The following is a 114,894-nucleotide window of genomic DNA, read 5'->3' as shown; positions in this document are numbered from 1 at the left end:
ACCGGCGCCCGACGGTCCGGCCACCTTGATGTTGCGGCCCGAACAGCTGGTCGCCGTCGAGATCACCGATGCCGGAACGGAACTGGAGCCCGGGATCGGCACCGTGGTGGCCACCGAGTTCCTCGGCCACGATGTGCTGCTCACCATCGACGCCGGCGGTGACACCCCACCGATCACCGTGCGCCAGCACAGCATCTCACCACCCGGGGAATCCGCGAAGGTTCGCATCGAGATACTCGGTGGCGGTCTGGTGTTGCCATGAGACACCTCGTTGCGCACCTGCGGGCGCACGGCGACCGGCCCGCGGTGCACACCCGCGACCAGACGCTCAGTTACCGACAACTCGCCGACCGGGTTGACTGCGCCACAGCAGAATTCGCCGGTGGCCGCAAGCTGATCCTGCTGGAGACGCACAATGACATCGCCACCCTGACACGCTATCTCGGCGCCATGGCCGGCGGGCACGTGGTGCTGCCGGTGCCACCCGGCAGTGATCACGCCGACCTAATCGACACCTACCGCCCCGATGTCGTCATCGACGCCGGCGGCGTGCACCACCGCGGCGCCCAGCATCACGACCTGCACCCCGACCTGGCGCTGCTGCTGTCCACCTCGGGCAGCACCGGCTCACCCAAACTGGTCCGCTTGTCGGCGGCCAATCTGCTGGTCAACGCCGAATCCATCGCCGAATACCTCGAGATCCGCGATACCGACTGCGCGGCAACGACACTACCGATGTCCTACTGTTACGGGCTGTCGGTCATCCACAGCCACCTGCTGCGCGGCGCGGCGTTGATCCTCACCGATCTCTCGGTCATCGATGACGCGTTCTGGGAGCTGCTCATCCGCCACCAGGGCACCTCGTTCGCGGGTGTGCCCTACACCTTCGACCTGCTGGACCGGATCGGCTTCGACACCCTGCGTCTGCCGCACCTGCGCTACATCACCCAGGCCGGCGGGCGACTGGAAGCCGAGCGGGTGCGCCAATTCGCCGCGCTCGGGCAGCGTCGCGGCTGGCAGTTGTTCGTCATGTACGGCGCGACCGAGGCCACCGCCCGAATGGCTTATCTGCCGCCCGAACTCGCCGGGACACGGGCCGAGGCGATCGGCCGGGCCATCCCCGGCGGGCGACTGTGGATCGATGGTGGGGCGAGCGGAGCGACGGGGAATCAGCACAGTCCGGACGATGAGATCGGCGAACTCGTCTACCAGGGGCCCAATGTGATGATGGGCTACGCGCGCAACGCCGCCGATCTCTCCGCGCCCGCCGGCACCGATGAACTGCGCACCGGGGATCTGGCCCGACGCGGCGCGGACGGGCTCTTCGAAGTGGTGGGCCGCGCCAACCGGTTCGCCAAGCTGTTCGGCCTGCGCATCGACCTGCAACGGGTGGAATCCACTCTGCGCGAGCGCGGTATCTGCGCGCTGTGCACCACCGATGACGACGTCCTCGTCATCGCCGCAATACACGACGCGCAGGCGGTGCGCAGCGCCGCCACCGAGATCACCGGGCTGCCCGCCGGTGCGGTGCGGGCGGTCAGCGTCGACGAGCTACCGATGCTGCCGTCGGGCAAACCCGACTATCCTGCGGTACTTGCACTGCGTTCCGAAACGGCGGCATCGACCGCGCTGCGCGGGGTCTTCGCCGACGTGCTGCACCTGAATCCCGCAGACATCGACCCCGGTGCCAGCTTCGTGGACCTGGGCGGCAATTCGCTGAGCTACGTGACGATGTCGGTGCGCATCGAACGGGTGCTGCACGAACTCCCACCCGAGTGGCATCGGATGCCACTGCGCGAACTGGAGCAACTCAGCACCCGCAAGCGCCGCTGGACCTCGACGCTGGAGACCAGCGTGGCGCTGCGGGCGGTGGCGATCGTGCTCATCGTCGGATCCCATGCCGAACTGTTCGAGATGTGGGGTGGGGCGCACATCCTGCTCGGCGTCGCCGGCTACAACTTCGGCCGGTTCTGTCTGACCTCCGTACCACGCCCCGACCGGATCCGGCACCTGCGCAGCACGATCACCTGGATCGCGCTGCCCGCGATCGCCTGGGTGGCGGTCACCATGACCTTCAGCGATGACTATCAGTGGTCGAATCTGTTACTGGCCAACAAGATTCTCGGTCCGTTCGACAGTATGACCGCGGGCCGGCTGTGGTTCATCGAAGTGCTGGTCTGGATCCTGGTGCTGCTGACCCTGCTGCTGTGGGTACCCGGGGTGGACCGGCTGGAGCGCCGCCGACCGTTCGCGTTCGCGTTGGTGTTCCTGGCCGCGGGAGTGGCCCTGCGCTATGACGCCCCGGGACCGGACATGGGCGAGGATGCCTGGTTCAGCATGCTGGCGTTCTGGTTCTTCGCGGTCGGCTGGGCCGTGGCGAAGTCATCGACGGCCTGGCAGCGCGCCGCCATCACCGCGCTGTTGGCGGTCGGCCTGTACGGCTACTTCGGTGACCATATCCGGGAAGCGCTGGTGTTCGCCGGGATCGCGGTGATGATCTGGTTGCCGTCGATCCGCTGCCCGGTGCTGCTGACCGGCGTGGTGGCCGCACTGGCCGACGCCTCGCTGTACGTCTACCTGAGCCATTTCCAGATCTATCCGCTGTTCGGCGAACACCGTCTGCTGGGTGTGCTGGCGGCACTGGTGTTCGGTGTGGTGCTGGCCCAGGCGATGGCGCGGCTGCGCAGCCGGTTCCATCAGCGGTCGGCGATGATGCCTTCCTGGACCAGGGTTGCGGCGATCACGCCGTCGGCGCGCACGAGCGACGCCGACATCACGCCGCGCCCGCGGGCGGCCGCCGGAGACCGGGATTCCAGCAGATTCCATTGATCGGCCCGCAGCGGCTGATGAAACCAGATCGACGAATCGGTGGTCCCGCTGCGGTGCGTGCGGTCGGCCATCGAGAATCCGTGCACCTGCAGTATCGGGTCGACGCCGTAGAGGTCGGTGACGTACACCGCGACCAGGGTGTGGATCAGCGGGTCGTCGGGCAGCCCGACGGTGGTGCGCCACCACAGCCGCCGCACGAACTCGCCGCCGTCGTGCCCGTCCTGCACGCGGATGTCGAGTTCGTCCAGCGGAAGTGACGGTGCCGGGCCGGGCGGCCCGGTGCGGTCCAGGGTGTCCGGGTGCGGCGGCATCGACTGCCGGGTCCCGTGTTCGGGGCCGGGCAGCGGCGCGGAGAACGACACCGTTGCGATGTTGAGGAGCCGGTCGTGCTGGCGGGTCTGCACCCGGCGCGACGCCGCGGTCCGGCCGTCATAGACGCGTTCGACCTGGTAGTCCGAGTCGTCACCGGCCTCGCCGCCGCGCAGGAACTGCTGGTGCAGGTTGGTGGGCCGTTTCCCGGCGTCGACCGTGGCGCACGCCGCGGCCAGACTCTGCGCGGCGAACAGACCCCCGAAGGACCGCTTGCCCTGCGGGCCGGCCCCGGGTCCGCGCCACCGGTCCGCACCGTCCGGCGCCAGCGTCAGCAGGCGCAGCAACACACTCACGCGATGGTTCCCGCACCGGTGAGCTTCTCGATCTCCGCGGCACTGAGACCCAGGCGGCCCAGGACCTGCGCGGTGTGATCGCCCAGCGCCGGTGACGCGGTGGCGGGCGGGTAGCTGCCGTCGATGCAGATGGGCAGGCCCGGGGCCAGGTACTCCCCGATCCGCGGCTGGTCCAGGGTGGTGAACAGCGGGTTGGAGGTCACCCGTTCATCGGCGGCGATCTCGGCGAAGCTGCGGTAGCGCTCCCACAGCACCGAGGTCTGCGACAGCGCGGCGGCGACGTCCTGGGCGCTGCGTTCGGCGAACCACAGGGTGAACAGCCCGGTGAGCGCATCGCGGTGCCGGTACCGCTCCCCTTCGTCGGTGAAGTCCGCGCCGAGCGCCTCACCAAGTGCGGCAACGGCTTTGGTGGTACCGGTGAGTTCGGTCAGATCGCGGAAGTGCCGTCCGGTCAGCGCGACCAGCATGAACACCACGCCGTCGCTGCTGGTGAAGTTCTGGCCGTACTGGCCGTAGAGCGAGTTGCCGATCCGCCGGCGCTCGGTGCCGCCGACCATCACCTCGGTGAGGAAGCTGAGGTTGCCCGCGGTGGCCAGCGCGACGTTCTCCAGCGGGATGGCGACCTGCTGGCCGGCACCGCTGACCTCGCGGTGGCGCACCGCGGTGACCACCGCCAGCGCCGCATACAACCCGCACGCCACATCCCAGGCGGGCAGCACGTGGTTCACCGGCGTGGCCAGGTTGGCGGGGCCGGTCACCAGTGGGAAACCGACGGCGGCGTTCACGGTGTAGTCCACGCCGGTGGAACCATCACCGCGCCCGGAGATCTCGACGTGGATCAGATCCGGTCGCAGGGCCACCAGTTCGTCGTAGGAATGCCAGGCTCGTCCGGCCACGTTGGTGATCAACACGCCGGCGTCGGCGATCAGCTCGCGGATGAGCTGCTGACCCTCGGGTGCCCGCATGTCGACAGCCACCGACTGCTTGCCCTTGTTGAGCCCGGCCCAATAGATGCTGTCCCCGTCATCGGTCACCGGCCAGCGCCTGTAATCGGCGGCGCCGCCCACCGGGTCGACGCGGATCACCTCCGCGCCCAGTTGCGCCAGGGTCATCCCCGCCAGCGGGACCGCCACGAAGCTGGAAATCTCGATGATCCGTACCCCCGCCAGGGGCCCCTGCGCCGCACCAGTCACCCGGTCAAGCTATCAACCCTCGGTCAGCACGGCGCCGTCTCGGCTCGCGGTCACCAATGTGCCGCGACCACCGTCGATCAGCACACCGCGCAGATACCGCGAACTCGCCGTCGCGCCGTCGAAGATCTCGCTCTTGACCTCTTCGGCCAGCACCGACCGTCCGTTGTCGGTGAACAGGTAGCGGTATCGGGTCTCGGTGTGGCCCTGCCCCAGATCCTGGGACTCGATGTCGAGGTCCACATCGTCGGGTTTGGCGACGCCGAGTGCGGTGAGCACCGCGTCGGGTGAGAACTCCGCGAGGGCGATCTCCCGGGTGGTCTCCGGGCTCAGCCGGACCTCCTCGCTGACCTCAGCGGCGTCCAGGAAGCGCACGAGCCGCCAGGCGTCACCGACACCGCGCAGCACCACCCGCTCGCGGCCCGGCAGCAGCTCGGCGACCACCACCTCCTTGCTCAGGTACACAACGACGGCGCCGGTGATCTCGCCCAGCTCAGCGGCCCGGCGCCGCAACGCCGAGAGATCCCAGGGCCGGACCTTGGGGCCCAGGTTGTCCTCGTTGAGCGCCCGCACCGCGGCGGCGACGGCGGCCCGAATCGGCCCCTTGTTGCAGCGCAGCGGGATTTCACCCGCGTCACGCAGGGCCCACAGCGCGGTGATGACCTCGGGTGCCAGGTCGACGGATTCAGACACGACACGTCAGGTTACGGCCTCTCGGCTTGTGCCATTAGATTCGGTGGCATGTCCTCGATCGAGCTCGACACCCCCGCCGGCCCCATCGATGCGCTGGTCGACGTACCCGAGGGCCAGGGCCCCTGGCCCGGCGTGGTCGTGGTGCATGACGCCATCGGCTATCAGCCCGACAAGGAGGCGGTGTCCGCGCGTATCGCTGCCGCCGGGTATCTGAGTATCACCCCGAACCTGTACGCCCGCGGCGGCCGGGCCCGCTGTATCACCAAGGTGATGCGCGCCGCACTGACCAAGCAGGGCCCCGCCATCGAGGACCTGCTGGCCGCCCGCGACTATCTGCGGGACCGTCCCGACAGCACCGGCGTCGTCGGCATCGCCGGTTTCTGCATGGGCGGTCAGTTCGCGCTCATCTTGTCCCCCAAGGGTTTCAGCGCCTCGGCGCCGTTCTACGGGACACCGCTGCCGAAGAACCTGGAGGAGACACTCAGCGGCGCCTGCCCGATTGTGGCGAGCTTCGGAGCCCGCGACCCGATCGGCCGCGGAGCCCCGGCGAAGCTGAACAAGGCCGTGGCGGCCCAGGGCATCGCCGCCGACGTCAAGGTTTACCCGAACGCCGGGCACAGCTTCGCCAATCAGCTTCCCGCGCAGGCATTGTTGCGGGTGACCGGTTTCGGCTACAACGAGGCCGTCGCCGAGGATGCCTGGAGCCGGGTGTTCGACTTCTTCGAGACGCATCTGCGGGCCTGAGGGTGTTCACTGCGTGCCGTTGAGCGCAGCGGCGACGGCACCAACGACGGCACTGCGCCGCCGCGCGTCCATCCGGGTGCGATGGTTCATTTCCAGGTGCACGAAATCCAGATCGTGCCGCGCGGCGGCTCTACCCTGAGCGTTGCTTCTGCCTTCCAGACCGGCGCACCGCTCCCGCCAGGCGCGGCCGACGTCCAGGCCGAGATCGTCGAGTGCGTCGGCGAGGCGTTCGGCGCGCGCCCCGACCCGGGCCCTGCCGCTGGAGATCACCACATCCTTGCCGGGCAGGCTGGCATCGGCGAACCCGTGCAACTGAACCTGGAGCGCACCTTGGCGGCCCAGTTCCACGGCGAGCGCGTGGAACAGCGAATCTGATTGGTGCGCAACATCTGCCGCTCCGTCGGCGGCGCGCCGGTGCGCACCGGCCAGGAGCAGTCCCGAGCGGGGCAGCGCACGGAACATGGCCAGACCGATGCGCTCGGTGTCCAGATCCGCCCGTGGATGCGGCACCTCGACGAGGACGTCGGGACGGTCGGCGTCGGCAGCCACGACGAGCGTCCCCCAGGTCCGGTGGCCATGGCTCTCGCCGGCGGCGACCAGACAATCGCGTTGTGCGGCAGCGTCGTGGAGAGAGTCGACGGTGAACCCCAATGCGGTGAGACCGGCTCGCCCGGCGTCCAGTTCAGCGGCGGTCAATTGCTCGACGGCCTCGACGGCCCGGCGTGCCTCGGCATCCGAGGGCGGGCGGTACTGCTGGCGGGGATTGAGCCGCTCGGTGAGGTCGTCGATCTGGCGGTCCAGTCCGGGCGGCGCATGCGCCTCGGGCCGCATCCCGCAAGCGGCGAGCAGCCCGACCGATGCGCAGCCGGTCAGCCCGCGCAGCACCTGGCGGCGATCGAGATGCCCGGGCACAGAGGTCACAGCCGCTTCACACTGCGGAATGCCGACGGGTATTCGCCCTGGCCGTCGAGGATCGACGCGCCACCGGCATCGCCCATGGTGGGACCGTCGGCGGACTGGCGGCTGGCGATGAATCGCAAGTGACCGGCCTCGTCGCGGCCCATGCAGATGCCCACCAGATCGGCCCGGCGATCCGGATCGGTGTCGAAGAAGACGAGATCGCCTGCCTGAATGGCGCCGAAATCGGTGACCCTGGACTGCCGGTCTGGCACGATCACCGCGCCCGGTCCGTCCACCGCGATGTCGTCGGTGCTGCGCGGGATGGCCCCTTTCTGCTCGTCACCATCGGTACGGACCGGCATACCCGACCGGTACCCGAACACCAGCCGCACGAATCCGGATGCGTCCACCGAACCGCTCTGGGCGGGGTCGGGTTGTTCCACCCTGCCGTCCTCATAGGTCCACGGCTGCCCGAGATAGTCAAAGAAATCCGAGTGGTCGCCGCGCCCGTCGCCATCGGTATCGAACACACCGAAGCGCGCGTCGTCGCCGGCGCCGGGCAGGTGTTGCGCCGCCACCGCCAGCACATCGGGCCCGCGATCGCGCAGCGCCGCGTCCAACCATGGCCGGAACCACGGTTCGCGTTCTGCGCCTGCCGACCACGGGCCGGGCAACATCCGCACCCAGGTCTGCGAGGTGACTCCCACGCCAGTGCCTGCGGGCTCGCTGAACCGCCGGCTCGGCCCGAGCAGGTTGACGGTGCGTGCCGCGTCGGTGAGAGTCGCGACCACCCGCCCGGCACCGTCGGTCACCACGGTGCGCGGCGGATCGGCCAGTCTGCGGAAGTCGAATTCACCTGTGACGGGTCGTGATTCGGTGACCGGTGCGGCGGCGGGAACAGGCGCTGCCGGCGCCGGCTCACGCACGCTCCCGACCACGATGCCGACGACGCCGATCAACACTCCGGCGGCCGTGAACGCGATCTGCCTGACGGTCCGGTGGTGCAGTTCTCGTACACCCATTGCAACGTCTCCTCGCTGTCGAGTCAGCCGGTGGGCACCAGGTTGAGCAGTATCCCGCTGGCCAGTACTCCGTAGGTGGCCAGACTGACCGCGGTGGTGCCGGCGATGGTCGCCAGCCGCGGCTGCCGCACCAGCTGGTAGGCGATCAGACCCGGGATGATGAACCCGAGAGTCTGATGCACGAAGAGCAGCGGATAGTCGTTGTACACCAACAGGAAAAGCCCGGTGGAGAACAAGACGCTCACCATGATGACCGCGGCGAAAAGCCGTTTGCCGTAGAGGATCACACCGCGCTGCAGCAGCAGAGTCGACAGGTAGGTCAACACGGTGACACCGGCGATGACGATCACCTTGCGTGGATCTTCGGTCACCGTCACGGCCAACCAGCCGGGCGTGATCATGCCACCCGGAGACAAGTTGGTGACCAGGTAGCACACGAAGGCGAACATCAATCCGATCGCCAGCGCGATCGTCGCGACCTCGGGCCCGAGAGTTCCGTTCAGCATGCATCCTCCATGGCTCGTGGGAGCTTCCGGACATGCTCGAGCAACACCTCGCCCTGACCGTGGATGTTGCCGATGGTGATGACAGATCCACTGCCGTTCTCGGTCAGCACATCGCCCAACAGGTCGTCGTAGTCCGGCCGACTCCCGAAATCCCTGATCTTGTCCGTCAATTCGGGTGGAACGGTGACACGAGCCGAGCGCGTCGGCTCGCCGATCAGGATGATTCTGTCGGGTTCCAGCGCCCCGGTGAGCGCCCCCATCTGACCGTTGCGCTCGACCCGGTCCGGCCGGCAGTTGATCACGATGTTGAGCGGACGATCGATGAGGCCGCGGTCGGTGAGTTGCTCGATGTTCATCAGGGTCGATGACGGGTCGTTCGCGGCGAACAGGTTCGCGAACGACAGCCGCCGACCGTCCACCTCGTAGTCGTCCACGGCGACGGTGCCCGGGTCAGGTGGCGAGGTGATCATGCCCTGCAGGGCCGATTCCCGCTCTATGCCGCACATTCCTGCCACCGCGAGCGCGATCGCGATGTTCTCCTTGAACGTGATGAAGGGGAACATGGCGACCGTCTCGTCGTCGATCTCGTCGGCGTCGACCTGGATCAGTTCGCACTTCCGCCGTCGCGCCTCCTCGCGCAGCACCGCGATCTGCTCCTTCTCCGCGGTGACGCACACCCCGCCGGTCGGCATCGACCGCGACAACGAACGCGCGATATCCGGCAACGTCGGCCCCATCTCGGCCAGATGATCCTCCCGCACATTGCAGATGACGCAGATCGTCGAGTGAATCAGCTTGCGCTCGTTGATCTCCTGCAGGTCCGGCAGCACCGCCATGCATTCGATGACGAGCGCTTCGGGCCGGAAAGCCGCCGCACGGCGCACGATCGCCACCTGTTCGATCACATTGGCCAGGTTGAATTTGCGGTAGATGGGTTCGTCGACACCGTCGGGCCCGATGAAACGTGCTGCGGTGCCGGTGGTCTTGGCGACCGTGGTGACCCCGCCGCCGCGCAGCGCACCGGCACACAGCCGGGTGATCGAACTCTTGCCGCGGATCCCGTTGATCACGATCCGATGCGGGATGCTGTGCAGGCTCTTGTGATGCGCGCGTTGTTCGGCGAGGCCGGCGACCAGCATGGCAAGGCAGCCGGTCAGGTAGAAGCTGAAGAGAAAGGTCATCGTCGATCACCCCGATTCATGCAGTGGTTGAGCCCGGCCATCACCGCACCGACCTCGTCGAGGCGTCGCGGCGGCGGCCCGGCGGCGGGACGGTCCTTCGGTGAGGCCACGATTCCGGTGAGCCAGTGGTGCACCCGTCCGAGCGGCCCGACGATCGCGTTGTGACTCCACAGCAGCAGCCCCACCGCCACCAGTGCGGTGGCGCCGATAACAACGGTCGCGGCGCGTCCGACGGGATCGACAGTGTAGCGCGCGGCGGTGACCTCGCGGTGCTGCAGCACGGTCCATCCGAGCGCAGCGGTCGCCTCGGACCGGCCGATGCGCTGACCGGCGACCAGTTGTTCGGCACCGGCGACGTCCTGCACGGCGGCATGCGCCGCCACGCCTGCCTCGGAAGCGTTGCGCCGCAACACCGGGTCATCGAGTGGGCTGAACGAGATGTAGCCGTCGGAGCCCAGCACCGTACGGGACCCGTCGTCGTACACCTCGGTCGGGCTGTCGGCGCTGCGCAGCACATTGTTCAGGGCCCGCGCGTCGTACTCGGCGACCACCGTGAAGCGCCCGTCGTGGGTGCGTTCGGCCGCGGTGAGGATCGGCTCCGGCCCCGAGGTGTTGAGTTGCGCCAATGGTGCCGACGGCGCGGCATCGGCCTGTGGTGCCTCACCGGCGACTGCCACGATGTGCTGCGCCGCGTCCCGCACGTACACCGAGCGGAAGATCGGACGGGTGGCATGCAACTCGGTGACCACATGGGCCCAGTCGGAATCGACCTCACCGATTTTCGGCACCGCAGCGGCCTGCACCGCAGCCAGCCCCTCGGTGAGGGTGCCCTCCAGGGCGCCCGCGGTCTTCTCCAGCATGGTTCTGCTGCGTTCGGTGAGCGCATCGGTGCGGGCCGATTCGTGCGCGCCGATCGATGCGAAACCCAGTCCCAGCGCAGCGATGAAAAGCGTGCCCACCAGGACGTGGAGGGCGGTGCCGGGAATCGCGAGCCGGCGTTTGGGGATGTGTTTGTCGACGGTCAGCGGTAGCTGCGCCGCGGACCGGGCGATGCGATCGACCTGACGCAGCCTCGATCGGCGGATGCCGGCGGTGGGCTCGCGGGCGGCGTCGACATCGGCGACCACCCGATCGACATCGCGGCGCAACCGCCGGACCGGCCGGACGAGCAACAGCTGCAGCAGGATGAACGCGAGGACACCCCCCGAGGCGACCGCGATGGCCGCGACGCGTCCCGGACTCGTCATCGCGCTGGAGGTGACCGGTACGTTCCGTGCGATGAGCGCCGACAGGCCGCTGCGCTCGGCAACGCCGTGCAGCGGCACCCCACCGACGACCGCCACCGGATCCGGCAACGCCTGCGCCCTGCCCGGAACGGCGAGGATCCCCCCGCTGGATGATTCCGCGAGACGGGAATCATCCACGGAGAAACCGGATTCACCACGGGCGGTGGTGCCGGCGACCGATTGGACCAGTGCGGGCGGCACGACGGGACGACCGGTGGACTCGGCGAGCATCGCACCGTCGCTGCCGGTGATGAGGACACGTTGCCCCGGCGGCGCGCCGGGCAGCCGCGGTGGCCGTGCCGACAGCGAGCCGATCAGGGTCCGGTCCGTCGAGACCGGGATCGCCACCACCAGATCGTCATCGATGATGCTCACTGCCGGGCCGTCCTGCGGTGCGGGCAGCACCGCGGGAACCGACATGGAGTCGCCCCGCTTGGTCAGCACCTTGCCCGTCGCCCGGTCGATCAGGGCCAGGCCGTCGACGTCGGGGTTGGCACGGGAAAGCCGCAGCAGCGCCCCGCGTTTCTTGGACGCGATCGCCAGGTGATCGGTCGCGGCGGTACTGGCCAGCTGGTCCGCCGGCGCGAGGTAGGCGGTTGCCACACGGTTGGCCTCGGCCCGGAGCTCTCCGGGCAGGGTATCGGGAACCTGCGGTGCGACCGGCGCCCGCAACAACAACAGCGTCGCGGCCGACAACAGTGACACCAACAGCAAAAAGGTCGGCATCGCGCCGACCCCGCTCAGTAATCGTGTTCTCGGAAATCGATGGATATGTGGATCCGGTTCCGGACCCGGCGTCTGCTCGTGCGCTTGCCGGGCCGGGATCGCCACGCTCACCAATGCATACCTGCTTTCACACCGTGTCGGCGTGGCCGCAGCACCCGGAACGACGCTGTCCCCTGCATTGCACCTGGTCGAGATACAGAAAAGTGCACAGTGCTTCACCTCCAGAACGGCGAAATCGATTGATACGGGCCGAATTCGTTGGTGTTACGCCACGATAAACACAGAAGCGCAAAGGTTTTCAAGCACTGTGCGTCAGCTCACGTTGTCGGTCATACGTGACGACGCGATCGCAAATGTTGCGAACCAGGCTGTGGGCAAACACTTTTCGGCAGCGCTCGGGCATCGCCGGGTACGGCCCATATATGGCGCAACCACGCCAAGAATGGCGCCGGGTAGCGAAAACACCGGCACCGGATGGGCAATGAATCAGCTCATTGCCCGTGACCCGTCAGTCGGGCAGCCGCAGTTCGGGCTTCTCGACCTCTTCGATGTTGACGTCCTTGAAGGTGATGACCCGGACCTGTTTGACGAAGCGGGCCGGGCGGTACATGTCCCACACCCAGGCGTCGGCGAGACGCAGCTCGAAGTAGACCTCACCGTCCGCGTTGCGGGGCACCATCTCGACGCTGTTGGCCAGATAGAACCGGCGTTCGGTCTCCACCACGTAGCTGAACTGTCCGACGATGTCCTTGTACTCGCGGTACAGCGAGAGCTCCATCTCGGTTTCGTACTTTTCGAGATCCTCGGCACTCATCTGCTCTGCTGTCCTTCGTCTAGGTTGGTCTCCATCATTCCCCACACCGCTGCGCCACGTTGCACCGATCCCGCAACCCGTCGCACATTCGCAAAGGAATAGCGGTGCTCGCTGCACGGGCCCCGCTCCTCCAGCGCGGCCATGTGCACCGGCGTGCTGTAGCCCTTGTGCTCGGCGAAGCCGTATCCGGGATGTTCGGTCTCCATCGCGACCATCAGCCGGTCCCTGCTCACCTTGGCCAGCACGCTGGCCGCCGCGATACAGGCCGCCGCCGCGTCGCCGCCGATCACCGGTAGCGACGGCATCGGCAGCCCCGGTACCCGGAAGCCGTCGGAGAGCACGTACCCGGGCCGCAGCGGCAGTCCCGCCACCGCCCGGCGCATCCCTTCGATGTTCGCGTGATGCACACCGCGGCGGTCCACCTCGACCGACGGGATGAACACCACGTGGTAGGCCAGCGCGTACCGGCGGATCAGCGGGAACAGCCGTTCCCGCTCGGCTTCGTTGAGCTTCTTCGAATCGTCCAGCGCGGCAAGGCTGGTCAGGCGGTTGGGGCCCAGTACGCAGGATGCCACCACCAGCGGCCCGGCGCAGGCGCCGCGGCCGACCTCATCGACACCGGCCACCGGGCCGAGGCCGTTGCGGTACAGCGCGGACTCCAGGGTCCGCAGGCCGGACCTGCGGATCACTGTTCTGGGGGGCCAACTCGCCGGCAACGCCGGAACTCCTAATCGGCCGATGCCGTCTGGGGGTTGGTGCTGCTCACGCCACCCCAGCGCGACGGCGGCCAGGCGATGAAACGGGCCTTGCCGATCACGTTGTCGACGGGCACGGTGCCGGCCTCCGGGTCACCGGTGCACAGCAGCCCGCGCTGGGCGTCGCCGGGCAGGTTGGTGCAACGCGACCGCGAGTCGGCCGAGTGGGTGCGGTTGTCGCCCATCACCCACAGCTTGTCCTCGGGCACCTTGACCGGGCCGAACTCATTGCCCAGGCACGGATAGACCTCGGTGTCGGCGTTCATGGTGACCGAGTCCAGATACGGTTCGACGAGCTTCTTGCCGTCGACGGTCAGGCCGGTGTCGGCACGGCACTGCACGGTCTGTCCACCGACCGCGATGACCCGCTTGACGAGGTCGTTCTCGTCGGGCGGCACGAATCCGACGAAGGACAGCGCGTCCTGCACCAGTTTGATGGCGGGGTTGTCGGAACGGATCGACTTGTAGCCGACGTTCCAGGCCGGCGGGCCCTTGAACACGACGACGTCGCCGGGCTCGGGCTCGGTGAACCGGTAGGTGAGCTTGTCCACCATGATCCGGTCACCGACGCAGCCGGGGCAGCCGTGCAGCGTGGGTTCCATCGATTCCGAGGGAATCAGATACGGACGCGCCACGAAGGTGAGCATCACGTAGTAGAGGACCAGCGCGATGGTGACCAGGATGGCGCCTTCGCGCAGCGCGCCACGCTTCTTCTGCGGCTCCTGCTCCGCTGCTGTGTCCGATCCGGTGGCGGGTTCGGCGGTTTCAGCGGGAGCGGAGTCCTCGGCGTCGTCGGTCACGGCATCAGGGTAGCCAGCGAGGCTGGGGACCAGCCTGACAGCCTGAGCGAGCGTGTCGTGGTGCGAGCACCTGACACGATCAGCGTCAGCGCTTCTCCTTGATCTTCGCCTTCTTGCCACGCAGATCGCGCAGGTAGTACAGCTTGGCGCGACGCACGTCACCGCGGGTCACGACGTCGATGTGGTCGATGTTGGGCGAGTGCACCGGGAAGGTCCGCTCGACGCCGACGCCGTAGCTCTCCTTGCGGACGGTGAAGGTCTCGCTGATCCCACCGTTCTGGCGGCGCAGCACGACACCCTTGAAGACCTGGATGCGCTCCTTGGAACCCTCGATCACCTTGACGTGCACGTTGACGGTGTCGCCGGGGCCGAATGCCGGGATGTCGTCGCGCAGCGACGCCTTGTCGACGAAGTCAAGCGTGTTCATCGGTGACTCTTCCTTGCTGTTGGCGGCTCTTCATGGGCTGCGCGGTGACGCGCTGCCGAACCGACGTATTCGGGCGGATCTGACTGTGTTCGTCAGGCAGCAGGGGTGAACCTGCGCAGACAACTGCTCAATTGTGCCAGACGCGGCGCATGAGGCGAAATCGTCGCCCTGAGCACCGGTCGACCGCGAAACGCCGCCCCCAGCCGGGGCGCGCGCGGGTGGTCGACGGTGGTTACCCTACTGGTATCAGGGGTAGACGTTCCGACATCGTGGCCGGGACCCCCCGCCCCCATGACCCCTGGAGGAACGCATGCCGCGGCCGTCGAAGTTTCTGACGGTGGCCGTGGCGGCTGTGTGTACGGCTGCCACGATCTCCGGGTGCGAGGCGAAGGTGTACGGCAGCCCGCCGCCACCGCCCGACGCGCCCCAACTGACCGTCGTCGCGCCGCTGGGCTCCGCCGCTCCCCTGCCCGAAGCGCCGCCCGAGCGCCCGTCCGGGACGTTCGAGGGGCTGAAGGCCCGCGAGGTGCAGGCCACCGCCGAGGCCGCCGACGCCGGTGCCGACATCACGGTGGCGGTGCTGGACCGCAACACCGGCGAGCTCGTCACCAACGGCCGCAACAACACCATCGCGATCGCCTCGGTGGTCAAGCTCTTCATCGCCGACGACCTGCTGCTGCAGGAGGCCAACGGACAGACCTCGCTGAGCCCCGAGGATCGCAGCATGCTCGACGTGATGCTGCGGTCCTCCGATGACAGTGCCGCCGAGGTGTTCTGGAACCGCAGCGGCGGCAGCGCGATCATCAACCGGGTCGTCGACCGCTACGGACTCGGCTCGACGCGCGCCCCGAACAACGGCCGCTGGTTCAACACCATCAGCACGGTGACCGATCTGGTGCGCTACTACGACATGCTGCTGGCCGGTACCGGCGGGCTGCCGTCCGAGCGCGCCAGCATCATCGTGTCCAACCTGGCGCAGTCGACGCCGACCGCACCCGACGGCATGGTGCCCGGCGGTGTCTACCCGCAGCGGTTCGGCATCCCGGAGGGGCTGTTCGCCGAGCCGGTCGCGGTCAAGCAGGGCTGGATGTGCTGTATCGGCTCGGACTGGATGCATCTGTCCACCGGTGTGGTGGGCCCGGAGCGGCGCTATGTGATGGCCATCAGCTCGATGCAGCCGGCCGGCGCCGAGGTTGCACGCCAGACCATCACCGACGCGGTGCAGACGATCTTCCCCGGCGGGAGTATCTAGAGCAGATCCGGGCGGCGCTCGCGGGTCCGCTGCAAAGACTGTTCGTGGCGCCAGGCATCGATCTTGGCGTGGTCCCCGGACAGCAGCACCGGTGGCACCTCCAGCTCGCGCCACACCGGCGGCCTGGTGTAACTGGGGCCCTCCAGCAGACCGTTGGAATGCGAATCGTCTTGGTGCGACGCCGGATTGCCGAGCACCTCGGGTAACAGACGCACCACGGCCTCGACCATCACCAGGACCGCCGACTCACCACCGGCCAGCACGTAATCGCCGATGGACACCTCTTCGACCCGCATCCGCCGGGCCGCATCGTCGGCGACCCGCTGATCGATGCCCTCGTAGCGTCCGCACGCGAACACCAGATGGGCCTCGGCGCTCCAGCGTTGCGCGGTGGCCTGGGTGAACGGCCGGCCCGCCGGCGTCGGCACCACCAGAAGGGTGTCCGGCGAACAGATGTCATCGAGCGCAGCACCCCACACCGGGGCTTTCATGACCATGCCGGGCCCACCGCCGTAGGGCGAATCGTCCACCGACCGGTGCACGTCATGGGTCCACTCACGCAGATCGTGCACGCCGAGTTCGACGATGCCGGACTGAATCGCCTTGCCCGGCAACGCCTGCTGCAGCGCGTCCAGATAGGCCGGGAAGATCGTGACGACGTCGATCCGCATGCGGCGCCTACAGGTCTTCGAGGTTGAGCAGACCGTCGGGCGGATCGATGTCGATGGTGCCCTCGGCCAGCGACACCGCGGTGACGATGGCACTGACGAACGGCACCAGCAGTTCGGCGCCGTCGGGCCGCTTGATCGACAGCAGTTCGCCGGCCGCGGTGTGCAGCACCTCGGTCACCGTGCCGAGGGCCTCGCCGGCGACGGTGCGCACGGCCAGGCCCTCGAGCTGGTGATCGTAGAACTCGTCGGGATCCTCGATGGGGGGCAGATCCCCGGATTCGACCAGGAAAAGGGTGCCACGGAGTTCGTTGGCGGCATTGCGGTCGCCGACGCCGTTGAGACGCACCAGCAGTCGGCCACCGTGCTCGCGGACGGTGTCGATGACGAAGTTGCGCTCCGGTCCCCCGCGGGGTTTGCGCCCGCGGAGCACCGATCCGGCGGCGAATCGCCCCGCCGGATCATCGGTGCGGACGTCGACGACGACCTCGCCGGTGACACCGTGTGCCTTGGCGACCCGCCCGATGACCAGCTCCATTACCACTGGTCCATTACTACTGGTCGGTGTCCACCACGTCGACGCGGATCCCACGGCCACCGATACCGGCGACCAATGTGCGCAGCGCAGTCGCGGTACGTCCGCCGCGGCCGATGACCTTGCCCAGGTCATCGGGATGTACGTGCACCTCGACGGTGCGTCCACGCCGGTTGGTCACCAGGTCGACACGCACGTCGTCGGGGTTGTCGACGATCCCGCGAACGAGGTGCTCGACGGCGTCGACGACGACGGTGCTCATTCTGCGGCGGGCTCTGCGGCGGGAGCCTCGGCCTCGGCGGCCTCGGTGGTCTCGGTGGTCTCAGCCTCGTCGGCCTTCTTGGCCGGGGCCTTCTTCTTCTTGAGCTGGGTGGCCTCACCGGTGGGCGCGTTGTCGGCAGCGGCCAGCGCGGCGTTGAACAGGTCCAGCTTGGAGGGCTTGGGCTCCTTGACCCGCAAGGTGCCCTCGGCGCCGGGCAGGCCCTTGAACTTCTGCCAGTCACCGGTGATCTTGAGCAGCGCCAGGACGGGCTCGGTGGGCTGTGCGCCGACGCTCAGCCAGTACTGCACGCGCTCCGAATCGACCTCGATCAGGCTGGGCTCTTCTTTCGGCTGGTACTTGCCGATGACCTCGATGGCGCGACCGTCGCGACGGTTGCGCGCGTCGGCGACCGAGATGCGGTACTGGGGGTTGCGGATCTTGCCGAAGCGGGCGAGTTTGATCTTGACAGCCATGGTGAAGCGTTCTCCTGTGATTGCCACGCTTGCAATTCAGCGACTCGGGCGGGTTGCCCGGTCCGGTTTTGCCTCTGCGTGTGTGACCGGCGTGCGGCGCATCTAACGTGTCGCGCGCGGGACAGCGGCCTATTCTGCCAGAGCGGGCGCTACCGGCCCAAATCCTCTGCGGCGGCCACGGGCGGCTGCGTCAGACGACCCGGTCGAAGCACTTCTCCTCGACGCGCTTGGTCATCCGCCAGCCCTCCCCGGTGCGCACGAACTCGTCGTCATACCAGAGCCCGCAGAACAGCACCTGCTGCTCATCGCCGCCCAGCACCATCGGGTTGAAGCACAGCGTCCGGGAGGTCGCGGTGTCACCGTCGATCTTCACGTCGAAGTTACCGAGCATGTGGGCGTAGGCCGGGAAGTTCGGCAGCACCTGGGCCAGCCAGGCCTTCACCTCCGGGTAGCGCCCGTCCACCCCGCCCATGGCGCGGTAGTCGATATAGGCGTCCGCGGTGAACACCCGGTCCAGGTCGTCGAAGCGGCGCGCGTCGATGGCGGTGGAGTAGTCGACCAGCAGCTGCTGGATTTCCAGACGGTCGGAGATCTCTTCGATGCTCAGCACGCCTTGATTGAACCACCGCCACCGCTCGCGCAGGTCAGGCTTGCGGACCTTCCGAGGGCGGCCAGTGCTCCCCCGACCATTCGCCGGGCTCGGCGTGCTCGCCGCGGGCGAGCGGCACCCACTGCTCGGTGGGGGCCGGCTGCTTCGACGACGGGAAGTCGCGGAGTTCGCCCTCGGCGTGCGCGTCCCACTTGGCGAAGGTCAGCGGTGTCCGCAGCCACGCATGCAGCAGGTTGTAGACCGCCTCCAGCGATTCGATGTGGGTGCGTTCCCAACCGTGACTGCCGTCCAGCCCGAAGCCGACGAGCGCCGCACGGGTGGCCGCACCGGCTTCGATGGCCGCCGCCGCGTCCGAGCGGTAGTAGCGGAACACGTCCCGCGCGTACGGGATGCCGCGTTCCTCGGCCAGCCTGCACAGTTTGCGGGTCAGGTGATAGTCGAACGGCCCGTGCAGATCCGCCATCGGGATGGTCGCACCGTCTTCGATGGAGTGCTGACCCGGCGCGCACACCGCGTTGTCGACCGAGACCAGTTCGGCGACGTCGGGCGGCAGGCCGTGGCTCGCGCCGTGGCCGACCTCCTCGGTGATGGTCACCATGATGGTGGTCCGGTGCGCCAGCCTGGTGCGCTGCGCCATCACGTCGCGGGCCAGGGCCAGCGCCACGGCGACACCGGCCTTGCCGTCGAGGTGCCGGGAGACGATGAATCCGTCCTCGGTGAGTTCGGGACTGGCGATCAGCGCGACGAAGTCCCCGACCTGGAATCCGAGCCGCTCCAGGTCCGCAGCCGTGGACACCTTGCGGTCGATCCGGACCTCGACGTCCTCCCACTGGGTGGGCTGGGTGTCGATCTCGTCGCCGAACGCGTGCCCGGACGCCTTCAGCGGCATCACGGTGCCGGTGAAGAACTCGTCGGGATCGTCGGTGAAGATGCGCACCCGCGCTCCGGTGGCGAACCGCGCGGAGAACGTGCCCACCGGGATCAGCTCGAGTCGGCCGTTGTCCTTGAGGCGGCGCACCATGCAGCCGATGGTGTCGGCGTGCACGACGACAGCCCGTTCGACGGTGTCGGAATCGCCGGGAAGTTCGGCGTTGAGGGCGCCGCGGCGGGTCAGGGTGAACGGCACGCCGAGATCGGTGAAGATCTCGCCGATGAGTTGCATGACGGCGTCGGTGCGCCCGGACGGACTCGGCGTCTGGAGCAACGACAACAAGGTGTCGACCATCCAGTCGCGGTCAGCATCCGGCATCCGTGGCGCAGGCGTCTGTTCGGTTGTTCCGGAACTCACTGAGGCGGCTCCACTGGGTCGGGGTGCCACGCCCAGGGCGTGGCAGCGGTGCGGGGAAAGAGAAGGTCCACGAAAGCCTGTGCGGTGGGCCGTGGTTCGTGATTGGCCAGACCCGGACGCTCGTTGGCTTCGATGAAAACATACTCTTCGCCCTTCACCGAGGGCACCATCAGGTCGATACCGGTCACCGGGATGCCGATGGCATCCGCGGCATCCACCGCGACCTTGGCCAGCGTCGGGTTCAGGTCGTCGGTCACATCGACGATCGTGCCCCCGGTGTGCAGATTGGCGGTGTGGCGCACCACCAGATGCTCGTTGGCCGGCAGCACATCGTCGAGTTCCCAGCCGGCGTCGCGCACGGTGTCCTCGGTGACCGAGTCCATCGGGATCTTCGACTCACCGTGGGTGGCGCCCGCGCGGCGGCGGCTCTGCGCCTCGATGAGCTGGGCGATGGTGTGCTTGCCGCTGCCGATGATCTCGGGCGGTCGGCGCACGGCGGCCGCGATCACCTTGCCGTTGATCACGACGATGCGCAGATCCTCACCCTCGCAGCGCTCTTCGATCAATACGTCGGGGCAGTGTTTGCTCGCGACTTCCAGTGCGCGGTCGAGCTCGTCGTGGCGGGTGACACCGACGGTGATGCCGGCGCCCTGCTCACCGCGGGCGGGCTTGACCACGACGGAACCGACCTTCGCCAGGAACCGCTTGTCGTCCTCACCGAAGGTCGCGGTGACGCCGCGGGGCACCCGCACCCCCGCTTCGGCCACCACCTTGCGGGCGATCCGCTTGTCATCGCAGCGGCTCATCGCGACGGCGTTGGTGAGTTCGGACAGGGATTCCCGGGTGGTGATCGAGGTGCCGCCGTGGGTGAGCTGCATGAACCCGGCCTGGGCGTCGAGGATGCGCACCGCGATACCGCGCAGCATGGCCTCGTCGGCGATGATCCGCGCGTACGGGTTGAGCTGGGCGAGTTCCTCCTCGGCTTGGGCCGGGGCGAACAGGCGCTCGTTGATCGCGTTCTTGCGTTTGACGCCGAGTTCCGGGACGCGATCGAAACCCATTCGCTCATACAGCGCGATCGCCGCCGCATTGTCGTGAAGCACAGACAGATCCATCTGGGCGCGGCCGCGGCGGATGAACTCCTCGACCAGCGAGCGCACCAGCAGGCCACCGGCCCCGGGCCGGCACAGGGTCGGGCTGACCGCCAGGCACCACAGCGACGAGCCGTTCTCCGGGTCGTCGAACAGCTGCTGGTGATCGATGCCGGTCACGGTGCCGACCACCGTGTCGGTGTCGTCCTCCACTGCCACCAGGTAGATCATGTGCGGCTCGGACTGGCTGTTGTGCCACATCAGGTCGATATCGGCGGGCACCATCCGGCACTGCAGGTAGATCTCGTTGATGGCGGCGCAGTCGGCGATGCTCTGCACCGGCCGCACCGTGACCCCGGGCAACTCCGGCGGCAGATAGGCCAGGGGTTCGGTGAGGTTCAGTCGGTAGGTGAAGCTCGGGTCGATGAAGAAGTCCTGCGGATTGAGCGCCACGAAGACGTGCGGGGCCTCCAGGTACATGCCGATATCGCGGCGACCGCTGGCTTCGGCGCGTAGCGCCGTGCCCAGCTCGCCGGGATCATCGAATGTCTGCCCAAAGACCAGCCGACCCCAACCGAGGTCCTGGATGACCTCTTTGGACTCGGTGCCCTTCTCCGGGGTCATCTCGTTGTTACCCCATCCACATGATGCGCCAGCCACAGTTCCAACAGACCGAGTTGCCACAGCGGGTTACCCCGAAGCGGGGTCAGGGAACCATTCGGTTCTGCCAGCAGGCGATCCACTTCGGTCGGGTTGAACAGTCCGCGGGCGCGGGCCCCGTCACTGTGCAGGGCGTCGCGCACCAGGTCCAGGTACGGCCCGGCCAGATGCTTGAGCGCGGGCACCGGGAAGTAACCCTTCGGCCGGTCGATCACCTCGTGCGGGATGACCTTGCGGGCGGCCTCTTTCAACACGCCCTTTCCGTCGTAGGCGGTCTTCAGCGACGGCGGACAGGTGGCCGCGAGTTCGACGAGTTCGTGGTCCAGGAACGGCACCCGGCCTTCCAGGCCCCAGGCCATCGTCATGTTGTCCACCCGCTTGACCGGGTCGTCGACCAGCATCACGGTGGTGTCCAGGCGCAGCGCCCGGTCGGTCGCGGTGGCCGCGCCGGGATGGGCGAAGTGGTCGAGCACGTAGTCGCCTGCGATGTCGGCGTCCAGGCGCCAGGCCGGCCCCACCAGGTTGTTCAGCGCCACGTGATCGCGGTCGAAGAATGCCTTGCGGTAGCTGGCGAGCGCGGCGCGCGGGTCGTCATCGGCGGCGTGCGCCATCGGCGGATACCAGTGGTACCCGGCGAAGATCTCGTCGGCGCCCTGCCCGGACTGCACCACCTTGACGTGCTTGCTGACCTCCTGGGACAGCAGGTAGAACGCGACACAGTCGTGGCTCATCATCGGCTCGCTCATGGCGCCGATCGCCCCGGACAGTGCGGGCAGCATGCGGGCGGTGTCGATCCGGATCTGGTGGTGGTCGGTGCCGTAGTGACGGGCGATGACATCGGAGTACTTGAACTCGTCGCCCTCTTCCCCACCGGCGGCCTCGAACCCGATCGAGAAGGTCGCCAGGCCGTGCTGGCCGGCCTCGGCCAGGAGCCCGACGATCAGGCTGGAGTCCAGACCACCGGAGAGCAGGCAGCCCACCGGCACGTCGGCGACCAGTCGCCGCTCCACCGCGGTGCGCAGCGAGGCGAGGATCGCCTCTTCCCATTCGTTCTCCGACCAGTCGGCACGTTCGGCCGAGCGCTCGAAAATGGGCTCCCAGTAGGTGTGCTGGGTGCGGCTGCCGTCGGGCTCGATGCGCATCAGGGTGCCCGGCGGCAGCTTATGCACGCCGCGCAGGATGGTGTGTGGCGGCGGCACCACCGAGTGGAAACTCAGATAGTGGTGCAGCGCAACGGGATCGATTTCGGTGTCCACCCCGCCCGCGGCCACCAGCGCCGGCAGCGAGGAGGCGAACCGCAGCGCGTCGGAGACCTCGGTCCAGTACAGCGGTTTGATGCCGAGCCGGTCGCGGGCCAGCAGCACCCGGCCGGAGTCGACCTCGGTGATCGCGAAGGCGAACATGCCGAACAGGTGCTCGACGACACGTTCGCCCCACTCGCGGTACCCCTTGAGCACGACTTCGGTATCGCTGTGCGAGAAGAACCGGTAGCCCTTGCCGATGAGCTCCTGGCGGAGCTGCGGGTAGTTGTAGATGCAGCCGTTGAAGGCGACGGTGAGCCCGAGATCGGGGTCGTGCATGGGCTGCTGCCCGTGACTGGACAGGTCGATTATCGCCAACCGGCGATGCCCGAAGGCGATTCCGTCCTGGGCCCAGAAGCCGCCACTGTCCGGGCCTCGCGGCACCATCGAGTCGGCCATCTTGGCGATGGCCCCTAGGTCTGCCGACCGGCCGCGAGCAACCTCGCCGGCGATGCCGCACATTCTTTTCGTCCCCCTCGATGGTGTTCGGCCACTCTGGTTCGCGCTGGTCTTACGTTACCGGTGGGCGGTCTCGCCAAACGTCGGGCGGTGAAAGGTAGTTAGGCTCACATCCCATGCGAAGGCTCCTTGCCGGTCTGATTTCCGTGATCCTGCTCTGCTGCGTCGGCACCGGCACCGCCGTCGCCGAGTTGGGCGTCGACCAACCCTTGGGTTCGGTGCCGATACCGGACGGACCTGCACAGGCGTGGGTGGTCGCGGACATGGACAGCGGCGCGGTACTGGCCTCCAAGGACGGCTACGGGCGGTACGCCCCGGCCAGCACCATCAAGGTGCTGCTGGCCATGGTGGTGCTCGACGAATTACCCCTGGATGCGACGGTGGTCGCCAACGAGGACGACACCCGGGTGGAGTGCAATTGCGCCGGGGTCGCGGCCGGGCAGACCTATTCGGTGCGCCAACTGTTGGAGGGTCTGCTGCTGGTGTCGGGCAATGACGCCGCAAACACCTTGGCGACCATGCTCGGCGGCCGGCCGGCTGCGGTGGCGAAGATGAACGCCAAGGCCGCGGCGCTGGGGGCGCACGCCACGGTGGCCGGCAGCCCGTCGGGGATCGACGGTCCCGGGATCGACATGTGGTCCTCCCCGCACGATCTGGCGGTCCTCTTCCGGGCGGCGATGGCCAACCCGGTGTTCGCGCAGATCACCGCGCAACCGACGGCGGTGTTCCCGGGGAAAGCGGGCGACCGGGTGCTGGTCAATCAGGACGAACTGCTGGGCCGCTATCCCGGCATGCTGGGCGGTAAGACCGGATTCACCGACCTGGCCCGCAAGACCTTCGTCGGCGCCGCCCAACGCGACGGCCGGCGCCTGGTGGTCGCGTTGATGTTCGGGTTGATCCACGAGGGCGGCCCGACCTATTGGGATCAGGCGTCGGCGTTGCTGGACTGGGGGTTCGCCCAGGACCGCGCGGCCACCGTCGGGGCGCTCTAGTCGAGACCCGACGGAGACCGTCCCGCGCACGTTTCGCGTCCTGCCGACCGTAGCCTTCGCACGTGCGACATCTGCTCGCGGCGACCGCGCTCGCCCTCAGCACGGTCATCGCGGCGCCCGCACAGGCGGCGCCCGCCGTGGAACCCATTGGCGCGCAATCGTTCACCAACGGCCCGGCCCAGGCGTATCTGGTCGCCGACCTGGACACCGGCGCCGTTCTCGCCGCCAAGGATCCGGGCGGTTCCTACGCTCCGGCCAGCACCATCAAGGTGCTGCTGGCGATGGTGGTGCTCGACAATCTGCGGCCCGACAACTTCGCGCGCGCCAACGCCTCGCACACCAAGGTCGAATGTTCCTGTGTGGGCTTGAAACCGGGCCAGCCCTACACGGTGACGCAGTTGCTCAGCGCGCTGCTCATGGTGTCGGGCAATGACGCGGCGAACATGCTTGCCGACATGTTGGGCGGCCAGCGGGCGGCGGTCGCCGCGATGAACCGCAAGGCCGTCGGCGTCGGCGCGCGCGGCACGAAGGCGTCGTCGCCGTCCGGTCTGGACGGCCCCGGCTGGGAGTCGATCACCACCCCGCACGATCTGGCCGTCATCTTCCGCGCCGCGCTGCGCTACCCGCTGATCGCGCAGATCATGCGGTCGGAGTCCGCACCGTTCCCGGGTAAGGCGCTGTCGAACCAGAACGAGCTGCTGACGCGGTACCCGGGCGACCTGGGTGGCAAGACGGGGTTCACCAACCGGGCCCGCAAGACCTACGTCGGGGCAGCTCAACGCGGGAACCGCCGACTGGTTGTGGTACAGATGTACGGAACCGGTGACCTGTATGGCCAGGCGATCAGCCTGTTGGACTGGGGATTCAGCCAACCCTGAGGGGGAGCTCCCCACAACCGCCCCCCAACCAAGTAAGGTCACCCTAATTTGAACGCCGGACATCCGTCCAGGCGCGTAAAACAAGGGGGACGACGTGTCCGGCCAGGCTGATCTCTCACTCATCGTCGCCTTCGGCACCGATATGGGGAATTCCGAAGACGCCGCGATGACGTTCGCCGAGGCTGTCGGCGACATCGGCATCGAGGTCGAAGCGGTGGAACTCAACCAGGTCGAGGTCTCCGAGCTGCAGAACACCACCCACTTCATCACGGTGGTGTCCACCTTCGGCGAGGGCGAGTTCCCCGATTCGGCGACGCTGTTCTGGGAGGCACTCAGCGCCGACACCGACCGCCTCGAGCACCTCAACTTCGCGGTCCTGGCGCTCGGCGACAGCTCCTACGAATTGTTCTGCAATGCCGGCCTGCTGCTCGATCAGCGCCTGGAGGAATTGGGCGCCAAGCGGATGACCGACCGCGTCGATGTGGACGGCTTCTACGAGGAGCCGGCCAAGGCGTGGACCGCCGAACTGGTCAAGCTGCTGACCGCGGAGCAGGGCGAGGGAAGCGCGGAGGACTCCGCGGCAGCACCCGTCCCCGTCCCCGAACGTGCCGAACCCCGCGAACGCAACGTTCCCGTCGTCGCGCGCCTCGCGGTCAACCGGTGGCTCAATGCGACCGAGTCCGACAAGGAGGTCCGGCACTTCGAGGTGGACCTCACCGGGACCGGGATCACCTATCAGGCAGGCGATTCCATCGCGGTGCACGCCACCAACGATCCGGCTCTGGTCGAGGCGCTGCTGGCCGGACTCGGCGTCGGTGCGGATTACGCGGTCAACGGTCATGACAAGCCGCTGGGCACCCTGCTCACCGAACACTTCGAGATCCGCACGCCGTCACGCGCGCTACTCAGCCTGGCCGCCTCGCGCACCCCCGATGAGACGGTCGCCGAGACCCTGCGGTCCGGGGACACCCACGGCGGCACCGAGGGTTCCTGGCTGTACGGCAAGGACGTCCTGGACATCATCGGGTTGGCCGACGTGAAGGTCGACGAGGTCATCGACACGCTGCGTCCACTGCAGTTCCGCGACTACTCGATCGCCAGTAGCCCGCTGGCTCACCCCGACAGCGTCCACCTGACCGTGGCCAGCGTGCGCTACGACGTCCAGGGCCGTCGGCACGGCGGTGTCGCCTCCACCTTCCTGGCCGACCGCTGCAAGGACGTGCTGGTGCACCTGCGGCCCAACAACCATTTCCGGCTGCCCGCCGGTGATGTGCCGATCATCATGATCGGCCCCGGCACCGGCATAGCACCCTTCCGCGCGTTCTTGCAGGAGCGCAAGGCCAGTTCCGCGACGGGCCGGTCATGGCTGTTCTTCGGTGACCGCCGCCGCGCGACCGACTACCTGTACGGCGAAGAACTCGAGGAGTTCGTCGCCTCCGGTGTGCTGACCCGGCTGGACCTGGCTTTCTCGCGCGATCAGGACGCCAAGGTGTATGTGCAGCAACGTATTCAGGAGAATGCCGAGGAGTTCTACGGCTGGCTGCAGGACGGTGCACACGTGTACGTGTGCGGGGATGCCGACCGGATGGCCAAGGATGTGGACGCCGCCCTACACGATGTGATCGCCCGGGTCGGCGGGCTGGATGCCGCGGCCGCGCACAGCTACGTCAACGACATGATCAAGAGCCACCGCTACGTGCGCGACGTGTACTGAGCTACTTCCAGACCCGGCCGCGCAGGATCACCAGATCCGGGTTGCCCACCCCGACCTCGCGGGGGTCCTCGGCGAAGCACAGCAGGTCCGCGGATGCGCCGTGTTCCAAGGCCGGTCGCCCCAGCCAGGCCCGCGCGTCCCAGCTCGCCGCACCCAGTGCCTGCGTCGGGCTCATCCCGACGCCCTTGAGCGCGTCGATCTCATCACCGATGCGGCCGTGCTTGACCATGCCGCCGGCATCGGTGCCCGCGTAGATCGGCACCCCGGCGTCGTGGGCGGCGCCCACGCGCTGCTTGCAGGACGCGTAGAGGTCGCGCATGTGCTTGGCGTAGGTCGGGTACTTTCCGGCGGCATCGGCGATCCCGGGGAAGTTGTCGATGTTGATCAGCGTGGGCACCAGCGCGGTGCCGTGCTCCAGCATCAGCTCGATGGTGTCCTCGGTGATGCCGGTACCGTGCTCGATGCAATCGATGCCGGCGTTGATCAGCCCGGGCAGCGCATCCTCACCGAACACGTGCGCGGTGACGCGCGCCCCGTTGGCGTGCGCGGCCGCGATCGCCTCGACCAGCACGTCATCGGACCACAGCGGCGCCAGGTCGCCCACTCCCCTGTCGATCCAGTCGCCGACCAGCTTCACCCAGCCGTCGCCCCAGCGTGCCTGCTCGGCGACATAGGCCGGCAGCTGCGTCTCGTCCTCGATATCGATCGGCAGGCCGGGCATGTAGCGCTTGGGCCGGGCCAGGTGCCTGCCGGCGCGGATGATGCGCGGCAGGTCTTCGCGGTCATCGAGGCTGCGGGTGTCCACCGGGGAACCGGCGTCACGCAGCAGCAGGGCGCCGGCGCCGCGTTCGGTCTCGGCCTGTTCGATCGCTTCGTCGAAAGTGGTCGCGCCGCCGGGCCCGAGCCCGACATGGCAGTGCGCATCAACCAGACCGGGGATGATCCAGCCGCCGTCAAAGACGGTGTCGGCGTTGGCGATCGACTCGGCCGACAGCGTGCCCCGGTGAATCCACCACTGCACCTCCTCGCCATCGGGTAGGCCCCGGCCGCGAAGATGCAGCGGCTGCATATCTAGTTCTGCCCCGGGAATTTCAGCTTGGACAGATCGATGTTGGCCAGACCCGGCGGCAACTCGTCCAGGCCCTTGGGCATCCCGGTCAGGTCCGGGAACCCGGCGGGCAGACCCGCGCCCATCGGATTCTTCGGCGGCGTCGGCCCGCGGCCCTTCTTCTTGCCGGCCTGCTTGTTCTTGCCCTTGCCGGCCTTGCGCGGGGAGCTCTTGCGCCCGAACGGCATTCCCATCTGGCCTGCCATCTGGGACATCATCTTGCGGGCCTCGAAGAAACGGTCGACGAGCTGGTTGACCTCGCCCACCGAGACACCGGATCCGTTGGCGATGCGCAGCCGGCGCGAGCCGTTGATGATCTTCGGGTCGGCCCGCTCGGCGGGCGTCATGCCACGGATGATGGCCTGCACGCGGTCGAGCTGGCTGTCGTCGACGGCGGCCAGCGCGTCCTTCATCTGGCCGGCGCCGGGCAGCATGCCGAGCAGGTTGCCGATCGGGCCCATCTTGCGGATCGTGAGCATCTGCTCGAGGAAGTCCTCCAGCGTCAGCTCACCCGAGCCGATCTTGGCCGCCGCGGCTTCGGCCTGTTCGGCGTCGAAGTGCTGTTCGGCCTGCTCGATGAGCGACAGCACGTCGCCCATGCCAAGGATGCGGCTGGCCATTCGGTCGGGGTGGAAGACGTCGAAGTCTTCGAGCTTCTCACCGCTGGAGGCGAAGAGGATCGGCACGCCGGTGATCTCGCGGACCGACAGCGCAGCACCACCGCGGGCGTCACCGTCGAGCTTGGTCAGCACGACGCCGGTGAATCCGACGCCGGATCCGAAGGCCTCGGCGGTGGTGACGGCGTCCTGGCCGATCATCGCGTCGAGCACGAACAGCGTCTCGTCGGGCGTGACGGCGTCGCGGATGGCCGCGGCCTGGCTCATCAGCTCCTCGTCGATACCGAGACGGCCCGCGGTGTCGACGATGACGACGTCGTAGTGCTTGGACTTGGCTTCGGCCAGGCCGGCGGTGGCCACCGAGACCGGATCGCCGGTGGTCATCTGGTCGATGGTCACGCCGTCGGGTGAGACCCCCGGGTGCGGTGCGAACACCGCGACACCGGCGCGCTCGCCGACGATCTGCAGCTGGCGCACCGCGCCGGGGCGCTGCAGGTCACAGGCCACCAGCAGCGGGGTGTGCCCCTGCGCCTTGAGCCATTTGGCGAGCTTTCCGGCCAGCGTCGTCTTACCGGAACCCTGCAGACCGGCGAGCATGATCACCGTCGGTGGGTTCCTGGCGAACGCGAGCTGCCGGGTCTCCCCGCCGAGGATGCCGACGAGCTCCTCGTTGACGATCTTGACGACCTGCTGGGCCGGGTTCAGCGCGGCCGAGACCTCCGCGCCCTTGGAGCGGTCCTTGATGCGGCCGACGAAGGCGCGCACCACGGGCAGCGACACGTCGGCTTCGAGCAGGGCCAGCCGGATCTCCCGCGCGGTGGCGTCGATATCGGCTTCAGTCAGCCGACCTCGGGCGCGCAGGCCCTGCAGTGCACCGGTCAACCGGTCAGAGAGCGATTCAAACACCTGATAAGCCTAACGGTCGGAGTTCTGGCCCGAGGCGGCCCGCTGACGCTAATCTGTCAACGCACGATGACAGATTTGGCCGGAGGCCCCCATGACAGCGATCGACGTCCCCCTCCCCGAGGTGCGCAGCAACCTCGACGAGCCGACGAGCGTGACGCACATCAGCCAGTGCACGCTGTGTGAGGCGCACTGCGGAATCCACGTGACGGTCACCGATGACCAGGTCAGCAGAATCGCCGGCAACCCCGACGATGTGTTCTCCAAGGGCTACATCTGCCCCAAGGCGACCGCGATGGGCGGCCTGCACCACGACCCCGACCGGCTGCGCACGCCGATGCGACGGGTCGGGGACTCCTTCGAACCGGTCAGCTGGGCCGAGGCCTTCACCGAGATCGGCGCCCGGCTGCGGCGTGTCCGCCGCCGGCACGGCGTGCGCGCGCTGGGCATGTACCTGGGCAACCCCGCCGCGCACAGTTCGGGCGCCATGTACGGGCTTGCGCTGCGCATCGCGCTGCTCACCCCGAACTTCTATTCGGCGTCGTCCATCGACCAGATGCCGCACGAGTACGCCGCGTGGCGGGTGTTCGGGTCCAACGTGCTGGTGCCGATCACCGATATCGACCGCACCCAGCGGCTGGTGATCCTGGGCGCCAACCCGGCGGTGTCCAACGGCTCGCTGTCGATCATGCCCGGCGCCAGACGGCGTATCAAAGCGGTGCGGCACCGCGGCGGCAAGGTGGTGGTCATCGATCCCCGCCGCACCGAGACCACCCGGCTGGCCGATCAGCACGTCGCGGTGCGCCCGGGCGGTGACCTCTACCTGCTGCTGGGCATGCTCCATGTACTGATCAACGAAAACCTCTGCGACACAGCGGCCCTCGACACGATCACGACGGGCCGACAGGACCTCGCCGACCTGGTCGAGCACGCCACCCCGGAAGCCATGGCCGCTCGCGCCGGTGTCGAGGCCGACGAGATCCGGACCCTGGCCCGCGAGCACGCCGCCGCCGAATCGGCGGCCATCTACGCCCGTATCGGCATCTGCCAGCAGGAAACCGGGACGCTGGTGAGTTGGCTGGTCATGGTGATCAACACCGTCACCGGCAACCTGGACCGGCCGGGCGGCACCATGTTCTCCACCCCGATCGTCGATGTGCCGCGGCTGGCCAAGTTCATCCCCGTCGGGCACGGCCTGTGGACCGACCGCTCCGGCCGGTACAAGGCATTCCGCGCCGAACTGCCCGCGGTGGCGATGGCCGACGAGATCCTCACCGAGGGCGCGGGGAAGATCCGGGCGATGATCACCTACGCCGGGAATCCGGTGTCCTCGATCCCGCAGAAGGGCCGTCTCGCCGAGGGCCTGGCGCAGCTGGATCTTTATGTGGCCGTGGACATGTACATCACCGAGACGACCCGGCACGCCGACTTCATCCTGCCGCCGGTGTCCCCGCTGGAACGCGAGGATGTCGGGCTGCTCACCACGGTGTTCAGTGTGCGCAACAACATTCGCTATCAGCACCGCAGTTTCGAACCGGCGGTCGGCGCCCTGGAGGACTGGGAGATCCTGAGCCGGTTGACCTTCGAATTACTCCCGGCCCCGCTGCGCCAGCTCGCCGCGCCGCTGCGCGAGAAGTTCATCGCCTTCGCCAATCCGCTCCGGGTCACCGCCGCCGCGCTGGCCACCGGTCCGTACGGCCGGCTGCGGCGCGGCCGCAAGGGCGTCACCATGAAGGCGCTGCGCAACAGTGCCGGCGGTATCGATCTCGGCCCGCTGCAACCCCGACTGGACAAGGTGCTGGCCACCTCGGACCGCCGGGTGCATCTGGCACCCGCGGAGTTCATCACCGACGCCGCCGCCCGGCTGGCCACCCCGGACGAGGAGCCCAGGGACGGCCGGTTGCAGCTGATCGGCCGACGCAACCTGCGCAGCAACAACTCCTGGCTGCACAACGTGCCGTCGATGACGGGCGGCAACAACACGTGCACGGTGCTGATGCATCCCGATGACGCGGCGACGCGTGGACTGGCCCAGGGCGACACCGTGCGCATCACCTCGGAAACCGGGCACATCGACATTCCGCTGGACATCAGCGACGAGATGCGGGCGGGCGCGGTCGCCGTGCCGCACGGTTGGGGACACCGCGACACCGGCTGGCAGCACGCGAACACGTTGGGTGGCGCCAACGTCAACGATCTGCACGACCCCGATCAGGTGGACACCTTCACCGGGACGGCGGCGGTGAACAACACCTGGGTCACGGTCGCCCCGGCCTAGCTGGCTTCGGGCACTTTTTTCGGCGGTGGTGCGGGCAGCATCGCGTACAGATCGCGTTCCAGATCGGCACGCGCCTCGGCGATCTTGGCGGCGTCCTCACCGGCGGTCAGGGCGGGCACCGTGATGCTGAAGACGTCGATCACCACCGAGCCCAGGGTCGTGACCTTGGCCCAGTTGATGTCCAGGTCGTCGCGTTCGATGACGGCGGTGAGCCGGGCCAGCAGACCGGGCCGGTCGGAGGCGCGGACCTGGACGAAGAACTCACCGGGTGCGCCGCCGTCGGTCCACAGGATGCGCGGCGGGGCGATGGTGTGGTTGACCGGCACCGAGGCCGGGGTCTCCCCCGCCCGGTGCGGAGCAGCCGCCGCACTTTCCAGGTCCCGCCGCTCAAGGGTCTCGATGACGTCGAGCTGACCGTCCAGGGCCAGGATGAACTGCTGGCGCAGCAGTTCGGCGGCCGGTGGCGTACCGAAGTGCGGTGAGACCGCGAAGGTGTTGATGGCCACCCCGTCGCGGCTGTTCACCGACGCCGAGTGCACCCGAAGGGCGTGCAGCGCCAACACACCGGCGGCCTTGGACAGCAGACCGCGGCGGTCCGGGGCGATCATCGTGACGTTGTGGATGTGCGGGCCTTCACCGGCCACCATCTCGACATGGACCACCCCGTCGGCGGCCAGTTCCAGGTAGCGGGGGTCGACGGGATCCGGTGTGGGCAGCGGTTCGCCGGCCATCACCAGCCGGCACCGGCGCACCAGATCACCGATGAGCGAGGACTTCCAGTCCCCCCACACCCCGGGTCCGGTAGCCAACGAGTCCGCCTCGGCCAGCACGTGCAGCAGTTCCAGTAGTTGGTAGTCGCCGCCGAGCGCGTCGACGACGGTAGCAATGGTCTTGGGGTCCTGCAGGTCTCGGCGGGTGGCGGTGTCGGGCAGCAGCAGGTGGTAGCGCACGATCTTGGACAGCACCTCGACATCGGAGGGCCACAGGCCCAGTCGGGTGCCGATCTGGGTGGCCAGTTCGGCTCCGATGACGCTGTGGTCGCCGCCGCGTCCCTTGCCGATGTCGTGTACCAACGCACCGAGCACCAGCAGGTCCGGGCGGGACACCCGGGTGGTGAATGCACTTGCCCGGGAAACGGTTTCGACCAGGTGCCGGTCGACGGTCCAGATGTGCACGACATCGCGTGGCGGCAGGTCGCGCACCGCACCCCATTCGGGGAACAGCCGTCCCCACAGGCCGGTGCGGTCCAGCGCTTCGATGGTGTTCACCGCGGCGGGCCCCGCGGACAGCAGCACCAGCAGGTCCTTGAGCGCCTCGCGCGGCCACGGGGTGCGCAGTTCGGGTGCGGCACCGGCGAGCCGGCTGAGCGTCGATGCGGCGATCGGCAGCGCGGTGGTGGCCGAGGCGGCGGCCACCCGCAGGATCAGGCCGGGGTCGCGTTCGGGCTTGGCGTCGCGGGCCAGGATCACCTCGCCGGCGAACTCGATGACTCCCTCGTCGAGCGGTCGGCGAGCCGGGCGGCGCAGCGCGGCGAATCCGCGGCGCGGCAATGCGTTTCCCGCGGTGCGGATACCGGCATCGACGTAGTAGCTGATGGTGCGGGCCGCATCCGAGATGGTGCGGGCCAGGTCGAACCGGTCCCCGATGCGCAGGGCGGCGCCGATCTCATCGGCGTACTGGGCCAGTACCTGTTCGCGGCCGCGCTTGGAGACGCGGTGCAGTTCGGTGCGGACGTTGAGCAGCGCGAGGTGAGCCTCGCCGAGGGTGCCGGTGGGTGAGGCCAGCAGCCGGCTCGGGTAGACATCGGCGAGTTGGGCGATGGCCAGGCCGTTGAGCAGCTGCACATCACGCAGGCCTCCGCGGCCGTTCTTCAGGTCCGGCTCGGCGCGATGCGCGATCTGTCCGCTGCGTTCCCAGCGGGCGCGGGTGTGCTCGACGAGTTCCTCGTAGCGCGGGGCGATTCCGATGCGCCACTGGCGGCGGGCGCCGCCGGTGAGCAGCGCGGACAGTTCGGCGTCACCGGCGATGTGGCGGGCGTCGAGCATGGCCATCCCGGCGGAGATGTCCTCGCCGGCCACCTGCAGCGCCTCGGGCACGGTGCGCACGCTGTGGTCGATGTGAATGTTGGCGTCCCACAGCGGGTACCAGAGCAGTTCGGCGACCTGGGAGACGATATCGGCCGGCATGTTGTCGTGCAGCAGCATGAGGTCGAGGTCGGAGTATGGCAGCAGTTCGCCACGTCCCAGGCCACCGGTGGCCACGATGGCGAACCCGCTGGTGGGGGTGATGCCGATCTCGGCGGCCTTGGTGGACAACCAGAATTCGTTGAGGTCGAGCAGTGCGTCGCGCAGTGCGGCTGAATCCAGTTGCTTGCCACCGATGTCGAGCAGTTGTTTCGATGCCTTGGCCAGATCATTGGCCGGACGCGGCGATCCCGCTGCCGGAGCCTCCCATCGGGAAGCTCCAGCAGCGGGATCTGGTGTCTGATCAGTCATTTCGGTCCTCCCCCGGCCCTACGTTCGAACGGTCACATATTTGGCCGGGAAACGACCCTCCAGCTGATTAGAGTGCGTCGACTCCCCGCTCACCGGTGCGCACACGCACAACGGTGTCCACGGGGCTCACCCACACCTTGCCGTCACCGATCTTTCCGGTGCGGGCCGCCTGCACGATGACGTCCACCACCTTGTCCACGGCGGAGTCGTCGACGACGACCTCGACGCGCACCTTCGGCACGAAGTCCACCGAATACTCGGCGCCACGGTAAACCTCGGTGTGGCCCTTCTGGCGTCCGTAGCCCTGCACCTCGCTGACGGTCATTCCGAGAATGCCCGTCTGCTCCAGGCCCGTCTTGACGTCTTCAAGAGTGAACGGTTTGACGATCGCAGTGATCAGTTTCATTTAGTCGATTCCTTCCAGGACTCAGTCAATTGTTCCCGATCATGCGAGTTCATAAGCGGTTTCTGCGTGCTCGGTCTCATCGATACCGGTGTCTTCGTCTTCCTTGGTGACTCGCCAGCCTAGTGGCTTGACCACGAAGGCGATGATCGTCGTCAGCACGGCGGTGAACAGCAGTGCCACTCCGGCGATCACGATCTGGACGACCAGCTGCTTGTAGTCGCCGCCCACGAACAGGCCGGCGTCGGTGGCGAAGAAGCCCAGCGCGACGGTGCCCCACAGGCCGGAGACGAGGTGCACGCCGACGACGTCGAGCGAATCGTCGTAGCCGAACTTGTACTTCAGACCGATTGCCAAGGCCGACAACACACCGGCGATGGCACCGACGACCAGCGACCAGACCGGGGTCAGGTTGCCACAGGCCGGGGTGATGGCGACCAGACCGGCGACCACACCCGAGGCGGCACCCACACTGGTGGCGTGGCCGTCACGCAGACGCTCCACGATCAACCAGCCGAGCATAGCGGCGGCGGTGGCGGCGGTGGTGTTGACCCAAACCAGACCGGCCAGCATGTCGGCGCCGCCCTCGGAACCGACGTTGAAGCCGAACCAGCCGAACCACAGGATGGCGGCGCCGAGCATCACGAACGGGATGTTGTGCGGACGGAACGCGGTCTTGCCGAAGCCGGCCCGCTTGCCCAGCAGCACCGCGAGAACCAACGCGGCCATACCGGCGTTGATGTGAACGACTGTGCCACCGGCGAAGTCGATGGGTGCGACGTTGGCCGCGCCTTCCTCGTCGACACCGAACAGCTTGGCCGCCAGACCCTGCTCGTTGGCCGACAGCAGACCGCCGCCCCAGACCATGTGCGACAGCGGGAAGTACACGAAGGTGACCCAGAGGCCGCCGAAGACCAGCCAGGTGCCGAACTTCATGCGCTCGGCGACCGCGCCGCTGATGAGCGCGACGGTGATGACCGCGAAGGTGAGCTGGAAGGCGACCCACACAATGGCCGGCACGGTGCCGAAGCCGCCGTAGACGAAGCTCTCGACGCCGTTGATCTCGCGGACCTCGGCGAGCTGGTTCACGCCGAACAGCGAGAACGGGCTGTCGAAGAACAGGCCGGGCTGGTCACCGGTGTGTCCCGCGGAGAAGGACATCGAGTAGCCCCACAGCACGTAGATGACACTGACCAGGCCCAGCGAGCCGAACGACATCATCATCATGTTCAGGACGGACTTCTGCCGGGACAGACCACCGTAGAAGAACGCGAGGCCGGGCGTCATGAACAACACCAGGGCTGCCGAGATGAGGACCCACGCGGTGTTACCGGTGTCCAATCCATCCGGGCCGAACGGCAGGAAACTATCGTCCGGCAAAGCCGTGACGACGTCGCTTAAGGCAAAGACCACTTTGTGTGAACCTCCTCGGGATTTCGCCGACGAATCGGCCTCCCGAAGAGACTCTTTTGCCCGCGTTTCATCCGTGGTTCACAGATGTTTCGCTGGGGTGAACGGATTGGCCTTGTCTGTTACACGTGTGTTTCTGGGTTGCGAAACGGCTATCCGAGGAGGGCGTCGACGAACGCGGCGGGCTCGAACGGCGCCAAATCGTCGGGTCCTTCGCCCAATCCGACGAGCTTGACGGGCACGCCGAGTTCCTGCTGAACGCGGAAAACGATGCCGCCCTTGGCCGTGCCGTCGAGCTTTGTCAGCACCACCCCGGTGATGGCGACGACCTCGGCGAAAACCTTGGCCTGCGGCAGGCTGTTCTGTCCGATGGTGGCGTCCAGCACCAGCAGCACCTCGTCGACCTTGGCGCGCTTCTCGACCACGCGTTTGACCTTGCCGAGCTCGTCCATCAACCCGGTCTTGGTGTGCAGGCGTCCGGCGGTGTCGATGACGACGACGTCGGCGCCGTTCTGGATTCCCTTGTCGACGGCGTCGAACGCGACCGAGGCCGGGTCGGCGCCCTCGGGTCCGCGCACGGTATCGGCGCCGACCCGGGAACCCCAGCTCTGCAGCTGATCGGCGGCGGCGGCGCGGAAGGTGTCCGCGGCGCCGAGCACCACGCGGCGCCCGTCGGCGACCAGGACGCGGGCCAGCTTGCCGACGGTGGTCGTCTTGCCGGTGCCGTTGACGCCGACGACGAGCAGCACCGACGGCTTGTCCTCATGCGGCAGTGCGCGGATGGAGCGGTCCAGATCGGGGCGCAGTTCGGAGATCAGCACCTCCTTGAGCACGGCGCGGGCGTCGGCCTCGGTGCGCACCGAGGCGCTGGCCATCTTGGTGCGCAGCGCGGCGATGACGTTCTGGGTGACCACGGGGCCGAGGTCGGCGATCAGCAGGGTGTCCTCGATCTCCTCCCAGGATTCCTCGTCGAGGTCGCCGCCGCCGAGCAGGCCGAGCACGCCGCGGCCCAGGGTGCTCTGCGATTTGGCCAGCCGCCCGCGCAGGCGTTCCAGCCGGCCCTCCGCCGGGGCGATGTCCTCGATCTCGGTGGCCGCGGGCGGTGCGGGCTCGGGTGTCGGCTCGGGGGCGGGCGTCGGCTCGGGGGCGGGCGTCGGTTCCGGCTTCGGTTCCGGTTTCGGCTCGGGCTTCGGTTCGGGTTCGAGGACCGGCTTCGGCGGCTCGGCGACTGGAGGCTCGGGCAGCTTGACTTCGGCGATGGTGCGCTTCGGGGCGTCGCGCGGCACGGCGGCGTCGTCACCGACGCCGGGCAGTCCGGTGGGATCGACCTTCTCGACCGGCGGCGCGGTGCTCGGCCCGCTGAACGTGATGCCTGATGAGGCCTTATAGCCGCCCGACTTGTCGATCTGGGTGGTGGTGTCCGGCGCGGACAGGGTGATCCGCCGCTTGCGGTAACGCACCAGCCCGACGACCAGTGCAGTGACAAGCAGGACTGCTACGACCGCGACGGCGATCCATAAGGCATCTGACACCGGGCCATTGTCTCAGGCCACACTGGCTGCCATGTTCGAGCACCTGATCGCAGAAGGCGCGGCCGCCGACGTCACCGGCTGGGATTTCTCCTGGCTCGACGGTCGGGCCACCGAGGAACGCCCATCGTGGGGTTATGCCCGGCTGCTGTCGTCGCGGCTGGGCGGCGTCGCCGCGGCATTGGACGTGCAGACCGGCGGTGGTGAGGCGTTCCACGAAGCGCTGACTGCAGCCGAGGCACGCCCGAGCGTGCTGGCGGCCACCGAGGCGTGGCCGCCGAACGTCGCCGCGGCGGCGCGGCTGCTGGACGGGGTGACCGTGTCGGCCGCCCCGGAGTCCGAGCTGCCGTTCCCGGATGCGTCCTTCGAGCTGGTCTCCAGCCGTCATCCCGCCACCATCGCGTGGCGCGAGATTGCCCGCGTGCTGCGGCCGGGCGGGTCCTATCTGGCTCAGCACGTGGGTCCGGCAAGCGCGTTCGAGCTGATCGAGTTCTTCACTGGGCCGCAGCCCGATGCGCGCCGGCGCCGCGATCCCGACGTCGAGGCGGCCGAGGCTCGCGCCGCCGGTTTGGAGGTCGTCGACCTGCGGGTGGCCCGAACACGGATCGAGGTCTTCGATGTGGCCGCGGTGGTCTACCTGCTACGCAAGGTGATCTGGTGGGTGCCCGACTTCACCGTCGAGCGCTACCGGGACAAGCTCGCCGAGCTGCACGCACGCATCGAGACCGGCGGACCGTTCGTGGCGCATTCCACCCGGCATCTCATCGAGGCGCGCCGTCCCGATGTGGCAGTCTCGGGCAGGTGACCATCGGCCCCGGCTTCGATGACCGCATCCAGGTGCGTAAGCGGCGTCATATCGACGTCTGCCTATCCGAGGCCGTTCAGTATCAGACCGTCACCACCGGCTTGGAGCGCTACCGGCTGCCCTATAACGCGCTGACACAGACCGACCTGGCCGGCATCGAGTTGGGCACTGAGTTCCTCGGGGTGCCCCTGCGGGCGCCGGTGCTGATCGGTTCTATGACCGGCGGGTCGGAGCTCTCGGGCACCATCAACCGCAATCTGGCCACCGCGGCGCAGGCGCTGGGCGTGGGCATGATGCTGGGCTCCCAGCGGGTGATGCTCGGCGAGGAATCGGTGCCCAGCTTCCAGGTGCGCGAGGTCGCGCCCGATGTGTTGTTGGTCGGCAATATCGGGTTGGCCCAGCTGAACCGTGACATGGTGCCGGAGTTGCGCCGCGTCTTGGTCGGCGTGGGCGCCAATGCTCTTGCGGTGCACACCAATCCGTTGCAGGAGGCGGTGCAGCGCGGCGGCGATACCGATTTCACCGGGTCGCTGGCCCGGCTGCGCGAGGTGGTCGAGACCATCGGGTATCCGGTGCTGCTGAAAGAGGTCGGGCACGGGATCGGGGCGGCTGCGGCGGCGTCGTTGACCGATATCGGGGTGGCCGCGGTCGACGTGGCCGGTGCCGGCGGGACGTCGTGGGCGCGGGTGGAGCAGTTCGTGCGCTACGGCGGGATCAATGATCTGGGCCTGGCCGAGTGGGGCCTGCCGACGGCGCAGGCGCTGGTCGAGGTGCGTTCGGTGCTGCCCCGGGTGCCGCTGGTCGCCTCCGGCGGGATCCGCACCGGGATGGACGCGGCGAAGGCGATCGCCTTGGGCGCCGATGTGGTGGCGGTGGCGCATCCACTGCTGGTGCCGGCCATCGAGTCGGCGGCGGCGGTGCAGGAATGGTTGGAGCGCTTCATCGCTGAGCTACGCATCTGCCTGCACGGGTGCGGGGCGGCTGATCTTGCGGCGTTGCGAGCCGTAGGCGTCGACCCGGTCTAGAGCACCCTAGAAGGGCGGGTCGCTGTTGTTCTCGGCGAGTTCTGCTGCGTTGCGGGCGCGTTCGGCTTTGATGCGTTGCGCCCGGTCTTGTGCGCGGGTGCGTTGTCGGGTGGGCATCTTCGCGTTGCGGTCGGTGTCGTTAATCAGCCGGATGGCGCGCTTCCGCGGGATGGGTGTCTCGATGTTCCAATGCGGGAACATGATTGCTGCCCCGGGCGCCTTGGTGTAGGTGTGCCCGGTCGGTGCTGACCATTGGATGCGGCCGTCGGGTTTCGGGTTTCGCTGCCGGTTCCCAACCACAGAACGTCTTGATCAAATGGTGCAGACGGCACAGTGGTGCCAGGTTGCCGGGATGGGTGGCCCCGGCGGGCCACGGGATCAGGTGGTCGAGGTCGCAGCGGTGCGCGGGCCGGTTGCAGCCGGGGAAGCTGCACGTCATGGCGCGCATCCGGACGAACGCGGTCAGTGCGGCCGAGGGCCGGTATTGGCGTTCGGCCGGCAGGTCGGCGATCTCGGATATTGGTTTGATTTTGGCGCCGGTGGCGACGAGATCGGCCAGCATGTTGGCCGGGATGATGGCGCCGTCGAGCATGACGCCGGGGCTGGGGTTGCAGGCCGCGGGTTTGGTGTTGGCCGCGGGCTCATCGCGGGCCGCAGGTTCGGCGGGCTCAGCGGGTTCGGATTCTGCTGCCGGAGTCTGCGGCTCACTCTCCGGTGCGGCCGGCCCGGATTCCGGGGTGCCCGTGGTGCCCGGCGTGGTGTGCCGCGGAGACTCTTCGCCGGCGGCCGGTATCTGGTCGGTGAGCACGTAGATGGTGACTGCGCCCGAGCGCGGATCTTTCCCGCTGCCCTCACAACCAGCACCCCCACACGCGCACGCCAGCCGCTCCAGTTGCGGACCCACCGCACCCAACGCGGCCAACGCGGCCGCACGCAGCTCGCCCCGTGCGCGGGGGTCATTCGGGCACACGGTGTCGGCCAGGTCGTTGAGGCGTTGTTCGAGGATCTTTTTGTCGGTGACGCGCAGCCTGCCCCAGAACGAGGACACGCCGTTGGGGTCGTCCTTGTCGTCGAACTCGACGTAGAGGTCTTTGGCGTTGCGTTTGGAGCGCACGACGGCTTCGGGGTCGAATTTCTCCACCCACAGATCGATGGCGCCGATCAGCTGTTTCTCGGAGTGTGCGCCGTACTCGCCCGCTTCCCCGGCGATGGCGGTATCGATCAGCACGAGCGCGTCATCGTCGACGACCTGATGGGTGCGCCAGGTGATCGCATCGATCACCGTCGCCGAGATGGCACCCTTGGCGAACAGGGCGGCGGTGCGGGGCAGCCGGTCGCGTAGGGCTTGGGCGATGCGCATCTGTTTGGACGCGGCGTGGGTGTTCAGATTGCAGGCCGCGGCCACCGCGGCCTGCGCCCACGCCCAACCGTCGATGACCTGATGGGCGATCGCATCGTCCTCGTCATCGCACTGGCGGGCCACCACCTCACCGATCAACGCCAACCGGTAAGCCGCCACCGACGCCTCGTTTCGGGTCGTCGCCGTCACCGCAGAGATGAGCGCCTCATCGCTCAACTCCGCAATCGCGGCCCGATCCAAGACTTCGAACATACGTGCGATTCTACCGGTGGGGTCGGACATGCAGCGTGAGTGTTTCCTCGAGCTGTTCGAGGCATCTGATCCAGGTTCACAGCCAGAGGTAAAGCGCAGACAGCAGCGCCCACATCCCGAGGCAATACGCCTCGAACGCGGCGCGCAACGGGATCGGGGCGTGCCGCAGCTCCATGAAGTCCAGGCCGACCAGGCGCACTTTGATTGCGGCAATGCCCAGGACCAGGACGGCAACCAGGGAGCCGGTGCCGTGTTCGGCGCCGACGGCCCAGGACACGATCGTCGCGGCGACGAGGAACAGCCAGCTGGCTCCGGCGCGGTTCTTCAGCAGGTTGAGGGCGGTCATCAGCTCACCAGGTAAAGCAGAGCGAACAGGAAGATCCACAGCAGGTCGACGAGGTGCCAGAAGCAGGCGGCCCCTTCGACGACGGCGGTGCGGGTGTCGCTGAGTTCGGGGCGTCGGGTTTGGGTGAGGACGAAGGACAGCGCGCCGAGGCCGAGGCAGACGTGGAACAGGTGCAGACCGGTGAGGATGAAGTAATACAGGTAGAAGTCGTTGGCGCCCGGTCCGTGGCCGGCGGTGCCCAGTGAGACGTACTCGTAGACCTTGAGTGCGATGAACGTGACGCCGAAGGCCATCGCCGCGGCGGTGGCTTTCGTGGCGATCTGCCCGTGGCCCACGCGCATCGCGTTGAGGGCGAGCACGACGCATAGCGAACTGGTCAGCAGCACAAGAGTATTGATGACACCGACGCCGATGTGCAGGGTGGTGCGGGCGGCGTCGAAGATCTCGGGTTCCTTGGCGCGCTCGACGAGGAACGTCACGAAGAAGGCGCCGAAAACGAGCATGTCGCCGAACAGGAAAACCCAGGTGCCGCTCTCCCCGGGGATCCGTTTCTGGTGTAGCAGTGCTGCTGCTGTCACTGTCACGCGGGCTGCAGGGCCTGTTGTTCGGCCTTGATCGACTTGAGCATCACCGCGGTAGTGGAGAGCAGCCAGACCACCAGGACCAGGCCCGGAATGTAGAAGGCGAAGATGCCGTCCCATGCCAGCGGTCCGTCGTTGAAGACGACCACGACGCAGCCCGGCAAGGACAGCGTCGCGACCCACAGGTTGAGGTAGCCGTACCAGCGCGGAAAGGTCGGCGGGTCGGTCTTGTCGATGAACGCCGCGGCGGCCAGCGTGAGGTTCTGAATGATGATGGTGCCGACGATCCCGATGAACCACAGCCAGAAGACATCGTTGAGGGCCTGGGTGAGTTCCGCGGAGCGTTCCTCGGGGCGGTAGGCGGCAACGCCGAGAAAGAACTGCGGGAAGAGCAATGCCGGCACGAAAACGGTGGCGGCCATCAGCTGGGTCATCGAGAGCATGCCCCAGTGACCCTCGACGCGGCGGATGCGCAGGATGATCGCAGCCAGGAACGGCAGCGCGAGGACGGCGCTGAGGAGCGCGCCCGAGACACCGAAGCGGATCCAGAGCTTGTGCTCGACGAAGAATGCGGCGATCTCGTCGGGCGAGGATGCCGGCGAGAGCGGCGGGAAGAGCTGGGCGATACCGGAAAAGCTGGTGCCGTACAGAACGATCATGACTGTTCCGCACCAGGCGCCGATGCGCTGCAGGGTCAGCTCCACGGGTAGGACGTTACCGTTTGCGGTGATGCGTTTTGTCATTTTTGACATAACTTCCGGCGGTGCTGCAGTGAAAGAAGTGCATTAACCGCGCTGCGGGCTCACTTAAACTGACATTCGGGCCATGTGGCTAGCATCGACTGAGGGAAGTTCGACGGCAACGGGGGTGGATCGGTGACGGCGCGCGATTATCAGGGGTGGCGCCAGTGACGAATCCACCGCCGCCGGGCAATTGGGGTCCACCGCAGCCGCCCTATGGCCAGGGACAGCCGCCGTACGGGCCCGGGCAATGGGCGCCGCAGCAGGGTTGGGGTCCGCCACCACAGCCGCCAAAGAACAACAATCTGAAGTGGCTGTTGATCGGCGTCGCAGTGCTACTGGTGATCGCCATATCCGTGGGCGCCACACTGCTTTTCACGCGGGACGGTGGCGGCGGCACCACGCAGACGGCCACCGGGAACCCGCCGGCAGCGGGTGAGATTGCGAGTGCGAACGACACTGGGCCGGTTGGGATAATTACTGAGGATCCGACCTGTGACCCGTGGCGACCGATTAATGACTCGCTGGTCGACCAGCAGCGAAAAGGATGGGGAGAACGCGATTACTCATTGCCCGCATCGTCTTGGTCGCCGGAACAACGGACACTCCACGACGAAATTGCAACTGCGATGCGCCGCGCCGCAGACCAGACGGTACAACTTGCCAAAATGACGCCAAATCGTGTTATGCGAGAATTATATGAGCAGTCGATTGCATACTGGCGCGCTTACGCAGACAGCATCCCCACATACACCGTTGGAGACAATTCTCTCGCCGTGACCGCTAGCGATACCTCCGGCGCCGTTGTAACGATATGTGCGACAATCGACTATCGTTCTGCGGCCACCCGAGGCCCCCTTGTAACTGCTGGTGAAGCTCCAACCAAACTTGCTCCGATTGGAGATCCGGCTAGCCCCGCTATGTTTTTACCGACCTCCGGAAACACGGTGTGCGCGGAGTGGACTTCGGCCTCCGACAAGTTTGACGACGACACCAAATCCTGGCGCGAGAGTGACGGCGGTACTCCAGCCACCGAATGGACGCCAGAGCGCCGAGCAGTCATGGAAGACGCTGCATCGAAGATGCTTGCTTATGCGGATACCATCCAAGCGCTTGGCGCACGCAGCGGGAATCCCATTCTGATGGATTTCGCAACTCTGTCAGCTCAGTATTTCCGTGCCTATACCGAATCGATCCCTAGCTACACTTCGGCCGACAGCTACCTTTCCGCAACCGCCTCGTATGCAAACTTCATCGTTTTCAACGCCTGCGCGGCCACAGGAAAATAGAGTCAGCAATGGGCTTCGCAAAACCGCCAGGCGAGTATGCCGAGCAGATGCTCAGCCCCGATGGATGGCCTGAAGTCGACGAACAAGCATTTTTACAGCGCGGACAGGCACTCACCGATTTGCTCCGAAATTTATCGCAGCAACATGAGGCATGGCTGCACGAGAAAGCAGAGATTACCTCGGGCGCAATTTGGGCTGGAAGCGGCGCAGCGGCGGGCGGAAATGCGGTCGCTGCGCAATCAACACTTATGGCTGAACAACAACGCGCGCTTGTTACTGCAATTTCATGGCTGAACACGCAGTTCGGCAATATACTTTCGACAAAAATCGAGATCTTCGAGCGAGTAGTAACCGCCGAAAGCGAAATTGCAAAGTTAGAAGCAACCAGCATCAAGCCCGAAGTTCGACAACAACAAATCGATCAAATTGTAACGAAGGCACACGAGCAGAATGTTGCCGATGTCGCAGCCGCAGCAACTACCGCGCGGTTCGCGGACTGGCGTGTCTCGGATGAGCAATTTCAACGCGGCCTGGATCAGTTGCTGAAACCCGAGTCGATTCCACCAAACCCATCTCTACCTATTTCAAACCCTCCTACCCGGTCGAATGCCGTCGGAAATCGGAGCCCCGTCACCAATTCGGCACCGCCAGCAGCGATAAGCCAGACAGGCGATATCAAATCAGGAATTGCACCTGGTTCGGCCCCGAATGACACACCAGAAGCATCGCCTCCACCGCCGGCCAACTCGCCTGATGGAGACAGCAAGACTGGCCTGGGATCTAACACGCCTCCGGCTGATGCGCCCGGCGCGTCACCAGCGCCGCCGCCCGCCCCCTCGTCACAAGGCGATAATCAGTCCGGATTAGGAACCTACGGCCCTCCACCAGCCGCGCCGCTAGGTTCCCCAACGCCGACCCCCGGATCTCCGCCGAGGCCTATTGCGCCGTCAACTGGCCAACCGGCCACGCCGGTCTCCACGGGAGGCGGCAAGGGCGGCACCGGAGGCGGCCCCGGCCCAAGCATCGGGGGCACTCAAGGTCCCAGCGGCGGACCCGGCGGCGGAGGCCCCCAAGCACCCGCGGCTACGGCGGGCCCAGGCCAGGGCTCTGGCCCGGCCCCGGTCAGCACTCCGCAGCAGGACTTCCAGAAGGGCTTCACTGACGCCACCAAGGCCGCGAACGCCAACCCGATGCCGCTGAATCAAACTCCGCTCAGTCCTTCAGCGCCGCCGCCCCAACCGGCTGCACCCGTCTACCAACAACCGGACACTTCCAGCGCCACATCACCCGCCGCGGCCACCAACCACAGCGCACCGGCGACCAGTGCCCCTGCTCCGACAGCACCACCGGCGCCCGCCGCACCGACCGGTGCCCCACCCATGCCGCTGGGCAACCCGTCCACCCCGGCACCCGCCGCACCCGTGCCACCCGGCGCTGGACCCGTCGGCCCCGCCGTCGCCCCCGCTTCTACCAGCCAGGGCGCTGCCGGTGGAGCTGCTGCGCCAGTGCCGATCTCGGCCGCCCGCGCAGAACGCGATGCCATCGCTGCCGCCGCCACCGCGGGCGCGATGCGACGCAAGGGACCCAACCCCCGCCAACTCGCCCGCCACATCGCCGCCGCCCTCAACGTCGACATCACCGACCCCAGCCTGTTCTGGATCACCGCCGTCACCTCCGACGGACAGATCCTGACCGCCAACAACTACGGCCTGGCCTACATCCCCGAACACGTACACCTGCCCGAACAGGTCCGCATGGTCACGGCGGACGAGTCGATTCCCGCCCAGACCCGCGGCACCTGGGCCACCTATCCCCTACTGGCAGTCCAGGAATGGGCGCGCCACCACAATGTCACCCTGCAGGCCGTGGCCGGCACCGAGGAGAATCTCAAAGGTTTCGATCTCGGCGCCGCGCGGGACATCATTACACCCGACGATATGCCTGACAGTGGAAAGATGCAGGGCCGCAGCCGGTTAGAGGTCATCGCACCCGAAGTCGCGAGCAAGCTCGCCGGTATCAATGCCACCGGTCTGACCGAACTGCTGCCGCCGGCACCCGCGAACAACACGCCACCGGCCGACAACAGGATCAACCTGCTGCTGGAGGTCTGCAAGCCGCTGATGAGCGCCAATCCGGATCGCGCCGGCGCACATCTGAAGGCGATGGTTGCCTACGCCGATCACCTGCAGAATGTGGCACTGTTCCGCGCCCACAACGCGCAAGACGCCGAACTACAGCGGGCCGCGATCGCGGAATGGATTTACTGGCAACACATCAGTGTGCTCAGCGCCGATGCGCTCGCCGCGATGGTGAGCTGACCCAGCCAGTACTACAAGTTGATCGTCGGATCCGCTTGAGTGGCCGGCTTCGGCGAAGGTGAAGCGGGCGCCGCCGGCTCGCGCTCGCCGTCGGCCTGTCCCGGTGCGGCACCGGCAGCTTGCTCCTCGGCGCGGTGCTTCCCGCCGGGCTCAGCCGCTTCGTCCTTCTCGCCGGGCTCTTTATCGCTGAACTGCTCGACAATCTGTTTGACCTGATCACCCACCTGCTGCGCACCCTGCATCGCAGACTGCGGTAACGACCCGGCCATGCCGCCGATCTGCTGCGGGATCTGGCCGGCTTGCTGGGCCATCTGCATGGGCATGCCCATCATCCCGCCCATGGCTCCCATGCCGCCGCCGGCGTTGCCTACGCCTCCGGCCGCAGAAGCTCCCGCTGCGGCAGCAGCCGCACCGGCCGCAGCGCCACCGCCGGAACCCATTGCCGGGGAGGCGAATCCACCGCCACCGGCCGATGAACCACCTCCGGCGGGCTGATTCATGGTCTCTTCGATCTTGCTCTTGAGGTGCGAATCGGCGCTCAGATACCGTCGGGCCGCTTCCACGACGGACTCCGCGGTCCCGATGGCGGACTGCTTCAACGGCGGCAGACCCTCGATGATCGGGGCCTCGGCCTTGGGCACATCGGTCGACAACGCCTGCGACAACGCATCCGATCCATACGCGGGGGTGAACGCCTCGGGCGCATCGGGCAGGCCCTGGGCCGCCGTCAACAGCCGCTGCCCCGCCGCGCCGAGCATCTCGGCGTCCACCTTCAACGGTTCCAGTGTCATGAAGCCCCCTCCCGCGACACACTCCTCGCCGAAAACCCTACCGGAGCCTCACACCCCTGCGGGCACCAAAATCAGCCGGTGGTCGCGAGGTCCTGCCCGCGCATGCGCTGCGAAATCACCTGCGTGATGCCGTCGCCCTGCATGGTGACGCCGTACAGCGCGTCGGCGATCTCCATCGTCGGCTTCTGGTGGGTGATGACGATGAGCTGCGACTTCTCCCGCAGCTGCTCGAACAACCCCAGCAGTCGACGCAGGTTCACATCGTCCAGGGCCGCCTCGACCTCGTCCATGATGTAGAACGGTGAAGGCCGTGCCCGGAAGATCGCCACCAGCATCGCCACCGCGGTCAGCGACTTCTCGCCACCGGACAGCAGCGAGAGCCGCTTGACCTTCTTGCCCGGCGGCCGCGCCTCGACCTCGATACCGGTGGTCAGCATGTCGTCGGGGTTCGTCAGCAGCAGCCGGCCTTCACCACCGGGGAACAGCGATGCGAACACCTGGGTGAACTCTCGCTCCACATCGGCGTAGGCCTCGGTGAACACAGTGAGGATGCGGGCATCGACGTCCTCGATGACATCCATCAGGTCCTTGCGGGCGCCCTTCACGTCCTCCAGCTGGGTGGACAGGAAGTTGTAGCGCTCCTCCAGCGCCGCGAACTCCTCCAACGCCAGCGGATTGACCCGGCCCAGCTCATTGAGCTCACGCTCGGCCTTCTTCGCGCGCCGCTCCTGGGTGGGCCGGTCGAACGGCATCGGCGCCGGCGCGGTGACCTGCTCGCCTCGCTCTTTGGCCTGCTCGTACTCGGCCATCTCCAGCTCGGTCGGCGGCAGCGGATTATCGGGGCCGTATTCGGCGATCAGATCGGCCGCGGCCAACCCGAACTGCTCCAGCGCCTGCTGCTCCAGCTGCTCGATGCGCAGTGCCGCTTGAGCTTTGGCGACCTCATCGCGATGCAGCGAATCGGTGAGCGCATTGATCCGGGCACCCAGCTCGTTGACCTCGGTGCGCGCCCGGTTCAGCGCCTCGGTGCGCTGCGCGCGCTCGGCGGACACCTGGTCGCGGGTCCGCGATGCCAGTGCGACCGCGGCCGCCAACCGTCCCGCGACGAGCCGTCCCGACTCGGCCACCGCGATCGCCACCGTCGCGGCATGCTCGCGGGCCTCCCGGACCCGGGCCGCACGCAACCGTGACTCCCGCTCGGCCGCGGCCGACCGTCGCAGCGAATCAGCCCGTCCCCGAACCGCATTCGCACGTTCCTCGGCGGTACGCACCGCCAGGCGGGCCTCCACCTCGGTGGCTCGCGCCGTCTCAGCAGCCAGCGTGAATTCCTGGCGGTCCTCGGTGTCGTCGACCTCGAACATCGGCGACTGCTGCGCATTGTGCAGCCGGGTCTCCAGCTCGGTGAGCTCCTCGACCGCCCTGGTCCGGCCCGCCTCCAGCTCGTCGCGTTGCTTCATCAGCCGCTGCCATTCGGCGTCGGCGTTTCGCGATTCCTGGCCGAGCCGGCCCAGCTGCTCGTAGATCGACGAGATCGCGGCATCGGATTCGTTCAGCGCGGCCAGCGCCTGCTCGGCCGCATCCTGGCGGGCCGTCTGTTCCTCTTTGGCACCGGCCAGCGCCGCGGTCAGCTCCCCGGCCTGACGCTCCACATGGGCGAGTTCTGTTCGGGCCTTCTCGATTTCGGACGCGATCTCCAATGTCGAGACCTTGCGGTCGGAGCCGCCGCTGACCCAGCCGGCACCGACCAGGTCGCCGTCGGCGGTCGCGACCCGCAGGTGCGGCCGCTCGGCCACCAGGCTCAGCGCTGCCGACAGATCGTCCACCACCGCCACCCCGGACAGCAGCGCGCTGATCGCGCCCCGCAGCCGGTCGGGAGCCTCGACCAGATCGATCGCCCACTGTCCGCCGGCGGGCAGCGCCTCGCCGTTGTGGGCGGACTGCACGGGCCAGTCGCCGAGCAGGATCGATGCCCGCCCACCGTCGGATTCCTTCAACGCGGCGACGGCCGCGCGAGCGGCGCCGACGTTCTCGGCGGCCAGCGCGTCAGCGGCGGGACCGAGCACCGTCGCCACCGCCACCTCGTAGCCCGGGCGCACCCGGACCAGCTTGGCGACGGATCCGAAAAGGCCTGTGCCACCGTGGTTCTCCGACAGCCAGGCGGCGCCGTCCTTGCGCGCAAGACCCATCGACAGCGCGTCGATACGCGCGTGCAGCGAGGCGGCCTGCCGCTCGGCGGCCCGCTCGGCGGACTGCAGCTCGGCGACGCGTTCGTCGGCGGTGCGCAGCGCGGTGACCGAGCGGTCGTGCTGATCGTCGAGGCCGACCTCGCCCTCGTCGAGTTCACCGACGCGCGCCTGCACGTTCTCGAAGTCGGCCTGGGCCTGCTGAACGCGGGTCGCGGCTTCCTCGATGCGGGCCGTGAGCCGGGCTACCTCGTCATCGGTGGATTCCACCCGGGTGCGCATGGTGTCGACCTGCCCGGACAGCCGCGCCAGGCCTTCGCGGCGGTCGGCCTCGGCGCGCGCCGCCGCGCGGTGCGCCTGCTCGGCGTCCGCGGCGATGCGTTCGCGTTCGGCGAGTTCGGCGCGGGCGTATTCCAGGGTCTCCCGCGAGGCCTCCAGCTCCGCGAGCAGCTCCTGTTCGAGGGCGGCGACCTCGTCGGCCTCGGCCTCCAGGGCATCGGGGTCGCGACCGGAGTCGGTGTCGGGTTCGGCATCGAGCAGCTGGGTGCGGTCATTGGCGATCCGCACCGTCGCACTGACCCGCTCGGCCAGCGCGGAGAGCCGGAACCAGGTCTGCTGGGCGGCCTCGGCGCGTTCGGTCAGCTCCGTCACGGCGGTTTCGTGGGCGGCCAGCTCGGCGGTGGCGACCTCCAGCCGCGTCGTCACGTCATCGTGCTCGCGGCGCAGCGTGGTCTCGGCCTGGTTGGTGTCGTTGAACTCGGTCTGGCGCACCAGCAGGTCATGGGCGGCCAACCGCAGCCGGGCATCACGCAGATCGGCCTGGATGGTCTGCGCACGGCGCGCCATCTCGGCCTGGCGGCCCAGGGGTTTGAGCTGGCGGCGCAGCTCGGTGGTCAGATCGGTGAGCCGGGCCAGGTTGGCCTGCATCGAGTCGAGCTTGCGGACGGCCTTCTCGCGACGCTTGCGGTGCTTGAGCACCCCGGCGGCTTCCTCGATGTAGGCGCGGCGGTCCTCGGGGCGCGATTCCAGGATTTCGGAGAGCTTGCCCTGCCCGACGATGACGTGCATTTCCCGACCGATGCCGGAGTCGCTGAGCAGTTCCTGCACGTCCATCAGGCGGCAGCTGCTGCCGTTGATCTCGTACTCCCCGGCGCCGTCGCGGAACATCCGGCGGGTGATCGACACCTCGTTGTACTCGATGGGCAGCGCGTTGTCGGAGTTGTCGATGGTCAGCGTCACCTCGGCGCGGCCCAGCGGTGCGCGCGAGGAGGTGCCGGCAAAGATGACGTCTTCCATCTTGCCGCCGCGCAGCGTTTTGGCGCCCTGCTCGCCCATCACCCAGGTCAGGGCGTCGACGACATTGGATTTACCCGACCCGTTGGGCCCGACCACGCAGGTGATGCCCGGCTCGAAGCGCAGAGTCGTCGGCGCGGCGAAGGACTTGAAGCCCTTCAGCGTCAGACTCTTGAGATGCACGAGGTGAAACCCTACCGTCGCGGCGGTTAACGTTCGCTGAAGCCGTCAATCGGGTCGCCCGGCGCGGACCAATCGGCCATCACAGCGTCCACCGTTCCCGGCGATTGGCCGGATTTCAGGTGGTCCAGCAGCCGCTCACAGTCCGCCCGGGGGCCCTGTGCCACGACGTGCACCCGCCCGTCGGGCCGGTTGGACGCATACCCGGTCAGCCCGATTTCCAGCGCCCGGGCGCGCGTCCACCAGCGGAAACCCACGCCCTGCACGTGCCCGTGCACATAGGCGCTGAGCCGGACCTCGCCGTCAGCCAATGTTCTTGACCTCAAAGGTGACCTCGGTGCCCGCTTTGAGGGTGCGCCCGACGGTGCAGACCTGGTCGACGGCCCGCTCGACGACGAGCAGCAGCCGCTTCACCTCGTCCTCGGACATGCCGGACAGATCGATCTCCAGGGTTTCGGCCAGCAGCGGGTAGCGCTCCTGGTCACGATCGGCCGCCCCGGACACCCGGATGGTGGTGGCGTACTCGTCGCCGAGGCGGCGCCGCAGCGGGGCGTCGCTGCTCATCCCGCTGCACGCGGCGAGCGCGATCTTCATCAGCTCACCGGGGGTGAAGACGCCCTCGACGTCCTCGGACCCCACCAGTACCTCTGCGCCACGCGTGCTGCGCCCGGTGTAGCGGCGCACGCCGGTGCGCTCGACCCACAGTTCTGTCATTCCGGCGAGTCTACGGAGGGGCGAGTTAGTGTTGAACTACACCAGCTGAGGAGCTATCGCCGTGACGTACTACCCCCCGCAGCAACCGGGGCCGCAGGGACCATGGGGTCCACAACAGCAGGGCTCGTGGGATCCCCAGCAGCAGCAACCGCCGCAGGCCTACGAGTACCCGGCCTATGACGTGCCGCCACCGCCGCCGTACGGCCAGCAGCTCTACGGATACGGCACTCCTCCGGGTTATCCCTACGGCTATCCCCCGCAGCCTCCGCGGCCCCCGAAGAAGAGCAACGGCACCTGGTGGATTCTCGGCGGAGTGGCCAGCGTGCTGATCGTGGCGGCCCTGGTGGTCGGCGGCGTGTTCCTGTTCCGCTCCGGTGATCAGATCCTGGTGTCCACCGACGAAGCCCAGATCCAGCAGCTCGTCGAGGAATTCGGCGCCGCGGGCAACACCGGGAAGTTCTCCGATCTCGGTCAGTACTTCTGCGCCGCGGAGGCCGGGATGTTCGGCGCCCTCGGCGAACTCGGCGACATCCTGGAAGGCATGGACGTTCCGCAGAGCACGCAGACCAGCGAGGTGACCGCCACCGACATCAAGGTCAAGGGCGATGTGGCGTCGGCCAAGATGAATGCCGGCGGCCCGTTCGACACCGCCTACTTCCGCAAGGAGTCCGGCGAGTGGAAAGTCTGTATGTCCGCCGCGGTGGAGTTCAGCCAGCGCTAGGTCTGCGCCGAATCCGAGGCGGCGGTTGACATTTCGGGCAGTAGTACGACGACCGGTTCATGAACTTGTCACGCTGCATCACCGCGCCGCATCGCCGGCACGCCTGATCGACACGCCCGTAGGCCTCCAGTGAGCGCTCGAAGTACCCGGATTCGCCGTTCACGTTGACATAGAGCGAATCGAACGACGTGCCGCCCTGACTCAGCGCGCCGGTCATCACCTCGGCGGCGGCATCCAGCAGTTCGGCGAGTTGGCGTCTGGTCAGCGACGACGCCAACCGGGCCCCGTTGATCTTGGCCCGCCAAAGCGCCTCGTCGGCGTAGATGTTGCCGATCCCGGAGACCACCGTCTGGTCCAGCAGTTGGCGTTTGATCTCGGAATGCTTGCGCCGCAACACCGTGACCACACCGTCGCGGTTGAATTCGGGGTCCAGCGGGTCCCGGGCGATATGCGCGACGGGTTCGGGCACCTCGGTGCCGTCGATAGTCACCAGGTCGGTGAGCATCCAGCCCCCGAAGGTGCGTTGGTCGACGAAGTTCAGCGTGACACCGTTGTCCAAGGTGGCGGCGATCCGCAGGTGCGACGGGTTCGGCACGTCACCGAGCAGCATCTGCCCGCTCATCCCGAGGTGCACGACGAGTGCGTCGCCGCTGGCGAGGGTGAGCCACAGGTATTTTCCGCGCCGGCCGGTGCCGGTGATGGTGTTGCCCTGCAGGCGCGCGGCCAGGTCGATGGAGCCGGCGACGTGCCTGCGCGAGGCCCGCGGGTGCAGCACCTGCACGTCGGTGATGGTGCGGTCCAGGATGTGCGCGGCCAACCCCCGCCGCACCACCTCGACCTCAGGGAGTTCCGGCATCCCCGGTCTCGTCGTCGGCCGAGGCGTCGATGGCACTCCACGCTGCGGCGGCGGCCTTGAGTTCGGCCTCTTTCTTGGTGCGCCCGATCCCGCGGCCGTACTGGCGTTCGGCAATCACCACGATCGCGGTGAATTCCTTGTCGTGATCGGGACCTTGGGCACTGACGGTGTACGCCGGTGGGCCGAGCCCGCGTGCGACGGACAGCTCCTGCAGGCTGCTCTTCCAATCCAGCCCGGCGCCGAGCGTCGGTGCGGTATCGAGCAGTTCGCTGAACAGCCGCAGGATCGCTTCGCGCGCAACCACATTGCCCTGGTCCAGATAGATTGCACCCAAAAGGGATTCGACCCCGTCGGCGAGGATGCTGGACTTGTCGGCGCCGCCGGAACTGTCCTCCCCCTTGCCGAGCAGCAGATGGTTGCCGAGGCCGAGTTTGCGTCCGACATCGGCGAGGGCCTGGGTGTTGACGATGCTGGCCCGCAGCTTGGCCAGATCACCCTCGGGGCGGTCCGGGTGGCGGTAGTAGAGCTCCTCGGTGATGGTCAGGCCCAGCACGGCGTCGCCGAGGAACTCCAGGCGCTCGTTGGTGGGCAGCCCGCCGTTCTCGTAGGAGTAGCTGCGATGGGTCAGGGCGATCGTGAGCAGGTCCTCGGGCAGCCGCACGCCCAGGCCTTCGATCAACGACTCATGCTCAGCCGTCACTGGCATCTCCGGCTTGGTCCTTCAGCGCGGCCAGCTTGGCCCAGCGGGGATCGATCTTGTCGTGCCCATGGTCCGGCTCGGCGTCGGCGAGCGCCACACCGCAGTCCGGGCACAGCCCGGCGCAGTCCTCGCGGCACACCGGCGAGAACGGCAGCACCAGCCCGACCGCGTCCACGACGGTCTGCTCGATGTCGACGCGATCATCGACGACGTGGCCGACCTCGTCTTCCTCGGTGGTCGCCTCGGTGGTGCTGCCCGGGTAGGCGAACAGTTCCATGATGTCGATGGACACCTCGTCGCTGACCGGTTCCAGGCAGCGCACGCATTCGCCGGTGGTGGGCCCGGAGACCGTTCCGGTGACCAGGGCGCCCTCGGAGACCGATTCGATGCGCAGGTCCAGCTCCAGCGGGGCGCCCTGCTCGATGCGGACCAGGTCCAGACCGATGCGCGACGGTGACGGCACCGTCTCGTGCACCTCGATCATCGAGCCCGGCCGACGACCCAGCCGCGAGATGTCGATCGCGAGGGGATTTTTGCCAGCCATGACGCCGATCTTACTTCGGTGCCGACAGCGCTCCGCCGCACCCGACACTCGATCACCGAGATTTTAAATCGCCGACGGCGCTGTGGCCGGTGAGGTCGGTGGCGCAATGGCCCAAACGGCGGACCGGGCGGTGTCGACCGCCGCGGAAGCCGATACTCGTGGTCACGAAGACGACTTGCTGCGTAAAGGACGTATCTGTGACCGTGAAGTTGCACTGGTTTCTGCCCACCTACGGCGACAGCCGGCTGATCGTCGGAGGTGGACACGGCACTCCGGCCGGTGCCGCGGGGGGTGACCGCGAAGCGTCCATCGACTATCTGGCGTCGATCGTGCGGGCCGCCGAGCGGTTCGGCTTCACCGGCGCGCTCATCCCGACCGGGGCCTGGTGCGAGGATGCCTTCGTGACCGCCGCGCTGCTGGCGCGGGAAACGACATCGCTGGCGTTCCTGGTGGCGTTCCGCCCCGGGCTGGTCAGCCCGACGCTGTCGGCTCAGATGGCCGCCACGTTCGCCCGCCATGCCCCGGGACGCATCCTGCTCAACGTCGTCGTCGGCGGTGAGGCACACGAGCAGCGCTCATTCGGCGACCACCTGGACAAGGACGCCCGGTACGCCCGCGCCGACGAATTCCTCGAAGTCGTGCGCCGTCTCTTCGCCGGGGAAACGGTCAGCCTGAACGGCGAGTACGTCAACGTCGAGGAGGCCGCCCTGGCGGTGCCGCCCAGCCCGGTGCCGCCGCTGTACTTCGGTGGCAGTTCAAAGGCCGCCGGCCCGGTCGCGGCGCGCCATTCCGATGTCTACCTCACCTGGGGTGAGCCGCCGGCCGCGGTGGCCGAGAAGATCGCCTGGATCCGCAAGGAAGCCGAGGCCGCGGGTCGGACGCTGCGCTTCGGCATCCGGCTGCACACCATCTCCCGCGACACCGCCGACGAGGCGTGGGCGCAGGCCGACAAGCTGATCGGCGCGCTCGACGAGGAGACCGTGCAGGCCGCCCAGGCCGGGCTGGCGCGCAGCCAGTCCGAGGGCCAGAAGCGGATGCTGGCGTTGCACGAGGCCAACCGGACCAACGGAACCTGGAGCGACGCACGCAGTTTGGAGATCGCGCCGAACCTGTGGTCCGGTGTCGGGCTGGTGCGCGGCGGGGCGGGGACCGCTCTGGTCGGTAGCCACACCGAGGTGGCCGACCGGATCGCCGAATACGCCGAGATCGGCATCGACGAGTTCATCTTCTCCGGTTACCCGCATCTGGAGGAGCTGTACTGGTTCGGCGAGGGCGTGGTGCCGGTACTGCGTGAACGCGGCCTCTTCAACCTTGGATCCGGGCAGCATTCGCCGATAGCGCCGAGCGTCTCGATCCCGTTCGTCGGGTCGACGCGCTAACGACACAGGCACGTCGGCGTAATCTCGCCGAAATCCACGCGTGGTTTCCTCGCATCAGACGCTGTTTCATGTGAGAGATCACGATGGAGGTTCTGTGACGAGTACGGCCGCGCCCATCTTTCAGGTGACTTCTGGTTTCTGGGAATCACTTCCGCAGATGCCCCTGGAGCAGTACCCGGGCACCGAGGGGTTCATCGACGACGTCTACGCCAACCCCGACGGCGTGCCGATGTGCTCGGGGTACTTCGAACTGCGCAATACCGATGCGCCGCTGGACTATTACTACGCCTACGACGAGATGAAGGTCGTCCTCGAAGGTGAGTTCCGGCTGGAGAACCCGGACACCGGACAGGTGCAGATCGCGCGGGCCAAGGACGCGATCTTCTTCCCGAAGGGCTCGCGGATCCTGTTCTCCACCCCCGACCATGCGCTGGCGTTCTACGTCGGCTACCGGTCGTTCGCCCCCTGATCCCGCTGCCGGACTCCCATGATCGAACGTTTCCGGGTGGCACCCGGGTCGGTCACTGCTCTGTCGGTCACGGGCGGGGACCGCTTCGAGGTCATCGACCGGTACGGGCGCCAGCCCGTGGAACTGACGGTGCTCGCCACCGACCCCCGTGCAGTCAGCGGATCGGCGCCCGACTCCCCTGCCACGGTCTTGCGCAGCTTGGTGGCCGGCCCCGACGAGAACGGCTACGCGGCCGGTCGGATCCTGGGACTGCTCTCCCGCCACGTCGATCAGGACCAGGCCAGGGCCACCCGGCTGTTCGGCGGTGACTCCGCGGCCGGAGCCCGGCTCGCCTTCGCCGTCGACGCGGACGCCGTCGTCCTCATCGCCGCGCCCGCCGCGCCGATGAACCTGGCCCTCGCCGAACCGAATCCGCCCTCCGAGGTACTCATCGAGGTGCGCCGGGCCACCCCGGTGCCTGCGCAGGAGCGCGAACTCCCTGTGCCGCTGGCCGAACCGTTGTGGGATATGCGTATCGATGCGTCGACCGCGTCGTCCTATGAAATCCGGGCCGGGCAGTTCATCCAGATCATCGATGTCCAGGGCCGGCAGTGCTCGGACTTTCTGGCCTTCGATGCCCGCGGGCTCGACGGCGGAAACGAGTACAGCCTGGACGCCACCACCACCCGCACCATCGGTGGCGGCGCGTATCCGCAGCCCGGCCTGTTCGGCAAGTTCTTCGACGGCCGGGCCCAGCCCCTCGTGGAGGTGGTGCGGGACACGGTGGGACGGCACGACACCTTCGCGCTGGCCTGCACCGCCAAGTACTACGCCGATTTCGGCTACCCCGGCCACGTCAACTGCACCGATAATTTCAACGCGTCGCTGGCACGGTTCGGGGTGGCGGCCCGCGCCGGGTGGCCGGCGCTGAACCTGTTCTACAACACCGCATTCGACGCGGCGCACCAGCTGACCTCCGATGAGCCCTGGTCACGCCCGGGTGACTACGTGATGCTGCGGGCCTGCACCGACCTGGTGTGCGCGTCATCGGCCTGCCCGGACGACATCGATCCGGCGAACGGCTGGACGCCCACCGACATCCACGTCCGCGTCTACGACTCCACCAGGAGGTTCTCTGTGGCGGTGGGACACCGGCTGACCCCGGACTCCGAACCGGTGCTGACCAAACCCACCGCGTTCGCCTCCAGGACCGGCGCGCTGACCTCGAATTTCACCGAGTATCAGGGCTATTGGCTGCCCAACAGCTTCGACGGCCACGGACCGCAGCAGGAGTACTGGGCGTGCCGGGAACGCGTCGCGGTGATGGATCTGTCGGCGTTGCGCAAGTTCGAGGTCCTCGGCCCCGACGCGGAGGCCCTGCTGCAGGCCACGCTCACCCGCGACATCCGTCGGCTGTCGCGCGGGCAGGTGGTGTACTCGGCGATGTGCACCGAGTCCGGCGGTGTCGTCGACGACTGCACCGTGTTGCGATTGAGCGACACCAACTTCCGCTTCATCGGCGGTGACCCGCACGACGGGATGTGGCTGCGCACCCAGGCCGAGAAGTTGGGGCTGCAGCAGGTGTGGATCAAGGACTCCACCGATCAGATGCACAATATCGCCGTGCAGGGCCCGGCCAGCCGCGACCTGCTCGCCGGGCTGATCTGGACGCCACCGACCCAGCCCGCACTGCGCGACCTCGGGTGGTTCCGGTTCCTGATCGGCCGGCTCGGCGGGCCGGACGGGATCCCGCTGCTGGTGTCGCGGACCGGATACTCCGGCGAGCTCGGCTACGAACTGTGGGTGCATCCTGGCGACGCCGAAACCCTCTGGGACGCCGTGTGGCTGGCCGGTGAACCGCACGGTCTGACACCGCTGGGCCTGGAGGCACTGGAGATGTTGCGCGTCGAGTCCGGCCTGATCGCGGCGGGTCACGAATTCGACGATCAGACCGACCCGTTCGAGGCCGGTATCGGGTTCGCCGTGCCTCTGAAATCCAAGACCGACGATTTCATCGGCCGGGACGCGCTGCTCGACCGCAAGGCACATCCGCAACGCACACTGGTCGGGCTGCGCCTGGACGGCAACGAGACCGCCACCCACGGGGACTGTGTGCACCTCGGGCGCGCCCAGGTCGGCGTGATCACCAGCGGTGTGCGCTCACCGATTCTGGGCGCCAGCATCGCGTTGTGCCGTATGGCCGTTCAGCACAGCGAGCCCGGCACCCGGGTGGAGGTCGGCAAGCTCGACGGACACCGTAAACGCATCCCGGCCACCGTGACCACCTTTCCGTTCTACGACCCCGACAAGACCCGACCCCGCTCATGACGCCCCTGAGGAGAACCCGATGACCAGAACCGCCGTGATCGGCGCCGGCCCCTGCGGACTGGCCCAGCTGCATGCGTTCGAGCAGGCGCGCCAGGACGGCGTCGACGTCGGCGAGGTGGTGTGCTTCGAGAAGCAGAGCGACTGGGGTGGACTGTGGAACTACACCTGGCGCACCGGTCTGGACTCCCACGGAGACCCGGTGCACGGCAGCATGTACCGCTACCTATGGTCCAACGGGCCCAAGGAATGCCTGGAGTTCGCCGACTACAGTTTCGACGAGCACTTCGGTGGCCCGATCCCGTCGTTCCCGCCGCGTGAGGTGCTCTACGACTACATCGTCGGGCGGGCCAAGAAGAGCAATGTGCGCCAGTTCATCCAGTTCGACACCGCGGTTCGCGATATCACCTTCGACGGGGACACGTTCGCCGTCACCGTCGAATCATGGGAGACCGGCCCCGGCGTGTTGCGCACCGAGACCTTCGACCACGTCATCGTCGCGACGGGGCACTTCTCCACCCCCTACGTGCCGGAATACCCGGGCTTCGAGTGCTTTCCGGGCCGCATCCTGCATTCGCACGACTTCCGGGATGCCGTCGAGTTCGCCGGGAAGAACCTGCTGATTCTGGGCAGCAGCTATTCGGCCGAGGACATCGCGCTGCAGTCCCTCAAGTACGGGGCCGCATCCATCACCGTCGCCTACCGCAATGCCCCGATGGGATTCGGCTGGCCCGATGGCATCACCGAAGTCCCTGCGCTACAACACCTCGACGGTCGCACCGCGCATTTCGCCGACGGCACCAGCCGCGACGTCGACGCCATCATCCTGTGCACCGGATACCAGCACCACTTCCCGTTCATCGACCCCGAGCTGAGGCTGACGACCGCGAACAACCTCTATCCCGCCGGGTTGTACAAGGGTGTGGTGTGGACGGCCAACCCGAAGCTGCTCTACCTGGGCATGCAGGACCAGTACTACACCTTCAACATGTTCGACGCGCAGGCGTTCGTGGCCCGCGATGTGGTGCTGGGCCGGTTTCCGCTGCCCACCGCGGAGGCGATGGCCGACGATGTCGACGCCTGGCTGGCCATGTACGCCGCGGTGGACAGCGTGATGGAACAGATCGACTTCCAGACCGCTTACGTCCGGGATCTGATGGCGCTGACCGATTACCAGACGTTCGATCTGGAACTGGTGCGCCGACATTTCGTCACCTGGGAACACGACAAGGACGAGAGCATCACCGGGTACCGGGACAAATCGTTCTCCTCCCCGTGCACCGGCACGGTCGGGCCCGTTCCCAGTTCCACCTGGTGGGAGGAACTCGACGACAGCCTGGCCCGGTTCCTGCAGCGCTGAGCACTCAGAATCTCGCTGAGTCCAACGGGTGACCGGTCCGCTGCCGGCGGGCACGCTCTGCGAAGTGTCCCCTCCGCGCGTTCCGCGCCTGCATTCCGTGACCACCGGCACGTCGGGTAAGGCCACCAGGATCGCCGACGTCGATCAGGCTCTGGCCGTCGCGGCCGAGTTGTCCGCTGCGTTCGCCGCCGACGCCGGTGCCCGCGACGCCGACCGGGCGCTGCCGCACGATCAGGTGCAGGCGCTCAAGGACTCCGGCCTGCTCGCGCTGTCGGTGCCGGTCGAGCACGGCGGGATCGCCGCACCCGCGACAGTGATCGCCGAGGTGTTCCGGTTGTTCGCCCACGGTGATCCCTCGCTGGCCCAGATCCCGCATTCGCACTACACGTTCCTGGAGGCCGTGCGGCTGCAGGGCACCGATGCACAGCAGGCGTTCTTCTTCGAGAAGGTCTTGGATGGCGCGCTTTTCGCCAACGCGCAATCCGAGCGCGGCCCGCACCCCATCGATGTGGACGCCACCACACTGGTCCGTGACAATGACGACTATGTGCTGGAGGGCCGCAAGTTCTACTCCACCGGTGCGCTGTTCGCCGACTGGGTGATCGTGCGGGCCTCGCTGCCGGAGCACCCCGGGGACACCCCGACATCGTCCACACCGAAGGCGCTGGCCTTCGTGCCCGCCGACACCGAGGGCCTGCAGGTGGTCGACGACTGGGACGGGATGGGTCAGCGCACCACCGCCTCGGGCACCGTCACCCTCGACGCCGTGCGGGTGCCGGCCGAGCAGGTGGTGGCATTCACCCCGATCTTCAAGGCGCCCAGTGTGTACGGGGCACGCGCCCAGTTGTTCCACGCCGCACTCGATGTCGGGATCGCCACCGCAGCACTGGCCGAAGGGGTCCGGCAGTCTGCGAAGGCCCGCCCACATTTCGAGGCCGGGGTGGATACCGCCGCCGATGATCCGACGGTGGTCCATCTGGCCGGCGAATTGACCGTCACGGTGCGAGGCGCACAGGCGCTGCTGGCCGAGGCAGGTCGCGCCGTCGACGCCGCGGCCGCCGATCTCGATTCCGACAGTGCCGCAGTGGCTTCGGTGGCAGTTGCGGTGGCCAAGGTGGCCGCCACCCGGGCGTCGTTGGAGGCGTCGAGCACGCTGTTCGAACTGGGCGGCACCCGCAGCGCTTCCGGGACGGCGAACCTGTCGCGGTACTGGCGTGATGCCCGCACCCACACGTTGCACGACGCGACCCGCTGGAAGCTGCAGCACATCGGCCGCTACGCCCTGTCGGGCACCAAACCGCCGCGGCACGGACAGCTTTAGCGCCAACGACAACATGGTCGCCACCCCGGGTCAGGGTGGCGACCATGTTGTCGTCGTTCGGGTTGGTTACCGGGTGGCGTAGTCGTGCGTGCCCGCGGCGGTGCGCAGCTGGTGACGGCCCCGGCTCACCGAGCGCAGGGTGCCGTTGAGGTAGTCCTCGAACTCGGCCAGCTTGCTGTCGACGTAGATATCGCATTCGCCGCGCAACCGGTCGGCCTCGGCGTGCGCGGTGTCGACCAGGCGGGTGGCCTCGCTGGTCGCGGTCTGCACGATCTCGGTCTGCGACACCAGGCGCTGCTGCTCCTTGATGCCTTCCTGGACGGCCTTCTCGTAGGAGATGTTGCCGTTCTCGATGAGACGGTCGGCCTCGGCCTTGGCGCGACCGGTGGCGGCCTCGTACTCACGCTTGGCGGTCGAGGCGATACGGCCGGCTTCCTCGCGGGCCTCGCCGACCATCCGCTCGCTGTGCGCACGTGCCTCGGCGACCATCCGGTCGGCCTGGGACTTGGCGTCGGCGAGGAGGCGATCTGCCTCGCCGCGGGCGTGGTTGACCATCGAGTCGGCCTCGGCGGACGCCGTGGCCACCATGGACTGGGAGTGGTCCTTGGCCTCGTTGAGCATCGCGTCCCGGGCGTCCAGTACATCCTGGGCGTCGTCGAGTTCACCGGGGATGGCGTCCTTGATGTCGTCGAGCAGCTCCAGGACGTCGCCGCGCGGCACCATGCACCCGGCCGTCATCGGCACGCCACGGGCTTCTTCGACGATTGCGCTGAGTTCGTCAAGCGCCTCAAACACTCGATACACGGCAACACCCTCCAGGCGTAGTTGTTAGTGACCAGTGTGCCTGGTGTTACGCCTGTGACTCGGCTTTACCGGCCGGTGTGTCGCCCTCGGATACCGCCAATCAATCGAGCGATCAGCCCTTGAGCTTCTCGCGCAACCGCGCGTTCACCGGCTCGGGCAGCAGATCGGCGACATCGCCGCCGAGCTGGGCGACCTCCTTGGCCAGTGAGGACGACACGAACGAGTACTGCGGCGTGGTGGCCACGAAGAAGGTGTCGACGCCGGCGACGTGCTTGTTCATCTGCGCCATCTGTAACTCGTACTCGAAATCGGTGCCGGTGCGCAGGCCCTTGACGATGGCGGTCAGACCCCGTTGCTTGACGAAGTCGACCACCAGACCGGAGCCGGACTCGACGCGCAGATTCGAGAGATGCGTCGTCGACTCGCGGATCAGTTCGATGCGCTCCTCGGCGCTGAACATCCCCTTCTTGTTCGGGTTCACCAGCACGGCCACCACGACCTCGTCGAACTGGGCGGCCGCCCGCTCGAAGACATCGAGATGACCGAGGGTGACGGGGTCGAATGATCCGGGACATACAGCGCCACTCATGGTGCAAGACGCTACGCGATGACGCCGAACTCCAGTCGGGTGTCGCCGTAGCGGCGTTCCTCCTCGGCCTCCCAGCCGTCCGGCCACACGATCGCGGGCCCTCCCGCCGCGCGCTCGATCACCGCGAGCGCACCCGGGCGCACCCAGCCGTTCGCGAGCAGCGCGACCAGGACACGCTCGATGGCGCGGGCATCCACCTCGTACGGCGGGTCGGCGAACACCAGATCGACCGGCCTGCCGGTGGATTGGACGACCTTGTCGACCGGGCTGCGGCGCAGCACCGCTCCCCTGGCCCCGAGCGCGGCGATATTGGACTCGATCACCGCGGCGGCGCGACGATCGGACTCGACCAGCAGCGCCGAGGATGCGCCGCGGGACAACGCCTCCAGACCCAGCGCGCCGGAGCCGGCGTACAGATCGAGCACCGCGATACCGTCGAGATCCATCCGCGCCTGCAGCACGTTGAACAACGACTCCCGCACCCTGTCGGTGGTCGGACGAGTTCCGCTGGCGGGCACCGAGATTCGGCGTCCCTTGAACTGTCCGGCGACGATCCGGGTCAGGTGACGACCGCCAGGAGGTCTCCGCCCTCGAGCCGGCCTTGGGTGCGGTGATGGCGGCTTCCATCTTCATGGCCTCGATGGTGGCGATGGTCTGCCCGGCATCGACCTTCTCCCCGGTCGCCACGCCGATGGTGACCACTCCGGCGAACGGTGCGGCGACGTGGTCGGGGTTCGACCTGTCGGCCTTCTCGGCCGCGGCGACCTCACTGGCGATGCTGCGGTCACGCACCAGCACCGGGCGCAGCTGCCCGTTGAGGATGCACATGACGGTGCGCATGCCGCGTTCGTCAGGTTCGGAAATGGCTTCCAGCCCGACGATCAGCTCGACACCCTTGTCCAGCTGTATGCGGTGTTCATCACCGTGGCGCAGGCCGTAGAAGAATTGATTGGCCGACAATCGCGAGGTGTCGCCGTACAGAACACGATGCTCCTCGAATTCCCTTGAGGGACCTGGGAACAGCAGCCGGTTCAAGGTCGTCTGCCGAGTCCGTCCGGGCTCACCCAGCAGCTTCTCGTCGGCTGCGTCGAGAGCAACGATCGGCTTGGCTTCGGCGCGACCCTGCAACGCCTTGGTACGCAACGGCTCCGGCCAGCCACCTGCGGGATCACCGAGTTCACCCCGCAGGAAACCGATCACGCTGTCGGGGATGTCGTATTTGTCGGGATCGGCGGCGAACTCCGCGGCATCCGCGCCCGCCCCCACCAGGGCCAGCGCGAGATCGCCGACCACCTTGGACGACGGGGTCACCTTGATNGTCGGGATCGGCGGCGAACTCCGCGGCATCCGCGCCCGCCCCCACCAGGGCCAGCGCGAGATCGCCGACCACCTTGGACGACGGGGTCACCTTGATCAGGCGACCCAGCACCCGATCGGCACCGGCGTAGGCGTTCTCGACATCCTCGAACCGGTCCCCGAGCCCCAGCGCGACGGCCTGGGTCCGCAGGTTGGAGAGTTGTCCGCCCGGGATCTCGTGGGTGTAGACCCGACCGGTCGGGGCCGGCAGCCCGGCCTCGAACGGCTCGTAGACCTTGCGCAGCGCCTCCCAATACGGTTCNCGCCCGGGATCTCGTGGGTGTAGACCCGACCGGTCGGGGCCGGCAGCCCGGCCTCGAACGGCTCGTAGACCTTGCGCAGCGCCTCCCAATACGGTTCCAGGTCACACACCGCGGCCAGGTCCAGGCCGGTGTCGAACTCGGTGTGCGCGGTCGCGGCCACGATCGCCGAGAGCGCGGGCTGACTCGTGGTGCCCGCCAACGGCGACGACGCCCCGTCGACCGCCGACGCCCCGGCGGTCCAGGCCGCCAGGTAGGTGGCCAGCTGCCCGCCCGGGGTGTCATGGGTGTGCACGTGGATCGGCAGATCGAACCGTTCCCGCAGCGCCGAGACGAGTTTGGTGGCCGCTTGCGGGCGCAGCAGCCCGGCCATGTCCTTGATGGCCAGCACATGCGCCCCGGCATCCACGATCTGATCGGCCAGGCGCAGGTAGTAATCCAGGGTGTACAGGTCCTCGGCCGGATTGGAGAGGTCCCCGGTGTAGGACATCGCGACCTCGGCGACCGCAGTGCCGGTCTCGCGCACCGCATCGATGGCCGGGCGCATCGAGTCCACGTTGTTCAGCGCATCGAAGATCCGGAAGATATCGATCCCGGTCGCGGTGGCCTCATCGACGAAGGCCTGGGTCACCAGCTCCGGGTACGGGGTGTAGCCCACGGTGTTACGGCCGCGCAGCAGCATCTGCAGACAGATGTTGGGCATCGCCTCCCGCAGCGCCGCCAACCGCTCCCATGGGTCTTCCTTCAAAAAGCGCAGCGCCACATCATAAGTCGCCCCGCCCCAGCACTCCACCGACAACAACTGCGGGGTCAACCGCGCAATATAGGGCGCCACCGCGAGCAGACCCGACGAGCGCACCCGAGTCGCCAACAGCGACTGGTGCGCATCACGGAACGTGGTGTCGGTGACACCGAGAGCCGGAGAATCCTTGAGCCACTTGGCAAAACCCTCGGGGCCGAGTTCGACCAGCTTGTTCTTCGAGCCCGCCGGCGGCTCCACCGAAAGATCACACGTGGGCAGCTTGTCCTGCGGATACACCCTGATCCGGTCCCGGTGAGGCGAGTTCACCGTCACATCCGCCAGATAGTTGAGCATTTTACTGCCCCGGTCGGCCGGGATGTGTGCGGTCAGCAACTGCGGGCGCTCGTCGATGAACGAGGTCGTCACCCGGCCCGCCCGGAAATCCGGATCATCGAACACCGCGAGCAGGAACGGGATGTTCGTGGACACACCACGAACCCGGAACTCCGCCAACGCACGCCGCGCACGCGTCGCGGCCATCGCGAAATCCCTACCACGGCACGTCAACTTCACCAGCATCGAATCGAAGTGCGCGCTGATCTCCGCACCCGTGTGGGTACCACCGTCCAGGCGGATACCCGCACCACCCGGGGACCGGTACCCGGTGATCCGCCCGGTATCGGGGCGGAAACCATTCGCCGGATCCTCGGTGGTGATGCGGCACTGCATCGCCGCGCCACGGATCTGGATCGAATCCTGGCTCAACCCCAGATCATCCAGCGTCTCCCCCGCCGCGATCCGCAACTGCGAGGCCACCAGATCCACATCGGTGATCTCCTCGGTCACCGTGTGCTCCACCTGGATGCGCGGGTTGCACTCGATGAACACATGATGGCCACGCTCATCGAGCAGGAACTCGATGGTGCCCGCGCAGAAATAGTTGATGTGCCGCGCCAGCGCCACCGCATCGGCGCAGATTCTCTCCCGCACCGCCGGGTCCAGATTCGGTGCCGGCGCGAGCTCGATGACCTTCTGATGGCGGCGCTGCAGACTGCAGTCGCGCTCGAACAGATGGATCACCTTGCCCGCACCGTCGGCCAGGATCTGCACCTCGATATGGCGCGGATTGATGACCGCCTGCTCCAGATACACCATCGGATCACCGAACGCCGATTCCGCCTCACGGCTGGCAGCCTCGATCGCCTCGGCCAGATCCGATGCCTCCGCCACCCGGCGCATCCCGCGCCCCCCACCACCGGAGACCGCCTTCACGAACAGCGGGAACGCCATCGACTCCGCCACCGACACCAACTCATCCACCGACGCCGAAGGCTCCGAGGACGCCAGCACCGGCAACCCGGCCTCCCGCGCCGCCGCGATCGCCCGTGCCTTGTTGCCGGTCAGCTCCAACACATCCGAGCCCGGACCCACAAACGTGATGCCCTCGGCCGCGCACGCCGAGGCCAACTCCGGGTTCTCCGACAAAAAGCCATACCCGGGATAGACCGCGTCCGCGCCGGCATGCTTGGCCACCCGGATGATCTCGTCGACCGACAGATACGCCCGCACCGGATGACCCTCATCACCGATCTGATAGGACTCGTCGGCCTTGAGCCGGTGCAACGAGTTGCGGTCCTCGAACGGATACACCGCGACCGTCGAGATATTCATCTCGGTCGCCGCACGGAACGCGCGAATGGCGATCTCACCGCGGTTGGCCACCAGGAGTTTGGTAATCACGGCGCTACCCTAACTTCGCTGTTGTTACCTGGATGTAACACCGGCGTCGCCGCCAGAAATCACACCAGAGTCGACCAGTAATTCCAGAAACGAACCAGGATCATCAGCAGCACCGCGGTGAACCACAGCGCCACCAGCGACCAGCGCCATTGGTAGACCGCGCCCAGCACCCCGGTGCCGGTGTCGGCACGCAGGGCGATCGACGTGACGATCACCAGCAGCGGGACGGTCACCGCCCAGACCACCATGCAGTAGGGGCACAGCGCCCCGATCCGATAAAGGCTCTGGAAGATCAGCCAGTGCACGAAAACCACGCCCAGGCCGGTGCCGATGGCCAGACCCGCCCAGTACCAGCGCGGCAGATCGATCCGCGCGACGGCCAGCACGCCGGTCACCAGCACGACGGTGAAGGCGATGATGCCGATCAGCGAATTGGGGAACCCGAAGACCGAGGCCTGCGGTGTCGTCATCACCGACCCGCAGGACAACACCGGGTTCAGGCTGCACGACGGGATGTAGCTGGGATCGATCAGGATCTCGATCTTCTCGACGGTCAGCGTCGCGGCCGCGGCGAGCCCCAGCACGCCGGCGATGAGCACACCGATCGCGCTGGACCTGCGCACCCCGCTCTGCTCGGCCGGAACCTCGGCCGACTCGAGAGGCGCTTCTACCGTCACGGCATCCCCGGCACGTTGCCGACGATCTCCTTGACCTTCGCGACCAGGGCCTCGGGGGTGCTGTATTGGTAGTCCTCGCCGTTCACGCGGACGGTCGGGGTGGCATTGATCTCCGTGGCGGCGGCCATGCCGGAAGCCATGTCGACGTAGCGGCCCTTGTCGATGCACTCGGGCACCTTGCCCGCGGCGCCGGCCTGGCGCGCGGTCTCGATGAGTTGCGCGTCGGTCGGGTAGGCGCCGCCGGTCTCGCTGGGCTGCTGGGCGTAGAGGGCGCCGTGGAATCGGCGGAACGCCTCGGTCGACTCATCGGCGACGCAGTAGGCGGCGCCGCTGGCCCGCGACGAGTAGTTCTGGTTGCCGGCGCTGTTCAGGATGCCGACCATGTAGTAGTCGACCGCGATCGCGCCGCCGTCGATGAGCTTGTTGATGGTGGGCCCGAAGGCCTTCTCGAAGGCGCCGCAGTGCGGGCACAGCGGATCCTCGTAGACCGACAGCACGAGCTTGGGCTCGATCCCGTCGTCCTTCTTGACCACATTGCTCGACTCGATGCGGACCGAGCGGGCCTCGCCGGATTCGGGCTTGGTCTCGCCCGACAGCACGATCCAGAGCACCAACGCGACTGCGAAGAGCACCACGACCGAGGTGAGCCCGATCTGGACGAAAAGGTTGCGCTTGCGGTCGGCGGCCTTCAAGTCGTAGCTGGCCTGCTTCTTCGGTTTGTTCGCCACGGGATGCAGCCTACCGGCTCAGATGTGCCCGCAGTGCCGAGGTCAGGTCGGTGAGCGCCACCTCACTGCCGCCGCCGAGGGGGAAGAAGTTGGCGAAGCCGTGCGTCAGCGATCCGTACTCACGCAGGTCCACCGGTACACCCGCAGCCGCGAGCGCCGCGGCGTAGGCGGCACCCTCGTCGCGCAACGGATCGAACCCCGCGGTCAGCACCAACGCCGGCGACAGCCCTGACAGATCGGTGGCCCGCAACGGGGCCACCCGGATATCGGTCGGCGAGAGACCGGAGCCGTCGATGTAGTGCGTGTTGAACCAGTCGATATCTGCCTTGGTCAGGAAATAGCCGTCGGCGAACAGCGTCCGGGACACGGTCTCGCCTCCCGGGTCGACCATCGGGTAGATGAGCATCTGCAGAACCGGCAGCGCCACCCCGGTGTCACGGGCGGCCTGGGTGACCACCGCGGCCAGGTTCCCGCCCGCGCTGTCCCCGCCGACCGCCACCCGTCGAACATCGGCGCCGAGCTCGTCGGCGTGCTCCACCGCCCAGCGGTAGGCCGCGATGCAGTCCTCACCGGCGGCGGGCGCCTTGTGCTCGGGGGCCAACCGGTAATCGACCGACAGGACGTGCACCCCGGCGTCATGGCAGAGGCGCCGGCACAAACCGTCGTGGGTGCCCAGGCTGCCGACCACAAATCCGCCACCGTGAAGGAAAACCAGCAGCGGCGCTCCGGGCTCGGCGGCGTAGTGCCGAACGGTCAGCTCACCGGCCGGGCCCGGGATGGTGAAATCCCGCGCCGGGACGACAACCGGGGTGCTCAGCGCGGAGGCGACGCTGTCGAGCTGATTTCTGGCGACGACGACATCGTCGCTGGCAACGAGGCCGCCGACCCCGGAGAGCTGCTGCGCGTTGAGCATCAACTGCAGGGTGGTGTCCAACGTGTTGCCCTCGATGGTGATCGAACGTCGGCCCAGCAGGACCCGTTTGACGGGGTCCGGAGTTCGCGCCATGACCGGCAACGACAGCCGGCTGGCGACCTCGGCGAACTTCAACCGGAACGGGCTCGGGTTCTGCCGTGCTGGCAGACTCTGTGACATGACTGGCCTTTCGCATCCCACGCTGTTGCTGAACGACGGTAATTCCATCCCCACGGTCGGGTTGGGAGTTTGGCAGACCCCGGCCGAGGAGACCCGGCAGGCGGTCGAGGCCGCCCTGACGACGGGTTACCGGCACGTCGACACCGCGGCGGCCTACAAGAACGAACCCGAGGTGGGCCAGGCCCTGAAGGCCGCCGCCGACAAGGGCGTGGCGCGCGAGGATGTGTTCCTCGTCACCAAACTGTGGAACGCCGAGCACGGATATGACAAGGCGCTCAAGGCCTTCGACGCGAGCGCCAAGCGCCTCGACGTCGACTACGTGGATCTGTATCTGATTCATTGGCCGATGCCCGAGGTCAATCAGTTCGTCGACACGTTCAAGGCGTTGGCCGCACTGCGTGACGAGGGCCGGGTCCGCTCCATCGGCGTGAGCAATTTCGCGCCCGAGCATCTGCGGACCCTGGTGGACGGTACCGGCATCGTGCCCGCGGTGAACCAGGTGGAACTGCACCCCAGATTCCCCCAGCAGGAGTTGCGGGAAGTGCACGCCGAGCTCGGTATCGCCACCGAGGCGTGGAGCCCGCTCGGGCAGGGTGCGTTGCTGAGTGACCCCACCGTGGTCGGTGTGGCCGAAGCGCACGGGAAAACCCCAGCCCAGGTGCTGATCAGATGGCATCTGCAGCTGGGTAATATCGTCATCCCGAAGTCGGTGAACCCCGACCGGATAGCGAGTAACTTCGACGTGTTCGATTTCGAGCTGACCGCGCAGGACATCGAGTCCATCGCGACACTCGACGACGGCACCCGACTGGGACCGGATCCGCGGACTTTCAACTGGACAGGCTAGGTAGACATGACATCGGCAGCTGCGGCGCCAAACATCGGTTTGAGCGATGAGAACACCATCCCGGCCCTCGGCATCGGAGTGGGTGGTCTCTCCGACACCGAGGCCGAGCAGGCGGTCGCGGCCGCACTGGAAATCGGTGTCCGCCTTATCGATACCGCAGCCGCCTACGGCAACGAAGAGGGTGTCGGCCGGGCCATCGCGGCCTCCGGCGTGCCGCGCGCCGAGATCTTCCTCACCACCAAACTGGACATCGCGGACCTGGGATTCCAGGCCTCCCAGGATGCCGCGAGGGCCAGCGTGGAGCGCCTGGGTCAGGAGTACGTCGACCTCTACCTCATCCACTGGCCCGGCGGTGAGGGCGGAAAGTACGTGGACACCTGGGGTGGACTCATGCGCGTCCAGAGCGACGGGCTCGCCAAGTCGATCGGTGTCGCCAACTTCACCCCGGAGCATCTGTCGACGATCATCGATCTGACCTATGTGGTGCCGACCGTCAACCAGGTGGAACTGCACCCGCAACTGGTCCAGACCGAGCTGCGCGCGGCGCATGCCGAGCACGGCATCGTCACGCAGGCCTACAGCCCGCTGGGCGTGGGCAAGCTGCTGGAGAACCCGACGGTCACCTCGGTCGCCGGTGAGTACGGCAAGACGCCCGCCCAGGTGCTGATCCGCTGGAATCTGCAATTGAGCAATGCGGTCGTTTTCCGTTCGACCTCGGCGGAACGCATCGCGCAGAACTTCGACGTGTTCGACTTCGAGCTGGCCGAGGAGCACCTGGCGGCGCTGACCGGCCTGGACGACGGCACCCGGTTCCGCCCGGATCCCACCACCTACACCGGCGAGTAGCCCACTTCTCGGCGCGAGCTCACGACACCGGCGCGGGCACCTTCTGGGTCTGGGCCGCCGAGACCGTCAGCGCGGCAAAGGTACTCAGGCCGGCGATGACGAAACACAGTGCGGTGTACCAGAGACTGCCCACTGGGTCCCCGTTGTCGGTGACGCCGTCGACGGACCCGAAATACGCGGGCAGCGCGGTCACCCACAGCACGGCCATGACCGCCAGGTAGCCGACGCCGAAGCGCACCATCAACGGGTTCGCATACCGCGCCTCGGTGGCACCGGCCGGCGTGTTGCGCAGCCGCTGCCACTGTTTGACCATCACCGGGATCGCGACGACGGCGATCACCACGAGTTCCAGCGCGTACACCACACCCATCACCGTGACGTTGGTGAACGATCCGATGACCGTCGCGGGTGCGGGCAGCAGCACGGTGCCGATCGAGGCCAACAGGCCGATGACGACGGTGCGCCACACGATCTGTAGACCGGTGAACCGCCGGCCCCGGTCGGCGTGGCGCCCGACGAAGAACTGCACGCAGAAGGCCAGCGACATCGGCCAGAGCGCGGCGAACACCACGACGCTGGGCAACGGCACCGAGTCCAGGAACGGCTGGTTCATCGGGTGATCCAGCGTCCACTCCCACCAACGCAGTTGCGGGCCCAGGTGATCGAATATCTCGTAGAAGGCGTGGTGCACGAAGCCGACGCACACCGCGCCGACCAGGGTGCCGTAACGACGAAAGACCCCAAGGGTTCTCACGATCTCGAAGGCGATGGTGGCCATCATCGGGTAGATCGCGACGATGTAGAGCGGCAGCCGGCCCCACAGGAAGTCCACGGTGAACACGTTGTGCGCGAACATCGTGTCGACGTACTCGGAGATTCCGAACTGCGCCGGGAAGTACAGCGGCGGTTCGATGATCAGCAGATAGGCGATGGCGCCGAACCACAGCGCGATATTGGTCGCGTCTCCGTGCCGGCGGAGTCGGGTGACCGCGTACACCAGGGCCAGGATCGCGCCGGCGATCACCGTGAGTTCCAGCACCGGCAGTGTCCAGTTCTCAAGACCGAACGGGCTGCGAAGTTCCACCAGGCCGCCGGCCTCCGCGCAGGAGAATCCCAGGCGTTCGGCCAGTTGCTCGAACGTCGGTGCGCACAGGTCAGACATCGGCTGCCTCCTTGTTGTCGGCCGTGTACCACTTGGTGACGTCGTATCCGGCGTCGAACCGATCGAACCATTGCGCGGCCAGCGCGGGCAGCTTTTCGTGTTCCGGATTGTGGCCGGGGATCTGGCTGCGCACGATGCCGGCCATCGCGGTGGCCATCTCGCGCTTGGGCAGGTGGGCGAACGCGTTCGCCAGCGGCCCGTAGTTGGGGCGGCGCCCGATGCGGGTGAGGAACTGGTTCTTGCGCCGCTCCAAGGCGAAGGTGGAGACCGCGTCGACCTTGCGCACCTCCAGCGGAATGTGTTTGTTGAACCCGTCGCAGGCCAACCGGACCACGTCGAGGACGTGCTTGAAGATCGAGGGCGCCACCCGCATCCGGTACCAGGGGTCGTCGACGAGTCCGTCGTAGATGATCAGCGCGGAACTACGGTGCTCGACCTCTTCGACGAAGTGCCAGAGGAACAGTGAGGCCACCCGGTCATCGCCGGGAGCGAACAGCGTGTCGTCGTGATCGAGCATCAGTTTGAAGACGGGCGTGAACGTGGCTTCGAGATCGGCGGTGTACGCGAGCCGGTACTTCAGCGGCTTGGTGTCCACGAGGTCGTCGAAGGCCGCGATCACCTCATCGAGGGTTTCCTTGAGTGCCGGGTAGGCCTTGATCAGACCGCGGGCGTGCTGGCGGTGGGCCATCGAGTGCTGGCCCTCCTGGCGTGTGAAGGCGTCGGCCTCCTCGGCGATGGCCGGGTCGGTGAGCAGCGGCTTCGCCTCGGCCATCGTGGTGACGATCATCTTCTCGAACGCGATGGCCAGAAATGACACCGCATTGGCCATCGCGGAGAACGCCGGGTTGGTCTCATTCCAGAGGAACGGCACGTCGTGGTCGGCGAAGCCGAACCGCATCTTGCGCACTTGGAGGTTGGTCATGCCCGCAAACTATCACACGATCATACGACTCTACGTCTAACTGTATGATGACATGTGCGTGCTACCGTCGCGTACCGCCGAGAGGGAGTTGGTCATGGCACGCAGGCGCGGGTGGGGCGGCAACCCACCCCAGACCGATGAAGAGGCCACCCAGCGCATCATCACGGCCGCCGTCGATCTGATCAGCGCCACCGGATCGGCCGTCTCCCTCGCCGAGGTCGCCAACTCACTGGGCATCATCCGCCAGACCGTCTACCGCTACTTCCCCACCTCCGATGCCCTGATGCACGCGGTGGCCATGGGTTCGGTCGATGCCTTTCTGGACCGTCTCGCCGACAGCGTGCGCGGTCTGCACGACCCGGCCGACGCGCTCACCCAAGGCACCCTGTTCACCCTCGACGAGGTCAGCCGCACCCCGCACCTGGGCATCCTGCTCTCAGAGTCCTACCCGCACAACCACACCGAGGATCTGACCTCCGAGGAGGCCCGCGCCATCGGCATGCGCATGGTCGACCGTTTCGACGTGGACTGGGCCGCCCACGGCTATGACGAAGCCAGCCTTCAGGAGTTGGTGGAGTTCACGCTGCGGATCATGCTGTCCTTCTTCGTCGCGCCCAACGACGCCCACCGGCCACCGGCCGAGCTACGAAAATTCCTGCGGCGCTGGCTCGGTGGCGCGGTGGCCGCCCAGCGGGATCACATCGCGCACGCCGCCACCGGCAGCATCACACAGGTGTTCCCGCCGTGACCACCACCGACGAACCCCGCCGCGCGTTGCGCAAGGACGCCGAACGCAATCGGCAACGCGTCCTCGATGCCGCGCGGGACCTGTTCGCGCAGCGAGGCCTGGAAGCCACCCTCAACGACGTCGCCCACCATGCCAATGTCGGTGTCGGAACCGTATATCGGCGTTTCGCCACGAAACAGGAACTGCTCGACGCGATCTTCGAGAACGCCATCGAGCAGATCGTGGCGCTCGCCGAATCGGCCATGCAGCGCCAGAACTCGTGGGACGGCTTCGTGTGGTTCGTCGAACATCTCTGTGAGCTGACCGCAACCGATCGCGGTCTGCGCGAGATGGTCTACAGCACCGCCTATGGCGGATACCCGGTCGAATGCGCGCGGCTTCGGCTGGTGCCCCCGATCTCGCGACTCGTCGACCGCGCCCGCGCCGATGGTTATCTGCGTGCCGATGCCGACCACACCGATATGCCGATCCTCAGCATGCTGGCCGGCACCGTGAGTGAGTGGGCCGGCCATGTCGAGCCCGACCTCTGGCGCCGCTACGTCGCGTTGCTGCTCGACGGTCTGCGGCACCGCGACGGACAGGCCCGGCTGCCGGTGAACGCACTCGACGACGATCAGATGGACACCGCGATGAACGGCTGGCAGCCGGCGGGCTGAACCCTACGGTCCCAGCAGAATTCGGGACAGCTCGGTCGTCGTTTGCACCCCGTCGTCGTATCCGCCGTCGCCACCGAGACCGTTCATGATGGCCAGGGTGTAGCGCTGGCCCGGGCCGGCGAATCCGACAGAATTGACCACCCACCCACCCTGCTCCTGCGACCAGCCGTTCTTGTTGCCCGGCGTCATCGCCGCACCGGCACCCCAGACACCCCACTGCTGCGAGCTGTCCACCCGCTGCATCTCGGCGACCACCGCTGCCGCGTTGGCCGGCGTGAGCCCGGTGAGCACATAGTTCATCAAGGCGTCGAAATCGTCGGCGGTGCCCTTCTGAAAGCCCCAGTACGGATAGACGTCACCGAAACCGGATTGGGGCCGCACGCTTTTCATCCCGAACCGAGCGAAGTTCGTATTGAACACGTTGTCGGTGCCGCCGTGGCGCGACCACAGTGAGTCGGCGGCCTCGTTGTCGGAACTGCGCAGCATTGCGGCCATCTGATCCCGGTCTGCCGCGGTGAGACGCAACGTCCCGGCCTGTTCGCGGGTGAGCAGGTCGGCCACCATCGCCAGTTTGATCGTCGACGCGGTCCAGATCGGTGTCCCCGCCGCGGCGTTGCGGTACCGCGCGCCGGTGACCCGGTCACGCAGCACGAACCCGACCGTTCCCGGTCGGGTCGCGACGTACTTCTCGGCGGTCGCGACGCGCTGTTGCAGCACACATTGCGGGTCCGAGGTATCGCAGTTCGCCGAGGCCACCGGAGCGGCGATGAGGCCCGCGCACAGCATCCAGACCGCCACCAGGGCACGTGCGGGTGTCACCCCAGCGCGCTGTCGATGGCGTTGCGCAGGTCTTCTGATCTCTGTACGGGAATCTGCTCGCCGTTGACGAAGAAGGTGGGTGTACCCATCACACCGAGCGCTTCGCCGTCACGCTGGTCGACCCGGATGCGTTCCAGGGTGGCCGGGTCGTTGTAGGCGGCGTCGAAGGCCGCCAGGTCCAGGCCGAGATCGCCGGCGAAACCGCGGAAGACGTCATCGGCGGGCGTGCGCTGCTCGCCCCATTCGGCCTGGGTGTCGAACATCTTTCGGTACATCGCTTCAAGCCGGCCCTGCTGCGCTGCGGCTTCCACGGCACGCGCGGCGCGTTCGCCGTTGAAGTGACCCGACAAGGGGAAGTACCGCAGCACGAACTCGACGCGGTCACCGTAGTCGGTGCGCAGCTGTTCGACGATCGGATAGGCGGCCCGGCAGCCCTCGCATTCGAAGTCCAGGAATTCGACGAATGTCACGGTCGCGTCCTGCGGAGCGTTCAGGCGGTGGCTGCTGTCGCGCACCACCTGCACCGCGCCGGTGTCCGATGCCTGCGCGTCGCGATCGTCCTCGCCGCGGGTGGCCAGTAGCACGACACCCACCGCAAGGATCACCAGGACGGCGAATGCGGTCACCCAGGCGCGGCCGGCGCGGGTCTTCAACACGGTTTCTCTTCCCCGATGCACCGCTCGCGTCGCCCCGCACACGCGTTGACGTGCATCTACGTAGTTACTACGTAGGATGTTAGCGCAAGGGCACTTCGACGGACGGCAGGAACACTGTGATGAGGCGGGCGACATCGGCAACCGCGGCTCTGGCTCTGCTGACCGTCGTGGCGGTCGTGTTGGGGTTGAGTGCCTGCACCTCGGCACCGGCCCCGCCGCAAGCACAGACGGTGACGGACAAGGGCACGCCGTACGGGGACTTGTTGGTACCGACATTGCAGGCCTCGGTCACCGACGGCGACATCGGCGTGTCGGTGGAGGAACCGGTGACCGTCAGCGTCGAGGCCGGTGTGCTCGGCGAGGTGACACTGGTGAATGCCCAGGGCCGGGTCGTCGACGGCGAACTGAGCGCCGACGGCGTCTCCTGGCGTTCCGCCGAACCACTGGGCTACAACAAGGAATACACGCTCGACGCCGACGCCTTCGGATTGGGCGGGGTGACCCACACCAGCGCGACCTTCGAGACACACTCCCCGCAGAATCTGGCGATGCCCTACGTCATGCCCGATGACGGCGCGGTGGTCGGTGTGGGCCAGCCCATTTCGGTGACCTTCGATGAGGTCATCCCCAATCGGGTGGCCGCGCAACGCGCCATCACCGTGACCACCACCCCGGAGGTCGAGGGGGCGTTCTACTGGCTCAGCGGCCGCGAGGTCCGCTGGCGGCCCGCGCAATACTGGAAACCCGGCACCATCGTCGAGGTGCAGGTGAAGACCTACGGCGTGGATCTCGGCGATGGCCTGTTCGGCCAGGACGATGCCACCACCCGATTCACCATCGGCGACGAGGTCATCGCCACCGCCGATGACGCCACCAAGACGCTGACCGTGCGCGTCAACGGCGAAGTGGCCAAGACGATGCCGATCTCGATGGGCAAGGACAAGACACCCACCGACCACGGCACCTACATCGTGGCCGAACGCCTGGCGGACATGGTGATGGATTCGTCGACCTACGGCGTGGCGGTGAACTCACCCGACGGGTATCGCACCGAGGTCAAGTGGGCCACCCGGATGTCCTACAGCGGGATCTTCGTGCACGCCGCTCCCTGGTCGGTGGGCAGTCAGGGCCGGGCCAACGTCAGCCACGGCTGCCTCAACGCCAGCACCGAGAACGCGAAGTGGTTCTACGACAACACCAAACGCGGGGATATCGTCGAGGTGGTGAACACCGTCGGGCCGACGCTGCCGGGTACCGACGGTCTCGGTGACTGGAACATCCCGTGGGAGCAGTGGAAAGCGGGCAACGCCGCCGCCTGACCAGCCGTCTCACCTGGTTATCAGTGATGACAGATCAGGTTGATGACGACGGGTGCGCCGGCCGTCACGGCGATGGTCGCCCACGCCAGCAACCGGTGACGCTGCAGACTCCCCCGGCCCGCCGGCACGAGTAGCCGATTGGCACGCACGGCGATCGCGCTTGCGCCGACCGCCAGACCTGCCGGCTGCACCGGTCCGGCCAGTTCGAGCATTCCCGCGACCAGCGCCCGGCTGCCGTGCCGTCGAGCGGCGGCGTCATCGGCGCACATTTCCAGCAGGTCACCCACCGCCGCGGCACCGCGCGGGAAGAGCGGCAGACGCGGCAGTGTTGCGGCCAAGGCCCGCAAGAACATCAGTACCTGGTGGTGACGGCCTGCGATGTGCGCGTCTTCGTGGGCCAGCACCGCATTCAGCTGCGATGGGGTAAGGCGCTGCACGGCTGCGGTGGTCACCACGATCGCGTTCGGGCGCCCGACCACGCAATATGCGGCGGGCCGTTCGGCATTGAGCAGAAAGACATCCGGACGATCGGTGGGCAGACCTACCAGCCGGGCGGCGTGCGCGTGATCATGGCTGCGATCGCGGGACCCCCGCACCGCGCGTCCCACCTTCATGCTCACCGCTGCGGTCAGGACCACACCGGCGGCGATCACCAGCAACAGGCCCGGCAACCCCGGGGTGGCGACCTGTTCGGGGATCCCGAGCAGTTCCAGGCAGACGACCAGCACCGGTGAATCCGGTAGTCCGCGTAACCCGTTGACCACGATGAGCGATATCGCCACCGCCCATGCCGCCAGTACACCGACGATGGCCGTCAGCCAGGCCGCCACTCCCAGTTGCGGGTTCAGCCCGCGGCGGGTGAGCCTGGCCAACAGTGGCGGCGCCAGCCAGGTCACCAGCGCCCCGTAGGCCAGCAGGTAGACCGCGGCGGTCATCGGCGGCGCTTCTGGGTACCGGACGACCGCAGCGCCGCCTTCAGTTGCGCGGATTCGTCGGCCGACATCTGTTCGACGAAGAACGCCAGCACCGCCTCGGGCTTGCCGCCGGACTCGAACGCGGCGCGCATCAGGTTGGCCGAGCGCTCCTCACGGGTCATCGTCGCCCAGTACCGGTAGGCCTTGCCTTCGCGTACACGCCGCACCCAGCCCTTGCGATGCAGATTGTCCAGGGTGGACAGCACCGTGGTGTAGGCGATCTGGCGTGCGTCGGTGAGTTCCTCGAAGACCTCACGCACGGTGACGCCGTCCTCGCGGCCCCACACCCGGTCCATCACGGTCGCCTCGAGGTCACCGAACCCGCGCTGCTGCATGCGCACCTCCGTTCCCGAACGGCCAATCTACGCCTCTGCTACGTAGATCGCGCCTCAGCCCGTCGGGCACGTCCCGGCCGCCTCCCGCAGCACCCGTGCCGAGGGCGCATCCACCGGCAGCCCGTACCCGCGCAGCACCGCGGCGAACTGCACCGCGTACTGGCACCAGAACGCCCGGTTGGGCGGCATCCACACCGCCGGCTCGTTGTCACCCTTGTTCTGATTCGTCGGCCCGTCGACGGCGAGCAGATTGGCCGGGTCATTGGCGAACCGCAGCCGCATTTCGCCGGTCCAGGTGCGGGCGCCGAGATCCCAGGCCAGCGAGAGCGGAACGATGTGGTCGATCTGCACCGACGCCCCGATCTGGTTGCCGCGCACGAAGGCGATGGTGGTGTTGGTGTACGGATCGATCAGCGTGCCGGTGGCAACCGCGGTCGGGCACCGCTTGATCGATACGTACGACTTCTCGACGAGATCGCGGTCCAGGATGTCGTTTCTGGTGTCGCAGCCGTTGCGCCCGCCGGGGGCATCGTTGTCATCGTCCCAGGACTCCCCGAACGCGTCACGGCGGTAGTCGTAACCGGGCATCCGGACCGGGATCTCGATCACCCCGGCCAGCACGTCGACGCCGGGCGCGACGGTCGGGATATCGGCCTCGGCCACATATCGCGCCGAACCCGCACCGGGTTCGGTGCTGACCTGCACGGCGACCAGCACCGCCAGCGCGACGCCGGCCCCGAGCAGACCGATCCGCTTCACGACTTGTCCAGGTACTGAACCCGATCCGAGTCGGCGAACGGCGCGGCCAGCACGTCCAGCCCGGGTTGGTACTGATTGTCCAGATACGCGGACTCGCAGAAACTGCGGGCGTCCTGAATGATGCCCAGATGATCTGCCAATGACAGGAAGCGCAGCGTGGTGAGACGTCCGGACTGGTTGTAGCCCAGCACATCTCCCTCCTGACGCTCCTGGAGGTCGAGGTCGGCCAACGCGAAACCGTCCAGGGTGCCCGCCACCGCGCGCAACCGTTCACCGGCCTTGGAACTCTCCGGCATCCGTGTCACCAACAGGCACAGGCTCGGATGCTGCCCGCGGCCGATACGCCCCCGCAGCTGGTGCAACTGGCTGATGCCGAACCGGTCGGCATCCATCACCACCATCATGGTGGCGTTGGGCACGTCGACGCCGACCTCGATGACGGTGGTACAGATCAGCACGTCGATCTCGCCGGCCCGGAATGCCGACATCACCGCGTCCTTCTCCTCGGGCGCCAGCCGCCCGTGCATCAGCCCGAGCCGTAACCCGGCCAACGGCCCGGTGCTCAGCCGTTCCAGCACCTGCAGCACGGTGACCGGCGGCGGGCCGTGCTCGTAGGCGTTCTTCTTGTCGGGCTCCTCATCGATACGCGAGGCCACCACGTAGGCCTGCCGCCCGGCGGCCACCTCCTCGATGATGCGCGCCCACGCCCGGTCCAGCCAGGACGGCTTGTCCTTGGTGAACACCACATTGCTGGTGATGGGCTGGCGTCCACGGGGCAGCTCTCGCAGCGTGGAGGTCTCCAGGTCGCCGAACACGGTCAGGGCGATGGTGCGCGGGATAGGCGTCGCCGTCATCACCAGCAGGTGCGGGGTGATCCCCCCGGTGGCCTTGGCGCGCAACCGGTCCCGTTGCTCGACGCCGAACCGGTGCTGTTCGTCCACCACCACCATGCCGAGCCGGCCGAACTCCACCGACTCCTGGATGATGGCGTGCGTTCCCACCACGATTCCTGCTGTGCCGGAATAGATCTCATCACGGGCCTGGCGCTTCTGCTGTGGTGACATCGAACCGGTGAGCAGGGTGATGGCGGTGGCCCCGTCGGCGGCCCCGAGTTCACCGGCCATCGCCAGCGGCCCCAGTACCTGGCGGATGGAACGGTAGTGCTGCGCGGCGAGTACCTCGGTGGGCGCCAGCAGCGCGCACTGCATGCCGGCGTCGACCATCTGCAGCATCGCCAGTACCGACACGATGGTCTTGCCGGAGCCCACCTCACCCTGCAGCATCCGGTTCATCGGCCGGGTCTTGGCGAGCTCACCGGAGATGACGTCGAGCACCTCACGCTGACCGCCGGTCAACTCGAACGGCAACTGCTTCATCAGGGCGGCCGCCAGACCGTCGCTGCGCAGCGGGGCCGCCGGCCCGGTCTCACCGAGCGCGCCGTAGCGCCGCGACACCAGCGCCCACTGCAGGCCGATCGCCTCGTCGTAGGTCAGTCGTTCCTGCGCGGCCTCCCGCTCGACGGCGTTCTCCGAGACGTGCACGCGGCGCAGGGCGGTGTCTTCCGAGATCAGATTCCATTGCCGCAGAAAGGCATCCGGCAGCAGCTCGGGGATCGGGTCGAGCACCGCCAGCACCTGACAGATGCAGGCGTAGATGTCCCAGCTCTGCAGCTTCTTGGTCGCCGGATAGATCGGGAAGAACTCTCTTTCGAAGGCGGCCAGGACGTCCGAGCCGGACTCCCCCGACGCGTCGGCGATCTTCGCGAACGACCTTGTCCCGATGGTCCGTTCGCCCGGGGCGCCGATGATCAGGAACGCCGGATGCGACAGCTGCATCGTCTGCCGGAAGTAGCCGATCTCACCGGAGAGCATCACCCTGGTGCCCCGGGTGAGGCTGTTGACGAGGTAATCGGCGTTGAAGAAGGTGGCGGTGATCGCGGGGTTGCGCTCACCGAGGGTGACCTTGAGCATCTTGCGTGGTCGCTTGCCCGGCTGGGGTTTCATCTGCCGGACATCGGTGGCGGTGATGACGTCGACGAAGGTCACATGGGTGCCCTCCTCGAGTTCGATCTCCTCGCCCTCTTCGCGGACGGTCATCCCGTCGCTGTACTTGCGCGGGTAATGGCGCAGCAGGTCGTTGACCGTACGGATGCCGAAGGCTTCCTCCAGCTTGTCGGCGGCCTTGGCGCCGATGATGGGTGAGAGCAGGTCGTTGAGCGCAACCACGGGTCACTCCACCCCGATCAGCAGCGCGTCACCGTCGTGATCGGTGCGGTAACTGACCAGTTCGGCACCCAGATGCTGCTGGCGCACGTGATCGCGCAACCGCTCCCCCACTCCCTCGTCGACACCGCTGCCGATCAGCACGGTGATCAGCTCGCCACCGGCGGCGAGCAACAGATCGATCAGACCGGCCCCGGCCGAGGCCACATCGCGCCCGACGATCAGCACTTCATCACCTGAGATGCCCAGTCCGTCACCGGGTTTGCAGTGCCCCGCCCAGGTCAGCGCGTCATCGGTGGCCACCCGCACCGAACCGTGCCGCGCGCCGGCGGCGGCGCGCGCCATGGTGTATCCGTCGTCCACACCCTGGCGGGCCCCGTCGTGTACGGCCAGGGCCGCCAGCCCCTGCACCATCGAGGCGGTCGGCACCGGCACCACATCGATACCCCACCCGGTCGCGGCCGTGCAGCCGGCCACCAGTTCCTCGGCGGCGATGAAACCGTTGGGCAGCAACATGATCTGCGCGGCATCGGCGTCGACCAGCGCGCGCAGCAGCTGCTGCGCGCTGATCGGCACGCCATCGTGCGGGCGCAGCACCCGGGCACCTTCGCCGGCGAACAGAGTCGCCGCGCCGTCGCCGTCGACCACGGCGAGCACCGCGCGGTCGCGCCCGGCGGTGTGCACCGGACGGGCGCCGGTGAGCACGGTGATCTGGATACTGCTGGGACTACCTACCGCGAGCCCGGCCTCCACCGCGGCGCCGGCATCGTCGGTGTGCACGTGCACCGACTGGGTTCCGCTGCGGCCGGCGGTGATGGCCACCGAGTCGCCGAGCGCGGCCAGCGTGGCGCGCAACCCCTCCACGGACTCGGCCCGGCAGCCGTCGAGCAGGTACATGACCTCGAACTGCGGGGGCGCGGCCGAGCCGACGGCCGGTTCGGGGGCGCCGGCGGCCGGTTCGTAAGCGTGCCGCCGGGGTGCGTTTCCGACGAGGGTCGCGGTCAGCGCGTCGAGGAGCACCAGCAGACCTCGCCCGCCGGCGTCGACCACCCCGGCCTCGGCCAGCACGTCGAGTTGGTCGGTGGTGCGCTCCAAGGCGGCGACCGCCGCGGTGGCGGCCGTTTCGACGACGGTGCTGACATCGGCACCCGCGGCGGCGCGTTCTTCGGCGGTGTCGGCTGCCGAGCCGAGTACCGAGACGATGGTGCCGGGGACCGCCTCACCCATCGAGGCCACCACCAGTCCCTCGGCGCGGCGCAGGGCGGCGGCGAAGGCCTCACCGCCGATCTCGGAGAGGTGCCGTTCGGCGGTGACATCGGAGAGGCCGCGCAGAATCTGGGACAGAATCACCCCGGAGTTGCCGCGGGCACCGCGCAAGGCGCCGTCGGCCAGGCAGCCGGTGACCGCCATCAGGTCGAGATCCTCGCGCCCCTCCAGCCCGGCCACCGCCGACCGCATGGTGAACAGCATGTTGGTGCCGGTGTCGGAATCCGCGACGGGGAAGACGTTGAGCCGGTTGATCTCGTCGGTGTGGGTGATCAGGTGCCCGACGGCGGTGTGGGCCCAACGTCGCATCGCCGATGCGTCGAGCCGCGCAGCCGACATCTACACCTCCTGAGCGTCGCACCAGCCGTGCGGGCCAGAATAGCCATCGCCGCCGACAGCGGGGCCGCAGCCGCACAGGTTGTGGACAGCTCGGGTGAACGCGGCGAGCGGATCAGCGGGACGTTTTGGAGATCCGTTCACCGGGCCGGTATCCTGGTCCAGTTGTCGGGTCACCCGCTTGCGGTCGCTGGCCCCCAGTACTGATTACAAGGAGTTCTAGACATGGCTGCCGTGTGCGACATCTGCGCTAAGGGCCCCGGCTTCGGCAAGTCGGTGTCGCATTCCCATCGCCGGACCAACCGTCGCTGGAACCCGAACATCCAGACCGTCAACGCCGTGACCCGCCCCGGCGGTAACAAGCAGCGTCTGAACGTCTGCACCTCCTGCCTGAAGGCCGGCAAGGTCGCACGCGGCTGATTCCGCCTCGCGCGGTCCACAGCTGAAATCTGCACCACATCGACGGTCACCCTCGCGGGTGCCGTCGTTTTGGTGACTCCAGGTACTGCTACGGCAGTCGCCAGTCGATCGGATCGGCGCCCAGCTTCGTCAGCAGTTCATTGGTACGGCTGAACGGCTTCGATCCGAAGAATCCTCGCGACGCGGACAGCGGCGACGGGTGCACCGATTCGATGACACCGCAGCCGCCCTCGATCAGCATCGGTTTCAGCGTCTGCGCGTCGCGTCCCCAGAGCACTGCCACCAGCGGCTGCGGGCGCGCGACCAGTGCCCGGATCGCGCATTCGGTGACGGCCTCCCACCCCTTGCGGCGATGTGAGGCCGGCGCACCGGGCCGCACGGTGAGCACCCTGTTCAACAGCATCACACCCTGCGCGGCCCACGGACTCAGATCGCCGTTGGCGGGCACCGGGTAGCCGAGGTCGGCACCGTACTCGGTGAAGATGTTGACCAGGCTGCGCGGCACCGGGCGAACGTCCGGGGCCACCGAGAAACTCAGTCCCACGGCATGTCCCGGAGTCGGGTACGGATCCTGGCCGACGATCAGTACGCGGACCGCCTCGAACGGAAACGTGAACGCCCGCAGGACGTTCTCTCCGGCCGGCAGGTATTGGTGTCCGGCGGCCAGTTCGGCGCGCAGGAACTCGCCCAACTCGGTCACCTGCGGGGCCACCGGCTCGAGCGCACGCGCCCAACCGGGTTCGACGAGATCTGTCAGCGGGCGTGGTGTCACGAGGCCCAAAACTAGCGTGCCGCCGGTTCAGTAGGACTGCCAGCCCGCGTTTCCCTGCCAGGCCTGTCCGTCGACGAGCACTGCGGGCGCACCGTCGCGCACCCGGCCGATGACCCGCCACCCGGCCGGAACCGCACCGGGAAAGGTGGCTACCAGCGCATGGTCCTCTCCCCCGCCGAACACCCAGTTCCAGGCGTCGGATCCGGTGGCCGCTGCGGCATCGGCCAAGGCATCGTGATCGCTGCCCAGCGCTTCCCTGAACACCTCGATGACGACCCCGGACGCGGTGGCGATATGGCCCAGGTCGGCCAGCAGCCCATCGGACACATCGGTCATCGAGGTGGCCCCGGCAGCGGCGGCGACGCGGCCCTGACCGTAGGGCGGTTTCGGCACCAGATGCTGTTCGCGCAGCGCGGCCGGTTCGCCGATGCCGTTGAGCCACAACGCATATCCGGCACCCGAACGGCCCAGGTCACCCGCGACGGCGACGATGTCACCGGGGCGCGCGGTGTCCCGTCGCACCGGAGCGTGGCCGCCGAGATCGCCGAGCACCGTCACCGACACCACCCACTGCGGCGCGCTGACCAGATCACCGCCGGCGATCCCCGCCCCACAGCGCTGCGCCTCATCCCACAAACCGTCCGACAAGGCCTGCGCCGCGGACGCCGCGGTGTCCGGCGGTGCACCGAAGGCGACCACGAACGCCGTCGGCGTCGCACCCATCGCCTCGATATCGGCGGCGTTCTGGGCGATGGCCTTGCGGCCGATGTCGTGCGGCGTGGACCAATCCAGCCGGAAATGCCTGTCCTGCACCAGCATGTCCGTCGACACCACGGTGCGCCCGTCGGCCGCGGTGACCACCGCGGCATCATCCCCGGGACCCAGCACCACGGCCGCGGGCTGGTGACGCCCCGCGTTGATCCGGTCGATGACGCCGAACTCCCCGACCTGTGCCAACGTCGGCTCGCTGTCGCTCATCTCACCGTCCTGGGTAGGGGTTCCCGGCCTGAACACTGCCGCGACCTGCGGTACGTTTGGTCCCTGCGGCGACGAGTCTATGCAGCGGAAACGGAGGGCACACCCAGTGGTAGAGGCATTCATGCTGATTCAGACCGAGGTGGGCCGCGCCGAGGTCGTCGCCAAACAGCTGGCCGGACTGCCCGGGGTGCACTCGGCGGAGTATGTGACCGGACCGTACGACGTGGTGGCCCGGGTCGGCGCCGACACGCTGGACGGATTGCAGCGCGATGTCGTGGACAAGGTGCAGCAGGTGGCCGGAATCACGCGGACCCTGACCTGCCCGATCGCCGAGACGCAGCATCCCTAGAGTTACCCATGTGACGCAGCCCGATGAGCAGGACGGCCCGCCGCGGTCGCTGATCATCGCGGCGGTCGGAGTAGCCGTGGCCGCGGTGATCGTGGTGCTCACCTTCGCCGCGACCCGCCAAGCCGCGCCGCCGGACACACCGGTGGCCATCGCCGCCGCTCCCGCCCCGCAGGCCGACAGCCCGCAGTGCGCGGCGCTGCTGGAAGCGCTGCCCGAACAGCTGGGTGATTACCGGCGCGCGCAGGCCGTAGAACCGGTACCCGCCGGCGCCGCCGCCTGGCAGGCCGATCCCGATGCCGACGCGGTCATCCTGCGCTGCGGCCTGGACCGCCCGGCCGACTTCGTGGTGGGCACCCCACTGCAGGTCGTCGACGAGGTGCAGTGGTTCGAGGTGAACGCCTACGGGATCAGCACCTGGTTCGCCGTGGACCGGGGCACCTATGTGGCGCTCACGCTGCCGTCGGGGTCCGGTCCGACGCCGATCCAGCTGATATCCAAGGCGATCGCGCGGACCATGCCGGCCCAGCCGCTGGATCCCGGGCCGCCGCGCTGACCGAGCATCACCGCAGGCCGGTACCCCTGGCCACCGCGGTGTCGACCATCGTCGCCAGCAGCGTCGGGTAGTCCACCCCACTGGCCGCCCACATCCGCGGGTACATGGAGATGGTGGTGAAGCCGGGCATCGTGTTGATCTCGTTGATCACCGGACCGTCCTCGGTGAGGAAGAAGTCGACCCGGGCCAGGCCCTGGCAGTCGATGGCGCGGAACGCCTTGATGGCCAGCGCACGGAGCTCGCCGGCGATCTCGTCGTCGACCTTGGCCGGCACATCGAGCTCGGCGGCGTCATCGAGGTATTTGGTGGCGAAGTCATAGAAGGTGTCCTCGCGGTCGCGCACCCCGGCCACCCGGATCTCCCCGATCTCGCTGGCCTCCACGCGTCCGTCCGGGAACTCCAGCACGCCGCACTCGAGTTCGCGGCCGATGATGGCCGCCTCGACGATGACCTTCGGGTCGTGCCGGCGGGCGTCGGCGATCGCGGCGGCCAGCTGATCCCAGGCCGTCACCCGGCTGACGCCGATCGAGGAGCCGCCGCGGGCGGGTTTGACGAACACCGGCAGGCCGAGGCGTTCCCGGTCGTCGAGTGCGACGGTGTCCTGCTGGGCACGCAGCACCACATGATCGCCGATCGGCAGACCGTCGGCGACCAGCAGTTTCTTGGTGAATTCCTTGTCCATACCGGTGGCGCTGGCCAGCACCCCGGCCCCGACATAAGGAACGCCGGCCAGTTCCAGCAGGCCCTGGATGGTGCCGTCCTCGCCGTAGGGGCCGTGCAGCACCGGGAACACCACGTCGACGGCGGCCAGCACCTCACCGGCGCCCTCGCCCAGCGAGAGCAGTTCGCCCCTGCGCACCGGGTCGGCGGCCAGCGCCAGCGCGGTGCCGCCGGCCACATTCGGCAGCTCACCGGCGGTGATCGCCAAGGTCTCGGGCTTACCGTCGGTCAGCACCCAGGAGCCGTCCGGGGTGATCCCGACGGCAACCACGTCGAAGCGCTGCGGGTCGAGATTGCGCAGGATGCTTCCTGCGGAAACACAGGAAATCCCGTGCTCAGAACTGCGTCCGCCATAGATGACGGCGACACGGGTACGGGCACTCACAACCTGCAGAGGCTACCGGCTTCGGGCACCGGCCGGATTCTCAGGGATTGGCTCAGGCCAGCGCGCGCTCGATATCGGCGACGATGTCGTCGGTGTCCTCGATACCCAGCGAGATCCTGGCGAAGCCCTCGGGCACCGGGTCTCCCCACCGTGCCCGACGGTCCACACAGGTGTGGATACCGCCGAAACTGGTGGCCGCCACCAGCAGCGCGCTGCGCTCCACCAGCTTGTGCACGGCGTCGGCATCGGCGAGCTCGACGGACACCAGGCCACCGAAACGCCGCATCTGCTCGACGGCGATCGGGTGGGACGGGTCCTGCGGCAGGCCCGGGTAGCGCACCGAACGCACCGCCGGATGATCGCGCAACATCAGCGCCAATGCCTGCGCGTTGCGGCACTGCCGGTCGATGCGCAGCCCGGCGCTGCCCAGACTGCGCAGCACCAGCCAGGCCTCGAACGTGCCGAGCACCGGCCCGGCCAGCAGCCGGTCGCGTTCCACCGCGGCCATCAGTTCGGGGTGGCAGCCCGCCACGTAGCCGGCCAGCAGATCGCTGTGCCCGGACAGTGCCTTGGTGGCGCTGGCGACCACGAGGTCGGCACCCAGCGACAGCGGCTGCAGGCCCAGTGGGGTGGCGGCGGTGTTGTCGACCAGCAGGGTCGCGCCGCGGGAACGACAACTGGTGGCCAGTCGGTGCAGGTCCACCACGTCCAGCGTCGGGTTCACCGGCGTCTCGGCGAGTACGACGTCGGCGTGCTCGGCCGCCGCGCACATCTGCGCGGCGGACGCCTCGACGACGGTGACGCCCAGCGGTGCCAGGTATTCGGCGGCGTACCGGCGCACCTGGTAGTAGCCGTCGGCGGGCACGACCAGTGTCTTGCCCGGTTTCGCCAGCACCCGCAGTGCCGCGCTGATGGCGCCCATACCGGAACCGAAGGTCAGCGCCGAGGAGGCGCCCTCCAGCTCGGCCAGTGCCGATTCCAGCTGGCGCCACGTCGGATTCGAGGCCCGACCGTAGGTGTCCAGCGGTGCGGACTCGTCCGGCGACAGGTGGTACGCCGACGCCGGAACCGGCACCGGCGCGATGGGTGAACCTGGAACTCCGTGTGCTCCAACAGCATTCACGCTGCGGGTGGAATCACCATAACCATCCATGCTTATCTCCCGTCGCTCCGGGTGGCGCTCATTCCGGTTTGGTGCTGCGTCCCAGCAGCAACATGACGGCCTGCTCGACGGACAGACCACGATGGCAGACCTGGTGGACCGCGTCGGTGAGCGGCATCTCGACGTCGTAACTCGACGCCAGCGCCAGCACCGACTGACATGACGTGGCGCCCTCGGCGACGTGCCCCTGAGCGGCACGCAGCGCGGACTCCATCGAACCGCCCTGCCCGAGCCGCGCCCCGAAGGTCCGGTTGCGTGACTGCGGCGAGGTGCAGGTGGCCACCAGATCACCGACTCCGGCCAGGCCGGCCAGCGTTGCGCCCTTGGCGCCCAACGCTATTCCCAGCCGCATGATCTCGGCGAGACCGCGGGTGATGATCGCCGCCGAGGTGTTCTCGCCGAGGCCGACACCGGCGGCCATGCCGCAGGCCAGCGCGATCACGTTCTTGCAGGCGCCCCCGATCTCGGCACCGATCACATCGGCGTTGGTATAGGGACGGAAGTAGGCGGTGGACAGCGCCCGTTGTATGGTTACCGCCCGACCCGAGTCGGTGCACGCGACCACCGTGGCGGCGGGTTGTTCATCGGCCACCTCTTTGGCCAGGTTCGGTCCGGTCACCACCGCGACCCGCGCCTGATCGGCACCGGTGACCTGAGAGATCACCTGACTCATCCGCATCAGGGTGTCCAGTTCGATGCCTTTGGCCAGGCTGACCAGCGTGGCGTCCTGTCCGATCAGGTGTTTCCAGGACTCCAGGTTGGGCCGCAGGGTCTGGGACGGCACGCCGAGCAGGACGGTGCAGGCTCCCTGAAGCGCCTCGGCAGCATCACCGGTGGCCCGGATGCCGGCGGGCAGCGGAGTGTCCCCGAGGTAGTCGGGGTTGCGGTGCGTCGCGTTGATCTCGTCGGCCAGTTCGGGCCGACGTGTCCACAGCGTCACGTTGTTACCGGCGTCGGCAAGCACCTTGGCCAGCGCTGTTCCCCACGCACCGGCTCCCATCACAGCGGCTTCGACCACGGCTCAACCCTAGCTGCCCCGCGGAGACTGGCAGGATGGCGGATATGAAGGGCAGCAACGCGCAGCCGGAGGTCGGTGTGCTGATCGCGGTGAAGCGGCTGACCGCAGCCAAGACCCGGTTGGCGCCGGTGCTCTCGGCCTCGGCACGGGAGAGTCTGGTGCTGGCCATGTTGGTGGACACCGTCACCGCAGCCGCGGCCGTGCCCGCCGTGAGTTCGATCACCGTGGTCACTCCGGATCCGGATGCGGCTGCGGCCGCCCGCGAGCTCGGCGCCCACGCATTGATGGACCCGACCCCCGACGGGCACCCCGACCCGTTGAACAACGCTCTCGGCGTCGCCGAAGCGGCGGCACTCGTCCCCAACATCGTTGTCCTCCAGGGTGACCTGCCGGCGCTGCGAACCGAGGAGCTGGCCGAGGCGCTCGCCGCCGCACGCCGGCACCCGCGCAGCTTCGTCGGCGACCGGCACGGCACCGGGACGTCGGCGCTGTTCGCGTTCGGCGTCCCGCTCGACCCTCGGTTCGGGGTGGAATCCACACGCCGCCATGCTGATTCGGGCGCGACCGAATTGACCGGCAGCTGGCCGGGACTGCGTTGCGATATCGACACCCCCGATGATCTCGCCGCGGCACTGCACCTCGGCCTCGGTCCGGCGACACACCGCGTGGTCGGCGCGCTGCCGTCCACCGGCAGCGACGGTTGATCACGATGCGCACTGGAATGCACGGTGGGGATAGGCAATGATCGACACATGACCGACGCCGATACAACGACTACTGACACCGAGTGGACGCCGGCCGAGGCCGTGGACGGCTCACCCGACGCTCCCCCCGCGGAGACCACCGCCGCCATCGAGGACGCGCTGCCCGAGGACCGCTACCTCAATCGTGAACTGAGCTGGCTGGACTTCAATGCCCGGGTGCTGGCGCTGGCCGCCGACACTTCGCTGCCGCTGCTGGAGCGGGCCAAGTTCCTGGCCATCTTCTCTTCCAATCTCGACGAGTTCTACATGGTGCGCGTCGCCGGCCTGAAACGTCGTGACGAGATGGGACTGTCGGTGCGCTCCGCCGACGGGCTGTCCCCGCGGGAACAGTTGCGCCGCATCGGTGAGCGCACCCAGCAGATCTCCAGCCGCCACGCCCAGGTGTTCCTGGAATCGGTGCGACCCGCGTTGGCCGAGAAGGGCATCCTGATCGTCAGCTGGGCCGATCTGGACGAGGACGAACACGCCACGCTGTCCACCTACTTCCACGAGCAGGTGTTCCCGGTGCTGACGCCGCTGGCTGTCGACCCGGCGCACCCGTTCCCGTTCGTCAGCGGCCTGAGCCTGAACCTGGCGATCACGGTGCGCCAGCCCGATGACCGCACCCAGCACTTCGCCCGAATCAAGGTGCCCGACAACGTCGACCGGTTCGTCGAGCTGCCCCGCCGCGAAGGTGAGGACGGCACGCCGGGTCCGGTGCGCTTCCTGCCCCTGGAGGAGCTGATCGGCGCCTTCCTGTCGGTACTGTTCCCGGGCCTGGAGATCGTCGAGCAGCACGCGTTCCGGATCACCCGTAATGCCGACTTCGAGGTCGCCGAGGATCGCGACGAAGATCTGCTGCAGGCGCTGGAGCGGGAACTGGCCCGGCGCCGGTTCGGATCGCCGGTGCGTCTCGAGGTCGCCGACGACATGACCGAGAACATGCTCGAGCTGTTGTTGCGGGAACTCGACGTGCATCCCGGTGATGTCATCGAGGTGCCAGGGCTCCTCGACCTTTCGTCACTGTGGCAGATCTACGGGGTGGACCGGCCCGATCTCAAGGACCGTCCGTTCGTGCCCGCCACGCCCGCCGCGTTCGGCGAGCGCGAGACGCCGAAGAGCATCTTCTCGACGCTGCGTGACGGTGATGTGCTGGTGCATCATCCCTATGACTCGTTCTCGACGACGGTGCAGCGCTTCATCGAACAGGCCGCGGCCGACCCGAACGTGCTGGCCATCAAGCAGACGCTGTACCGCACATCCGGTGACTCGCCGATCGTCAACGCGCTGATCGACGCCGCGGAGGCCGGCAAGCAGGTGGTGGCGCTCGTGGAAATCAAGGCGCGGTTCGACGAGCAGGCCAACATCAAATGGGCACGTGCCCTCGAACAAGCCGGTGTGCACGTGGTTTACGGGCTCATCGGGCTGAAGACGCACTGCAAGACCTGCCTGGTGGTCCGGCGTGAGGGCTCGACGATACGGCGGTACTGCCATATCGGCACCGGCAACTACAACCCGAAAACCGCCCGGCTGTATGAGGATGTCGGCCTGCTGACCGCCTCCCCCGACATCGGCGCCGACCTGACCGACCTGTTCAACTCGTTGACGGGGTACTCCCGCAAGGTGTCCTACCGCAACCTGCTGGTGGCGCCGCACAGTGTGCGCAAGGGCATCATCGGGCGGATCGAGCAGGAGACCGCTGCACATCTGGAGACCGGGCAGGGCCGAATCCGGCTGAAGGCCAACGCCCTGGTCGACGAACAGGTGATCGACGCGTTGTACCGGGCCTCGCAGGCCGGTGTCCGGGTCGAGGTGGTGGTCCGCGGAATCTGTGCGTTACGTCCCGGCCATGAGGGTCTGTCCGAGAACATCGTGGTGCGCTCGATTCTCGGCCGTTTCCTGGAACACTCCCGAATTATTCACTTCCGCGCCATCGATGAGTTCTGGATCGGCAGTGCCGACATGATGCATCGTAATCTGGACCGCCGGGTGGAAGTCATGGCACAGGTCAAGGATCAGCGGCTGACGGCCCAATTGGACGAGATGTTCGAGTCCACCATGGATCCGGCGACCAGGTGCTGGGAGCTCCAGGCCGACGGTCGATGGAATGCGCTGCCGCTCCCCGGCCAGACGGTGCGCGACCACCAAGTCGCCCTGATGGCGAGACATCGCTCACCCTGACCCCCGGACTGTCGGCCACTGACAACACCTAGGAGTTGATGTGTCGGACAGCTCGACCCGCAAGAAGGTGAAGACCGTCCATGCCGCCGGTGCGGTGCTGTGGCGGGAGCATGCGGGACGCACCGAGGTCGCGGTCGTGCACCGCCCGCGCTACGACGACTGGTCTCTTCCCAAGGGCAAGGTCGACCCCGGCGAGAGCCACCCCGCCACCGCGGTCCGGGAGATCCGTGAGGAGACCGGATTTCAGAGCCGACTCGGGCGCAGGCTGGCCGTCATCAGTTATCCGGTGGACGGTGCGGTCAAGCGGGTCGTGTACTGGGCGGCCGGCGTGGGTGACGGCGCGTTCAGCGCCAACGACGAGGTGGACGAACTGCTCTGGCTGCCGCCGAAAGACGCAATGAAGCGGCTGCAGTACCAGCAGGACCGTAAGGTGCTGCGACGCTTCGCCAAAGCACCCGCCGACACCGCGACGACGATCATCGTGCGGCATGCGCGGGCCGGTTCGCGGTCCAAGTACAAGGGCGAGGATTCCAAACGACCGCTGGACAAGCTCGGTCGCGCACAGGCCGAATCGCTGGTGAGTCAACTACTTGCCTTTGGTGCCACCGAGCTTCACGCCGCCCCGCGGGTGCGATGCCGGCAGACGCTGGAGCCACTGGCTCAGGAAATCGGTGTGCCCATCGACACAGAGGCCGCCCTCACCGATGAGGCCTACTCCGATGACAAGAAGACCGCCCGCGCCCGGGTTCTGGAGATCGCCTCCGGTTCAGCCGATGCGACGCCGGTGATCTGCACCCAGGGCAAGGTGATTCCCGATCTCATCGCGTGGTGGTGCGAGCGCGACGGTGTGCGGCCCGACAAGTCACGAAACCGCAAGGGCAGCACCTGGGTGCTGTCGTCGGTGGGTGGCCGCCTGATCGCCGCCGACCATATCGGCAGCCCACTGGCCGTCCTGGAATAGGCACACACAAAAGCACCCCAGAACCACTGTTCTGGGGTGCTTTTGTGGGTAAGAGCCGGAACTACTTGCGGCCGCGCTTGACCGGAGCCGCCTTCTTGGCCGGAGCCTTCTTGGCGGGAGCCTTCGCGGCGGCCTTCTTTGCCGGTGCAGCGGCCTTCTTGGCCGGTGCAGCCTTCTTGGCGGCCGGAGCCTTCTTAGCCGGTGCGGCCTTCTTGGCGGCCGGAGCCTTCTTGGCCGGTGCAGCCTTCTTAGCCGGTGCAGCGGCCTTCTTGGCCGGTGCAGCCTTCTTGGCGGCCGGAGCCTTCTTGGCCGGTGCAGCCTTCTTGGCCGGTGCAGCCTTCTTCACTGCCGCCTTCTTGGCCGGAGCGGCCTTCTTGGCGGCGGTGCGCTTGGCCGGAGCCGCTGCCACACCACGCTTGACGGCGGGGCCGTCTGCCGGGAGACGCTGCGCGCCAGAGACAACCGCCTTGAACTGCGCGCCCGGGCGGAATGCCGGAACCGACGTCGGCTTGACCTTGACGGTCTCACCGGTACGCGGGTTACGAGCCACACGGGCGGCACGGCGACGCTGCTCGAAAACGCCGAAGCCGGTGATGGTGACGCTCTCGCCCTTGTGCACGGCACGCACGATCGTGTCAACGATGTTCTCAACCGCGGCAGTAGCCTGTCGACGATCGGTGCCCAACTTGGTTGTGAGTGCGTCGATGAGCTCTGCTTTGTTCATGCAAACCCTCCGAAGTCCAGTGGTCCACCTTGGACCGACTAGAGGACACGGTAAACCCATTGGGCGCATATTTCCAAGAGCCACGCGCAGTTTCATACGTAGCTGATGAATATTCGGCAATCCGATTGGCCCACTTGGACAGTGGTACCGGCGTCCGAGAATGTGGTTGCCGGGCCATATTTGGGGCCCCGGAAACCCCGAATTCAGACCGGAAGTGTGCGCGGTTTGAAGCTCGGTCGACGCTGCTCGTAGGCTTCGATTTCGTCCTGTTTCCGCAGCGTAAGGCCTATATCGTCGAGTCCCTCGAGCAGCCGCCATGCGGTGTAGTCATCAATGTTGAACGGCAGCAGGACCGTTCCAGCGGAGATGGTCCGATCTTGAAGATTCACAGTGATTTCCAAGCCCGGATTCTGCTCGATCAGCTTCCAGAGAAGTTCGACATCATCATGTGACACTTCGGCCGCCAAAAGACCCGCTTTGCCGGCGTTGCCCCGAAAAATATCGGCGAATCGCGGTGAGATGACGACTCGGAAGCCGTAGTCCATGAGCGCCCAGACGGCGTGTTCGCGCGACGATCCGGTGCCGAAATCGGGGCCGGCCACCAAAACCGACCCCTTGTCGAAGGGCGCCAGATTCAAAATGAACGACGGGTCGTTACGCCATGCGGCGAACAAACCGTCCTCGAAACCCGTTCGGGTGACCCGCTTCAAATAGACGGCCGGGATGATCTGGTCGGTATCGACATTGGTACGGCGCAGCGGCACGCCGATTCCGGTATGAGTGGTGAAAGCCTGCATGTCCTGGTACTCCTTGCGGTTCGAAGACCTAGTGGGTGGCGGCGGCTGGTTCGAGATCGGCCGGGGAAGACAGCGTGCCGCGCACTGCGGTGGCTGCTGCCACCGCAGGCGACACCAGATGGGTGCGCCCGCCCTTGCCCTGTCGGCCTTCGAAATTGCGGTTGGAGGTCGAGGCGCAACGCTCGCCGGGGGCAAGCTGATCCGGGTTCATCCCCAGACACATCGAACAGCCGGCCTGGCGCCATTCCGCCCCGGCGGCGGTGAAGATTGCTCCCAGACCCTCGGATTCGGCTTGTGCGCGCACTCGCATCGAGCCGGGGACCACCAGCATCCGCACCCCGTCCGCCACCGTGCGGCCGTCCAGAACCTCGGCGACCACCCGCAGATCCTCGATGCGTCCGTTCGTGCACGATCCGACGAAGACGGTGTCCACCGGGATTTCACGCATCGGGGTGCCGGCGCGAAGGTCCATATAGGTCAACGCTTTCTCAGCCGCCTGCTTGGCGTCGTCATCGAGCATCATCTCGGGATCGGGCACCGTCGCCGAGAGCGGCACACCCTGCCCGGGGTTGGTCCCCCAGGTGACGAACGGGCTCAGCGTCGCGGCGTCGATGTAGACCTGGGTGTCGAATTCAGCGCCCTCATCGGTGTGCAACTCGGTCCAGGCCTGCACCGCGGCATCCCAATCGGCGCCCTTCGGCGCGTGCGGACGGCCCTTGAGGAATTCGAATGTGGTGGCATCGGGCGCCACCATGCCTGCCCGGGCGCCGGCCTCGATGCTCATATTGCAGATCGTCATCCGGCCCTCCATCGACAAGGATTCGATGGCGCTGCCCCGGTATTCGATGACGTGACCCTGCCCGCCACCGGTGCCGATCTTGGCGATGACCGCCAGAATGATGTCCTTGGCGCTCACTCCCTCGGGCAGCTCGCCGTCGACGTTGACCGCCATGGTCTTGAAAGGCTTGAGCGGAAGCGTCTGGGTGGCCATCACATGCTCGACCTCAGATGTGCCGATACCCATGGCGATCGAGCCGAACGCGCCGTGGGTCGAGGTGTGGCTGTCGCCACACACCACCGTCATACCCGGCTGTGTCAGACCCAGTTGCGGTCCGATGATGTGCACGATGCCCTGCTCGGCGTCGCCCATCGGATGCAGCCGGATACCGAACTCCTCGCAGTTGCGCCGCAGGGTGTCCACCTGGGTGCGCGACACCGGATCGGCGATCGGCTTGTCGATATCCACCGTCGGCACGTTGTGATCCTCGGTGGCGATGGTGAGATCGGGGCGCCGCACCGGGCGCCCGGCCAACCGCAGACCGTCGAAGGCCTGCGGGCTGGTGACCTCGTGCACGAGGTGCAGATCGATGTAGATCAGGTCGGGTTCACCGGCGCCGCGGGCCACGACGTGGTCATCCCACACCTTCTCGGCCAGGGTTCGGGGCCGCGGACTGGACTGTGTCTGCTCCATGGGTATCTCTATTCGACTCGGGCGTCCTGCCGTGACGGGCTGGCTATCTCACGATGCGGGACGCTAGTATCTCCCTGTGAGACAGGATAGCGGTATCGGCGTCCTCGACAAAGCGGTGGGCGTACTGCACACGGTGGCCGAGTCACCCTGCGGTCTGGCCGAACTGTGCGAACGCACCGGCCTGCCGCGGGCCACCGCGCACCGGCTGGCCGCCGGACTGGAAGTGCACCGCCTGCTCGCCCGGGACACCGAGGGTCGATGGCGGCTGGGACCGGCGCTGACCGAACTGGCCGGGCAGGTCAACGATCCGCTGCTGGCCGCCGGTGCCGCCGTCCTGCCCCGGCTGCGCGAACTCACCGGCGAGAGCGTCCAGCTCTATCGCCGGGAGGGCAGCTCCCGGGTGTGCGTGGCCTCCCTGGAGCCACCGGTCGGTCTGCGTGACACCGTCCCCGTCGGCACCCGGCTGCCCATGACGGCGGGGTCCGGGGCCAAAGTGCTACTGGCCTACAGCGATAGCGCCACCCAGCAGTCGGTGCTCACGACCGCGAAATTCACCGAACGCACGCTCGCCGAGGTCCGCAAGAGGGGCTGGGCGCAAAGCGCCGCCGAACGCGAATCCGGGGTCGCCAGCGTGTCCGCGCCGGTGCGCGACGGACGCGGCGCGGTGATCGCCGCCATCTCGGTGTCCGGGCCCATCGACCGGATGGGGCGCCGGCCGGGCGCCCGCTGGGCCGCCGATCTGCTGGCCGCGTCGGAAGCCCTGACCCGCCGGCTCTAGCAAACTTCGCGCGCGGGCCCTATTGTCGACACCACGAGCGCAGCTGCGCTGGCCGGAGGAGCAGATCACGGGTTCGCAATCGCCGCAATGGCTGGCCACCGCACGAATGATGCGGCGGTCCGGTTTCGGTGCGACCGGGCGCGAAATCGACGCGGTGGTGAATCGCGAGTGGCGGGCATACCTCGACGAGGTGCTCGATCTTGACCCCGCCGCCGACCCGGGTGCCATCGCGACGCCGATGGCGTCCTACTCGACCCCAGCACTGCCCGCCAGCGAAGCCACCACGGCGCCCTTCGTGAGCAGCATGCTGGCGCAGATGCAGGATCTGTCCGGTTGGTGGATACGTCGTATGGTCGCCGTGCGTCAACCGATCCACGAAAAGCTGACGTTCGTCTGGCACAACCACTTCGCCACCTCGGCGGAAAAGGTGGTGGCCGCGGAATTCATGGCGGCCCAGAACCAGACTCTGCGCACCCACACGCTCGGTGACTTCCGGGATCTCGCCTACGCCATCCTGACCGACTCGGCGATGCTGCGCTGGCTCGATGGCCTGGGCAACACCAAAGAGGCGCCCAACGAGAACCTGTCCCGGGAATTCATGGAACTCTTCGCCCTCGGTCACGACAACGGCTACAACGAAAGCGATGTCCGCGAGGGCGCGCGGGCGCTCACCGGGCGTTTCGACACGCTGGGCCGGGGCACCTTGTTGGTGGCAGAGCACCACGACGGCGGTTCCAAGACGATCCTGGGCAAGACCGGCCCCTTCGGGGACAACGACTTCTGCGACATCGTGGTCGGGCACCCTGCGTCGGCACGCTTCGTGAGCTCCAAGCTGTGGCGTCTGCTGGCCTCCGATACCGACCCGAGCGAGGCCGCCTCCGCCCGGCTGGTCGCCGCCTACGGCCCGAACCGGGATCTGAAAGCGTTGACCAAAGCCATCTTTCTCGACCCCGACTTCACCGCAGGCGCCGGCACCTCGGTCGTCACACCGGTGGAGTGGCTGGTCGGCATGCTGCGCTCGCTGTCGGTGCCGCTCGACGGCCCGGACACCTTGACCGCCTGCGATGTCGTGCTCAAGGTGATGGGCCAGCGTCCCTTTGCGCCACCGGACGTCGATGGCTGGCCGCAGGGCCGGGTGTGGCTGTCCAATACGAGTGCGGCCGCGCGGGTCTGGGCGGCCGACCGGTTCGTCCCCCTGGGTGATCTCTCGCTGGTGTCGGATGCCGCTCCCGGCGACCGCATCGATGCCGCGGGCTACCTGCTGGGTATCGGCGCCTGGACCGACACCACGGCCGGGGCGTTGAAGCCGCTGGCCGACCGCCCGGACCGGCTGGTCGCCGCCGCCGTCAACACACCCGAATACCTCACGGTTTAGCGAAGTTGGGGTGACACAACCATGCCGGAGATGAATCGCCGCAGATTCCTGATCGCCAGTGCGGGGGCCGCCGGGCTGGCCGCAGCGGCCGGCGCGGCGGTCACCCTGCCCCAGATGTTCGAGCGCGCGCAACAACAACCGTTGCCCGCCGACACCGGCATCCTGGTGATCCTCACGCTCTACGGCGGCAACGACGGCCTCAACACCGTGATCCCGTTCACCGACAACGCCTATTACGACGCACGTCCCGATCTGGCGTTCGGACCGGAGACGGTCATCGATCTGGACGGTGCGTTCGGGCTGAACCCCGCGCTGACCGGTCTGGCGTCGGCGTGGCGCAGCGACAACCTGGCCATCATCCGCGGTGTCGGCTATCCGAAACAGGACCGAAGTCATTTTCGTTCAATGGATATCTGGCAGACGGCCTCCCCCGACGACCCGACCGCATCCGGCTGGATCGGACGCTGGTTGGACGCAGGCGGGGACGATCCGCTGCGCGCGGTGAACATCGGAACCGTGCTGCCCCCGATGGCCATCGGCCAAAAGCACACCGCGGCCGGGCTTTCCGCGACCATCCCGAAGCTGCCACCCGATATGCCCGGCGTTCTGGAGGCGATGAGCGCCCCCGACCCGCTCGACACCCCCGCGATGGCGGCCGTGCGTGCCGACTACCGGGCCTATCGCACGACCGATGACACGTTCCGCACCTTCACCGACAATCCGCTACCCCCGACGGCGGCCACCGATCTGGGCAGACAACTGGCCGACGATCTGGAACTGGTGGCCCAGTGCGTGCGGGCCGGGGTGCCCACCAAGGTGTACATGGTCTCGCTCGGCGGATTCGACACCCACGCCAACGAGCGCGGTGACCAACAGAAACTGCTCACTGCCCTCAACGACGCCGTCACACCGTTCCTGAAGCAGATGCGCAACAGCGCCTACGGCCGGCACGTGGTGACGATGATCTATTCGGAGTTCGGCCGACGGGTGGCCGCCAACGCCACCCAGGGCACCGACCACGGCACCTCGGGTCCGGTGTTGATTCTCGGCGAGTCGGTGCGGGGCGGGTTCTACGGTGACGCGCCCAGCCTCACCGATCTGAGTGACGGCGACCTGAAGACCACCACCGATTTTCGCGACGTCTATCACGAACTGCTCGATCAGACGTTGGGCACCGATCCGGAGCCATCGGTGGGCCCGGGCCGGCGACCCATCGGCTTTCTGTGACGTTCGCGACACGGCACAAAAAAAGTCCCAGGATTTCTCCTGGGACTTCGTCTGTACCCCCGATGGGATTCGAACCCACGCTACCGCCGTGAGAGGGCGGCGTCCTAGGCCGCTAGACGACGGGGGCTAGAACTTCCGGTGAGCCAGCATAGCTCAGGAGCGTATGCAGACCTAATCACCGCTGTGCCTGAACGTTCTTCGCGTGAACGCTCATCACCGCTGGGGTACCAGGACTCGAACCTAGAATGAGGGAATCAGAATCCCTAGTGTTGCCAATTACACCATACCCCATTTGATGCCCATCACTGCAGGTCAGGGCATCATTTGGCCCAATCAGCGCCGCGGTGATGATCTCCGCTGTGCTTTTCGGGCCGACGAACAGATTACCAAAGAATCGCGGCCACTTTTCACACCCCACCCCGTGCGGCGCGCAACCGGGCCAGGCTGCGGTCGCGACCCAGCAGCTCCATCGACTCGAACAGCGGCGGACTGATCGACGAACCGGTGACCGCGACCCGGATCGGACCGAAGGCCTTACGCGGTTTGAGCTCAAGGCCGTCCAGCAGCGCCGTCTTCAGCGCCTCTTCGATCGAGGACGTCGTCCACTCCGGCGCAGCCTCCAGAGCGCTTAGGGCGGCGTCGAGCACCGGGGCGGCTTCGGCCTTCAGTTCCTTGGCCGCCGACTTCTCGTCGAGCACATAGCTGTCGTCGTCGAAGAACTTCAACAGATCCCACGCATCGCCGAGCACCACGATGCGGGTCTGCACCAGTGCCGCCGCTTCCGCGAAGCCGGCGTCGTCCAGACCGGTGTCGTGGCCGTGCGCCTCCAGGAAGGCCCGCAGCCGGGCGCAGAAATCCTCGGGTGACAGGCGCCGGATGTGCTCGGCGTTGATGGCGTCGGCCTTCTTCTGGTCGAACCGGGCCGGGTTGGAGTTGACGTTGACGACGTCGAACGCCGCGACCATCTCATCGAGGCTGAACAGATCGTGGTCGTCGGCGATACCCCAGCCCAGCAGCGCGAGATAGTTCAGCAGCCCCTCCGGGATGAATCCCCGGTCGCGGTGCAGGAACAGATTCGACTGCGGGTCACGCTTGGACAGCTTCTTGTTGCCGTCGCCGAGAACGCTTGGCAGGTGCGCGAACTCGGGAATGCTGTCGGTGACACCGATCCGGATCAGCGCCTGGTACAGGGCAATCTGGCGCGGCGTGGAGGACAGCAGATCCTCGCCGCGCAGCACGTGGGTGATCTTCATCAACGCGTCGTCGACGGGATTGACCAAGGTGTACAGCGGATCTCCGCTGGCCCGGGTGATCGCGAAATCGGGCACCACGCCGGCAGCGAAGGTGGTCTCCCCGCGCACCAGATCGTTCCAGGTCAGGTCCGCATCCGGCATCCGCAACCGCAACACCGGTTTACGTCCCTCGGCGGTGAAGGCCGCACGCTGATCGTCGGTGAGGTCGCGGTCATGGTTGTCGTAGCCCAGTTTGGGATTTCGGCCCGCGGCGATATGACGGGCCTCGACCTCCTCGGGCGTGGAGTAGGCCTCGTACACCTCGCCCGCGGCGAGCAGTTTGGCGATCACATCGCGGTAGAGATCGGATCGCTGCGACTGCCGGTAGGGCTCGTAGGGTCCCCCGACCTCCGGGCCCTCATCCCAGTCCAGACCGAGCCAGCGCAGCGCGTCCAGAATCGCGTCATAGCTTTCCTGGCTGTCGCGGGCCGCATCGGTGTCCTCGATGCGGAAGACGAAGGCGCCACCGGTGTGCCGGGCGTAGGCCCAGTTGAACAGCGCGGTGCGGACCAGCCCGACGTGCGGGGTGCCCGTCGGTGATGGGCAGAAACGTACCCGAACGGTCATCGCTACTTTCCTTTACGCACAACAGGATTGGAGAGGGTGCCGATGCCCTCGATGGTGATGCTGACGATATCGCCGTCCTCGATCGGGCCGACGCCTTCGGGGGTGCCGGTCAGGATGAGATCGCCGGGCAGCAGTGTCATGACCGCCGACACCCATTCGATGATGGCGCCCACATCATGCAGCAGCATCGCGGTGTTGCTGTTCTGACGAACCTCGATCTCGCCGACCGAACCGTCCTCGGCCGGGTGGATGACCTCGGTGCGCAGGTCCAGCTCGGCGGGGTCGACGGCGGTTTCGATCCACGGACCGACCGGGCAGAAGGTGTCATGGCCCTTGGCCCGCATCCACTGGCCGTCCTTCTGCTGCTGGTCGCGTGCGGACACGTCGTTGGCGATGGTGTAGCCGAGGATGTAGTCGGCGGCCTTCGCGGCGGGCACGTCCTTGCAGGGCCGTTCGATGACGGCCACCAGTTCGCCTTCGTGATGGACCGGGTGCGCATCTGCGGGCAGCTGGATGGCGACATTGGGCCCGATGATCGCGGTGTTGGGCTTGAGGAAGATCACCGGATCCTCCGGCGCCTCGCCACCCATCTCGAGGGCGTGCGCGGCGTAGTTCTTACCCATGCACACCACCTTGCTGGCCAGGATCGGGGCCAGCAGCCGCACGTCGGCCAGCGGCCAGCTGCGACCGGTGAAGGTGGGGTTTCGCGACAGGTACTGCTCGGCGATCTCGCGGCACACCGCATCGGAGTTCGAGTCGCCTTCGATGACCACGAAGGCGACCCCGTCAGGACTGGCGATTCGACCGAGGCGCATCCGCTCAGCCTAATGAGCCCCGGCAGCCGGTCGCCGCGCGGCGTCGACCTTTGCCTGCGCAAGAGCATTGTCTCTCACATCATGAGATCAGAGTTCAATATCATGGGATGGCCATGGCACCATGTCGTCATGCCCACGTCGACCATCAGCACCGCGCGGCGCTGGTCCATGCTGGTGATCGCCCTGACGGCGACCACGTGCGCCAATGTCTTCATCAACGGCGCGGCCTTTCTCATTCCCACCCTGCACAGCGAGCGCGGCGTGGACCTGGCTGCGGCGGGACTGCTCTCGGCGATGCCCAGCTTCGGCATGGTGGTGACGCTGATCGCCTGGGGCTGGCTGGTGGACCGGGTCGGCGAACGCATCGTGCTGACCGTCGGCTCGGCACTCACCGCGGCATTCGCCTTCGGTGCCGCGTCGGTGCACTCCCTGTTCGCCGTCGGGGCATTCCTGCTGCTCGGCGGAATGGCCGCAGCGAGCAGCAATGCCGCGAGCGGACGCGTCGTGGTGGGCTGGTTCCCGCCGGAGCAGCGCGGCCTGGCCATGGGAATCCGTCAGACCGCGACACCCCTGGGCGTCGGACTGGGCGCCCTCATGATCCCACGGGTCGCCGAAAGCCATGGTGTGGGCACCGCATTGCTGTTTCCCGCAGTGGTGTGCGTGCTGTCCGCGGTGATCTGCGCGATCGGCGTACTGGACCCGCCGCGGCCGCCCCGAGCCGAGGCGCCGCCAGAGGATCTGGCCAACCCGTACCGCGGATCGTCTGTGCTGGCACGCATTCACGCGGTATCCGTGCTGCTGGTCATCCCTCAGGGTTTCGTGTGGACCTTCATGCTGGTGTGGCTGATGACCGAGCGCGGGTGGTCGGCCGCGTCGGCGGGCGCGCTCGTCACGGCTTCTCAGGTGCTGGGCGCAGCGGGTCGCATTGCGGCCGGGCGGTGGTCCGATGTGCTGGGCCTGCGCCTGCGGCCCATCCGATTCATCGCTGCGGCCGCGGCGGCGACGATGGCCTTGCTTGCCGTCACCGACGCACTGAGCTCGCCGGTGAGCATCGCACTGATCGTCATCGCCTCGGTGGTGACGGTGTCCGACAACGGGTTGGCGTTCACCGCGATCGCCGAGATCGCCGGTCCGTTCTGGAGTGGACGCGCGCTGGGCACCCAGAACACCAGCCAGCATCTGGCCACGGCGGTCGGGTCGCCGTTGTTCGGTGGGTTGATCGCAGCCGTCGGATTTCCTTTTGCGTTCGCTGTGTGCGCGCTGTTCCCTGCGGCAGCGGTCTTCCTGGTGCCCGCCGACCCCGGTTCCGACGCCGTCGCACGCGGGAAATAGCCCAGCTGCGAACAACTTTCAGGAGGCGGTCATATCCCCCGTGGCCGGCACACCCTCGGCCAGACCGTAGCGCAGATACACCGATCCCTTCGGGCTGGCGACCGGCGGCTGCAGCAGTGTGATGTTCGTGGGCACCACACCACCGTCGAACACCTTCTTCCCGACGCCGAGCATGATCGGATGAAGCCACAGGTCGATCCCGTCAAAGAGCTTCTCGCGCAACAGCGTTTGCACCAAATTGAGGCTGCCGACGACCTTCACCCGCTCGTGCCGGTCCCGGATCTCTCGCACCGCGCCGACCAGGTCCGGGCCGAGCTGCGTCGATCCCGCCCAGGACAGGTCGGGCCTGCCGCGCGAGACCACATACTTCGGGATGCGGTTGAACAATGCCGCGAACTCGTCATCCTGGTGCGGCCAGAACGCGGCGAAGATGTCATAGGTCCGCCGGCCGAGCAGCAGTGCGTCGGTGCCTTCGTAGGCGGCCGCCACCTGCGCGCCGGCCACCTCGTCCACCAGCGGCGCCTGCCAGCCACCGAACGGGAAGCCGATCGGATCCTCCTCGGGGCCGCCGGGCCCCTGCCCGACCAGATCCAGCGTTGCGAACAGTTCGATATCGATGAGTCCCATACCGGATAGACCAGCAAGGCCACCCGAACTCATCGCCGCGGCAGCACCACCAGTGCCGCCGCCAGGAAACACAATGCCCCGACGAAGGTGCCGAGGTTGGCCACCGCCGCGTTCACCGTCTCCCCGGTGGTGAACACGAACGCCGCAGCCGCAGACACCCCGAACGCGATGCAGCCGGCAAGATTGATCCACCCCGCCTGCCAGTCCACCGATCGCGGAGCCCACCGGCCGACCGCCGTGACGGCGAGCACGCCGCTGATCAGGAACGCCACCGAGCCCGTCGCGTCCGGCGCCCACACGTCACGGCGCTCGGCATGGAGGGTGTGCGCCCACACCGACGCCCCGGTGCTGACGTTGAACAGGATGGTGCCGGCGAACTGGCTGGCCGATGACCACCAGCCGATGCCGCGACCCGACAATGCCAGTTGTATCCATGCGGCCGTGGTGAAGAACCACGAGCCGATGAAGCACAACGCGTTGGACGCACCGGCCCCCGCGAGCGCGGCGAATCCCGGTGCGGTGGCCACCGCGAAGAACATCGAACCGATCGCGAACAGCCGGCACTGCCGGCTCAGCGTCGCGAAGGCGGACACCGGAGCTACAGCAGAGACAGGATCCGGTCGCCGACCTCGCTGGTCGACAGTTTTGCGTCGCCGCGGGTCGCCAGGTGCTCGGAGACCGCCTTGTCCACCCGCGTCGCCGCATCCTCTTCGCCCACATGCGAGAGCAACAACGCCACGCTCATCACGGCCGCGGTCGGATCGGCGATGCCCTGGCCCGCGATGTCGGGCGCGCTGCCGTGCACCGGCTCGAACATCGACGGATTGGTCCGCGTCGCATCGATATTGCCGCTGGCGGCCAGACCGATACCGCCGCACACCGCCGCCGACAGGTCGGTGATGATGTCGCCGAACAGGTTGTCGGTGACGATGACGTCGAAACGTCCCGGGTCGGTGACCATGTGGATGGTGGCGGCGTCGATGTGCTGGTAGGCGACCTCGACCTCGGGGAACTCGGTGCCGACCTCGGCCACCACCCGCGACCACAGGCTGCCCGCAAAGGTCAGCACATTGGTCTTGTGCACCAACGTCAGATGCTTGCGGCGGGCCTGTGCGCGGGCGAACGCGTCGCGCACGACGCGCTCCACCCCGAAGGCGGTGTTGACGCTGACCTCGGTGGCCACCTCGTGGGGGGTGCCGACCCGCAGCGCTCCACCGTTTCCGGTGTAGGGCCCCTCGGTGCCCTCGCGGACCACGACGAAATCGATACCGGTGACACCCGAGAGCGGGCTGCTCACACCGGGATAGAGCCGACCGGGACGCAGGTTGACGTGATGGTCGAGCGCGAAACGCAGCTTGAGCAGCAGCCCACGCTCCAGCACGCCGCTGGGTACCGACGGATCACCGATCGCGCCGAGCAGGATGGCGTCATAACCGCGCAGTTCTTCGATCGTCTCCGCGGTCAGCAGTTCGCCCGATGCGTGGTAGCGCCGCGCTCCCAGGTCGTACTCGGTGCGCTCGACTCCGGGCAGCACCGCATCCAGTACCCGCAGCGCCTGGTCGATGACCTCCGGACCGATACCGTCACCGGCGATTACAGCGAGCTTCATGACAGATCGACCACTTCCAGTGTGGTGGCGCCGACCGCCGAGGCGATCGCGGCGCGCACATCTTCGGGCACATCGGTATCCAGGCGCAGCATCACGGTGGCGCTGTCGCCACTGGCATCCTGGCTCATCTGCGCGGCCAGCACGTTGACATCGGCACCACCGAGCAGCGTGCCGATCTTGCCGAGCGCGCCGGGCTGATCGTGGTAGTTGACCACCAGGTTGTAGCCCTCGGCGCGCAGATCCAGGTTGCGCCCGTTGATCTGGACGACCTTCTGCACCTGCTGCGGACCGGACAGGGTGCCCGCCACGTTCAGCGAACCCCCGTCGGCGTAGACCGCGCGCACGTCCACCACGCTGCGGTGGTTGGGACTCTCACTGGCGGTGCTGATCTCAGCGGTCACGCCGCGATCCTTGGCCAGGGCGGGTGCGTTGACGAAGGTCACCTGCTCGTCGACAACGGCCGAGAACAGGCCGCGTAGCGCCGACAGGCGAAGGATCTCGACGTCCTCGGATGCCAGCTCGCCTTGGACCTGGACGCTCAGCGACACCGGCGCGGCCTCGGCGAGCGAGCCGACCAGCAGGCCGAGCTTGCGGACCAGGTCCAGCCACGGCGCCACTTCTTCGCCGACGGCTCCCCCGCCGACGTTGACGGCGTCGGGCACGAATTCACCGGCCAATGCCAGCTTCACGCTGGCGGCCACATCGGTGCCGGCCCGGTCCTGCGCCTCGGCGGTCGATGCGCCCAGGTGCGGGGTGACCACGACCTGCGGCAGATCGAACAGCGGGCTGTCGGTGCACGGTTCGGTGGAGAACACGTCCAGTCCCGCGCCGCGGACGTGCCCGCTGGTGATGGCGTCGGCGAGCGCCTGCTCGTCGATGAGGCCACCGCGCGCGGCGTTGACGATGATGACGCCGGGCTTGGTCTTGGCGAGGTTTTCCTTGCCGAGCAGGCCCGCGGTCTCCTTGGTCTTGGGCAGGTGCACCGAGATGAAGTCGGCCCGACTCAGCAGCTCGTCGAGGCTGACCAGCTCGATGCCGATCTGCGCGGCGCGCGCCGAGGACACATAGGGGTCGTACGCCACGATGTGGGTGCCGAACGCGGCGAGCCGCGCGGCGACGAGCTGACCGATGCGGCCCAGCCCGACCACGCCGACGGTCTTACCGAAGATCTCGGTGCCCGAGAACGCGGACCGCTTCCAGGTGTGCTCGCGCAGCGTGGCGTCGGCGGCCGGAACCTGGCGGGCCGCCGACAGCAGCAGTGCCAGGGCGTGCTCGGCGGCGCTGTGGATATTGGAGGTCGGCGCGTTGACGACCAGCACGCCGCGTGCGGTGGCCGCGTCGACGTCGACGTTGTCCAGGCCGACGCCGGCGCGGGCGACGATCTTGAGTTTCGGCGCGGCAGCGATGACCTCGGCGTCCACCGTGGTCGCGGAGCGCACCAGCAGCGCGTCCGCGTCGGCGACGGCCTCCAGCAGTTTCGGACGGTCCGGGCCGTCCACCCAGCGGACCTCGACCTGGTCGCCGAGCGCGGCGACGGTCGACTCGGCAAGCTTGTCGGCGATCAGAACAACGGGAAGACTCACGGCGCTACAGCCTAGTGTGTGCCCGCCGCGCTACCACAGGCCACGTGCGCTCGCGGGCGATGATGTCTACTGATGTGGTGGACGTCACCGTCGTCGGAAGTGGCCCCAACGGGCTGACCGCAGCCGTCATCCTGGCCAGGGCCGGGTTGTCCGTGCGCGTCATCGAAGCGCAGACCACCGCGGGCGGTGGTGCGCGCACCCTGCCCGACCCGGAATTCGACGGTGTCAGCCACGACATCTGTTCGGCGGTGCACCCGCTGGCGTTGGCGTCGCCGTTCTTCGCCGCCTACGACCTGCAGGCGCGCGGGGTGACGCTGTCGGTCCCGGAGATCTCCTACGCCAGCCCTCTGGTCGACCGGCCGGCGGCCATCGGCTATCGCGATATCGAGCGCACCGCCGCCGAACTGTCCGACGGCGACTCCTGGCGGCGACTGCTCGGACCGCTCGCGGCCGACAGCGAGGGCGTGGTGGGGCTGATCCTCGGCGACAAGCGTTCGCTGCCGCCGTCGGTCACCGCCGCGCTCAAACTCGCACCGCGGCTGTTGCTCCAGGGTGGCCCGCTGTGGAACACGCTCAAGGGTGAGGATGCCCGCGCACTGTTCACCGGTGTTGCCGCACATACCATTTCGCAGATGCCGTCGCTGGTCGCCTCCGGTGCCGGATTGATGCTGGCCACCCTCGGGCACGCGGTCGGCTGGCCGATCCCGGTCGGTGGATCCCAGGCCATTCCGGATGTCCTGATCGCCGACCTGCTGGATCACGGCGGGGAACTCATCCTCGGCGAAGAGGTGAGCACACCTCCGGGCGGCGTGGTGCTCTATGACACGGCGCCGACGGCCCTGCTGTTCATCTACGGCTCGACTCTGCCCCCCCGGTACGCAAAAGCCTTGCAGCGCTACCGTTATGGGCCCGGCGTCGCCAAGGTCGACTTCGTCCTGTCCGGCGAAATCCCCTGGCGGGATCCACGTCTGGCGCAGGCCCCGACGCTTCATCTGGGCGGCAGCCGAGCGCAGATGGCGCTCGCCGAATCCGAGATCGCCGCCGGCAGGCACGCGGAGTGGCCGATGGTGCTGGCGGCCCTGCCGCACATCGCCGACCCGGCCCGCATCGATGCGCAGGGCCGGCGGCCGCTGTGGGCGTACGCCCATGTGCCTGCCGGTTCGACGGTGGACATGGCCGAGGCCGTCACCGGCATCTTCGAACGGTTCGCCCCCGGATTCCGCGATGCGGTGGTCGCGGTGCGCAGCGTGCCCGCCGCACGACTTTCCGATCACAATGCCAACCTGGTCGGCGGGGACATCGGCGTCGGCGGCAACAACATGGTGAGCGCGATCGCCGGCCCCACCCCGCGGATCAATCCGTGGTCCACCCCGATCCCGAAGGCCTACCTGTGTTCCTCGGCAGCCCCGCCCGGCGGTGGCGTGCACGGTATGGCCGGTTTCTATGCCGCGCGGACCGTCCTGAAACGGGAATTCGGCATCCGGGAGCTTCCTAGACTGGCGCCATGACCAAACTCGCCGTCATCTATTACTCGGCCACCGGGCACGGCACCTCGATGGCCGCCCGGGTGTCTGCTGCCGCCGAGGCGGCGGGCGCCGAGGTGCGCACCCGCCACGTCGCCGAGACCAACGACCCCGCGTCGTTCGCGCAGAACCCCGCGTGGTCGGCCAACCATGAGGCCACCAAGGACCTGCCGGCCGCGACCGGCGAGGACATCGTGTGGGCCGACGCGGTGATCTTCGGCTCCCCCACCCGATTCGGTTCTCCGGCGGCGCCACTGCGGGCCTTCCTGGACTCGCTCGGCGGGTTGTGGTCCGAAGGCAAGCTCGCCGACAAGGTGTACGCCGCGTTCACCTCCACCCAGACCGCGCACGGCGGACAAGAATCCACCCTGCTCAATCTGTATGTGACGCTGATGCATTTCGGCGGGATCATCGTGCCGCCGGGATACACCGATCCGGTGAAATTCGTCGACGGCAACCCCTATGGGGCCGGCCTGATCGCGAACCGGGAGAACGTCACCGAGTTCGATGACGCGACCAACGATGCCCTCGATCACCTGGCGCGGCGGGTGGTCGGCATCGCGGGCCGCCTCGCATCCTGAAACCTGACTGAAAGCGTCCCGGCGCGGGTACACCAGGGCGCATGAGTGATTCACTGAAGAAGGGCGACAAGGTGTCGTGGCAGAGCCACGGCACCACTGTGCCCGGCACCGTTGAAGAGAAGATCACCTCCGAGACCGAAGCCGCCGGTCGCACGGTGAAGGCCAGCACGGACGAACCGCAGTACCGCGTGACCAGCGACAAGAGTGGCCGCGACGCGGTGCACAAACCCGAGGCGCTGAAGAAGCGCTCGTCATGACGTCCGTCGACTCAGCCCACGCCCGGCCACCGGGCACCTCCGATGACACCGTCGAGGCCGTCGGCAAGGTGTCCGAGGCGCTGGAATACGTCGAACGGGCGCGCGGGCACCTGTACTCGTTCCATCAGCTGATGGGGCACGCCGACCTGCTGCTCGGCGAGGCAGCCGACGCCCTGCGCGACGCCGGGCACGACGGGATTGCCGATCGGCTCACCGACGACATGGTCGGCCGCAACGTCATTCGCGGCCGCTGGACGTTCCAGGTCGTCGAGGAATTCGACGACGACTACTGGTCGCGTTTCCGCGAGCACGAGAAGAGGGTCCGCGATGAGCTGATGGACGGCCGGCGACACGTGTTCGAAGCGGAGATGAAAGAGGACCGGCGCACGAAGGGCCGCGACGGTCACGAGGCGACGCCGTAGCTTCCAGAATGACGAAATGGCTGCCACCGGAACTCCGGTGGCAGCCATTTCGGATGGTTCAGCGAGTTACGCGGTCTCGGTGATGGGCCGGTCGACCCAGCTCATCAGGTCGCGCAGCTTCTTGCCGGTGACCTCGATGGGGTGCTCGGCGTTCTCCTTGCGCAGGCCCTCGAGCTCGGTGTTGCCGTTCTCGACGTTGGCGACCAGACGCTTGACGAAGCTGCCGTCCTGGATGTCCTTGAGGATGGCGCGCATCCGCTCCTTGGTGTCGGCGTCGATGACGCGCGGACCGGAGATGTAGCCGCCGAACTCCGCGGTGTCGGACACCGAGTAGTTCATCCGGGCGATGCCGCCTTCGTAGATCAGGTCGACGATGAGCTTGAGCTCGTGCAGCACCTCGAAGTAGGCCATCTCGGGGGCGTAGCCGGCCTCGACCATGACCTCGAAACCGGTCTTGATGAGCTCTTCGGTGCCACCGCACAGCACGGCCTGCTCACCGAACAGGTCGGTCTCGGTCTCTTCCTTGAAGGTGGTCTTGATGACACCGGCACGCGCGCCACCGATGGCGGCGGCGTAGGACAGCGCCAGCGCCTGGCCCTCACCCTTGGGGTCCTGCGCAACGGCGATCAGGGCGGGCACGCCCTTGCCGTCGACGAACTGCCGGCGCACCAGGTGGCCGGGGCCCTTGGGGGCGACCATGCCGACGGTGATGTTCTCGGCCGGCTTGATCAGACCGAAGTGGATGTTCAGGCCGTGCCCGAAGAACAGCGCGTTGCCGTCTTCCAAGTTCGGCTCGATGTCCTTGGTGAAGATCTCGGCCTGCGCGGTGTCCGGCGCGAGCACCATGATCACGTCGGCCCACTTGGCGACCTCGGCCGGCGTGCCGACCTCCAGGCCCTGCTCCTCGACCTTGACGCGGGACTTCGAGCCCTCTTTGAGGCCGACCTTGACCTGCACGCCCGAGTCACGCAGTGACAGCGAATGGGCGTGGCCCTGGCTGCCATAGCCGATCACCGCGACCTTGCGGCCCTGGATGATCGACAGATCCGCGTCGTCGTCGTAGAACAGTTCGATTGCCACTGAATTTTCCTTCTCTTGTTTTCGTTCTTGATGAAGCTGTGTCGATGAAAGCTATTTGGCGGTGCCGATACCGCGCGGTCCGCGCGACAGCGAGACGATGCCGGACTGCACGATTTCCCGAATACCGTACGGCTCGAGCACACGCAGGAATGCCTCGAGCTTCTCGGGCGTCCCGGTGGCCTCGATGGTCAGCGACTCGGTGGACACGTCCACAACCTTGGCACGGAACAGATTGACCGCTTCAATCACCTGGCTGCGGGTGGTGGCATCGGTGCGCACCTTGATGAGCGCGAGCTCACGCGAGACCGACTGCGCATCGTCCTGCTCGACGATCTTGATCACGTTGATCAGTTTGTTGAGCTGCTTGGTGACCTGCTCCAGCGGGAAGTCCTCGACCTCGACGACGATCGTCATCCGGGACAGGTGCTTCTGCTCGGTGGCGCCGACGGCGAGGCTCTGGATGTTGAAGCCGCGTCGGGAGAACAGTGCCGCGACGCGCGCCAGCACACCGGGTTTGTCCTCGACGAGCACCGACAGCGTGTGGGTGGAGACCGTGCTCATCAGGCGTGCCCTTCTTCGGTGTCGAACAGCGGACGGATGCCGCGGGCGGCCTGGATCTCGTCATTGCTGGTGCCTGCGGCGACCATCGGCCACACCTGCGCGTCGGCGCCGACGATGAAGTCGATGACGACGGGACGGTCGTTGATGGCGCGCGCCTGGTTGATGACGTCTTCGACGTCTTCGGCACGCTCACAACGCAATCCGACACAACCCAGCGCCTCGGCCAGCTTCACGAAATCGGGGATCCGGTGGCTGTGCGTGGACAGGTTGGTCTGGCTGTAGCGCTCTCCGTAGAACAGCGTCTGCCACTGCCGCACCATGCCCAGGTTGCCGTTGTTGATCAGCGCGACCTTGATCGGCGCACCCTCCAGGGCGCAGGTGGCCAGTTCCTGATTGGTCATCTGGAAGCAGCCGTCACCGTCGATCGCCCACACCTCTGCCTCGGGACGGGCGAACTTGGCACCCATCGCCGCGGGGATCGCGTAGCCCATGGTGCCCAGACCGCCGGAGTTCAGCCACGTCTTGGGATTCTCGTACTTCACGAACTGGGCGGCCCACATCTGGTGCTGACCGACACCGGCGACGTACAGCGCCTCCGGTCCGGCGATCTGGCCCAGCTTCTCGATGACCAGCTCGGGGCTCAGGCTGCCGTCGCTCTGCGGGCCGTAGCTCAGCGGGAAGGTCGCCTTGATGCTCGACAGGTAGTCCCACCAGCTGTCCAGCTTCAGCGATGCCGCATTCGTCTCGTCGCGGCGCAGGATCTCCAGCAGATCGGTGATGACATTTTTCACATCGCCCACGATCGGCACGTCGGCGTGCCGGTTCTTGCCGATCTCGGCGGGGTCGATGTCGGCGTGGATCACCTTGGCGTCGGGGGCGAAGGAATCCAGCTTGCCGGTGACACGGTCATCGAAGCGGGTGCCCAGCGCGATCAACAGATCGCTCTTCTGCAGCGCGGCCACCGCCGAGACGGTGCCGTGCATGCCCGGCATACCCATGTGCTGCGGGTGGCTGTCGGGGAACGCGCCGCGGGCCATCAGGGTGGTGACCACCGGGATGCCGGTCAGCTCGGCGAGGTCCATCAGTTCGGCGGTTGCCTCGCCGCGGATGACGCCGCCGCCGACATAGAGCACGGGTTTGCGGGACGCGGCGATCAGCTTGGCGGCCTCGCGCACCTGGCGGCTGTGCGGCTTGGTGTTCGGCTTGTAGCCCGGCAGATCCATCACCGGCGGCCAGGAGAAGGTGCACTCGCTCTGCAGGATGTCCTTGGGGACGTCGACGAGCACCGCACCGGGGCGCCCGGACGACGCGATGTGGAACGCCTCGGCGATCACCCGCGGGATGTCATCGCCCTCGCGCACCAGGAAGTTGTGCTTGGTGACCGGCATGGTCATGCCGGTGATATCGGCCTCCTGGAAGGCGTCGGTGCCGATCAGGGCGCGACCGACCTGTCCGGTGATGGCCACGACCGGGATGGAATCCATCTGGGCGTCGGCCAGCGGGGTCACCAGGTTGGTGGCACCCGGGCCCGAGGTGGCCATCATCACGCCGACCTTGCCGGTGGCGTGGGCGTAGCCGCTGGCGGCGTGCCCGGCGCCCTGCTCGTGGCGCACCAGCACGTGGCGCAGCTTCTTCGAGTCGTAGAGCGGGTCGTAGACGGGCAGCACGGCGCCACCGGGGATGCCGAAGATGATCTCGACACCGATCTCCTCGAGCGACCGCACGACCGACTGCGCGCCGGTCATCCGTTGTGGTGCAACAACATTGGGCTTCGGCTCCGCCTTGGCGGGGGCCTGGACGCCGTTCGCGCGCGGGGTGGACTCCGGCGGTCGCGTGGTGGGTGCGCTCACTTTTACCTCGTTGATTCGGTGTTTCTGTGGTGTTGTGACGTTCTGTGACAGCAAAAAACCCCCGTCAGCGGAGTCCGCTGTACGAGGGTTGGCGCGTCGATGCTGTTGGCTAAGCCCGGCAGAGAGCTAGCGCGGCATCAACGCGCCAACCAATTACTACGAGCTTGTCCGGGGTGTACATAGACCTTGACGGTAGCCGCCGCACTGCTCAAAGGTCAAATTGCCCATCCAGGATCCCGGCGCCGGCGACGTCCGCCGAAAAGGCGGTCCCACCGGCGGTGAGAAGATGGCGGGGTGAGTGACCCTTCCCCGCTTGTCATCCGCATCTCCCCGATGGCGCACTTCGCGGTGTTCTTTCTGTTCCTCGGGCTGGCGGCGCTGGTGTTCGTGTGGCCGAGCTGGACACGGGTGCTGTTCGTGATCCCGGTGCTGGTGTCGGCGGCCGTCGTCCGCTACCGCACGGTGGCCGACCGCGACCAGGTGACCTCGCGGACGCTGCTCCGCAGCCGGACCGTGCCGTGGACCGAGATCGACGGTCTGCGTTTCGACAGGTCCTCCTGGGCCAAGGCCCGGCTCACCGATGGCAGCGAATTGACGCTTCCTGCAGTGACATTCGCGACTCTGCCGCTGCTGACGGCGGTCAGCGGCGGCCGCGTGCCCAACCCCTACGAGTAGCGGGCCTTCACGCCGGTGCGATGCGGCAGTCCGGGTTGTACGTTCGGGTCGTGACCGGCGGATTGGCCGCCAGTAAGGCGGCCGGCCGGATCGGCCTCGGGGTCAGGTTGCCGCCGCAGTTCGGGCAGGCCCGGCCGGGGAATGATGCAACACAATCGGCGCACCACGTGCACTCGAAGGAACAGATGTAGACGTCCGGTGCCGCGAGATCGAGGTCACGATCACAGCACTCGCAGCTGGGACGCAATTCCAGCATCCGACCCCCTCGACGGGTGAGGCCTTGACGGGTGAACTGGCGACTGCGCGGGTCTACCCCAGCGGGTTGGCGCCGTTGAGCAGCACCCACATACCGACACCGACGCCGATGCCGAGCAGCAGCGCCAGGAAAGATCCGACGAACGGGCGCCGAGACCAGCCGCGGCCGGCGTCCAGGCCGTAGCGCCCGGGACCGGTCAACGTCAGCGCGGCGGCCACCAGCACCAGAGTTGCCTGATGCTCATGCCCGGTCGGGATGACGAAATCGACGAAGCTGACGCCGGGTTCGGCGGCGATGGACGCGAGCAGCGCGTTGACCAGGTAGGCCAGCGCGGCGGCCGCGGCCAGCGGGGTGAACAGCCCCAGCACCAGCAGCAAACCGGCGGCAACCTGCGCTCCG

109 protein-coding genes, 2 tRNA genes and 4 pseudogenes (2 of these 115 cut by a window edge) are annotated in these 114,894 nt (G+C 67.5%); 38 read left to right on the top strand and 77 right to left on the bottom strand.

From position 1 onward, the window contains the following. Positions 1-262, top strand: the 3' portion of a protein-coding gene (locus tag ASE48_RS07400) for an ABC transporter ATP-binding protein (protein WP_057166394.1). 797 nt of this gene lie to the left of the window's left edge; only the last 262 of its 1,059 coding nucleotides appear in the window; its start codon lies beyond the left edge, outside the window; it ends in the stop codon at positions 260-262. Continuing rightward, positions 259-2,601: pseudogene (locus tag ASE48_RS07395) on the top strand (AMP-binding protein); the annotation flags it as partial. The gene ASE48_RS07400 and the pseudogene ASE48_RS07395, both read left to right, overlap by 4 nt. A 95-nt stretch (positions 2,602-2,696) precedes the next feature. On the opposite strand, the gene ASE48_RS07390 reads toward ASE48_RS07395, so the two are convergent. The 3 genes from ASE48_RS07390 to ASE48_RS07380 are packed head-to-tail and all read right to left on the bottom strand — an operon-like array spanning position 2,697 to position 5,377. After that, the gene (locus ASE48_RS07390) at positions 2,697-3,494 is read right to left on the bottom strand and encodes an acyl-CoA thioesterase (protein ID WP_082614041.1); all 798 of its coding nucleotides are present in this window, start codon (positions 3,492-3,494) and stop codon (positions 2,697-2,699) included. Next, positions 3,491-4,687 (bottom strand): CoA transferase, encoded by a 1,197-nt coding sequence (locus tag ASE48_RS07385; protein ID WP_057166392.1) that lies wholly within the window; start codon positions 4,685-4,687, stop codon positions 3,491-3,493. The genes ASE48_RS07390 and ASE48_RS07385 overlap by 4 nt, the downstream gene beginning before the upstream one ends. Before the next feature lie 12 nt (positions 4,688-4,699). Then, positions 4,700-5,377, bottom strand: a complete 678-nt coding sequence (locus ASE48_RS07380) for a hypothetical protein (RefSeq protein ID WP_057166391.1) — start codon at positions 5,375-5,377, stop codon at positions 4,700-4,702. Positions 5,378-5,425: 48 nt separating this feature from the next. Between ASE48_RS07380 and ASE48_RS07375 the strand changes: the two genes are divergently transcribed. Next, positions 5,426-6,121, top strand: coding sequence for a dienelactone hydrolase family protein (locus ASE48_RS07375; RefSeq protein WP_057166390.1), 696 nt, complete (start codon positions 5,426-5,428; stop codon positions 6,119-6,121). A gap of 6 nt (positions 6,122-6,127) precedes the next feature. Here the strand turns inward: ASE48_RS07375 and ASE48_RS07370 are convergent, their stop codons facing one another. The 9 genes from ASE48_RS07370 to rplS form a co-directional block, all read right to left on the bottom strand. Then, complete coding sequence (locus ASE48_RS07370) at positions 6,128-7,042, bottom strand: hypothetical protein (RefSeq protein ID WP_057166389.1); 915 nt, start codon at positions 7,040-7,042, stop codon at positions 6,128-6,130. Further along, positions 7,039-8,043, bottom strand: a complete 1,005-nt coding sequence (locus tag ASE48_RS07365) for a hypothetical protein (protein ID WP_057166388.1) — start codon at positions 8,041-8,043, stop codon at positions 7,039-7,041. The genes ASE48_RS07370 and ASE48_RS07365 overlap by 4 nt, the downstream gene beginning before the upstream one ends. 23 nt (positions 8,044-8,066) lie before the next feature. Then, complete coding sequence (locus ASE48_RS07360; RefSeq protein WP_057166387.1) at positions 8,067-8,549, bottom strand: poly-gamma-glutamate biosynthesis protein PgsC/CapC; 483 nt, start codon at positions 8,547-8,549, stop codon at positions 8,067-8,069. Continuing rightward, complete coding sequence (gene pgsB, locus ASE48_RS07355) at positions 8,543-9,730, bottom strand: poly-gamma-glutamate synthase PgsB (RefSeq protein ID WP_057166386.1); 1,188 nt, start codon at positions 9,728-9,730, stop codon at positions 8,543-8,545. The genes ASE48_RS07360 and pgsB overlap by 7 nt, the downstream gene beginning before the upstream one ends. Continuing rightward, a complete protein-coding gene (locus ASE48_RS07350; protein ID WP_057166385.1) occupies positions 9,727-11,742 on the bottom strand; it encodes a hypothetical protein in 2,016 nt (671 codons plus the stop codon). Before ASE48_RS07350 ends, pgsB begins: the two co-directional genes overlap by 4 nt. A gap of 508 nt (positions 11,743-12,250) precedes the next feature. After that, a complete protein-coding gene (locus ASE48_RS07345) occupies positions 12,251-12,556 on the bottom strand; it encodes a DUF2469 domain-containing protein (RefSeq protein ID WP_019511324.1) in 306 nt (101 codons plus the stop codon). Then, complete coding sequence (locus ASE48_RS07340) at positions 12,553-13,272, bottom strand: ribonuclease HII (protein WP_082614040.1); 720 nt, start codon at positions 13,270-13,272, stop codon at positions 12,553-12,555. The genes ASE48_RS07345 and ASE48_RS07340 overlap by 4 nt, the downstream gene beginning before the upstream one ends. An 11-nt stretch (positions 13,273-13,283) precedes the next feature. After that, entirely contained in the window at positions 13,284-14,111 is an 828-nt protein-coding gene (lepB, locus tag ASE48_RS07335; RefSeq protein WP_057166383.1) for a signal peptidase I, read from the bottom strand. Positions 14,112-14,196: 85 nt separating this feature from the next. Next, positions 14,197-14,538, bottom strand: coding sequence for a 50S ribosomal protein L19 (rplS, locus tag ASE48_RS07330; RefSeq protein ID WP_057166382.1), 342 nt, complete (start codon positions 14,536-14,538; stop codon positions 14,197-14,199). A 310-nt stretch (positions 14,539-14,848) separates the two neighbouring features. On the opposite strand from rplS, the gene ASE48_RS07325 reads away from it, so the two are divergent. Beyond that, entirely contained in the window at positions 14,849-15,790 is a 942-nt protein-coding gene (locus ASE48_RS07325; RefSeq protein ID WP_057166381.1) for a hypothetical protein, read from the top strand. Here ASE48_RS07325 and trmD read toward each other — a convergent pair. The 8 genes and pseudogenes from trmD to ASE48_RS07285 form a co-directional block, all read right to left on the bottom strand. After that, positions 15,787-16,461 carry a tRNA (guanosine(37)-N1)-methyltransferase TrmD gene (trmD, locus tag ASE48_RS07320; protein WP_057166380.1) on the bottom strand — a complete coding sequence of 225 codons (675 nt, stop codon included), beginning with the start codon at positions 16,459-16,461 and terminating at the stop codon, positions 15,787-15,789. The two genes, ASE48_RS07325 and trmD, sit on opposite strands and share 4 nt — an antisense overlap. A gap of 7 nt (positions 16,462-16,468) precedes the next feature. After that, positions 16,469-16,996: a ribosome maturation factor RimM gene (rimM, locus tag ASE48_RS07315; RefSeq protein WP_057166379.1), complete on the bottom strand. Its 528-nt coding sequence runs from the start codon at positions 16,994-16,996 to the stop codon at positions 16,469-16,471. A 16-nt stretch (positions 16,997-17,012) separates the two neighbouring features. Next, on the bottom strand, positions 17,013-17,255 hold the full coding sequence (locus tag ASE48_RS07310) for an RNA-binding protein (RefSeq protein ID WP_056548932.1): 243 nt from the start codon (positions 17,253-17,255) through the stop codon (positions 17,013-17,015). A gap of 22 nt (positions 17,256-17,277) precedes the next feature. After that, positions 17,278-17,728: pseudogene (gene rpsP / locus ASE48_RS07305) on the bottom strand (30S ribosomal protein S16); the annotation flags it as partial. 190 nt (positions 17,729-17,918) lie between these two features. After that, positions 17,919-18,338, bottom strand: coding sequence for a nuclear transport factor 2 family protein (locus ASE48_RS07300; protein ID WP_057166377.1), 420 nt, complete (start codon positions 18,336-18,338; stop codon positions 17,919-17,921). A 34-nt stretch (positions 18,339-18,372) separates the two neighbouring features. Then, the gene (locus ASE48_RS07295; RefSeq protein ID WP_057166376.1) at positions 18,373-19,587 is read right to left on the bottom strand and encodes an osmoprotectant NAGGN system M42 family peptidase; all 1,215 of its coding nucleotides are present in this window, start codon (positions 19,585-19,587) and stop codon (positions 18,373-18,375) included. 35 nt (positions 19,588-19,622) lie between these two features. Then, positions 19,623-21,341, bottom strand: coding sequence for an N-acetylglutaminylglutamine synthetase (gene ngg, locus ASE48_RS07290; RefSeq protein ID WP_057166375.1), 1,719 nt, complete (start codon positions 21,339-21,341; stop codon positions 19,623-19,625). Next, entirely contained in the window at positions 21,338-23,140 is a 1,803-nt protein-coding gene (locus ASE48_RS07285) for an N-acetylglutaminylglutamine amidotransferase (RefSeq protein WP_057166374.1), read from the bottom strand. The genes ngg and ASE48_RS07285 overlap by 4 nt, the downstream gene beginning before the upstream one ends. A gap of 113 nt (positions 23,141-23,253) precedes the next feature. Between ASE48_RS07285 and ASE48_RS07280 the strand changes: the two genes are divergently transcribed. From ASE48_RS07280 to ASE48_RS07270, 3 genes are all read left to right on the top strand, one after another. Then, complete coding sequence (locus ASE48_RS07280) at positions 23,254-24,129, top strand: D-alanyl-D-alanine carboxypeptidase family protein (protein ID WP_057166373.1); 876 nt, start codon at positions 23,254-23,256, stop codon at positions 24,127-24,129. Positions 24,130-24,191: 62 nt separating this feature from the next. After that, positions 24,192-25,007: a D-alanyl-D-alanine carboxypeptidase family protein gene (locus ASE48_RS07275; RefSeq protein ID WP_057166372.1), complete on the top strand. Its 816-nt coding sequence runs from the start codon at positions 24,192-24,194 to the stop codon at positions 25,005-25,007. A 94-nt stretch (positions 25,008-25,101) separates the two neighbouring features. Continuing rightward, complete coding sequence (locus ASE48_RS07270; protein WP_057166371.1) at positions 25,102-26,721, top strand: diflavin oxidoreductase; 1,620 nt, start codon at positions 25,102-25,104, stop codon at positions 26,719-26,721. 1 nt (position 26,722) lies between these two features. Here the strand turns inward: ASE48_RS07270 and ASE48_RS07265 are convergent, their stop codons facing one another. Next, a complete protein-coding gene (locus ASE48_RS07265) occupies positions 26,723-27,790 on the bottom strand; it encodes an amidohydrolase family protein (protein WP_057166370.1) in 1,068 nt (355 codons plus the stop codon). 2 nt (positions 27,791-27,792) lie between these two features. Next, positions 27,793-29,352: a signal recognition particle protein gene (gene ffh / locus ASE48_RS07260; RefSeq protein WP_057166369.1), complete on the bottom strand. Its 1,560-nt coding sequence runs from the start codon at positions 29,350-29,352 to the stop codon at positions 27,793-27,795. Positions 29,353-29,443: 91 nt separating this feature from the next. Between ffh and ASE48_RS07255 the strand changes: the two genes are divergently transcribed. Further along, positions 29,444-31,627 (top strand): molybdopterin-dependent oxidoreductase, encoded by a 2,184-nt coding sequence (locus ASE48_RS07255; RefSeq protein WP_057166368.1) that lies wholly within the window; start codon positions 29,444-29,446, stop codon positions 31,625-31,627. On the opposite strand, the gene ASE48_RS07250 is transcribed toward ASE48_RS07255, so the two are convergent. The 4 genes from ASE48_RS07250 to ftsY form a co-directional block, all read right to left on the bottom strand. Beyond that, a complete protein-coding gene (locus ASE48_RS07250; protein WP_057166367.1) occupies positions 31,624-34,122 on the bottom strand; it encodes a [protein-PII] uridylyltransferase in 2,499 nt (832 codons plus the stop codon). The two genes, ASE48_RS07255 and ASE48_RS07250, sit on opposite strands and share 4 nt — an antisense overlap. 67 nt (positions 34,123-34,189) lie before the next feature. Further along, a complete protein-coding gene (locus ASE48_RS07245; RefSeq protein WP_030133509.1) occupies positions 34,190-34,528 on the bottom strand; it encodes a P-II family nitrogen regulator in 339 nt (112 codons plus the stop codon). Positions 34,529-34,567: 39 nt separating this feature from the next. Continuing rightward, the gene (locus tag ASE48_RS07240) at positions 34,568-35,905 is read right to left on the bottom strand and encodes an ammonium transporter (protein WP_268766283.1); all 1,338 of its coding nucleotides are present in this window, start codon (positions 35,903-35,905) and stop codon (positions 34,568-34,570) included. A gap of 182 nt (positions 35,906-36,087) precedes the next feature. Further along, positions 36,088-37,467, bottom strand: a complete 1,380-nt coding sequence (gene ftsY, locus ASE48_RS07235) for a signal recognition particle-docking protein FtsY (RefSeq protein ID WP_057166365.1) — start codon at positions 37,465-37,467, stop codon at positions 36,088-36,090. A gap of 22 nt (positions 37,468-37,489) precedes the next feature. Between ftsY and ASE48_RS07230 the strand changes: the two genes are divergently transcribed. Both ASE48_RS07230 and fni read left to right on the top strand, forming a co-directional pair. Further along, entirely contained in the window at positions 37,490-38,269 is a 780-nt protein-coding gene (locus ASE48_RS07230) for a methyltransferase domain-containing protein (protein ID WP_057166426.1), read from the top strand. Continuing rightward, positions 38,266-39,294, top strand: a complete 1,029-nt coding sequence (fni, locus tag ASE48_RS07225) for a type 2 isopentenyl-diphosphate Delta-isomerase (RefSeq protein WP_057166364.1) — start codon at positions 38,266-38,268, stop codon at positions 39,292-39,294. Before ASE48_RS07230 ends, fni begins: the two co-directional genes overlap by 4 nt. A gap of 139 nt (positions 39,295-39,433) precedes the next feature. Here the strand turns inward: fni and ASE48_RS07220 are convergent, their stop codons facing one another. From ASE48_RS07220 to ASE48_RS07205, 4 genes are all read right to left on the bottom strand, one after another. Then, entirely contained in the window at positions 39,434-40,906 is a 1,473-nt protein-coding gene (locus tag ASE48_RS07220) for an HNH endonuclease signature motif containing protein (protein WP_057166363.1), read from the bottom strand. Between the two features lie 76 nt (positions 40,907-40,982). Continuing rightward, positions 40,983-41,252, bottom strand: coding sequence for a cytochrome C oxidase subunit IV family protein (locus ASE48_RS07215; RefSeq protein WP_057166362.1), 270 nt, complete (start codon positions 41,250-41,252; stop codon positions 40,983-40,985). Then, on the bottom strand, positions 41,252-41,836 hold the full coding sequence (locus ASE48_RS07210) for a cytochrome c oxidase subunit 3 (RefSeq protein WP_057166361.1): 585 nt from the start codon (positions 41,834-41,836) through the stop codon (positions 41,252-41,254). Before ASE48_RS07210 ends, ASE48_RS07215 begins: the two co-directional genes overlap by 1 nt. Continuing rightward, complete coding sequence (locus ASE48_RS07205; RefSeq protein WP_057166425.1) at positions 41,833-42,492, bottom strand: hypothetical protein; 660 nt, start codon at positions 42,490-42,492, stop codon at positions 41,833-41,835. Before ASE48_RS07205 ends, ASE48_RS07210 begins: the two co-directional genes overlap by 4 nt. A 248-nt stretch (positions 42,493-42,740) precedes the next feature. Here ASE48_RS07205 and ASE48_RS32620 point away from each other — a divergent pair, with 248 nt between their 5' ends. Continuing rightward, a complete protein-coding gene (locus tag ASE48_RS32620) occupies positions 42,741-43,862 on the top strand; it encodes a hypothetical protein (protein WP_156409091.1) in 1,122 nt (373 codons plus the stop codon). A 1,252-nt stretch (positions 43,863-45,114) separates the two neighbouring features. On the opposite strand, the gene ASE48_RS32990 is transcribed toward ASE48_RS32620, so the two are convergent. Beyond that, the gene (locus tag ASE48_RS32990) at positions 45,115-45,264 is read right to left on the bottom strand and encodes a hypothetical protein (RefSeq protein WP_162264192.1); all 150 of its coding nucleotides are present in this window, start codon (positions 45,262-45,264) and stop codon (positions 45,115-45,117) included. Between the two features lie 103 nt (positions 45,265-45,367). On the opposite strand from ASE48_RS32990, the gene ASE48_RS07200 reads away from it, so the two are divergent. Then, positions 45,368-46,180: a secretion protein EccK gene (locus ASE48_RS07200; RefSeq protein ID WP_235570863.1), complete on the top strand. Its 813-nt coding sequence runs from the start codon at positions 45,368-45,370 to the stop codon at positions 46,178-46,180. Between the two features lie 11 nt (positions 46,181-46,191). Here ASE48_RS07200 and ASE48_RS32615 read toward each other — a convergent pair whose 3' ends face one another. The 4 genes from ASE48_RS32615 to ASE48_RS07180 all read right to left on the bottom strand — a co-directional run bounded on the left by ASE48_RS32615 (position 46,192) and on the right by ASE48_RS07180 (position 51,341). Further along, a complete protein-coding gene (locus tag ASE48_RS32615; protein WP_057166360.1) occupies positions 46,192-46,971 on the bottom strand; it encodes a hypothetical protein in 780 nt (259 codons plus the stop codon). Positions 46,972-47,042: 71 nt separating this feature from the next. Then, positions 47,043-50,630: a chromosome segregation protein SMC gene (gene smc / locus ASE48_RS07190; protein ID WP_057166359.1), complete on the bottom strand. Its 3,588-nt coding sequence runs from the start codon at positions 50,628-50,630 to the stop codon at positions 47,043-47,045. A gap of 26 nt (positions 50,631-50,656) precedes the next feature. After that, the gene (locus ASE48_RS07185) at positions 50,657-50,938 is read right to left on the bottom strand and encodes an acylphosphatase (RefSeq protein WP_156409090.1); all 282 of its coding nucleotides are present in this window, start codon (positions 50,936-50,938) and stop codon (positions 50,657-50,659) included. Then, on the bottom strand, positions 50,931-51,341 hold the full coding sequence (locus tag ASE48_RS07180) for an OsmC family protein (protein WP_057166357.1): 411 nt from the start codon (positions 51,339-51,341) through the stop codon (positions 50,931-50,933). The genes ASE48_RS07185 and ASE48_RS07180 overlap by 8 nt, the downstream gene beginning before the upstream one ends. A gap of 61 nt (positions 51,342-51,402) precedes the next feature. On the opposite strand from ASE48_RS07180, the gene ASE48_RS07175 reads away from it, so the two are divergent. After that, the gene (locus ASE48_RS07175; protein WP_057166356.1) at positions 51,403-52,062 is read left to right on the top strand and encodes an Rv0361 family membrane protein; all 660 of its coding nucleotides are present in this window, start codon (positions 51,403-51,405) and stop codon (positions 52,060-52,062) included. Here ASE48_RS07175 and mutM read toward each other — a convergent pair. The 3 genes from mutM to ASE48_RS07160 are packed head-to-tail and all read right to left on the bottom strand — an operon-like array spanning position 52,049 to position 54,162. Further along, on the bottom strand, positions 52,049-52,918 hold the full coding sequence (gene mutM / locus ASE48_RS07170) for a bifunctional DNA-formamidopyrimidine glycosylase/DNA-(apurinic or apyrimidinic site) lyase (protein WP_057166355.1): 870 nt from the start codon (positions 52,916-52,918) through the stop codon (positions 52,049-52,051). The two genes, ASE48_RS07175 and mutM, sit on opposite strands and share 14 nt — an antisense overlap. Then, positions 52,902-53,618 carry a ribonuclease III gene (gene rnc / locus ASE48_RS07165; protein ID WP_057166354.1) on the bottom strand — a complete coding sequence of 239 codons (717 nt, stop codon included), beginning with the start codon at positions 53,616-53,618 and terminating at the stop codon, positions 52,902-52,904. The genes mutM and rnc overlap by 17 nt, the downstream gene beginning before the upstream one ends. Beyond that, positions 53,608-54,162 (bottom strand): YceD family protein, encoded by a 555-nt coding sequence (locus ASE48_RS07160; RefSeq protein ID WP_057166353.1) that lies wholly within the window; start codon positions 54,160-54,162, stop codon positions 53,608-53,610. The genes rnc and ASE48_RS07160 overlap by 11 nt, the downstream gene beginning before the upstream one ends. A 197-nt stretch (positions 54,163-54,359) precedes the next feature. Between ASE48_RS07160 and ASE48_RS07155 the strand changes: the two genes are divergently transcribed. The 5 genes from ASE48_RS07155 (at position 54,360) to ASE48_RS07135 (ending at position 60,995) form a co-directional block, all read left to right on the top strand. Next, positions 54,360-55,541 (top strand): LLM class flavin-dependent oxidoreductase, encoded by a 1,182-nt coding sequence (locus tag ASE48_RS07155; protein ID WP_057166352.1) that lies wholly within the window; start codon positions 54,360-54,362, stop codon positions 55,539-55,541. 94 nt (positions 55,542-55,635) lie between these two features. After that, the gene (locus ASE48_RS07150) at positions 55,636-56,010 is read left to right on the top strand and encodes a cupin domain-containing protein (protein WP_057166351.1); all 375 of its coding nucleotides are present in this window, start codon (positions 55,636-55,638) and stop codon (positions 56,008-56,010) included. Between the two features lie 18 nt (positions 56,011-56,028). Further along, positions 56,029-58,317: a DUF1989 domain-containing protein gene (locus ASE48_RS07145; RefSeq protein ID WP_057166350.1), complete on the top strand. Its 2,289-nt coding sequence runs from the start codon at positions 56,029-56,031 to the stop codon at positions 58,315-58,317. Positions 58,318-58,336: 19 nt separating this feature from the next. Further along, positions 58,337-59,674 carry a flavin-containing monooxygenase gene (locus ASE48_RS07140; RefSeq protein WP_057166349.1) on the top strand — a complete coding sequence of 446 codons (1,338 nt, stop codon included), beginning with the start codon at positions 58,337-58,339 and terminating at the stop codon, positions 59,672-59,674. Between the two features lie 97 nt (positions 59,675-59,771). Next, a complete protein-coding gene (locus ASE48_RS07135) occupies positions 59,772-60,995 on the top strand; it encodes an SfnB family sulfur acquisition oxidoreductase (RefSeq protein ID WP_057166423.1) in 1,224 nt (407 codons plus the stop codon). 66 nt (positions 60,996-61,061) lie between these two features. Here ASE48_RS07135 and sepIVA read toward each other — a convergent pair whose 3' ends face one another. The 9 genes and pseudogenes from sepIVA to ASE48_RS07095 all read right to left on the bottom strand — a co-directional run bounded on the left by sepIVA (position 61,062) and on the right by ASE48_RS07095 (position 68,984). Continuing rightward, positions 61,062-61,799 (bottom strand): cell division protein SepIVA, encoded by a 738-nt coding sequence (sepIVA, locus tag ASE48_RS07130; RefSeq protein WP_057166348.1) that lies wholly within the window; start codon positions 61,797-61,799, stop codon positions 61,062-61,064. Positions 61,800-61,911: 112 nt separating this feature from the next. Beyond that, entirely contained in the window at positions 61,912-62,388 is a 477-nt protein-coding gene (gene coaD / locus ASE48_RS07125; RefSeq protein ID WP_057166347.1) for a pantetheine-phosphate adenylyltransferase, read from the bottom strand. An 11-nt stretch (positions 62,389-62,399) separates the two neighbouring features. Continuing rightward, the gene (gene rsmD, locus ASE48_RS07120) at positions 62,400-62,951 is read right to left on the bottom strand and encodes a 16S rRNA (guanine(966)-N(2))-methyltransferase RsmD (protein WP_057166346.1); all 552 of its coding nucleotides are present in this window, start codon (positions 62,949-62,951) and stop codon (positions 62,400-62,402) included. 28 nt (positions 62,952-62,979) lie between these two features. Next, positions 62,980-63,705: pseudogene (locus ASE48_RS33370) on the bottom strand (biotin/lipoyl-containing protein); the annotation flags it as partial. A gap of 1 nt (position 63,706) precedes the next feature. After that, positions 63,707-64,006, bottom strand: a pseudogene (locus ASE48_RS33365) (hypothetical protein); the annotation flags it as partial. Position 64,007: 1 nt separating this feature from the next. Beyond that, positions 64,008-66,486, bottom strand: a 2,479-nt coding sequence (locus tag ASE48_RS07110) for a pyruvate carboxylase (RefSeq protein WP_235570860.1), incomplete at its 3' end; no start/stop codon positions are given. 59 nt (positions 66,487-66,545) lie between these two features. Beyond that, positions 66,546-67,163: a vitamin K epoxide reductase family protein gene (locus tag ASE48_RS07105; protein ID WP_057166344.1), complete on the bottom strand. Its 618-nt coding sequence runs from the start codon at positions 67,161-67,163 to the stop codon at positions 66,546-66,548. After that, a complete protein-coding gene (locus ASE48_RS07100) occupies positions 67,160-67,891 on the bottom strand; it encodes a DsbA family protein (RefSeq protein ID WP_057166343.1) in 732 nt (243 codons plus the stop codon). The genes ASE48_RS07105 and ASE48_RS07100 overlap by 4 nt, the downstream gene beginning before the upstream one ends. Positions 67,892-67,901: 10 nt before the next feature. After that, positions 67,902-68,984 (bottom strand): alpha/beta hydrolase, encoded by a 1,083-nt coding sequence (locus ASE48_RS07095; protein WP_057166342.1) that lies wholly within the window; start codon positions 68,982-68,984, stop codon positions 67,902-67,904. Here ASE48_RS07095 and ASE48_RS07090 point away from each other — a divergent pair. Then, positions 68,983-69,831, top strand: coding sequence for an aldo/keto reductase (locus tag ASE48_RS07090; RefSeq protein ID WP_057166341.1), 849 nt, complete (start codon positions 68,983-68,985; stop codon positions 69,829-69,831). The two genes, ASE48_RS07095 and ASE48_RS07090, sit on opposite strands and share 2 nt — an antisense overlap. Positions 69,832-69,837: 6 nt before the next feature. After that, a complete protein-coding gene (locus ASE48_RS07085) occupies positions 69,838-70,677 on the top strand; it encodes an aldo/keto reductase (RefSeq protein WP_057166340.1) in 840 nt (279 codons plus the stop codon). A 19-nt stretch (positions 70,678-70,696) separates the two neighbouring features. Here ASE48_RS07085 and ASE48_RS07080 read toward each other — a convergent pair whose 3' ends face one another. Then, a complete protein-coding gene (locus ASE48_RS07080; protein ID WP_057166339.1) occupies positions 70,697-71,839 on the bottom strand; it encodes a hypothetical protein in 1,143 nt (380 codons plus the stop codon). Further along, positions 71,832-72,761, bottom strand: coding sequence for a metal-dependent hydrolase (locus ASE48_RS07075; RefSeq protein ID WP_057166338.1), 930 nt, complete (start codon positions 72,759-72,761; stop codon positions 71,832-71,834). Before ASE48_RS07075 ends, ASE48_RS07080 begins: the two co-directional genes overlap by 8 nt. Positions 72,762-72,855: 94 nt before the next feature. Here ASE48_RS07075 and ASE48_RS07070 point away from each other — a divergent pair, with 94 nt between their 5' ends. Further along, positions 72,856-73,509 (top strand): TetR/AcrR family transcriptional regulator, encoded by a 654-nt coding sequence (locus ASE48_RS07070; protein WP_057166337.1) that lies wholly within the window; start codon positions 72,856-72,858, stop codon positions 73,507-73,509. Further along, complete coding sequence (locus ASE48_RS07065) at positions 73,506-74,165, top strand: TetR/AcrR family transcriptional regulator (RefSeq protein WP_057166336.1); 660 nt, start codon at positions 73,506-73,508, stop codon at positions 74,163-74,165. The genes ASE48_RS07070 and ASE48_RS07065 overlap by 4 nt, the downstream gene beginning before the upstream one ends. A 3-nt stretch (positions 74,166-74,168) precedes the next feature. On the opposite strand, the gene ASE48_RS07060 is transcribed toward ASE48_RS07065, so the two are convergent. Continuing rightward, positions 74,169-74,951 carry a serine hydrolase gene (locus ASE48_RS07060; protein WP_082614044.1) on the bottom strand — a complete coding sequence of 261 codons (783 nt, stop codon included), beginning with the start codon at positions 74,949-74,951 and terminating at the stop codon, positions 74,169-74,171. Positions 74,952-74,980: 29 nt separating this feature from the next. Continuing rightward, complete coding sequence (locus ASE48_RS07055) at positions 74,981-75,640, bottom strand: DsbA family protein (protein ID WP_442928707.1); 660 nt, start codon at positions 75,638-75,640, stop codon at positions 74,981-74,983. 119 nt (positions 75,641-75,759) lie between these two features. Between ASE48_RS07055 and ASE48_RS07050 the strand changes: the two genes are divergently transcribed. Then, complete coding sequence (locus ASE48_RS07050) at positions 75,760-76,959, top strand: L,D-transpeptidase (protein ID WP_057166335.1); 1,200 nt, start codon at positions 75,760-75,762, stop codon at positions 76,957-76,959. Between the two features lie 20 nt (positions 76,960-76,979). On the opposite strand, the gene ASE48_RS07045 is transcribed toward ASE48_RS07050, so the two are convergent. The 5 genes from ASE48_RS07045 to ASE48_RS07025 are packed head-to-tail and all read right to left on the bottom strand — an operon-like array spanning position 76,980 to position 82,854. Then, positions 76,980-77,894 carry a M56 family metallopeptidase gene (locus ASE48_RS07045; RefSeq protein ID WP_057166334.1) on the bottom strand — a complete coding sequence of 305 codons (915 nt, stop codon included), beginning with the start codon at positions 77,892-77,894 and terminating at the stop codon, positions 76,980-76,982. Continuing rightward, positions 77,891-78,268, bottom strand: coding sequence for a BlaI/MecI/CopY family transcriptional regulator (locus tag ASE48_RS07040; RefSeq protein WP_057166333.1), 378 nt, complete (start codon positions 78,266-78,268; stop codon positions 77,891-77,893). The genes ASE48_RS07045 and ASE48_RS07040 overlap by 4 nt, the downstream gene beginning before the upstream one ends. A gap of 54 nt (positions 78,269-78,322) precedes the next feature. Further along, the gene (locus ASE48_RS07035) at positions 78,323-79,027 is read right to left on the bottom strand and encodes an HNH endonuclease family protein (protein ID WP_057166332.1); all 705 of its coding nucleotides are present in this window, start codon (positions 79,025-79,027) and stop codon (positions 78,323-78,325) included. Further along, on the bottom strand, positions 79,024-81,252 hold the full coding sequence (gene recG, locus ASE48_RS07030) for an ATP-dependent DNA helicase RecG (protein WP_057166331.1): 2,229 nt from the start codon (positions 81,250-81,252) through the stop codon (positions 79,024-79,026). The genes ASE48_RS07035 and recG overlap by 4 nt, the downstream gene beginning before the upstream one ends. A 3-nt stretch (positions 81,253-81,255) precedes the next feature. Then, positions 81,256-82,854, bottom strand: coding sequence for a DAK2 domain-containing protein (locus ASE48_RS07025; protein WP_057166330.1), 1,599 nt, complete (start codon positions 82,852-82,854; stop codon positions 81,256-81,258). Between the two features lie 222 nt (positions 82,855-83,076). Here ASE48_RS07025 and rpmB point away from each other — a divergent pair, with 222 nt between their 5' ends. Further along, on the top strand, positions 83,077-83,271 hold the full coding sequence (gene rpmB / locus ASE48_RS07020) for a 50S ribosomal protein L28 (RefSeq protein WP_057166329.1): 195 nt from the start codon (positions 83,077-83,079) through the stop codon (positions 83,269-83,271). Between the two features lie 88 nt (positions 83,272-83,359). Here the strand turns inward: rpmB and ASE48_RS07015 are convergent, their stop codons facing one another. Then, entirely contained in the window at positions 83,360-84,043 is a 684-nt protein-coding gene (locus ASE48_RS07015; protein WP_057166328.1) for a uracil-DNA glycosylase, read from the bottom strand. A 27-nt stretch (positions 84,044-84,070) separates the two neighbouring features. Beyond that, complete coding sequence (locus ASE48_RS07010; RefSeq protein ID WP_057166327.1) at positions 84,071-85,021, bottom strand: thiamine-phosphate kinase; 951 nt, start codon at positions 85,019-85,021, stop codon at positions 84,071-84,073. A 106-nt stretch (positions 85,022-85,127) separates the two neighbouring features. On the opposite strand from ASE48_RS07010, the gene ASE48_RS07005 reads away from it, so the two are divergent. Together ASE48_RS07005 and ASE48_RS07000 are read left to right on the top strand one after the other, a co-directional pair. Beyond that, the gene (locus tag ASE48_RS07005; RefSeq protein ID WP_057166326.1) at positions 85,128-85,370 is read left to right on the top strand and encodes an Lrp/AsnC family transcriptional regulator; all 243 of its coding nucleotides are present in this window, start codon (positions 85,128-85,130) and stop codon (positions 85,368-85,370) included. A gap of 10 nt (positions 85,371-85,380) precedes the next feature. Beyond that, positions 85,381-85,923 (top strand): DUF3515 domain-containing protein, encoded by a 543-nt coding sequence (locus tag ASE48_RS07000; RefSeq protein WP_057166325.1) that lies wholly within the window; start codon positions 85,381-85,383, stop codon positions 85,921-85,923. A gap of 7 nt (positions 85,924-85,930) precedes the next feature. Here the strand turns inward: ASE48_RS07000 and ASE48_RS06995 are convergent, their stop codons facing one another. From ASE48_RS06995 to ASE48_RS06985, 3 genes are read right to left on the bottom strand one after another with little or no spacing between them, the layout of a single operon-like run. Beyond that, positions 85,931-87,028, bottom strand: coding sequence for a D-alanine--D-alanine ligase family protein (locus tag ASE48_RS06995; protein ID WP_057166324.1), 1,098 nt, complete (start codon positions 87,026-87,028; stop codon positions 85,931-85,933). A gap of 52 nt (positions 87,029-87,080) precedes the next feature. Next, positions 87,081-88,181 (bottom strand): cystathionine gamma-lyase, encoded by a 1,101-nt coding sequence (locus ASE48_RS06990; RefSeq protein WP_057166323.1) that lies wholly within the window; start codon positions 88,179-88,181, stop codon positions 87,081-87,083. Positions 88,182-88,209: 28 nt separating this feature from the next. Continuing rightward, a complete protein-coding gene (locus ASE48_RS06985) occupies positions 88,210-89,190 on the bottom strand; it encodes an NAD(P)H-dependent glycerol-3-phosphate dehydrogenase (RefSeq protein WP_156409096.1) in 981 nt (326 codons plus the stop codon). Positions 89,191-89,243: 53 nt separating this feature from the next. On the opposite strand from ASE48_RS06985, the gene cofC reads away from it, so the two are divergent. The 3 genes from cofC to ASE48_RS06970 are packed head-to-tail and all read left to right on the top strand — an operon-like array spanning position 89,244 to position 93,093. Beyond that, the gene (gene cofC / locus ASE48_RS06980; RefSeq protein WP_156409089.1) at positions 89,244-89,912 is read left to right on the top strand and encodes a 2-phospho-L-lactate guanylyltransferase; all 669 of its coding nucleotides are present in this window, start codon (positions 89,244-89,246) and stop codon (positions 89,910-89,912) included. Positions 89,913-89,960: 48 nt separating this feature from the next. After that, complete coding sequence (locus tag ASE48_RS06975) at positions 89,961-92,132, top strand: RNA degradosome polyphosphate kinase (RefSeq protein WP_057166321.1); 2,172 nt, start codon at positions 89,961-89,963, stop codon at positions 92,130-92,132. Positions 92,133-92,172: 40 nt separating this feature from the next. Continuing rightward, positions 92,173-93,093 carry an NUDIX hydrolase gene (locus tag ASE48_RS06970; RefSeq protein WP_057166320.1) on the top strand — a complete coding sequence of 307 codons (921 nt, stop codon included), beginning with the start codon at positions 92,173-92,175 and terminating at the stop codon, positions 93,091-93,093. Between the two features lie 61 nt (positions 93,094-93,154). Here the strand turns inward: ASE48_RS06970 and ASE48_RS06965 are convergent, their stop codons facing one another. The 3 genes from ASE48_RS06965 to leuC all read right to left on the bottom strand — a co-directional run bounded on the left by ASE48_RS06965 (position 93,155) and on the right by leuC (position 96,085). Further along, entirely contained in the window at positions 93,155-93,817 is a 663-nt protein-coding gene (locus tag ASE48_RS06965) for an HU family DNA-binding protein (RefSeq protein WP_057166319.1), read from the bottom strand. 203 nt (positions 93,818-94,020) lie between these two features. After that, the gene (gene leuD / locus ASE48_RS06960; protein WP_057166318.1) at positions 94,021-94,614 is read right to left on the bottom strand and encodes a 3-isopropylmalate dehydratase small subunit; all 594 of its coding nucleotides are present in this window, start codon (positions 94,612-94,614) and stop codon (positions 94,021-94,023) included. A gap of 28 nt (positions 94,615-94,642) precedes the next feature. Next, entirely contained in the window at positions 94,643-96,085 is a 1,443-nt protein-coding gene (gene leuC, locus ASE48_RS06955; RefSeq protein WP_057166317.1) for a 3-isopropylmalate dehydratase large subunit, read from the bottom strand. A 76-nt stretch (positions 96,086-96,161) separates the two neighbouring features. Here leuC and ASE48_RS06950 point away from each other — a divergent pair, with 76 nt between their 5' ends. The 3 genes from ASE48_RS06950 (at position 96,162) to ASE48_RS06940 (ending at position 99,465) form a co-directional block, all read left to right on the top strand. After that, complete coding sequence (locus ASE48_RS06950; protein ID WP_057166316.1) at positions 96,162-96,863, top strand: IclR family transcriptional regulator; 702 nt, start codon at positions 96,162-96,164, stop codon at positions 96,861-96,863. 106 nt (positions 96,864-96,969) lie between these two features. Further along, positions 96,970-98,238, top strand: coding sequence for a DUF1800 domain-containing protein (locus ASE48_RS06945; protein ID WP_057166315.1), 1,269 nt, complete (start codon positions 96,970-96,972; stop codon positions 98,236-98,238). Positions 98,239-98,259: 21 nt separating this feature from the next. After that, complete coding sequence (locus tag ASE48_RS06940; RefSeq protein ID WP_057166314.1) at positions 98,260-99,465, top strand: DUF1501 domain-containing protein; 1,206 nt, start codon at positions 98,260-98,262, stop codon at positions 99,463-99,465. A gap of 54 nt (positions 99,466-99,519) precedes the next feature. Here the strand turns inward: ASE48_RS06940 and ASE48_RS06935 are convergent. The 4 genes from ASE48_RS06935 to ASE48_RS06920 all read right to left on the bottom strand — a co-directional run bounded on the left by ASE48_RS06935 (position 99,520) and on the right by ASE48_RS06920 (position 102,139). Further along, positions 99,520-99,592 (bottom strand) — tRNA-Glu (locus tag ASE48_RS06935). A gap of 92 nt (positions 99,593-99,684) precedes the next feature. Beyond that, positions 99,685-99,756 (bottom strand) — tRNA-Gln (locus tag ASE48_RS06930). Positions 99,757-99,872: 116 nt separating this feature from the next. After that, entirely contained in the window at positions 99,873-101,324 is a 1,452-nt protein-coding gene (gltX, locus tag ASE48_RS06925; protein ID WP_057166313.1) for a glutamate--tRNA ligase, read from the bottom strand. A 2-nt stretch (positions 101,325-101,326) separates the two neighbouring features. Beyond that, on the bottom strand, positions 101,327-102,139 hold the full coding sequence (locus ASE48_RS06920; RefSeq protein ID WP_057166312.1) for a fumarylacetoacetate hydrolase family protein: 813 nt from the start codon (positions 102,137-102,139) through the stop codon (positions 101,327-101,329). Between the two features lie 129 nt (positions 102,140-102,268). On the opposite strand from ASE48_RS06920, the gene ASE48_RS06915 reads away from it, so the two are divergent. Next, positions 102,269-103,471 (top strand): MFS transporter, encoded by a 1,203-nt coding sequence (locus ASE48_RS06915; protein WP_057166311.1) that lies wholly within the window; start codon positions 102,269-102,271, stop codon positions 103,469-103,471. 18 nt (positions 103,472-103,489) lie between these two features. On the opposite strand, the gene ASE48_RS06910 is transcribed toward ASE48_RS06915, so the two are convergent. The 4 genes from ASE48_RS06910 to serA are packed head-to-tail and all read right to left on the bottom strand — an operon-like array spanning position 103,490 to position 107,290. Continuing rightward, complete coding sequence (locus tag ASE48_RS06910; protein WP_057166310.1) at positions 103,490-104,098, bottom strand: dihydrofolate reductase family protein; 609 nt, start codon at positions 104,096-104,098, stop codon at positions 103,490-103,492. A 29-nt stretch (positions 104,099-104,127) separates the two neighbouring features. Then, a complete protein-coding gene (locus tag ASE48_RS06905; protein WP_057166419.1) occupies positions 104,128-104,637 on the bottom strand; it encodes a hypothetical protein in 510 nt (169 codons plus the stop codon). 59 nt (positions 104,638-104,696) lie between these two features. Continuing rightward, a complete protein-coding gene (locus ASE48_RS06900) occupies positions 104,697-105,707 on the bottom strand; it encodes a 3-isopropylmalate dehydrogenase (protein WP_057166309.1) in 1,011 nt (336 codons plus the stop codon). Then, positions 105,704-107,290 (bottom strand): phosphoglycerate dehydrogenase, encoded by a 1,587-nt coding sequence (serA, locus tag ASE48_RS06895; protein WP_057166308.1) that lies wholly within the window; start codon positions 107,288-107,290, stop codon positions 105,704-105,706. Before serA ends, ASE48_RS06900 begins: the two co-directional genes overlap by 4 nt. 62 nt (positions 107,291-107,352) lie before the next feature. Between serA and ASE48_RS06890 the strand changes: the two genes are divergently transcribed. The 4 genes from ASE48_RS06890 to ASE48_RS06875 are packed head-to-tail and all read left to right on the top strand — an operon-like array spanning position 107,353 to position 110,073. Continuing rightward, a complete protein-coding gene (locus tag ASE48_RS06890; protein ID WP_156409095.1) occupies positions 107,353-108,798 on the top strand; it encodes a phytoene desaturase family protein in 1,446 nt (481 codons plus the stop codon). Beyond that, positions 108,795-109,394, top strand: coding sequence for an NAD(P)H:quinone oxidoreductase (gene wrbA / locus ASE48_RS06885; RefSeq protein WP_057166306.1), 600 nt, complete (start codon positions 108,795-108,797; stop codon positions 109,392-109,394). The genes ASE48_RS06890 and wrbA overlap by 4 nt, the downstream gene beginning before the upstream one ends. A 41-nt stretch (positions 109,395-109,435) precedes the next feature. Beyond that, a complete protein-coding gene (locus ASE48_RS06880) occupies positions 109,436-109,651 on the top strand; it encodes a DUF2945 domain-containing protein (protein WP_057166305.1) in 216 nt (71 codons plus the stop codon). Then, entirely contained in the window at positions 109,648-110,073 is a 426-nt protein-coding gene (locus ASE48_RS06875; protein WP_057166304.1) for a hypothetical protein, read from the top strand. Before ASE48_RS06880 ends, ASE48_RS06875 begins: the two co-directional genes overlap by 4 nt. Positions 110,074-110,139: 66 nt before the next feature. Here the strand turns inward: ASE48_RS06875 and ilvC are convergent, their stop codons facing one another. The 3 genes from ilvC to ASE48_RS06860 all read right to left on the bottom strand — a co-directional run bounded on the left by ilvC (position 110,140) and on the right by ASE48_RS06860 (position 113,564). Beyond that, positions 110,140-111,141: a ketol-acid reductoisomerase gene (gene ilvC / locus ASE48_RS06870; protein WP_200962101.1), complete on the bottom strand. Its 1,002-nt coding sequence runs from the start codon at positions 111,139-111,141 to the stop codon at positions 110,140-110,142. 63 nt (positions 111,142-111,204) lie between these two features. Then, positions 111,205-111,714 carry an acetolactate synthase small subunit gene (gene ilvN, locus ASE48_RS06865; protein ID WP_057166302.1) on the bottom strand — a complete coding sequence of 170 codons (510 nt, stop codon included), beginning with the start codon at positions 111,712-111,714 and terminating at the stop codon, positions 111,205-111,207. After that, a complete protein-coding gene (locus ASE48_RS06860) occupies positions 111,714-113,564 on the bottom strand; it encodes an acetolactate synthase large subunit (protein WP_057166301.1) in 1,851 nt (616 codons plus the stop codon). Before ASE48_RS06860 ends, ilvN begins: the two co-directional genes overlap by 1 nt. 333 nt (positions 113,565-113,897) lie before the next feature. On the opposite strand from ASE48_RS06860, the gene ASE48_RS06855 reads away from it, so the two are divergent. Next, positions 113,898-114,239, top strand: a complete 342-nt coding sequence (locus ASE48_RS06855; protein ID WP_057166300.1) for a PH domain-containing protein — start codon at positions 113,898-113,900, stop codon at positions 114,237-114,239. Between the two features lie 7 nt (positions 114,240-114,246). On the opposite strand, the gene ASE48_RS32100 is transcribed toward ASE48_RS06855, so the two are convergent. Together ASE48_RS32100 and ASE48_RS06850 are read right to left on the bottom strand one after the other, a co-directional pair. Next, positions 114,247-114,495: a DUF1272 domain-containing protein gene (locus ASE48_RS32100; protein WP_082614034.1), complete on the bottom strand. Its 249-nt coding sequence runs from the start codon at positions 114,493-114,495 to the stop codon at positions 114,247-114,249. 53 nt (positions 114,496-114,548) lie between these two features. Beyond that, a protein-coding gene (locus ASE48_RS06850) for a DoxX family protein (protein ID WP_057166299.1) crosses the window boundary here: on the bottom strand, positions 114,549-114,894 show its final stretch. 476 nt of this gene lie beyond the right edge of the window; the window shows 346 of its 822 coding nt (coding positions 477-822); the start codon falls outside the window, past its right edge; the stop codon is at positions 114,549-114,551.

Source organism: Mycobacterium sp. Root265, assembly GCF_001428895.1.
Classification (GTDB): domain Bacteria; phylum Actinomycetota; class Actinomycetes; order Mycobacteriales; family Mycobacteriaceae; genus Mycobacterium.
This window is presented reverse-complemented; position numbering and strand designations above follow the sequence as displayed.

Bases quoted from the DNA above. Each gene is read 5' to 3' on its own strand.
- trmD (WP_057166380.1), bottom strand. From the start codon at position 16,461: ATGCGGATCGACGTCGTCACGATCTTCCCGGCCTATCTGGACGCGCTG.
- ASE48_RS07325 (WP_057166381.1), top strand. From the start codon at position 14,849: ATGCCGCGGCCGTCGAAGTTTCTGACGGTGGCCGTGGCGGCTGTGTGT.
- ASE48_RS32615 (WP_057166360.1), bottom strand. From the start codon at position 46,971: ATGACACTGGAACCGTTGAAGGTGGACGCCGAGATGCTCGGCGCGGCG.
- ASE48_RS07250 (WP_057166367.1), bottom strand. From the start codon at position 34,122: ATGACTGATCAGACACCAGATCCCGCTGCTGGAGCTTCCCGATGGGAG.
- ASE48_RS07085 (WP_057166340.1), top strand. From the start codon at position 69,838: ATGACATCGGCAGCTGCGGCGCCAAACATCGGTTTGAGCGATGAGAAC.
- ASE48_RS06900 (WP_057166309.1), bottom strand. From the start codon at position 105,707: ATGAAGCTCGCTGTAATCGCCGGTGACGGTATCGGTCCGGAGGTCATC.
- ASE48_RS07060 (WP_082614044.1), bottom strand. From the start codon at position 74,951: ATGCTGTGCGCGGGCCTCATCGCCGCTCCGGTGGCCTCGGCGAACTGC.
- ASE48_RS06875 (WP_057166304.1), top strand. From the start codon at position 109,648: ATGACGTCCGTCGACTCAGCCCACGCCCGGCCACCGGGCACCTCCGAT.
- ASE48_RS06890 (WP_156409095.1), top strand. From the start codon at position 107,353: ATGTCTACTGATGTGGTGGACGTCACCGTCGTCGGAAGTGGCCCCAAC.
- ASE48_RS07045 (WP_057166334.1), bottom strand. From the start codon at position 77,894: ATGACCGCCGCGGTCTACCTGCTGGCCTACGGGGCGCTGGTGACCTGG.
- ASE48_RS07050 (WP_057166335.1), top strand. From the start codon at position 75,760: ATGAGGCGGGCGACATCGGCAACCGCGGCTCTGGCTCTGCTGACCGTC.
- ASE48_RS07310 (WP_056548932.1), bottom strand. From the start codon at position 17,255: ATGAGCACCGTCGTCGTCGACGCCGTCGAGCACCTCGTTCGCGGGATC.
- ASE48_RS07365 (WP_057166388.1), bottom strand. From the start codon at position 8,043: ATGGGTGTACGAGAACTGCACCACCGGACCGTCAGGCAGATCGCGTTC.
- ASE48_RS06940 (WP_057166314.1), top strand. From the start codon at position 98,260: ATGCCGGAGATGAATCGCCGCAGATTCCTGATCGCCAGTGCGGGGGCC.
- ASE48_RS06905 (WP_057166419.1), bottom strand. From the start codon at position 104,637: ATGTTCTTCGCGGTGGCCACCGCACCGGGATTCGCCGCGCTCGCGGGG.
- ASE48_RS07255 (WP_057166368.1), top strand. From the start codon at position 29,444: ATGACAGCGATCGACGTCCCCCTCCCCGAGGTGCGCAGCAACCTCGAC.
- ASE48_RS07095 (WP_057166342.1), bottom strand. From the start codon at position 68,984: ATGTCACAGAGTCTGCCAGCACGGCAGAACCCGAGCCCGTTCCGGTTG.
- leuC (WP_057166317.1), bottom strand. From the start codon at position 96,085: ATGGAGCAGACACAGTCCAGTCCGCGGCCCCGAACCCTGGCCGAGAAG.
- leuD (WP_057166318.1), bottom strand. From the start codon at position 94,614: ATGCAGGCTTTCACCACTCATACCGGAATCGGCGTGCCGCTGCGCCGT.
- ASE48_RS07090 (WP_057166341.1), top strand. From the start codon at position 68,983: ATGACTGGCCTTTCGCATCCCACGCTGTTGCTGAACGACGGTAATTCC.
- gltX (WP_057166313.1), bottom strand. From the start codon at position 101,324: ATGACCGTTCGGGTACGTTTCTGCCCATCACCGACGGGCACCCCGCAC.
- ASE48_RS07215 (WP_057166362.1), bottom strand. From the start codon at position 41,252: ATGACCGCCCTCAACCTGCTGAAGAACCGCGCCGGAGCCAGCTGGCTG.
- ASE48_RS07140 (WP_057166349.1), top strand. From the start codon at position 58,337: ATGACCAGAACCGCCGTGATCGGCGCCGGCCCCTGCGGACTGGCCCAG.
- ASE48_RS06990 (WP_057166323.1), bottom strand. From the start codon at position 88,181: ATGGATGGTTATGGTGATTCCACCCGCAGCGTGAATGCTGTTGGAGCA.
- ASE48_RS07040 (WP_057166333.1), bottom strand. From the start codon at position 78,268: ATGCAGCAGCGCGGGTTCGGTGACCTCGAGGCGACCGTGATGGACCGG.
- ASE48_RS07220 (WP_057166363.1), bottom strand. From the start codon at position 40,906: ATGTTCGAAGTCTTGGATCGGGCCGCGATTGCGGAGTTGAGCGATGAG.
- ASE48_RS07345 (WP_019511324.1), bottom strand. From the start codon at position 12,556: ATGAGTGCCGAGGATCTCGAAAAGTACGAAACCGAGATGGAGCTCTCG.
- mutM (WP_057166355.1), bottom strand. From the start codon at position 52,918: ATGCCGGAACTCCCTGAGGTCGAGGTGGTGCGGCGGGGGTTGGCCGCG.
- ASE48_RS06855 (WP_057166300.1), top strand. From the start codon at position 113,898: ATGGCGCACTTCGCGGTGTTCTTTCTGTTCCTCGGGCTGGCGGCGCTG.
- ASE48_RS07360 (WP_057166387.1), bottom strand. From the start codon at position 8,549: ATGCTGAACGGAACTCTCGGGCCCGAGGTCGCGACGATCGCGCTGGCG.
- ASE48_RS07075 (WP_057166338.1), bottom strand. From the start codon at position 72,761: ATGACCAACCTCCAAGTGCGCAAGATGCGGTTCGGCTTCGCCGACCAC.
- ASE48_RS07205 (WP_057166425.1), bottom strand. From the start codon at position 42,492: ATGATCGTTCTGTACGGCACCAGCTTTTCCGGTATCGCCCAGCTCTTC.
- ASE48_RS06880 (WP_057166305.1), top strand. From the start codon at position 109,436: ATGAGTGATTCACTGAAGAAGGGCGACAAGGTGTCGTGGCAGAGCCAC.
- ASE48_RS07285 (WP_057166374.1), bottom strand. From the start codon at position 23,140: ATGTGCGGCATCGCCGGCGAGGTTGCTCGCGGCCGGTCGGCAGACCTA.
- ASE48_RS06920 (WP_057166312.1), bottom strand. From the start codon at position 102,139: ATGCGCCTCGGTCGAATCGCCAGTCCTGACGGGGTCGCCTTCGTGGTC.
- ilvN (WP_057166302.1), bottom strand. From the start codon at position 111,714: ATGAGCACGGTCTCCACCCACACGCTGTCGGTGCTCGTCGAGGACAAA.
- rpmB (WP_057166329.1), top strand. From the start codon at position 83,077: ATGGCTGCCGTGTGCGACATCTGCGCTAAGGGCCCCGGCTTCGGCAAG.
- ASE48_RS07070 (WP_057166337.1), top strand. From the start codon at position 72,856: ATGGCACGCAGGCGCGGGTGGGGCGGCAACCCACCCCAGACCGATGAA.
- pgsB (WP_057166386.1), bottom strand. From the start codon at position 9,730: ATGACCTTTCTCTTCAGCTTCTACCTGACCGGCTGCCTTGCCATGCTG.
- ASE48_RS06915 (WP_057166311.1), top strand. From the start codon at position 102,269: ATGCCCACGTCGACCATCAGCACCGCGCGGCGCTGGTCCATGCTGGTG.
- ASE48_RS07080 (WP_057166339.1), bottom strand. From the start codon at position 71,839: ATGTCTGACCTGTGCGCACCGACGTTCGAGCAACTGGCCGAACGCCTG.
- ASE48_RS07295 (WP_057166376.1), bottom strand. From the start codon at position 19,587: ATGCCGGATGCTGACCGCGACTGGATGGTCGACACCTTGTTGTCGTTG.
- ngg (WP_057166375.1), bottom strand. From the start codon at position 21,341: ATGACCCCGGAGAAGGGCACCGAGTCCAAAGAGGTCATCCAGGACCTC.
- ASE48_RS07245 (WP_030133509.1), bottom strand. From the start codon at position 34,528: ATGAAACTGATCACTGCGATCGTCAAACCGTTCACTCTTGAAGACGTC.
- ASE48_RS06985 (WP_156409096.1), bottom strand. From the start codon at position 89,190: ATGGGAGCCGGTGCGTGGGGAACAGCGCTGGCCAAGGTGCTTGCCGAC.
- ASE48_RS07010 (WP_057166327.1), bottom strand. From the start codon at position 85,021: ATGAGCGACAGCGAGCCGACGTTGGCACAGGTCGGGGAGTTCGGCGTC.
- wrbA (WP_057166306.1), top strand. From the start codon at position 108,795: ATGACCAAACTCGCCGTCATCTATTACTCGGCCACCGGGCACGGCACC.
- ASE48_RS07145 (WP_057166350.1), top strand. From the start codon at position 56,029: ATGATCGAACGTTTCCGGGTGGCACCCGGGTCGGTCACTGCTCTGTCG.
- ASE48_RS07160 (WP_057166353.1), bottom strand. From the start codon at position 54,162: ATGGCTGGCAAAAATCCCCTCGCGATCGACATCTCGCGGCTGGGTCGT.
- ASE48_RS06965 (WP_057166319.1), bottom strand. From the start codon at position 93,817: ATGAACAAAGCAGAGCTCATCGACGCACTCACAACCAAGTTGGGCACC.
- ASE48_RS07025 (WP_057166330.1), bottom strand. From the start codon at position 82,854: ATGTCGGCTGCGCGGCTCGACGCATCGGCGATGCGACGTTGGGCCCAC.
- ASE48_RS07180 (WP_057166357.1), bottom strand. From the start codon at position 51,341: ATGACAGAACTGTGGGTCGAGCGCACCGGCGTGCGCCGCTACACCGGG.
- ASE48_RS07280 (WP_057166373.1), top strand. From the start codon at position 23,254: ATGCGAAGGCTCCTTGCCGGTCTGATTTCCGTGATCCTGCTCTGCTGC.
- ASE48_RS06975 (WP_057166321.1), top strand. From the start codon at position 89,961: ATGACCGACGCCGATACAACGACTACTGACACCGAGTGGACGCCGGCC.
- ASE48_RS07350 (WP_057166385.1), bottom strand. From the start codon at position 11,742: ATGCCGACCTTTTTGCTGTTGGTGTCACTGTTGTCGGCCGCGACGCTG.
- ASE48_RS32100 (WP_082614034.1), bottom strand. From the start codon at position 114,495: ATGCTGGAATTGCGTCCCAGCTGCGAGTGCTGTGATCGTGACCTCGAT.
- rimM (WP_057166379.1), bottom strand. From the start codon at position 16,996: ATGGAGCTGGTCATCGGGCGGGTCGCCAAGGCACACGGTGTCACCGGC.
- ASE48_RS07265 (WP_057166370.1), bottom strand. From the start codon at position 27,790: ATGCAGCCGCTGCATCTTCGCGGCCGGGGCCTACCCGATGGCGAGGAG.
- ASE48_RS06945 (WP_057166315.1), top strand. From the start codon at position 96,970: ATGATGCGGCGGTCCGGTTTCGGTGCGACCGGGCGCGAAATCGACGCG.
- coaD (WP_057166347.1), bottom strand. From the start codon at position 62,388: ATGAGTGGCGCTGTATGTCCCGGATCATTCGACCCCGTCACCCTCGGT.
- cofC (WP_156409089.1), top strand. From the start codon at position 89,244: ATGGCGGATATGAAGGGCAGCAACGCGCAGCCGGAGGTCGGTGTGCTG.
- rplS (WP_057166382.1), bottom strand. From the start codon at position 14,538: ATGAACACGCTTGACTTCGTCGACAAGGCGTCGCTGCGCGACGACATC.
- ASE48_RS07375 (WP_057166390.1), top strand. From the start codon at position 5,426: ATGTCCTCGATCGAGCTCGACACCCCCGCCGGCCCCATCGATGCGCTG.
- ASE48_RS06910 (WP_057166310.1), bottom strand. From the start codon at position 104,098: ATGGGACTCATCGATATCGAACTGTTCGCAACGCTGGATCTGGTCGGG.